The sequence below is a fragment of the Photobacterium sp. GB-56 genome, from assembly GCF_003026105.1.
Classification (GTDB): Bacteria; Pseudomonadota; Gammaproteobacteria; order Enterobacterales; family Vibrionaceae; genus Photobacterium.
In genome coordinates, this window is the sequence record NZ_PYNW01000002.1 from 346,028 (window position 1) to 443,807 (window position 97,780).

Sequence of the window (97,780 nt, forward strand, 5' to 3'; positions counted from 1 at the left end):
AGCTAGGCTACATAAAGATGCATTAACCAATGAAGCACCTAGATCGGTATGCTCTAAAGAAGCAATTAAGCTAAAAGCCTCGCCTTTTGCGCTTAATACTTCAGCACCACTGATGATCATAAAGATAACGCTTGAGACTGTCAGTGTTAGAATAGGCAATACCATATCAATCATAGTACCTTGGCCTTCAGACTCAGTCGTGATCTCTAAACCTTTAGGGTGGCCTTTAGATTCATCCCATAGCTTACCTTCTTCTGCCCATGCTTCGTGTTGACGCATTGGACCAATGTTAAGTTGGAAGAAAATAACAACGATAACCATTAATAGCGTAAACACGGCGTATAAGTTCATTGGGATCATTTGAACAAACAATGAAATAGCACTGATATCGGTAATATGGTTTGTTACTAAAATACCGCTAAGAATAGCAATAATGTAAGCACCCCAAGAAGAAATTGGCGTGATAACACAAACAGGTGCAGCCGTTGAATCAAGTAAATAAGCAAGCTTTGCACGTGAGATATTGAAGCGATCTGTTACTGGGCGACAAATAGGCCCCACAGATAAGCTATGGAAAAAGTCATCAATAAAGAAAGCAAAAACCATTAAACCCGTTAGCATATTTGCGCTACGGCGATCTTTACAGCGACGAACACCCCATTCAGCAAATGCTTTAGTGGCACCTGTTGCTGTCATTAAGCTGATCAAACCACCGAGCAAAAGCATAAAGATGATCATATTAACGTTACCGCTATTTACAGCACCGTCTGCCCAAACAAGGCCTACAACTTTATTTACGATATATTGAAGCGCCGCTAAAGGGCTGTAATCATTAAGAAGGATTGCGCCTGCAACAATACCAAGGCCAAGTGATAACAATACACGTCGTGTAGTGATTGCTAAAACAACCGCCAGTAAGGGTGGTACAACAGATAGCAGGGAGTCAGAATATTGAACTAGATTCATGGATCTCTTAAACACCTATATTAGGTGGAGATCTACCGAAAGGATAGAGAAACAGATTTCAGGAGAAAAAATACTTCTTCGTATCCCTTAGGGTAGCGCTCCATAGACAAAATAACTATGGCAGTTCTGCACTTATTTAATGCAGACCCAGCGATTGTTGACGACACAACAAACACTTCGGCGCCGACTCCTTTCCCCAGACTTCAAAGGTGTCACCCTCCATCCGGATACTTTTAGGCAGCGCGCCTCTACTCAAAGGATTGAAATTTGATGATACCTATTAATTTTGCTTAGGCAATAAAAAGCAGACAGAAAATGCATATTAATTGTAAATATTGTTACTGTTGATGGCATGTTAACCAATTAGTAGCGATATATTCCATTTAGATAATCGCTCATTCTGTTATGCTATTGGGCTGATTTTGTTCTGGTGTTGTCATGGAGTGTATATTCCCAGCATAGCCACCTTTAATTAAATCTTTTCTTACCTCTGCTACTTCTTGTGGTGTAACAGGTACAGTTCTATCACCTAACTTATCGCGGACAAAGCTAATTAATTTCGCAAGGTTGGCATCACTGAGCACCGAGTTAAAGCTACTCATAGGCATAAAGTTACTGTCTTGTTCCATGAAGTTTGGCGATAAACCACGAATGGTAACGGCAATCGTATCGTAAGGATCACTGTGCATAATTATCCCGTTGTTAAGCAGCGTAGGGGCGATCCCTTTCCTACCTTTACCGTCTTTACCATGGCATGCACCACAGGTTTGCACATACACACCATATAGTTTGGCTTCGTTTTCAGGATCGTTGCTACTTAACGGTTTTAGCTCAACGGTTTGAATATCAACATTGGCTGGCACCAAGTCACCAAAGCCTGGTGGGTTAAGCTGAGGAACCGAGCTATCTAACTCGTTATATTTATCGCCAGTGATCAAGTATTCCGCAATGGCTGCGACGTCTTGTTCTGTCAAGAAACGGGTACTGTTTTGTACCACTTCCGCCATACCACCAAATGCGGTTCCTTTATCTGAATGACCCGTTTTTAAAAAGTCGGTTAGTGTTTTTACATCCCAACGATCTTGATATAGCTCTGTTGCGGTAATATTTGGGGCTTTCCAGCCATCAATCAAATTACCTTGGAATAGCTCTTTTTCTATCAAGGCTTGTGCAACGTTACGTGGAGTATGACATTCCGAACAATGGCCTAACCCCATGGTTAAATATTTACCCCGTTTCCATTGTTCGGTGGCATCTGCTGGGTATTGCAAAGGGTCGGTATTAAGAAAGGCAATATTCCAACCAAGTAGTCCTAACCGGATATTACTTGGGAACATCATCTTGTTTTCTTCATTACGAGTATTCACAAAATTAAGCGATTGCATGTAAGCCCAAAGTGCTTGGGTGTCTTCATCTGTCACATATTGATAAGACGAGTAGGGCATCGCTGGATATAGGTAGCCATGTTTGCCTTTACCTTTATGTAGCGCATCATAAAATTCATCGTAGGTGTAATCCCCAATACCATAGGTTGGATGTGCTGAAATATTGGTAGAATAAAGCGTGCCAAATGGCGTTAAAAATCCTAAACCGCCACCAAATGGTTCGCCACCTTCACCAGTGTGACAAGCAATACAATCTCCTGCATAAGCAAGGTATTGCCCTTTACTAACCATATCCGGATCAAGTGCTGCGAGTTTCTCGTTTTGTCTATTTCCTTGGTGGCGAATATAAGCCCCTAATGCTTGAATTTCGCTATCGCTGAGTTGCTCTTCAAAAGCAGGCATGAGATTGTTCAAGCCATATTTTACCGTTGAAATAATACCTTCAACACTGCCATCGTGAAGCCAGATATTATCGGTTAGGTTTGGCGCACCAATCGCAGTATTACCTTTTGCATCACTGCCATGACAAGCCGTACAGTTAGCATCAAATACAGTTTTACCGAGTTCAAGGTTAATAGCTGGCTCTGCGATAATGCGGTTTTTTTCAAGTGAAGCGACATAATATGAGACATGCTCAATTTCTTCTTCAGTCAGAATATCTTTCCAACCAGCCATGACCCCATTACGACCTTTAACAATCGAATGATGGATCGCCTCATCGCTACCACCATAAAGCCAAACGGTATCACTTAAATTAGGGAAATGAAGTTGACCTTGTGCTTGATTTAAATGGCAAGCCGCACAATGGGTTTGAAATAAAGCACGACCCGCGACCACAATTTCAGGCGAGGTACTTAAAGTTTGAAATGATGTATCGCCATTAGACATTTGGCTAATTTGTTTGGCTAACGAGGTGGGAGAGGTTGAAGCTGCTTCACTACTTGATTGCCACTTCATAAGCCCTTGCCAGTTTCCCATGCCTGGGTAGAGTACCAAGAAAATGGCAGCAATAATGAAAGCAAGAAGATAAGAAAGGAGTAGAAGGTTAGGTACGGCGGCATCGTTTTCATCAATACCATCAAAGCTATCGACGGTCCGATTAGCATTGGCGGCACTGTTTTTCTTCCAGTAGTAGGCAACAACGACGATCATTATTGCGAGAAAAATCAGGGTTAGGGTAATGACCCAACCACTCCAAAAAGTACTCATGGTCGTACTCCTTGATCTTGTCCCAGACTTTGTAGATAGGCGATTAATGCCTGTGCCTTAGTTTTACCTTTTACTTCTAAGCGCGCCTGTTTAATTTCCTTATCAGTGTAAGGAACACCAAGCGTACGTAACGCAATCAGCTTTGCATCAATGTCTTCACCATCGAGTACTTGCTCAAACAGCCAAGGATAAGAGGGCATAATCGACGTTGGTACAACATCGCGGGGATTTCTTAAGTGGATGATGTGCCATTGATCTGAATATTTTCGACCTAAATTGGTGAGATCAGGTCCGGTACGTTTTGAACCCCATAAATTGGGATGCTCATAAATATCGTCACTTTCTCGGCTATATCGTCCATAACGTTTAATTTCTGCATTTAATGGACGAACCATCATGGTATGACAAGTATGGCAACCTTCACTGATATATATATCGCGACCAGCAACTTCTAACGCGGTTAATGGCTTCGCGCTTGATTGTGCAATTAACTTATCTTGGTAAAAAAAAGCAGGAAGTACCCATACTAAGAATGAAAAGGCAGCAACCAAAGTTGTTGCAACAATAAGGATCACTACAGATGAGGTAAAATCTTTATTAATCATGAGTATCTACCTTTTCTGTTGCCGCATTTTGATGCTTAACTGATCTAGGCTTTGGCTGTTTTAGCGTTCTGTATAGGTTATAAATCATTAGAATTATACCTAACACAAACAACGCACCACCGATAAAGCGAACTAACATCCACGGTGCACTGAAGTTCATCGCTTCGACAAAACTATAGCTAAGCGAGCCATTAGGTTCTTCTTTTAGCCACATGTAGCCCTGTCCGATCCCAGCTATCCACAGTGCAACGGCATAAAGTACTATCCCAATATGCGCAAACCAGAAATGCCATTTAACTAAACGATTTGACCACAATTGCTCGTGACCATATAAACGAGGAATAAAGTAATAAAATACGGCAATGGCAGACATGCCAACCCAACCTAGGGCTCCTGAATGCACATGACCGATGATCCAATCGGTATTATGCGCAATCATATTAAACCAACGAATGGCTAATAATGGCCCTTCAAAAGTCGCTAGCGCGTAGTAAACAATGGCAGAGAAGAAAAACCACATAATGTAATCGTGCTTAAGTTTCTGCTTATTATTGAGCAAGGTCATGATGCTATTAAACGCGCCACCCCATGAGGGAAGCCATAAAATTAACGACATCACAATGCCGAGATTTTGTAACCAATCTGGCACAGAAGAATAAATAAGATGGTGCGTACCAGCCCAAGTATAAAAGCCGACTAAGCCCCAAAAATGAATAACAGATAAGCGATAAGAGTAAATAGGGCGCTCGGCAATTTTGGGAATGAAATAGTAGTTCATACCAATGATGCCAGCGGTTAATAAGAAACCAACCGCATTATGTCCCCACCACCATTGCACGATAGCATCTTCAGCCCCTGAGTAAATAGAGTAAGATTTCCACATCGTGACAGGCAATTCGAGATTGTTAGCAATAAAAATCATCGCAATAACAATAATAAACGCGCCGTAAAACCAGTTAGCAACAAAGATATGATGAACGGTACGTTTGGCGACTGTCATAAAAAACACAATGGCGTACATCACCCAGATAACAGCAATTAAGACATCAATTGGCCATTCAAGTTCGGCGTACTCTTTTGAGGTAGTAAAACCTAATGGCAGGGTAATAAGGGCAAGAAGAAGGATAAATTGCCAACCCCAAAAGACAGACCAAGCAGCAGTGTTATTATATAGCGGTGTTTTACAGGTGCGTTGAACAATATAAAAGGACGTTCCCATTAAAAGATTGACGACAAAGCCAAAAATGACGCCATTAGTATGCAATGGACGGAGACGACCAAATTGAAAGTATTCAGAATCGAGGTTAAGGGCAGGCCAATAAAGTTGCGCAGCTAAAATAACACCAATTAACATAGCTATGAACGCCCAACTAACACTCGCGATCATAAAGTACTTAACGATTTTATAATTATACTGAGTATCCATCGTCATAACCTTAGCAAGTAATGCCGTTTATTGTGATTGATGGCTGGTATCTGTTTTTACGCTACTAAAGTAATACGCGAGATCCTTCATATCTTGATCACTTAAATCTTTAGCATAACCCTGCATTAATATCGCTAAACCATCAACACGTTGATTCTGTTTGTATGCTTTAAGTGCAGCGACCAAATATTGCTGCTTTTGGCCTTGTAAGTTGGGATAGGTATCCGTTGCTGAAATACCATCGACACCATGGCATGTCATACAAACAAGGGCTTTTTGTTTCCCGATCTCAAATTGTTGTTTCGGTGTCATTTCATCGGCTGATGAAACGAGGGGAGTTACAACTAAAACCACAAACAAAAACCGCTTAATGGATAGGATTAAAGACATGCTCATCTCCCTTTTTATCTTATTTATAGAAGTCGTAATATAGACGCACATTTATAAAGATAGATTATTTTACATTTTCGCAACATCTGTTTTGAGAAAACATCAGAAATTAAAGGAATAAATCAAAATATTTTTCAGTTTATTCTAAAAGCAGTCATGTAATGTGGCTGTTTTTAATTATTTTTTGGTATTTCTTCAAATTGTTAATGATAACTATTTTCGTTACTGTTACTCAAACATTGAAAGGAGTAATCGTACGAATGCTTAATTGTCGACCATCAGTATGGATGTCCACGTATCAATTTATGTTCTGGTTCTCGTATGGGGTGTATTTACCCTTTAGAGGATTATGGTTAGAAAAATTAGGGATTTCAGATGCCGATATCGGGATGCTGATCGGTTTTGGACTTGCCGCTCGCTGTGTGATCAACTTTACATTAACACCTTTATTTCACAAGGTTGGGCATCTCATACCGTTCCTTCGTTGGTCAATGTTTTTAAGCTTGCTCGGCTTTATTGCGTTTATCTGGATAGGTACGATTACGCCAACATTTTGGGTACTTGCATTACTACTCGTGTTATTTAATTTAGCAATTGGTCCTGCGGTAGCGATTTCGGATGCGATATCAAATCACTATGCTCGAGATGATCGACTCGATTATGGCTACACTCGCTTATGGGGAGCGGTTGCATTAACGGTTGCGTCAGCTTGTATGGGATGTGTTGTTCATAACTTTGGTGTCAGTTCTGTACCAATCATGGGAGCTATTGGCTTGGGTGCAACATTACTAGGTACGCTAATGAAGCCAGCAGTACCTATGGTATGCCACCATGATGAGCAAAAAAGAAAGAATATTTTCAAAGTCTTATGTTGTAAAGAGACACTATTATTTTTATTGGTCGCTTCTTTGTTAGAGGGAAGCCATGGTGGTTATTATTTCTTCAGTACCGTCTACTGGAAAGAACAGGGGCTAAACTCTGATACGATTGGTTATTTATGGAGCCTATCGACAATTTCTGTGATCGTTTTTTACTTAATTAGTCGTAAAGCGTTCGCTAATTGGAAAGTATCAACATTATTTAGACTTGCTGCAATTGCTGTTGTGGTGCGTTGGGGATTAACCGCAGCGACAAATGATATATATGTGCTTATATTCTGTCAGATTCTACATGGTATTACGTTCTCTGGTACGATTTTATCTTCGGTTCGTTATGTGGAAGAAAATCGAAAACATAATTATGTTTCTTTACAGTCATTATACCATGCCATTCCTGCAGGTTTTGTATTAGCGCTTGTATCTGTATTTTGCGGATGGTTAATGCATCATTCTGAAATAAATATGTTCTGGTTTATGGCTGCGATGGGTATACCTTGTATTTTCTTAAAAGTAAAAGACACTGTGCCAAATAGAAAAGAAGAGCAACAAACAGTGAGAAATAAAATATTTGCTTCAGCTTAACCTTTAAAAATAAAAAAAGCCGATAAGTGTATTATCGGCTTTTTAATCGGTGAAAGATGAAATTTAATTCGCTACTTCAAACGCCAAGGCTTTTTTCTCTATTAGTCTAAACGCAATAGAAAGCAGGGCATTAACGGTAAGATACATAGCACCAGCAATGGCAAACACAGTTAACGTATCGTAGGTTTGAGCATTAATACGTTGAGCGTAACCCATGATATCCATAATAGTAATAGTGCTGGCAAGCGATGTACCTTTAAACACTAAAATTACTTCATTAGAGTAAGCCGGTACAGAACGACGGATGGCAAAAGGTAACAAGGTATGTAATGTCGTTTTGGTCTCCATGCCTAACGCACGACATGCTTGCCATTGACCTTTAGGAATTGCATCAAACGCCCCTTTAAACAGTTGAGTACTGTAAGCGGCAGTATTTAATGCTAGTGCCAACATCGCACAGAACCACGGTTGGCTGAGCCATTGCCATACAAAGCTTTCACGAATACCTTCAAATTGCCCCGGTCCGTAGTAAATCAAAAAGATTTGAACTAACAAAGGTGTACCCGTAAATAGGGTAATGATGCCACGGCTTAACCAATGTAAAACAGGGGTTCTTAAAATCAATGTCATCGTCATTAAGAGAGCGAGAGTACAGCCAACTACTAACGATGCAACGGTCAATTGTAAGCTGGTGGCAAGGCCATCCATTAATTGCCAGAAGTGTTGTTCATTCATGCCATCGCTCCTTCAACAACCGTTTTTTTGTCGTTGCTTGAACCTTCTTGAGCGCTATATTTCGCATCAATCCGTTTAATAATTTGTTGTGTAATTAGAGTGATCACTAAATACACTGCCGCAGCTGTTGCATACCAAGTAAAACTTTCATGCGTTGCTGCAGAGCTTAACTGTGCTTGTTTTAGAAGATCCGTCACACCGATGAGCGATACTAAGGCGGTATCTTTTAATAATACCAACCATTGGTTAGTTAACCCTGGTAATGCATGACGGATCGCTTGGGGAATAATAATAGCGACAAATGTTCTTGCTTTGCTGATCCCAAGCGCACTGGCTGCTTCTCTTTGTCCTTTAGGCACAGCTTTAATGGCACCACGGATAGTTTGCGCTGCATAAGAGGCAAAAATCAGTGAAAGCGCAATAACACCTGAAAGAAAAGGGCTGATCTCGATATAATCACCCGTGATGTAAAATAAAATCTGGCCTGAACCAAAAAAGATGAATAAAACAATCAGTAGTTCAGGTAAGCCTCGTAATACTGTCACTAAGGCTGTCGTTGGCCATGCCACGAAGCGAAATCGAGACATCTCACCGCCAGCAAACAACATAGCCAGCACCAATCCAACCGCTAAACTGGTAAAAGCGAGCTGGATTGTCATCCAGCTAGCTTCTAACAGGGAAAGAGAATATCCCGATAACATCATAATTTACTTACCAAAGTACTTATCAAAAATAACTTGATACTGGCCATCTTGCTTAATTTTAGCGAGTGCCGTATTCAACTGTGTAACCAATTCTTGGTTGCCTTTGTTTACTGCGATACCAAAACCGTTACCGAAGTATTTAGGGTTTGTCACAGGCTTACCTACATACGCAAGGTTATCGTCTTTTTTCAACCATTCAGCGATAACAGCAGTATCACCAAATACCGAATCAATACGGCCATTTTTCATATCAATAAAGGCATCTTGGTAACTGGTGTAAGGAACCGCAGTTACACCTGACATTTGATCGGTTAAATAGCTCTGGTGAGTCGAACCATTTTGTACCCCAACACGCTTACCATTAAGGGCGGCAACATCAGCGACTTTACCTTTGATTGAAATAAAGCCAGCAGCGTTATCGTAATAAGGTTGAGTAAAGCTGACTTGCTGTTGACGCGCTTCAGTAATGTCCATTGCTGAAATAGCTGCATCGTATCGTTTGAATTTAAGAGCTGGAATTAAGCTATCGAAAGATTGGTTATGAAAAGTACAGGTAGCATCCATCTCTTTACATAGGGCTTTAGCAATATCAACGTCAAAGCCTTGGATTTGATTATTCTCATCCATGTACTCAAAAGGGGCATAGGTTGCTTCCATCGCAAACTTAATGTCTTGCGCCATAGCTTGAGAAGAAACCAGACCGATAATGCTAGCTAATAAAATTTTGTTCATCGCGATACTCCATGCGTCTATTACGAACGAATATAGAGGGGATATAATTCGTTAATGTTTTAAGTAGTCAGCAAATTGTGAGGTTTTAGGGTGACTAAACGCCTCGTTACTGCCGTGTTCAATAATTTTGCCGTTTTCCATGTAAAGCACATGACTGGCGATTTTTTTTGCAAAATCCACTTCGTGGGTAACCACAACTTGGGTAATGCCTGTGCCGCTTAATGTTTTGATGATTTGTACAATTTGGCTTGTGATCTCAGGATCAAGCGCCGCAGTAGGCTCATCAAATAACAACACTTCAGGCTTCATCATCAACGCACGTGCAATTGCAACACGCTGTTGTTGGCCGCCAGACAGTTGCAAAGGCCATGCATCGGCTTTATCTGCTAACTGTAATTTTGATAAATGCTCTAACGCTTCTTTTTTCGCTTGAGCTTTATCGATACCGAGCACTTTTACTGGTGCTTCTATTAAATTTTCCAACACAGTTTTGTGGGGCCACAAATTGTATTGTTGGAATACCATGCCAACTTTACGACGCAGTTTTAAACCATCTTTTTCAACGATTGTTTTTTTAAAATCAAAATAATTTTCTGCAATACTCAGCTCGCCAGCAGAAGCATCTTCCAATAGGTTTAATACCCGTAGTAAAGAGCTTTTACCTGCACCGCTTGGGCCAAGTAAAACCAGCGTTTCACCTTTATTACATTCGAAGGTTACATCGTGTAAAACCTGATGCTTACCATAGAATTTATTAATGTTCCTTACTTGAATGCCCATGCGCTTATTCTGCATTTGTTCTCACTTGTGGTTTATATTACTTAAGTTGGAATTCTATGCAATAAAAAATTGAAAATAATTTAATTTGTTAATTTATTGTTTAATTCTTAGTCTTTTGTTGGTTTTATATTCTAATTAAAACCAAGGGTTAACGTTTAAATGTAGCTGGCGAAAATTGATGTAATAGCATGTTAACAATTGACTAAATGGTGTGTTTTTTAAGAAGAACCCCACTTGGATAATTATTCAGATTGTGGTTGTGTAATTATGGGTGGCGAAAATGAGAATATAGTAAGAGAAAGAACGGGATTTACTGAGATGTATTAAAGAGAGTAAAACGATGTGTTGAAAGCGACATCGTGGCGGTGTTGATCAATTGTTTTACAATAAGCTTAGTTAGAATAAACACCATTGATATTTACGTACGAGTAGCATCTAGATAACCCATTATTGTTATGTTATAACGTTTCATTAATGTTTGATTTACTGCGTGAGTAGTGACTGAACTATTCCCTGTACGACTTTGCTGTAAGGGGGGAATTAAAAGTTGCGAGTGATTGCGCGAATAGTGAAGAGAAAAAGAGATGCTAAGAAGAAACCCTACAGGGCATATGCCAACAATATCTGAAACTGCGTTTATTGATCCTACTGCGATTATTTGTGGCAAAGTGATTGTAGAAGATAACGTATTCATTGGGCCTTATGCCGTAATACGTGCTGATGAAGTAAATGAGCAGGGCGAAATGGATGCAATTGTGATCAAACGCGATACCAATATTCAAGATGGTGTGGTTATTCACTCAAAAGCGGGGGCTGCAGTCACTATTGGTGAGCGTTCTTCTATTGCTCACCGTTCAATTATTCATGGGCCGTGTGAGGTAAGTGATGATGTGTTTATTGGTTTCAACTCTGTGGTATTTAATGCCGTTATTGGTGAAGGGTGTGTGATCCGTCATAACTGCGTTGTCGATGGATTAGATCTGCCTGAAAATTTTCATGTCCCGCCAATGACGAATATTGGTACAGGTTTTGACTTAAATAGTATTTCGAAAATCCCACCTGAATATTCCGCTTTTTCTGAATCGGTTGTATCTGCTAACCACGAACTGGTTCAGGGATACAGGAGGATTGCTAATGAGCTTTAAGATATCATCGCCAATTTTAGCGGTACCAACCAACATTATTACTGGGTTTCTTGGCGTCGGGAAAACTTCAGCCATTCTTCACTTAATGAAAAGTAAACCTGATAACGAGCGTTGGGCTGTGCTGGTGAATGAATTTGGTGAAATTGGTGTCGATGGTAGTTTACTGCAAGGTCAAGGCGGTAACGAGCAACAAATATTTATCCGCGAAGTACCTGGTGGCTGTATGTGCTGTACCGCTGGATTACCAATGCAAATTGCGCTTAATCAACTACTTTCAGAAGCAAAACCGGATCGTTTGATCATCGAACCCACAGGGCTTGGTCATCCTAAAGAAGTGATGCAAGTGCTTTCTACTGAATACTATCGCGATGTCTTATCGTTACAGAAAAATATCACATTAGTGGATGCAAGGAAGTTATCCGATCCTCGCTATACCTCACATGATACCTTTAGGCAACAGATTGCAATTGCCGATACGGTGGTAGGAAACAAGACCGATCTTTATCAAACAGAAGATAAAGAAAAGTTGAAAGCTTTTGTCGCGCAAGTTGCGAGCCTAAAAACTAAAGTGATTTTTGCTAAACATGGTGTGATCCCATCTAATGAGTTTGATGGTGAGACCCGTATAGAAGTATTACCGACGTCTTATCTTCATCGTGATAGGCAGACAAGTGTATCTGAAGAAGCACTATCAGAAGAGCTGATACCTGAAAGTGGCATGATAAAAGCTACTAACCAAGGTGAAGGTTTCAAAAGTATTGGCTGGCGTTTTGCATCTGAAAAAGTCTTTGATCGTCAATCATTACATCAGCTCTTTCAAACATTGAATGTTGAGCGAATGAAGGCCGTGTTTATTACTTCTGATGGGATCTTTGGTTATAACAAAACGGCAGATGGAATCACACAGGTTGAGCTTGATGAGTGTGCTGAAAGCCGTGTCGAAATTATCGCAGATACATTAGATGATGAATTGGAAGGCAAGCTTTTAGATTGTTTGATTGTTAATAACATGAGTGAAATAACATGAACAACACTGAAATTAGAATGCTAACTGAAGAACAAATATTGCAAGAGCCTGAAGATAATTACATGAATGATTATCAATTGGCGTTTTTTAAACAAAGATTGATTGCTCTCTATGAGTCGACATCTCATCACATTCAATCTGCGAGAGAGGAAATGGGGCACACGGCAGATGCGAGTGATTTAAGTGATGTCAGTGATCGCGCAACGTTAGAAGAGCAATCAGGCATTGCTTTAAGAATTGTTGAACGAGAACAAAAACTTTTGCCCAAAATCAAATTGGCGTTAGAGCGAATTCGTTTAGGTAGCTACGGTTATTGCTTAGAGTCCGGTGAGCCAATAGGTATTCCTCGGTTACTGATAAGACCGACTGCAGAGTACAGTGCTGACGTAAAATCGCTGATGGAAATGAAAGAAATTCAATACAAAGATTGATCCTATTTTCAATTATCATTAGGTAGGCCTATATGAATACGGCGATCATTCCGCAAAGTTCAAGAATGACATCACTGCATTATTGTTTTGCAAACAACCTTTAACCTTATCGTATGTTGAAGGGTATATTACTGCTCTTAGCTCTTCTAAAGATTACATGACGAAAAATTCGTTCAATTGTATGGCGAATCACAAAGGCAAAAAGCATTGCAATGGTTTGAGCTAGCAAAAAAGCGCTAAAGTGAATCAAAGATGTTTCGAGAATGTAGGCTCTACCTAAGACGCTAGGTGTTGATAAGACATAAAAAAAGACCACATAACGTATATGTGGTCTTTTTTCATTATGCTTTAGCTATTAGCATAACGAAATAGCGATTTTATTTTCACACCATTTGTAGACAGGATCTGTTGTCTGCGTTTGGCAATTTTGGCAATGTTTCCCGCAAGCTAAAGAAGGCGATGAATCACATTTCTCAACTTTCCCACGTAAAATTAATTCATCTAATAATGCACTTAACCATCTTGGCTCACACTTCAAATGCTTTGTAAGCTGGCTAAAGGAAATGATTTTTGCATCACGTACCGTATTTCTTACTGTAATTAGCGATATCATTAATGGCATCCTCCGCAGTTATGTGTCGCAGGTGTGTCTGGTATCGACATTTGCCAATCGACTTTATTGCATAAGCGCTTAATCCCTATAATAAATACAGTGACGATACTCAAAGCAAAAAATAACCAGAGCAGACTTTCTAATGGATGTGCTTTGAAAGTCGCGGTTTGATAGAAGGCGATTGAAAGCGCGTAGGCGACAACCACTCCCCATGCTGTCGATAACCAAGCCCAATTTCGACCAATTTCTTTGGCGATAACACCAATAGTAGAGACGCAAGGCACGTAAAGTAAAACAAAGATTAAGTATGCATAGGCACCCGCCATTGAACCAAATTCTTGGTGCATTTGCCCCATTGCGGTTGTTCCCATTGAGCCATCAGCCTCACTGGCTTTTATCGGATTTTTAAGTGTTGATAAAGAAAAACTATTGGCAACACCATCAATAGTATCTTGCCATGCCACTTTTAACTCAGGCAGTAGGTGGAAAGATTGCCCATCATCTGCAGCTTGATTGTTACTTAACTCTGCGGTGTATAGGGTATTTAAAGTGCCGACAACCACTTCTTTTGCTAAAAATCCTGTTAATAATCCCACACTGGCTGGCCAATTTTTCTCATTAACACCAAGGGGAGACAATACAGGTGTTACCCAACGACCAATTTCTGATAGGGCTGAATTCTGTTGGTTATTACTTTCAATAACTTGTCCTTCAAAATTGACACTATTCAACGCCATTACTAGCACACAAATCGGAATGATGATCTTACACGCTTTGACTAAAAATCCACGTAAGCGACTCCAGCTATGGATAAGCGTCGTTTTAGCGCTTGGGAGGTGGTAGGTTGGTAATTCCATTATGTAAGGTGATGCTTCACCCGTTAATAAGGTTTTCTTCAGCACAAAACCAGTAATAACGGCGACAAAAATACCAAGCAAGTAGAGAGAAAAGACGACAAAGCTTCCCATACCATGGAAGAAAGCTGCTGAGAAAACGCCGAAAATTGCTAACCTTGCGCCACAAGACATAAAGGGTGTCATCATAGACGTTAAGATACGATCTCTTGGTGTATCGAGGGTACGTGACGCCATAATGGAAGGTATGTTGCAACCAAACCCTACAATAAGCGGAACAAAGGATTTTCCTGGTAATCCAATCGTAGACATAAAGCGATCAATAACAAACGCTGCTCGCGCCATATAACCACTATCTTCTAATATTGATAGATAAAGGAACATCAAACCAATTTGAGGAATAAAGGGCATAACGGTATTTATACCGCCACCCAGCCCTTGTGATAAAATTGCAGTTAGCCAACTAGGAAAACCGAGTGATGAACATAACCATGCGGTGCCATTAATGAATATTGCTGCAGAGCCTTCATCAAAAATAGGTTGAAGCCCTCCACCAATATTTATTGATAGCCAAAACATTAAATACATCACGATGAGGAAAATCGGGATCCCCAGATAACGGTTAAGTACAATCTTATCGATCCATTGAGTCAGATTATGCTGTCCTGCATGGTAACTTGAGATGCAATGATGAATGATCTCGGCGACAGTTTGGTAGCGCGCATCAGCAATTAATAAGTCAATATTTTCATTATGTGTGTTTGAAAAATCGGCTTGTAATTGAGAGACAAAAGAGGCGATATCTGTACCGTTTATATATTTTTGGGCTGATGAATCTGATTCAAGTAAGCGTATAGCAAGCCATTTCTTTCTATTATTAACAATTATTTGATCATCGAATACGTCAGAAAGCTGAGAAATGGTTTGGTCTAATTCAATAGGAAATTGAGTAAATAGACGAGGCAGTGATTTTGTTTGTAAATGTTTTTCAATCGAGCCTTTTAAATCATCGAGTCCTTTAGATTTATTTGCAACTAATGAAACAACAGGGCAACCAAGTTCAGATTCTAACTTTTCCGCATCGATATTTATATTTTTTTGTTTAGCAATATCTAACATGTTAAGTACAACAATGCATGGAATTTTCATTTCAAGCAGTTGTAATGTTAAATATAAATTTCGCTCAATATTGGCCGCGTCGACAATATTAACGACAAGATCAGCCTCATCAGAAAGAATATATTCACAAGCGATGCGCTCATCGAGTGAACCTTGTTCATCGGATGAAGACATAGAATAAATACCAGGCAAATCTACAATATTTATATTCTTATTATGGTAAGAGTAGTTTCCTTCTTTTTTATCTACAGTAACTCCAGCCCAGTTGCCTGTGCGTTGTCTTGCGCCAGTTAAGGCATTAAACAGAGTCGTTTTACCACAGTTAGGGTTACCTAATAAGGCAATAGTATTTGCCATTATTTATTTCTCCAACCAATTACTAATAGATAAAATAATTAACAAGCGAAAATGATATCGCTTATCAATTGCACTTATAAAAAGAATACTTATTTCAGTCAATAATTTTTTTTACTAAGGAAAATAAAAAGATGAATAAAATGTAATTTTTCATTCTAGTCAATGGCTTGGATGATATGTTTTTTATGAATAATTAATGTTCAAAATTGGAGAAAGTTATATTAAGCCTATATGTTAGCACTATTTTACTTTTGAATTTAAATAATAGAGTTTTTACTTAAATATTGAATTATATAGATGAATATTGAAATAATTAAACTTACCTTGCTAATTCTCTAATTTTAGCTGTAGTAAAAGTATTTCTTAGTAAGGATATAAAAATAGTTGATATTTATTATCACAATTAATAATGCGACATAGATATTATTTACTACGTTAAAGTAGGTTGCTGGTGAAGAAAAAATTTTTCTACACAGTAAAAGGAAAGTATCGAGGTAAAATTAGAACGTTAGGAAATAAACCTTTTTAGTATGAAGGTTAGTCAAGTTGGTAAGTTTAAAGAGCTGAAAGGAAGAGATTCACGTTTAACTGTATATTAAATTAATGGTAAGTGCTGTAAGAATAGGGCGCATTAATAACCCTATAAAACGTGTTTAACGCTGTTTGTATTGTGTCGGACAGTAACCACGACTGACATATGGTGAGCGCAATTTTAAGTGTTTGGTTTTTCTTCCTGATACGCGCTGTCGCCATAGTTTAAAGCTACTTGGCTTAAGGTGTTGGCGCATTAGCTTGATCACACCTTGTTCATCCAGACCATATTGTATTGCAATCGCTTCAAACGGGGTTCTATCTTCCCAAGCCATCTCGATGATACGTGATAGTGACTCTTGTCTGCTTGTCATCAATTACTCTCCATTTACACATTAAAGCTAATACGTAATTGATTAATATAAAGTTTAATTTTTTGGTATTAATTAAGGTGATTTGAAAGCGAGATGTGAGGTATGAAAATAGGGGCTAATGATTAGCTCCCTATTAAGTGGATTTATTCATTAACTAAATTGTGTATAGAGTAAATAACAAGCGGTGAGAATTAATAAACAGCCCATAAAAAGATTGAATACTTTTAGTCTCAGTTCGTTATTAAGGAAGAGAGTGACCTTGCTGCCTAAGAGAGACCAAGAAAATAATGATAGATAACAAACGATAAAGTAAATAAATACAAAACTTAAAAAGATGTGATTGTTATTGGCTTCTGAAAACATTGACACACCAGCAACACATGCAATCCAAGCTTTAGGGTTTAACCATTGTAATAAGCACCCTTGGATGAAAGTGGGTTGTTTTTGCTTTTTTATATCTAACTCAGGCTTTGATGACGCAATAAGATAGCCCATATAAATAATAAATAGTGAACCTGCGACTTCTAGATAACTTAAAAAGTTTGGATATAAATCAATAACTTTACTGAACCCTAAGCCAATAAATAACAATAATGAAACTAAACCAATAGTTGCACCTGAAACGAAAGGTGTTGTTTTACGGACACCGTAAGAAGCCCCTGAAGATACAATGATCATATTAACAGGGCCGGGTGAAATAGACATTGCGAGTGCGAATGAAAACATTGCCATAAATAGTGACATTATTTTCCTTTATTAGTCATAAATCGTGATTGTTGAGACAAGCCATACGAGGTGACTTTTAATGTTGGTAGATATGTTACAGGTCGTTTTTGTCTGAAAAACGAGTAAAGCGTATTAATGATACTCTATTAATACGCTAACTATCTTGTAATAGAAGTGTAAACATATCTAAAGAGGATGGCAGGGCAGTAGAATAGACAAAAAACAAAAAGGGGGGGGGCTGATAATTCAGCTCCCCCTTTTTGTTAAACCAGTATGTAGATTGGTTAAAGCATATTATGCAGTTTGTCGTTCGCCACTTTGTTCGTCTTTACGGTTTTGAACCACTAGGACAAAACTAGCGATTGTAGTAAAGCTGGTAATGAACATGCCTGTTAAATAAGCTACCAAGGAATGCTTCAGAACACGCTGAAAAATTACCATGTTACCCAGAACTTTTATAGCGTAGGATTTGGCTCCATTCTTTACGTAGTGAGCGTTACGCTTTTTTGCTCTTTATATAATGCTGTATTTGATTAAGAAATCGCATTATAGAGCAACTACTCAGGTGCATATTTATTTATCATCACACAACAAGTAATCAAGAATGATAAGATCAAAGTGATTTGCCACAAACCATCTTCATAAAATGACATCTCGTTGTCTGACCAAACTCGCAAGCCGATATTGAACAATTCACCTTTTATGCTGAGCACTAACACCGTAGCGAGAAAATATTTCGCAAAGTCTTTCGTTAATATTTTGATGTAAGAGAGGTACGTATCTAGCATTGGAAATACCTTAGTTGCTCAATAGATTGACGCTTGAATGAATGTCACATCACTTTACTAATGTTAAATCTAATACCAAGCAATTATTGGCTAGTTAAAATCTGCCTTTGTAGACGCTTTTATTCTGATATTTCATTTCAAGCTCTGTATTTTGCGAGTGGCTTCATGTCTAGCTGAGGTGGACGAGCACGTTGAATAGACTGGAAACAAAAAAGGGGGAGCTGAATTATCAGCTCCCCCTTGTGTTAAACCAGTATGTAGATGGGTTAAAGCATATTACGCAGTTTGTAGTTCAACATCTTGCTCATCTTTACGAGCTTGAACGACTAGGACAAAACCAACGATTGCAATAAAGCCAGTAATGAACATGCCAGTTGTTACTGTTAACAGACCGTGTGCAGCGAATGCAGAAACTAAACCACTTGCTGCAAAACATACCATAGTCTGCATAAAGTTAAGCAGGCCAGCAGCGGTTGCGCTACAGTTTTTAAAGTCAGACAGTGCAGAGCTAATAACAATCGGGTAAATCGCACCATTCGCAACAGCTAGGAAGCAGAATGGGATTAAGATAGGCCAGATTGTTGTTACTGTTGTTGTCGTAGAGATAACGAACATTACTGCTACGCTTGCAAAGAATAGCGCTAAAATCCACGGTAGAAGTTGCTTACCTGAGTAACGGTTTAATAAAGTACGACAACCGTAACCACCGACAATAAATGCCACCGTTTGTGGTGCGTAGCTTAGGCCAATATCTGCACCTGAGTAACCCATTGCAGACATAACAAATGGCGAACCTGTTAAGTAAGCAAAGAATGCCGCAGAACATGCTGCGAAAATAACCATGTTACCCCAGAACTTTTTAGAGCGTAGGATTTGGCTATAGTCTTTACGTAGTTGAACCGTTACGCTTTCTTGCTCTTTATCTAATGCAGCACTTTCTTTTTCTTTAAGCGTTAGCATTGCTAAAACAGCACCAAAACCGACTAATGCAATAAAGATGCTGCGCCAGCCTACGTGATGTTCAAGCAGTGCGCCTAATAATGGTGCTAATGCTGGAGATAACGCGACAAGCGGCATAATGGTTGCGAATACACGCTCAGAAGTTTTACCCTCGTAACGGTCAACAACCACTGCCTGCCAAATAACCGTTGCGCTACATGCACCCAATGCTTGAGCGAAACGTGCTAATAAGAACACTTCAATGTTTGACGCAAAAGCAGAGGCTAAAGAGCCAAGGCTAAATAGCGCAATACCGCCAAGTAGTACTTTAATACGTCCAATACGATCAGACAGTGGGCCGTAAACCAGTTGGCCTAATGCCATACCAAGTAAGAAGATACTTAGCGAAAGGCCGATTAGAGATTGGGTTGTAGCAAAGTCGGCACGAATCGTTTCAAACGCAGGTAAATACATATCTGTGGCTAAAAAGCCCAGCATGCTTAAGCAAGCGAACCAAAATAGGGTGATTTTTGATGGTTTAGCGTGTTGTTTATTCATTTTTATTATAACTATATCTATATGACATATGTGTAGTGTAATACTGGTTTAAATCGCTGTGAAACGCTAATATTTCAACATTGCTTTCAAAAAATTTGATTTGATATGTTTTCATACAACGATCTCCAAGTTATTGACGTAGTTGCCCGTCGTGGCAGCTTCTCTGCTGCGGCTGAAGAATTACATAAGGTCCCTAGTGCGATTAGTTATACTGTTCGATTAATAGAAGAGCGATTAGCTGTCGAATTATTTGTTCGATTGCACCGGCAGGTTAAATTGACACCCGCTGGTGAGTATTTCGTCGAAGAAGCGCGCAAACTTATTAAACAGATGGATACCATTAAATATCAAACCCAACGGGTAGCGAATGGTTGGTCAGAAAATGTTTCTGTTGCGCTTGATACTGTGGTTCGCCAAAGTCGAGTAAATACCCTTGTTCGAGATTTCTATTTACATTTTCCAGATGTAGAGTTGCACCTAACAATGGAAGTGTTTAATGGGGTATGGGATGCCTTAGCTGATGGGCGGGCTGATATTGCCATTGGCGCAACTGCTGCAGTGCCAATTGGTGGCAGCTTTGATTATCGTGATATGGGCGTTTTAACGTGGAAGTTTGTGGTATCGCCAGATCATCCTTTAGCAATGGCATCGCATCCGTTAGAGCCTTCTGAATTAGCGCAATATCCTGCGATTTGTTTAGAAGATACCTCTCGAACGTTACCTAAACGAACAACTTGGCTAATGGATAACCAACGTCGAATCATGGTGCCAAGTTGGCACAGTGCATTTCAATGTTTACAGGCTGGATTAGGCATTTCTGTTGTTCCTAGCCATATGGCGATCAGTAAAATTGAATCAGGAGAGCTGGTGGAAAAAGAGCTCGCGGTGAAGCCTTCAATGAGTCCCTGTTGTTTAGCATGGAATACAGAAACGTTGAGCCCAGCTGTCAGTTGGTTACTCGATTATTTAGGCGACAGTGAGCAGCTTCATCATGAATGGATGCGTTAATAAGGTGACATTGATTCCATTGATGATGCCTATTAAGTATATAGTGTGTTTTGTAAGAATTGTTTAATAAATGCAATGTAGCTTGCTCGCATTCAATAAAAACAGCGAGTTAACAATGTCTATTTTAAAACCCACTTTAATTGCATCATCTTTACTTCTTTCTTTAAGTGTTCATGCAGCAGATGCGCCGAAATATGTTTTCTTTATGATTGGTGACGGTATGGGCACAGCCCAACGTCAGATCAGTGAATATTATTTGCAGCAACAAAATGGGGATCAGACACAACGTTTAGCCATTAATGCAATGCCTGTAGCAGGCATTATTACCACCCATTCAGCCAATACTTTAGTAACCGATTCTGCAGCAGCAGGTACAGCATTAGCGACCGGAGTAAAAACAGATAATGGCGTTATTGCAATGGATCCAAAAGGGCATAAGTTACGCTCAACATTGGATGCTGCGAAAGATAAGGGGATGGCAACAGGTATTGTTACCACTACACGTTTAACCCATGCAACACCAGCCACCTTTGTAGCCAAAAACATTAGCCGTGATAACGAAAACGAAATTGCCAATGATTACCTAGCATCGAATGTCGATTTCTTTGCTGGTGGTGGCTCTCGTCACTTTATTAATGGTGAAGGCAGTAAACGTAAAGACGGTAAGAACCTTGTTGAAGGGTTCAAACAAAAAGGCTACCACACTTTTATTGGTGCTGATTCTTCGGCGGATTTCTTAGCCTTCCATCCAACGAACTCGCAAAAGGTTTTCGCCTCTTTTGCCTCATCGCACCTTCCTTATGAAATTGATCGTAAGAAAGATCTTAGTACGCCATCTCTAGCGCAAATGACGTCAAAAGCCATCGAAACATTGAAGTACGATCCTGACGGTTTCTTCATGTTGGTAGAAGGTGGTCGAATTGATCACGCGGCACATGCTAATGATGTATCAACGGTGATTCAAGATACCATCGCATTTGATCAAGCAGTAAAAGCGGCTGTTGATTTTTATGAGCACCATAAAGATGAAACACTAATTATTGTAGCGGGCGATCATGAAACTGGTGGTATGGGCTTAGGCTTAGGTGAGAACTATTTTGTACAGTTAGATAAGCTAAAAGATGTTGATGAGTCTATCGAAGATAAGCTTCAAGGTGTATATAACGGAGATCGTAAAGCCTTCATGAAGCATATAGATGAACATTTTGGTTTGAAGTTGCTGACGAAGGAAGAGCAGCAAACGCTAAATCATGCGATGGATATCGATGACGAACTTCGTGCTAAAAATATCACCGATTTTGATGGTTACAGCACGCATAATGATGCGACTTATGGTGGGTATGATCCAGTAGCCATTGCTGTAGCGCACATCACTTCACAACGAGCAGGTGTTTACTGGACAAGCTATGCGCATACCGCGACACAATTACCGCTTTCTGCAGTTGGTGTCGGTGCTGAGAAATTTGGCAATTTTGAAGATAACACCCAAGTGGCGAAAACATTAGCGACATTAATGAACGTAAAAATTGGTAGTTAGGGATTAATTTTTAGGTAAAGGCTGTCTTGGACAGCCTTTTTTCGTGGTTTTTAAAGCAGTTGGAAACAAACATGCGCGGTGTGATTTTAGCCTTTATCGTTCTTCTAGTGACGTGTTGTGAAATGTTTAGTCAAGGTGTGACAGGATCTGACTATAAAGTCGGTGAAGTAACTGCGGTTAATAACAGCAAGGTCACCATTATTGGTAGTAATCGTCTGGGAGAGCAGGCGTTAGATTTAACGCTGAGTAATAATAAAAAAGTCGTTGCCTACAATTTGATGAATGGTGCGATGGAATATGATGAATATTATCAGGTTGGCGATCGCGTTTTAGTGGCGATAGCGAAGAATGATCACACACGTACAAGGGTGATATCTCGTTATCGTCTTCCTGCATTAATCGGCTTAGCAATCGCCTTTAGTTTAGGCTTGTTACTGTATGCACGAAAAGTCGGTGCCAAAGCGTTAATGTCGTTCATTGGATCTATTGTGATCATTGTAGAGCTTCTGATCCCTGGGCTTATGGCGGGTTATTCTCCTTTGTTAGTCACCGCCGTGTGTTTATTAATGCTGTGTAGTTTGATCATTTTGTCCGTTGCCGGTTGGACAGCAAAAGGAAAGGCGGCATTGGCAGGCACGATTATTGGATTAATTGTCACCATGATTCTGTGTGTGTTGGTCGGCAAGTTACTTCATTTAGATGGAATGACACAACCTTTAGCTCAGCCCTTATTGTTTGAAACAGGCATGTATTTAAACATGCTAGATATTCTGTATGCAGCGATTTTAATTGGGGCGAGTGGGGCGGCAATGGATGTTGCGATGGAAATGGCAGCAACGATGGAAGAGCTAAAAATCAATGCGCCAGACATGAATCAAATGGATTTGTTGAGATCAGGTTTTCGAGTTGGCAATGCGGTGATCGGGACGATGACAACCACTTTATTGTTAGCCTATTCAGGCAGTTTTTTAACAATGATGATGTTGTTTGCGAGTCGTGGTAACGATGTGATGCAAATTATCAACATGAAAGTCGTGGCAGCCGAAATTGCACGAACATTAATTGGTAGTTTATCGTTGATTATTGTTGCACCTATTACGGCATGGATAGCATGTTGGATGATCAGTAAAGAGTTTGAGCCTAACGCGCAAATCGAATTAGAAGAAGCTTAATAAAAACAGCCAGCATGTCTGAGCTTGCTGATGAAAGAGCAGAGCACAGTGATGGGCTGGCTGTTTTAATAACAGTTAGAGCAACATAACAAAGTTTAGTGTCCGTAACGCTTTTGCCATTCATGCTCAATGGCCATTAGCCATGTAGGGTTGGGCTCAGCAATCGATGGATAAAGCTCAAAAGACTGGCTCTTATAAGGTTCAGCTAATTGGCTAAAGGCTTGGGCTTTTAGCACTGTTGGATCGCCCCAAATCTTGGTGTCTGATTTACGCGCTTGTGCTTCTGGGCTCATTAAAAAGTTTATCGCAACCAGTGCCCCTTCTTTTGCTGATGCATTCCATGGTATCGCTAAAAAGTGAATATTGGTTAATGCTCCTTGTTTAAAAGCATAGGTTTTCGCATTTTCAGTTAAATTACCGTTCTCAATTGCAGCTGAGGCAGCGTTAGGATTAAAAGTGATAGCTAATAATAATTGCTGATCGTCAAGCAGCTGTACGGTTTCTGCAGTGCCCGCTGGGAACTGTTTACCACCACGCCATGCCACTTTATGAAGCTGATCTAAATAATGCCAAAGCGGTGCTGTCACGTTATTAAATAGCGCTTTTTCTGCGGGTAATGATAACGGCTGATAGAGTGCTTTTTTATCGTCAGTGAGCTCTAGCAATGCTGCTTTTAAAAAACTGCTACCATGAAACTCTGGTGGGCGAGGGTAGCTGATCTTACCTGGGTACTTTTGCGCTAATGCTAATAGCTCTTTAAAGCTTCGAGGTGGTTGTTTAAGCACACTGGTATCGTAAATGAATACCAATTGTCCAACCCCCCAAGGTGCTTCATAGCCTTCTGTCGGTACACTAAAATCTTGATCAATCGGTAGCTTAGTATCAACATACTTCCAATTGGGCAGCTGTTGAGTAAAAGGACCATACAAAAGGTGATGTTGCTTCATTGAACGAAAGTTTTCACCATTGATCCAAACTAAATCAACCCCACCGTTGGTGTTTTTCCCCGCTGTTTTTTCTGCCAGTAGGCGCTGGGTCGTTTCAGCGATATCGGTGACTTTGACTTGCTTCAGAGTTACACCGTAACTTTTTTGTAATTGTTTATCGGCCCATTTTAAATAGTCGTTGATTTCTTGACTGCCACCCCACGCATTGAAGTAGACCGTTTGACCTTTGGCTTTTTGTTCAATTTGTTGCCAGCTTTGACTTTCATTTGCAGGTGCTTTCGTTTCTTCAGCGTAAGCGAAGCTAGAAATTGTTAACGATAACGCGATGCCTTTCGACAAGGCTTTTAGTACATTTTTTTTCATCATCAGAGTTTCGTCCTTTTTAATTCCTTGTATCGAATGACCTATTTACGCATCCATTGATGATAACGTTTAACCATTGCCAATAACTTTTGTGGGGCATTGGCCTGTTTCCATACACCAGCCGTATATTTAGTGGCTTCACTCATGGTGGGGTAAGGGTGAATCGTCGATAAAATCTTATTCAGTCCCAGTTTGTAGCGCATTGCTAAGGTAAATTCTGCCAGTAGTTCACCGCTATGATGGCCGACAATTGTGACCCCTAAAATCTTATCGCTATTGGACGGGGTTAGAACTTTAACGAAACCTTCGGCAGCATTGTCGGCAATCGCTCGATCTAAATCGGATATAGGGTAAGTATATGTTCGATAATCGATATTTTGTGAAATAGCCTCTTTTTCATTGAGACCAACTCGAGCTAACTCCGGCGCAGTATAGGTAACGGCAGGTAATACCGAGTAATCAGCTTTAAACTTTTTGAATGTACCAAACAAACTATTTACTGAGGCATACCATGCTTGATGCGCTGCAGCATGAGTTAATTGGAAAGGACCTGCCACATCACCCACAGCGTATATATTAGGATATTGCGTTTGTAGGTAGTGGTTAACTTTGATAGTCCCTTGTGGATTTGTTGCTAATTTTAGGCGCTCTAAACCAAAACCTTTGGTATTAGCAACGCGACCTAACGCCACAATAACCTGATCAAATTCAACGTCGATCGTTTGTTCTGCCGAAAGATCATCAAGCTTAACGTGGCGATATTGCGCAGATCCTTTCTCTACAAAACTAACGGCTTTGTGTTTTAGAAGTACTCTAATACCTTCATGTGTTAGTGTGTGATAGATGAAATCGGCCGCATCTTTATCTTCACGGTTAAGTAACTGATCTGCCATTTCAACTAAGGTGACAGATGCGCCAAGACGATTAAACGCTTGAGCCAATTCACAACCAATAGGACCACCACCCAAAATCAATAACTTTTTAGGTAAAGTATCTAGTTGCCATAAGTTATCGGACGTTAATGGATTAACTGTGTTTAAGCCTGAAATATTGGGCAATAGTGGGGAAGCCCCTGTTGCGATAATAATGTTACGTGTGGTGATCACTTTGTCGTTAACTTCTACTTCCCAAGGCGACAAAATCGTCGCGTCACCTTGGACACAATTCACACCAAGCTTGCTGTAACGTTCAACCGAATCATGCGGTTCGATATCTTTGATAACGTTGTGAACACGAGTCATAACGGCTTTAAAGTCGATTTTTTCAATTTTAGCTTCAATACCAAATTGTTTTGCTTGTTGCAGCTCATAAGCGCTATGAGCGACACGGATTAAGGCTTTAGATGGCACACAACCTGTGTTTAAGCAATCGCCGCCCATTTTATGACGCTCAATTAATGTGACTTCCGCTTTTACGGCTGCCGCGATATAGGAGCTGACTAAACCGCCAGCACCAGCACCAATTACCACTAGGTTTTGATCAAACACTGTAGGTTTTTGCCAACCGCTATAAACCTTTTGGCTTTTGATGTAATTAATAATTGTTTTTGCGAGCAGTGGGAAGATCCCGAGTAATACAAGAGATATCAATACAGGAAATGAGATGATTTCGCTCAAACTATTAATGTTACTCAGTTGAGTACCGGCATTCACATAAATAGCAGTTCCAGCCAGCATGCCAAGCTGACTGACAAAGAAGAAGGTACGAGTTTTAATCGGGGTTAAACCCATTAGTAAGTTGATCAGAAAAAACGGCACTACAGGGATTAAACGCAGCGTTAATAGATAAAATGCGCCTTCGTTTTCAATCCCTTGATTAATGGTCGCGAGGCGTTGTCCAAACCGCTGTTGTACCCAGTCTTGCAAAATATAGCGGCTTGATAGAAAAGCCAATGTTGCACCTATTGTGCTGGCAAAAGAAATAATAATAAGGCTAGGCCAAAAACCAAATAATGCCGCTCCAAGCAACGTTAAAATTGCAGCGCCGGGTAAGGAAAGGGCTGTCACGGCAATATAGAGTACAAAGAAAAACAAGTAAGCAGTGAAAAGTTGACTTTCAATCTTTGCTTGTAGGGCTAATTGCTCTTGCTTGATGAACTCAAGGGTAAGGTATTGGCCTAGATCAAAATGTAGCCATAACGCAATAAGGCTGACAATGACCAGCAGCAATAGCGTTTTTTTCTTATTCATTTGCCTGATCCTTTTTCGTTATGTTTTTATCTGATGCTTGCACGTTATCTTGAGCAATATCGTTAGGCGTAATAGGAAGAGAACAAAAGCCTTGTGCTGGCACATCGAGCGCAGTGTTAAATTTCGCCGACAAGTTCTGAAAGCTAACTAAAGCAGTGAGTTCAATAATATCATCACTGCTATACCATTCTTGTAGCGCGACAAGCATTTCATCTGTCACTCGTTTGCCTGTTATTGTCATCGCTTCAGTGTAGGCCAACACAGCGCGTTCTTGATCTGTAAACAGCGTAGAGTGTTGCCAGTTGGCGAGTGCTTTAATTTTATCTTCTGAATCACAACGTTCGGCGAGCTTCATACCATTGGCATCAACACAAAAGGCACAATCGTTTAATTGTGAAACACGCACACAGACCAAAGATCGCATGACATCTTGAATCGGTGACTTTTTACGGTCGAGAAAACCAAAAAAACCTGCGACTAACCAAAATAAGACAGGTTTACGTCCCCATAGCTTTGCAGGGTTTAATACTTGACCATAGTGGCGAGCTTGAAGCCATAGCAAAGGCTTTACCCATAAAGAGTCAATTTTTTTGATCGAAATGCGCATGTGATTCCTTAAAAAATACCCTAAAAGTAGGGTTTTATACGATCTTACTCAGTAGCAGTTGTAAACATGTAGACCTTAAGATCAGACATTGTATTTCATTTAATGATAAATATTTCTTTTTCTTCAATTGGTTGGTGAAAAAATCAGCAGGAGATAAGACAGTTTAAAGCGCCGCGTTATTTATTAGTGAGAAGATGGGTTATTGGTCGTATTAGCAAATAATTAGGCATGGAATATAAATAAAGATAATTATCATTTATATAAATCAAGGAGTGCAAAACGGAGGGAATTAATTTAATGGCAAAAGTTTGTTATTATGCAATTAAACCAAATAAATATTGAATTTTATAAAGGAAGATAAGGATAATACGGAAATTATTTTTGAAAGGTATACTTAGAAATAAAAGAATGGGGGCTCTTTTATTCCTAAGTATTTTATATTTAAGACAACTTATATTTTTAAGATAAGGCAGATAATAGTTCATTTCGACGTTGCTCAGGAATAACTGACCAATGTTGACCGCTAATTGCACCTTCCAATGCCCAAAGCAATTCAATACTCAATGGACTTGTTTGTGATTCTTGAAGTGCTTTATATGCGCCAAGAGAGCCCACTGCTAGAAGTTGTTCAATAGTGTTTATGCCTGCTTTTTTAAGCATTCTTTCATTTGATAATCGTAGATTAGGTAAATCTTTAATTCGGTCAGGTACGCAACTCTCCTTTTCTTGCTTGTCTTTTTCTGCTGCATCCAGTGAATACCTACCTTGAGCTACAATCTTTGTGGGTTCATCCCACCATTGGTCGGGTATTGCATAGTGCTTGGTTACAACAGGGAAGCCACGTTTTTTATAAACATAGGGTTCCAAGCCAGCTTGTTTGAATTCCTTTTCAGTTTCAGCATTTGCACGTAAGTGAAGTTTATCGTTCACAACTAATGCAAACATTGTATCACCAGAAAAAATGCCAAAACCGCCAAACATCGACCGTGATTTTATTGAACCAAAATGGTCAAATAATTTTAATGAATCTTTTAATATTGGTTTATCCATGCTTCTACTCGGTGAAAAAATATGAGTGTCACCTAAACATTAAGAGCGAGGAAATAGATTAATTAATCTACACATTGATACTGTCAATATATTGTTAAGTTTGTGTCATAATATTGTCGGTTCAATAATAATCCTTCGGTAACCCCGCTACCTTGAATTATTAACATAATTTTTAGGCCGGTGGTTTTGCGTCTTAATCTTTCAATTAATTTGCCAGTTCGTGACTATATAAAGTTATATTAAATAATACTTTTAATATTAAATCTAAGCTCTCAAAAATGTGATATTGGTTCAGGTATTTGTTCTTAGCTTATTTTAATAAGCTTTATAATTATAAATACTCATGATTGTTTTTTATAAGTAAAAAAAAAGCCAACAAGGTTAACTTATCGGCTTTTCCTTAACATAGAAAGATAAATTTTATTAGTTGAGATCTTTAACCGATTTTCTCTCAACAAGTTTAGGCGTCATTTCAAAGGTTTGACGCTCATGATTCTTGTCTTTCACACGCTCTAGCAAGATTTCGATGGCCTTTTTACCTAAACGACGTTTAGGCTGGTGGATAGTTGTTAGCGGTGGCGCAAAGTAGGGCGCAAGGTCAATGTTATCGTAGCCAATGATTGAGATATCATCAGGAACACGCAGACCTGCCTGTTCAAAGGTACTGATCAGAGCCATGGCCATAATGTCGTTAAAGCAGAAGATAGCAGTAGGGCGATCTTCCATTGCGATAAACTTATGAGCAGCTTCAACGGCTGACTCACACTCAAAGTCACCGTCAAGTAGCCAATTAGCATTAACAGTGAGATCTGCTTCTTTCATCGCTTTACGGAAGCCCTTTAGGCGCTCTTGACAAGTAGACTTATCAACTTGCCCAGATAAACAGCCAATTTTCTTATGACCATTTTCAATAAGGTGCTTAGTCGCAATATAACCGCCGTTTTCAGCGTTATCTAGAATATTATCAGTATGTGGGCTTTCTGGGCCCCAGTCCATGATAACCATAGGAAGATCATTTTTACGCTCAAGTAAATCGAGCAGCATTTGATCCAGATCGCTGCACATAACCAATAGGCCATCAACACGCTTTTCAGAAAGCATACGTAAGTAATCACGTTGTTTTTCTAAGTTACCTTCGGTGTTACATAAGATCAGTGTGTAGCCTGCACCATAACAATATTCTTCAACACCATGCACAACTTCGGCAAAAAATGGGTTAGTCGATTTAGTGACTAACATGCCGATAGTACGTGTTGTATTACATTTTAAGCTTCGCGCTACTGCACTTGGGGCGTAGTTAAGTTCATCTACTGCAGCCAAAACTTTTTGTTGCGTTGCTTCTGCAACAAAGCGTGTTTTATTAATCACGTGCGACACTGTAGTAGTTGATACACCTGCCATACGTGCAACGTCTTTAATGGTTGCCATATTTATTCTTCTTATCATGGTCAGATTAGGATCTGACAAAGGTTTTTGATACCAAATTGATTAATTACGTAGTCTATGGCTTACGAGTTCACTCGCAGAGATGAAGATCCTTTAGTTATTAGCTACTTAATTATTCAATTTGATACCGAATTATAGGGTGTTGCAATTATCATGGATCATAAACAACTAAAGCCGCAGTAAAATGCGGCATTAGAAGATAGAAACTATTTTTACACTAATTACACATGTAATCGCTTGCGATCACATTTTACTGTGTGTTTTGCGTTGTGCAATCTTTCTATTCAACTTGATTGAATTAATTGATCATTAACCGTAAAAACTCGATGTTTGTCATGCTAATAGCTTCAATTTATTGTGTATATCTAGTCATTAATAGATAAAACGTTAAAAAACAGAATGATTGGCTGATAAAAGATAAGGAAAATCACCACTTGGATGAGTATGAACACTGACAGGCCAACCATATAAGGTATCTATTACTTCAGGAGTAAGAACTTGTGTTGGCGTGCCGTCGGCTTTTATTTCTCCTTCATTAAGGAAAATCATCCGATCAGTGTATTGGGCTGCAAGGTTTAAATCGTGCAATACCACAATTACAGCGGCGCCTTGTATAGCCATATTTTGGGCAATTTGTAAGGTGTGGTGCTGGTGGGCGAGATCGAGTGCTGAGGTGGGTTCATCTAACATCAAGATACATTTATCACCGGCTTTACTGAGTTGTGTTAAAACCCGGGCAAGGTGTACACGCTGTTTTTCACCCCCCGATAAGGTGGGGTAGAGACGTTTAGCTAAATTGTTAATATCAACGTATTGCATGCTTGATGCTGTTGCATCTTTCAGTTCAGGCGAAGTGAGCTGCAATGGAATTGCGCCTAGCTCGACAACTTCTTTCGCGGTAAAGGCAAACGATAATGCGCTATGTTGTGGAAGGACACCTAAGTGACATGCCAATTCTTCCCGAGCCCAATTATTAAGCGGTTGTTCAAAGAAAGAAACCGTGCCTGATTTTGGCGTAATCTCACCACATAATACTTTTAACAGGGTACTTTTACCTGCACCGTTTGGCCCAAGTAATGCGGTGACTTCTCCTGCGTGAATATCAATATCAAGATGATTTAGCAGGACTTTATCACCGAATTGTAATGATAAGTCGCGAGCCTGAATAACACAGACTTTGTCGCTACTTGCTGTAAAATCGACCTTTGCTGAATGATTTAACGTCATGACATCTGACTCTTTTGATTAACTAATAAATAGATAAAGAAAGGCGCGCCTAACATGGCGGTGATGATCCCAACCGGCAGTTCTTGAGGCGAGAATGCGCTTCGAGCAATCATATCGGCAACCAAGAGGATTAAGCCGCCAAGTAAAGCCGAAATTGGCAATAAGGTTTTATGATTTGGACCTGTTAGCATTCTCCCCACATGAGGAATAACCAAGCCAATAAAGCCAATCGGGCCACAAACGGCAACAGTCATACCCACTCCCGCAGCACATGTAATAATTAAATTACGTTTTAGTTTTTGGGTGTTAACCCCCATATGTCGAGCTTCAGCTTCGCCTAATAACAACGCGTTTAAATTACTGGTATGACGATAAAAATAGGTAAAGAGTAACCCGAATGTGCAATAGGCGAGAATAATGCCTGTCCATGTTGCACCAGCCAGTGAACCCATTGACCACAATGATAAATCACGTAAGGCTTGATCGTCGGCAACATAATTGAGTAACCCAAGCCCTGCGCCTGAAATTGCGGTTATCGCGACACCAGCGAGTAGCATGATCATCACCGATGTGCCGTTTTTATCTGTGCCTAAGCGATAAACTAAAACGGTGCTGATTGCGCCGCCAATAAAGGCAAAAATAGGCACAATAGCGAAGTTTAAAAGCTGAGGGAATGATGCGGTGAGAGGGGCAAATAAGACAATGGCCAATGCAGCACCTAAGCCTGCACCGCCCGTGATTCCGATGATCCCAGGATCTGCAAGCGGGTTGCGAAACAGTCCCTGTAGTACAGCGCCACATACAGCTAAAATTGCACCGATAGCAAAACAGAGAAGCGTACGTGGTAAACGAATTTGATGGATCACTAGGCTGACATGTTTAGCAAGTTCATGATCACCGGGTAATAGTGCTAACAAACTTTGTTTATAACTGATCGCCATAGGACCTATAACAATAGAAGAAAGCCCTGTAAAAATAAGTAAGGCGATACTTATTATATAAATATGATGGGCTGAGAAGCGTTTTGCATACATGTAACAACAACCTTACGCACGAATAAATAGGGATGATAGAGGCGTAATTTAAGGATAAATAGCCTGATTAAGCTTTAAAGCTTCATTAACACTCTCGAGTCCTAAACCACCAATGAGCGCAGTACTTTTTATTGTGAGTAATGCATTATTTGTTGCAGCCGGTGTTGCGGCAATTAATGGCATTTGGGCAATAAGATCTTGCATGTTTTTGATCTTGCTAGCTGTACGTGTGCTCAACAAAATAATATCTGGTTGCATGGTAACAATTGCTTCACCAGATATAGGCTTGTAGTTACTGATTGATGTTGCAGCAGGGTTTTTAGCACCAGCAAGTGTAATGATGCTATCTGCAGTAGTATTACTTCCTGCAATGTTAATTGGGCGACCATCATGGATCATTAAGAACAAGACTTTTTTAGGAGTCTTAATATTGGCAGTTGCAGTATTAATTTTATCTAGCTGAACATTAAGCTTTTGTTTTAGCTTTTCAGCACGATCTTGATGATCAGTGAGTTTAGCAATCTGATCAATACGTGTAAGCAAATCTTTGACGGTTTCCCCTGAGTTAACAATATCAACTTCAACACCTGATTGCTCAAGTAGGTTAAGTGTACTTTGTGGCCCCATTTCATTAGAACCAACAAGGTGAGTCGGGGATAAAGACATTAAGTTCTCAGCTGAAAGCTGGCGGTGATAACCCACTTTAGGGGTTGATTTATCCACTAATCCTTTACTTGTTAGATCAACGGCGACGACTTGATCATTAGCATCTAAGGCGTTAATGATTTGAGTAACTGAAGCACCAGCACTGATGATTTTATTTTTCTCAGTTGCTGAGTCCGTACTTGCTTGCGCGTAGCTACTAAGTCCTAACACCAGCGTCAATAAAGAGGTTTTTAATAGAGAGTGTTTATGCATTGTTTGATTCTTCCATAAGTAGCTGAGTCGCTTTGATATTATTTTCTTGCAAGAAGGCGAGTAATTTGAGCATTTGTTCAACAGAGGCTGCTTTATCTGCACCAATCACAACAGGTTTCGTTGGGTTAGTTTTCACTTCTTGTAACAAGGCTGTTTTGAAGTCATCCCATTGATTGATTTTTTTACCTTGCAGTGCCCAATAAGGTGCTTCTGATACTAAATTAATAGCAATAGGATCGGCTTGGGTTGTCTGTAATGTTTTGGTTGCTGTTTGTGGTAAATCGACATCGAGGGCTTTAATTTTCACTGTGGCTGTTAACAGTAAAAACACCATGACAATAAAAATAATATCCAGTAATGGAGTCAGGTCTGGATTCATTTCCTCAGTTTGGAAAACGCTACTGTTGGCTTTGATCATGATGCAGTCCCATTAACGGCAGGGTTTTGTTCGCAGGTATCACAGGCTGATGTTTTCCCGTTTTCAGCGTCAACATTCATTCCTTCAAGCCAAAGATTACAACGGTTTAAACTGTGTTCTAGTTTAGCCGTAACATTATCAGCCCATAGCCCAAGTAGTTGTGCACCAGTAATGGCAGGAAGTGCGATGATCAAACCAGCAGCTGTTGTTCGCATAGCAAGACCAAGACCGTCAGCAAGATCGCTGGGAGTCACAGAGCCTGTTGAATGGGAAATACCGGTAAACATATCAATTAAGCCAAGCACTGTACCGAGTAAACCAAGTAACGGACTAATAACACCAATCAGACTTAATAAGCGTAAACCTGAACGTAATTCAGTGCGTTTTTGTATTAACCAAATAGCGGCAGCATCTTCACGTAATGGTTTAGTGAAATGGCGATGCGCAATTAACATCGCAATTCCTTTATAAAGCAAAGGGCGTTGCTGTTTTAGCTCCTCGGTTAAATTATCTAGTGCGTGTTCGTCGTGACGGTTTTGCTGAGCAAGTAATGCTGTAACTTTTGTTTTGCCTACACCGGTACATAACAAAACTTGAATAAGACGCTCAGTTAAAATCATAACAGTGAGCACAGAACAAATAATAAGAGGCCACGCCATTAGGCCAAGTTGCTGGTTGAGGTTATCAATAAAAGGCATGATTTAATCCAATTTGAAACGAACGGGAATTTGAACACGGTGTGCAATAGCAATGCCGTCAACAATATGGGGTGAGAAGCGCCACTTTTTAATCGCTTTAAGTGCCGCATCATCAAGTACATTGGCACCAGATGATTTAACCAGTTTTTGTTTAACTTGATGACCATCTTTTGCAATCAGTACTTCAACTAAGACTGTGCCTTCAATACCACGACGTTTTGCTAATTGTGGATACTTCACAGCGGAAGGTTTCGTGGCAAACGTGGGTTTTGAGACCAATTGAGGTGAATGTGCTCCAACGGTTGTTTTTTTAGCTTTAGTTGTCTTATTTAATGCCAGTTGTGATGACACAGGCTGGCTAGAATCTGTTGGTTTAAGTTCAAATTTCTCAGTTTTTCGTTGGGCATTTGTTACGTTTTTAGTCGCTGTTTTTTTCTCAACTTTTTTCTCAACTTTTTTCTGAATATTTTTCGTTACTACTGGCTTTTTTTCTATTTTCGTTGGGGCTTTCTTCGTGGGTTGAACCGGAGCTTTAACTGTTTTCTTTTTCTTTTCAGGTTGTGATTTTTTGACCAACTTTTTCATTGTTGTTTTTGGTGCAGGTGTGTTTTTAACAACCGGTTGAGGAGTCACGATTGCTGAAGGCTGAGCCGTAGCAGGTGCAACGATGGTTTCTGGTTTTATATTAGGTAGTGATACTAAGTTGACAGCCACGCTCGTCGACTTTTCAAGAGGGACTGTAATGATCTTCTTCTCTGGCATTGCTGACACAATAAGACTGTGGAAGAGAATAGAGGCACAGCCAGCAATGAGATAACGTTTTATATTCACAATGTACGCCTTATTGAACAGATGAAGGAATGTGAACTAAATGTTTAATTGCGGTTTTTTGCATGGTGTATTTCTTAATATAATTCCGTTTATTCAATAGATTAGAGTTGTTTTTTAGATGTAACACTAATGTTTATAACCAGTATAAACATCATTATCCATGAAATACGAATAATATCAATTATCATTTGCAATATTATTTGATCGTTAATATCATGAGCACAGTTAGCCGATGATGTAAGACTTAGACTTGCTCACTTGAGAACGTTTAGTAACAAAGGCTAAAGTAAAAATGCATAGAATTTATGGACGCAATAAATAGTTTTTTTTCTATGGAAGCTGGTTGTATAGAAAAATATCTAAAGAGAAGGAAAACCAAGGTGTTTGAGCAATACACTCGTGAAGAATTGAAATTGAAAGTCGCTGATTTATTAACTGACAACCCAAAACTTCATGCTGTTTCAATCGCAGAGCAATTAGCCGTAACAGAAGGTGAGGTTGTCATGTCTTACCCTGATGAAATGGTGTGTTTATTGCCCGGCCATTTAGCGAAAACAATTGTAGAGTTGTTACCTGAATGGGGACCTGTTACTACGATTGTGCATTCAATGGGCTCTATCTTTGAAGTAAAAGCGGCGTTCCCAAAAGGCAAAGAAGCGCGTGGATATTATAATCTAATGGGTAAAGAGGGCGAGTTACATGGTCACTTACGTTTAGATCTTGTTTCGGACGTTGCGCTCGTCAGTAAACCTTTTATGGGGAAGGAAAGTTACTTCATCGGTTTTTTTGCCGTAACAGGCGAGTGTGTATTTAAAGTCTATTTAGGTAGAGATAAACATCGTAACTTGTTCCCAGAGCAAATTGAGAAATTTAAGTTGTTAAAACAAATTAAATAAATCTAGTCGAAGAACTAGGCCAAAGAAAAGCTAGTCAAATTGAGGAAGAAATATCATGAGTGAAGTAAAACAGGAACGTTTGCAAAATCGCCTTGGTCCTGAGATTAAAGAATTCCGCGAAGCATGCCAAACGCTACAATTAGCAACGGTAGATGCGAACGGTAAACCCAATGTGAGCTATGCACCGTTCGCTTTGCTTGATGATGGTTATTACGTATTAATTAGCCAAATTGCTAAACATGCCAGAAATCTACTTGAAAACCCGCAAGTCTCTTTAATGATGATTGAAGACGAATCTGCATCTAAAGTGCTTTACGCCCGCAAGCGTCTAACGTTTGAAGCTGATGTGAGTGTGATTGAACGAAAATCAGATCGTTGGCATCAAGGAATTGCTGCACTGCAAACGCGTTTTGGTGAAATTGTAGAAGGCTTAAGTGGGTTAGAAGATTTTTCATTGTTCCGCTTAGCACCGACTCAAGGTTTATTTGTTAAAGGGTTTGGCCAGGCATTCCAAGTCAGTGGCGATGATTTAGTAGATTTTGTTCATCTACAAGAAGGTCACCGTCGTGTTAAAGACGGGAGTGAGATCGAGTCAGCCGAAGAAAAGCTATAGTATTTCAAACTATTCTCTTATAAATGCCTGTGCTGAAATGTACAGGCATTTGTTTGTTTAGGGTGTTATAGCAGACTTTAGCGAAGTGTAAACAGCCTGTTTTGATCCTGATCATTCTAATTTGCAGCGAAACTTGAAGTCGCTGAAATACCTGTGATAATTAGAGCTAAATCATTACCTTTATTGCAGATATGGATTAACGTTATGACACAGGATAATAAAAAAGGCGTTTGGTTTGCGTATATAGCAAGCTTTCTTACTCCGTTTACACTGCTTACCTCTGGTATTGTGGCAATCATTTATGCAGGGTACCAATTAAACAAAGGTACTGACGAGCTTACATATAGCCACTATTACTCCATTATCCGTAGCTTCTTTTTATTCTTTACATTTTTTGTGGTATTGGGTGTAACAGCGGCAACAACAACGGGTATGGTTGCCGGTGCTGATTATTGGGTGCAAGGTTCAATGCTTCACGATGTAATGAATAGTGTGTTAAATGTTCTACCATTTGTTGGCGCTGCCATTGCTATCGTTGCTGTACTTTATTGGCTATTTAAAATTATTAAAGGCATGAGGATGCTAAGCGAAAATAAGCCAATGTGTTTATAAGCTTAGCCATTTGGTGAAACATTAAGTTAAGAAGAAAGAGTAGCTAACATGGCTGCTCTTTTTTTTGAAGTGATTGACGCCGAGTAGTGCTGATAGCAAATTTTGTTTATAAAAAAGGATAGCGATAGTGCTATCCTTTTTTCTAAAAGTTAATAAAAGGAATTAACTTTTTTTGAATTGTTTCACTAAGCTATCTAGTTCAGTAAGCAGTTTCTCTGCTTTAGGATCTTGCTTTTTCATAGCTGTAAGTACATCTTTTTGTACTTGTTTGTCTTGCTTGCTAATTGCAGGATCAGACAGGATAGATTGCTGCTGTTTCGCTAATTCCATACGAATGTTAGTAAACTCTTTGATAAGCTCAGTACGCTTCGCATTAGATAAATCGTCTTTACGTGCTTCAAGTTGAATTTCTTGAGCGCGTTTGATTAGCTTCTCTGGGTTGTAACCTTTTTCTTTTACTTTGTTATTAAAAGCTGTTTCGTAAGCTTTTAGCTCTTTCACCAATTCAGGGTGAGATTGAAGAGTCTGATGACGGATACCCGCAAGCTCTTGTTGAATCACACCAATACGGTTAGCGATATTTTGCTGTTGAGCTGTAATCTGAGGAGCAGCAGCTGGAACAACGGTAGCCTCTTTAGCCATAGCAGGAGCTGCGGTAAATACGCATGCAAGTGCTAGAGGAACAGCTGCTTTTAGTAGCTTTGATTTTAAGCTTGATGCTTTAGTATGCATATGACTTTCTCTTTAATTATGTTGATATCGCTAATATACGATGCGTTTCAATTTGTATTGTCAGATGATAGTCAGTAAGCCTGAATATAGTCTGACAATTGTTCGCATTGCCTGCGTATTAACTTTTATTACTAATATCGTAAATCATAGTTCTACGCAAATAAATCGTCATACAATTGCAATATTCTTTTATAGCGTAGATAATTGAGGCTAAATTTTTGGTTGTTGCATATTAAATGACCACTTTATACCTTTTAGTCTGTTAAGGTTTACCTCTTTATCTCGTTGAGTCGGTAAACTGATGTCGGTTGGAGCTCCTATGTGTCAAGATTGCGGTTGTTCACTCGCAGGTGGTGATCATCACCATCATCACCAATTACAAGCAAACCCTCAGCTTAATGATAAAAAAACCTTATCGGTAATTCACAAAATACTAGATAAAAATGATGTAGAAGCGGCACACAATCGTGCGCATTTTAATGCTAAAAATGTGACTGCATTTAATTTAATGAGTAGCCCTGGTAGCGGTAAAACGACCTTATTAGAACATCTACATCAGTATACGCCGCTGAAATATGCCGTTGTTGAAGGTGACTTAGAAACATCACGCGATGCTGATCGATTAAAAGCGCAAGGGATTAATGCCTACCAAATTCAAACGGGTTCGGCCTGCCATCTTGATGCGTTCATGGTGCATTCCGCGCTTCATCATATTGAATTAGATGATCTTGATATTTGTTTCGTTGAAAACGTCGGTAATCTTGTTTGCCCTGCGAGTTACGATGTGGGCACGCATAAAAATATCGTATTGGTCTCAGTACCAGAAGGCGATGATAAAATTGAAAAATACCCAGTGATGTTCCGCCGCGCTGATGTCGTTCTTATTACTAAGTGTGATTTATTGCCGTATTTTGATTTCAGTATTGAAGAAGCAAAAGCGCAACTACAAAAACTTAATCCTAATGTTGAAGTTATTTCATTATCAACCAAAGATCCTGAAAGCTTCCAACCACTTGTATCATGGATTAACAACAATCTGATTGAAGGATAATTATCATGTGTTTATCTATTCCTTCACAGGTGGTTGAGTTACATCCTGAAGAAAATAGTGTCACGGTTGATACCATGGGAGTTAAGCGAACAGTAAGCTGTCATTTATTAACTGAGCCCTTGGCGTTAGGGGATTATGTATTAATCCATATTGGTTTTGTGATGAGCAAAATTGATGATAAAGATGCCCAAGAAAGTTTAGAAATGTACCGTTTACTGTTGGCTGAAGCAGGGCCATTAGCATTATGAGTTTTGACTTAAAACAGTTATATCAAGGCTTTCGTGATGCTGATACTGTACTGAGTTTAGCCGAGCAGATAAAAGCCATAGCGCCACAATTACCTGAGCCTTTAAAAGTGATGGAAGTGTGTGGCGGCCATACACATACCATCATGAAGTATGGTTTAAAGCAGTTACTACCTGAGAATATTGATTTTATTCATGGCCCTGGTTGTCCTGTTTGCGTTATGCCCAAAGAACGTATTGATCATGCCGCTGCACTGGCATGCCAACCCAATGTTATTTTAGTTACCCTTGGCGATATGATCCGCGTTCCGGGTTCAAAAGGTAGTTTGGCGCAATATCGTGCTAAGGGTTGTGATATTCGACCTATTTACGATCCGCTTGATTGCTTAACCATTGCGACAGAAAACCCGGATAAAGAGGTGGTTTTCTTTGCCATTGGTTTTGAAACCTCAACGCCTATGACCGCCGTTTTAGTTGAGCTTGCAGAGCAACGCCAAATCAATAATCTCTACTTTCACATTAACCATGTTTTAGTGCCGCCTGCTGTTGATGCGGTAATGGCTGATCCAGCGGTAAAAGTGAATGCGTTTATTGGCCCGTCACATGTGAGTGTGATTGAAGGGGCGAAGATTTATCGTCCGTTGGTTGAGAAATACAATACTCCCGTAGTCGTTGCAGGTTTTGAACCTGTTGATGTGATGGAATCTATTCTACGTATCACTAAACAAAAAATCGCGGGTGAACCTGAACTCGACGTGCAATATACGCGTGCAGTAACAGAAGAGGGTAATACGGTTGCTCAACAAGCCGTAAAACGTTGTTTTGATGTGCGCGATAGTTTTCGCTGGCGTGGTTTAGGACCTATTGCTAATTCTGCGTTGAAATTAAATGCTGCTTATCAACACCGTGATGCTGAAATACGTTTTGCGGATTGCTTACCCATGACACCGATTGATGATCATAAAGCATGTCAATGTGGTGATATTCTTCGCGGCTTAGCGAAACCTCAAGATTGCAAAGTCTTTGGACGTGGTTGTACACCGCAAACACCATTAGGTAGCTGTATGGTGAGCTCTGAAGGTGCATGTAATGCTTATTTCCGTTACCGAGGCGTTTAATAATGACTGATATTGATTTAACAACCTTATCTACAACCAAGTCGATTCAATTAAGTCATGGTGGCGGTGGTCAGGAAATGAATAAGCTGATCAAAGGCTTATTCTTTAAAGCGTTTGATAACGATATCCTTCGTAATGAAGAAGATGCTGCGGTTTTAACACTGGAAGGTAACACGGCTTTTACTACCGATTCCTTTACGGTTTCGCCATTGTTTTTTGCTGGTGGCAATATCGGTAAATTAGCCATTGCAGGTACGGTGAACGACCTTGCGATGATGGGCGCAAAACCTCAGTATTTGAGTTGCAGTGTGATCATCGAAGAAGGCTTTGATGTTGCTAATCTAAAGACCATTGTTGATAGCATGGCAAATGAGCTCAGTATTTCTGGCGCTAAAATCGTGTGCGGCGATACTAAAGTTGTGCCTAAAGGGTGTGCGGATGGTTTGTTTATCAATACCACAGGTGTTGGCACTATTACTAAATCTGGCATTTCGGTACGTAACCTAAAACAAGGTGATGCAATCATTGTTTCTCGTGATATTGGTCGTCATGGCGCCGCTATTTTAATGGCACGTGAAGGGCTAACGCTAGAATCTGAACTTATTAGTGATTGCAATACCTTATGGCCTGCGGTTGAGGCGTTAATTGCCGCAGATCTTGATATTCATGCAATGCGTGATGCTACACGTGGTGGTTTATCTGCAGTACTTAACGAATGGGCGCAAGCGTCTGACATTGGTATCAATGTGGTTGAAGATGATGTGCCTGTAAGTGAAGAAGTACGTGGGCTTTGTGAGTTATACGGTTTTGAACCGTTTGATCTTGCAAACGAAGGAACATTTATTATCGCACTACCACAAGAACAAGCAGAAAAAGCATTAGAAGTATTAAGCGCATTTGCTGCATGTGGTGATGCTGCCATTATTGGTGAAGTCAGTGATGATTATGCAGGTCGCGTAATCTTAACTAGCGGATGGGGTAGCCGTCGTTACCTTGATTTACCACAAGGTGAGTTACTTCCGAGGATTTGTTAATGCATGAATATTCCATTGTTGGCGCTTTAATTGAACAATGCGAACAACATGCCGAAGATAATGACGCGACCAAAGTGACTCGTGTTGCAATAAAAGTCGGTATTTTAAGCGGTGTTGAACCAGCGTTATTAGAAACAGCCTTTCAAACCTTTAAGTTAGAAGGGGTTTGTCATGACGCAATATTTGAAATGCAGATCCAACCCTTAGTATTATCGTGTTTTGAGTGTGGGCAAGAAACCACGCATAACGAGCGCAGTATTATTTGCAGCCATTGCCAGAGTAATCGCACACAGGTTATTGATGGCGAAGATTTGTTACTGATGCAACTTGAGTTGGAATAAAGCAACAATCCTATGAATAAGATAAAGGCAGCGCTGTCGAATACAGTGGCTGCCTTTTTTATTGTTGATACTGTGAAACTACTGAGTAGGCTGAATGCTTATTTGTGCACGACAACCACCGTGTGGGTTATTCAGAAGCTCGAATTCATAACCGTATTTATGGCATATATCACGGGATATGAGTAATCCTAAGCCATATCCTTCCACACCTCTTGGCTTTTTCTCTAATCCGATTCCAGTATCAATAATCGATATACGTAATGGGGTAACACTAATCACGACTGAACCTTTCTCAGTGCAAGAAAATGCGTTTTTGAGTAAATTTCCTACTAGGATTTTTAAACTGGTTTTAGGAATTTTAATGTCAATAGAGTGGCTTAATTCAATACGGTATTCGACGGGCTTATTCTTTAACAAATGTAAGTGACTTTGTACTATTTCTTCTAATTCGTCTTTGGTTAACTCACGGCTTTGTAGCTCATCTAGATTTTCCTCACGAGTAAGAGAAAGTAACGTTGTAACGAAGTCATTCATTTCATCACAGGCTCTAGATAAACGATCCCGTTGCTTGTCAATAAACTCGGGTGCTGAAGAATGTGCTAATAAATAGGTTGCTCCCTTTATCACCATGAGTGGTGTACGAAGTTCATGACTTGCATATCGATTAAATGCTCTCTCCCGTTCGATGGATTGCTTAATACGATCTTGGTATTGGTTTAAACTATCAACAAGCATGGTTAACTCTTGTGTTTTAACACCTTTGGGGATGACTATTGGGCTTAAATCATTGGCTGAACGACGTTGCAACTGATGGGTGAGAACCGATAAAGGATGGTTTAGGCGGCGTGAAATTAGCAGCATAATCGTCAAGGTGATAATTAAAAGTATGACTGAAATTACGGCTTGCTCGATATTCTCTTTAAAGATCTGATCTTCACTAAGCTCATAGATTTCATCAAAGTAAAAAGTGTAGAGATCAGCATGATGACCGTTACTATTGGTCATTAAACTTTTCATTACAAAATAGTCTGTTGAGTATCCATTAGGTTGGTATACTTCGATCGCCTCGTTATAGGGGAGATCTTTATCAATATCAAAGTGTTTAGGAACATTGGCTAAACCCACATAACTTTGGCTGGTGCGAGTTATGTACTGTAATTCTGAAGGTGAGTTTTGTAGCTTATTTATAATATCTTCAGTTTTGTGTTCTAGGGCATTTTGTGCATTTAATAATTCGAGCTCATCCACTGTTGACTCAACTAAAGCGAAGTGGATGGTGATCATGGCTATAGCGACAACAGCAAAATAGAAAAACGTTATTTCGCGTGCAGAGCGTAGTTTTTTCATTGTTGCTTATCTTCTTTAATCTGTTTGATGAGCTGGTAGCCCACTTTAGGGATAGTTTTGATATAGCTATGATTAAAGCCTTTGTCTATTTGAGTTCTTAATTGATAGATGTGGCTACGTAGTACATTGTTTTCAGGTTCATCATCGCCCCATAAGGTATTAATTAATTCTTGTTTTGTGAGGGTATCTGGTGCTCGTAACAGCATTAATTTCAAAATAGTAAATAGAGTAGGGTTAAGTGGTATCTGTCTGTTTTCACGGGTGGCAATGTGAGTTTTGAGATCAAGGAACAAATCACCAAATTGCAGTATTTGTGCCGCTGTGTTTCCTTTACGGCGACGGGTTAAAGCGGTAATCCTTGCTTCAAGGATCTCTAAATCAAAAGGCTTAATTAAGTAATCATCAGCACCCGTTGCAAAACCTTCTAATGTATCTTCACGAGTATCTCGGGCTGTAAGCATGAGTATAGGAGTATCGATGCCATCTTTACGTAATTGTTGACATACCATGTAGCCGTCCATACGTGGCAGCATGACATCAAGTATGATCAAATCATAATGATGTTGCTTTGCCAGTTTGTATCCTTGGATGCCATTGTTAGCGTAATCAAGCGTATAACTTTTAATTTCAAAAAAGTCGAAGATGATATTGGCTATATCTTGGTGATCTTCAATGAGTAATAATTTCATTATATTTAAGTTCGATGGTTGATCAGCACGCTAAGTAACGAGAAAAGAGAATAGGTTGTTAGGTTAGTTATTCTCTTTTCTTTTATTCGTTAGATTGATGATAGTTAATTGTTATATTTCGCAACTTCAGTTGCAAATTTATCACGGCATTGACTGAAAATATCTAATTCTGCTTGATACTCTTCGGTACTGACATCCATCACGCCCAGCATGGAATGAAAGATATTATCGTGAGAGTAGGTGCCCGTTTTGCTAGCTGCTTGTTTTAAACAGGTATAGTCAATATTTTTCGTTTGTTGAAAACTTGGCGACATCCATACTATTAACGGTACTTTGGTTTGGTATTCGGGGGCAAACCGATAAGGAATACCGTGCAAATAAGTGCCGTTTTCACCGAGAGACTCGCCATGATCTGAGATATAAACCAGCGCAGTATTATATTGCTCATTCAGTTGTTGTAGTTTCTCGATCATTTGGCTGATCACATAGTCAGTATATAAAATCGTATTATCGTAGCTGTTGATGATTTGCTCTTGGCTGCAGTTTTCAATATCAGCTCGTGGGCAATCAGGCTGGAATATCGCTTTATTTGATGGGTAACGTTGATAGTACGTGGGGCCATGACTACCAATTAAATGAAGCGTGATCATGCGATTACCACTTAGATCTTCGATATCTTGTTCGATATTTTCAAGTAGCGCCATGTCGTAACAAGTTGAGCCATTACACATCTCATCTTTACGGGAACGATCTATCTCGATCTTAGTAATATTCTTCGCGACAGATTTATCACCTCCATCGTTTTCTTTCCATAGCTGAGAAACGTTAGCGCGTTGCAGAATATCAAGGAGGTTATCTTGGTTATCCGCTTGCGAGCGTTCGAAGTTGTCTCGGTTCAAATTGGCAAATATGCAAGGCACCGAGACTGCTGTTGCTGTACCACATGCTGTTACGTCTTGAAACGAGATCATATTAAGCTCACGAGTATAACGGTTGGTGTTACGGTGATAGCCATTTAGTTCGTAATTCTGCGCACGAGCTGTTTCACCAACTACCATGATCATCAGTGTGGGTTTTGTTTTTGCCTGCGCTAAGGCTGCGTTACTTTGTTTAGCATCCAAACCTATGTGCTTATAAGGTTGTGGAGTGGTGAAATAGGTGTGTTTTACGTATTTAATAGTGCTGTAGACAAACTGAGTGGGAATAATCACTTTTTTCAGATAGCTATTATTACGTCCAACCGAGGCATAGTCTTGGTAATACACTGCTGCAATTAACCCAACCACCACTAATGAAATTAGCATTGATACAAGCTTGGCTGTAATAAAAGTCATAGGGCTTGTTATTGGCTTGATTGGCAGTTTATAGATGAGCAGCGCGGGTATGACACCCATTAGAAGTGTCCACATTGCAGAGTATAAGCTGAGATAAGAGCTGGCTTCACTGCTGTCTGTTTCTATGATGTTGGCAATCATGCCGTAGTCAAACATGATGCCATAGTTGAACCCAGCATAACTCACCATACTTGATAAAATCAGTAAGATAATAAAGAACGGCTTACTTATCTTAGGCCAACTAAATAATGAAAAAAGAAAGTTTAAGCAGACGAGAAAGAAAAGTGGGATTGTGAGTACAAAACCAAGTTTAACGGTTTCAAGTTGACTAAATATTCCAATCAGTGCCTTATATACAGGTAAGTTAACTATGGCTGTAAAATACAGTGCGAGTAGGAAAGTAAAGGTAGCATAAGATACGCCACCAACACGTTTTTGCTTAATCATATTCATTGTTTATTTCGAAGGATTACAAACCAAATTGATGCAAATAAGCGGAATAACCCTTCTTTCTCCACGTCGTTATTCGCCGTAAGTTATAAACGCTAAAAGGTGAAAAAAATGTTGAAACGTTTTATCTCTAGTGCAATTTATTTAGAATGTTGATTGTTTCAGTTTTGAACATACTTTATTGAGAATAGTTACAAATTTAGAGAGTGCTTACCTTCTTAGAAAATAAATTGAGTGAGAAATTGAGGAAGGATTTTACCACTCGTTATGGTGCCATTTTATAAATAATAGGTAAGTCAATGTTTACCTAGTACGAACATGTTATAACTCGTGTTTTCAAGGTAGGTAGTTAGCAGCTCAGATTATGGTAAAAGGAATTTTAAATGGATATTAAAATTGGTGACTTAACACACCCACAAGTCATTCAGCTGTTGATGGAGCATTTAGAAGATATGTATGCAACATCGCCTGCTGATAGTGTTCATGCGTTAGATTTCGATGCACTTCAGGCTGAGGATGTGACGTTTTATACCTGTTGGAAGCAAGATATGTTGCTTGGTTGTGTTGCTATTAAACGTCTCGATGCTGAAAATGCCGAGCTGAAATCAATGCGGACAAAGATTGATGCGCGAAACCAAGGAGTGGGAGCGAGGCTCTTAGAACATGTTTTAGTTGAAGCCAATAACAGGGGTTTTAAGACCATTAGCTTAGAGACAGGCACACATAATTTTTTTGAGTCAGCCTGTCGTTTATATGAAAAGTTTGGTTTTGAATATTGTGAACCGTTTGCTGATTATTTACCGGATCCCCACAGCTTGTTTATGTGTTACACGTTTGCAGCGGAATAAGATTTTTTATAAAAGACAACCGTGTAGTTTGAAAGGGAATAAAAAAAGCCTCATTTGAGAATGAGGCTTAATAATCAATGAATTCAGATTATTTTTAGGCAAGGGGCCTAATTACCGGCTAGGTATGAAGTTAATCTAGAACATTCTGAAGATAATTTGAATAACACGATATTCAGATTGAGATCTTAGTGGCTATATGCCTAACATATTATGTTATATCTATTGCATATATTCATTTTTCTTTACAGGGTGTCAAAAAATTGGCTATCAAACATTAATGATAATCATTTGCAATGTTATGTTCTCATATAGCAAGAATAAGCAGGAATTAATAACTCATGTATTAATGAGAACGTTGTTATGTGAATTGACCATTAAAGCTCTATTTATCGAAAGCTAAATAGAGCTTTAATTGAATTAACGTCGACGCATTTTTAGGTATAACGCGCCAGCACTTAGGTTGCTACCATCGAGTTCTAATTGACGGTTAACAGTAATTGCAAAGTTTTTACCCACACGGAGTGATAGGCGTTCAGTCAACACTTCATTGGCAAAATCACTGCCAGCTAAAACAACAGCATTTAACCCCGTGGTTTCATCTATACGCTCTAGCCAGTTAGCAATATAGTCAGCCAGTGAATCCATGATACCAAAAGCAAGTTTATCAAGCTCTGAATCATCAACAACTAAGCAAAAACTCATTAGGCTGCCCAGTGTTTTTGCCCATTCAATCGTGCGTTTGCCATTCACCATATCTAATGAATAATCAACACGATGACCTTTTTGACCACTATTTTGTAATGCTTTAGCGATCAGTGCATCGTTTAAGTATTGAATACTATTAGTACTCGATGTTGATAAGCCAAGAATGGTGGCAGCAACAGCAAATAAACCTGATAGCTGATTATGACTATCAGCAAGGTTAATTTGGCTTAGGGCTTGATAGCTATAAGGTAGCGATTCTTTAAATTTGGCAAGAATCGCTGCTTGTTCTCCTGCTGCCATTAGGCGAATAATTTCATGACCTGTTTGTGGCAAGCTAGGTAAAACTAAAAAGCTATCTGTACGGGTAAATTTATCTTGGCAAACAATCTCACCTGCGGCGTATCGACCAAAATAAATAACCGCGGTATTTCGTCCATTTCCTGATTCAATATTACCGCCATGCAGCGCACAAATAGGCAGTGCATGAGAGGGGACATCGTTTGGATGATTCGGCTTATAATCGAAATGAATACGACGTTTATGCCAATAGGCATTTAAGCCATTGATACAGGCTTGATCGTGTAAGGGTTCAAGTGCTTTGATTGACACAGGAAGATCAAGTTCAGGATCGCTATCGACTTGGCTCCAACCTTTTTCAATCCATGTAATTAAGGGTTGCCAATGGTTGGTATCAATAAATACGAAATCAACGCCTTGTTGACGTAAAATTTCAGTAAGTACAGTGAGCACGCGATTATAGCTAAAACACAAATCATACAAGGGGGCTTGTAACTGTCGATGCTGTGTTCTGGGTTGTACAGTCACGCGCGGTTTCTCAAGGCTTGATAACGCGAGTACGTGCTCTGATGGAGTAAAGAAATGCGAAGGTACATTATTAGGATTACAGATCAGAATTTGTGGGCGTTCCTGCGATGAGGTTAAAACCGGTGTTGTACTGAGTTGGAATACCTGATGTTTACCTTGCTCTGTGGTTAAGGTAAATAACACATTGCCAGTGGTAAGAATATCATTAGCCCAAACTTTTACTTGGTTGATGCTAATTGCTTGATGTAAACGCTGCTCACCATGACAACATGCACAAGGTAATGCTAGCTCACCAAATCGTGGCGATTGGTTATCGCCTAACAATGGTTCGCAATGTTGGCAAAAAGGTAAGTGGTGTTGAGTATTAACCAGAGGAACAACACTGCCTTCACGATGGATGATTTCTTCCACTTTAGATTCAACTAACCAAATGGAAAGCAGGAAATCATTGGCAATTTTTTCAGCTAATGCTTCAAGTTGTGCTTGTTCACCGACCGCTTCAATTAGATAACGATTTTTAACAAAACCAACGGTAATTTCATAAGGCTCATTGGCTAAATAGTCATTACATAATTGCGCATAAAACGGCACTTGGCGTGAGCATTTAAAAGAAAATTGAATTAATTTCATGCCTCTACTCCTCGTTTATAAGCGGTTGGGATCAAGCTATTAATCTCAATATTGTTCACACGTTCGCAGCTAATGCCCAGATCCGTTAAATGATTCAGAATGGCTGATTCCATGGTAGGAATAGCAGCATAAATTTTAGGTGTTAGTCCTAAATGCATCGGCTCGAGTACAGTAGGGGTAACACCTAATACGAATGTTTTAGGGCGATCGCCGACCAATTCCATCATGATCAATGTTTGCAGCATTTCTACTTCATGGGCACTGCCTTGCCAGTCGATCTCAGGTGGTGCTTTATCAAAATCGAAAAAGTAGACTTCGCCTGCATCTACACCAGCAGCATTAACAGTATCAATCACAATAAGGTGATCGTATTGGGTTAAGGTTGGGATCAAACTATGCGCAAGGGTACCGCCATCCACGAGATCAATCTGATGTTCTGGGTGTGAAAAGCGGTAGTTTTCGGTGAGGTAATTGACGAAATGTACGCCGACTCCTTCGTCGGCGTACAAGACATTGCCAATACCAAGTAGCAATATCTTCATTAGTGCTAGTGGCCTTTATGGTCAGTGTTTGTTTGGTGAGTTTGATGCTGAACAGGGTCGTTACCCTTGTTCTTATCTTTAATGTGCACTGGGTGGTAATCAAAACCCGACATAATGGCGTCAGCGGAGCCATTGCGGAATCGAATACCTGTCCAAATCACCATGTAAACGTGAATTAAGACAAACACGATGAACGCCCAAGTTACAATGTGGTGCCATTCACGAACGTTAGCTAATCCGCCCATCGCATAGGTTACCCACTCAGCTGGCTGCCAGAATAGGCCTCCCATACCGAGGTGATACACGTTGGCATACAAGGTTAAACCTGTTACACACATGAAAATAGCGGCGATAGAAATACCCGCATAAACCACTAACTGTAACGGGCCGTAAGCACCATGATGGGGTGGTTGTCCAACCCAAAAATAGGCTTTGATTTGTTTTACCCAGCTATTCGGACTTACAGCATCTTTTACTGAACGTCTTTCAACATTACTGCGGCTAAAGAAGAACAAATAAGCACGAATTAACGTGACAGCGATAAGGACAAACCCCAGTACTTCATGGACAAAACGTACCCAGCCTTGCTCTAATACGTTGGTGTTATCTGGCGCAACCAAAAATGGCCAAGCAATATAAAAGCCTGTGATCACCAAACCAAATATGGCAAAAGCACGGAGCCAGTGACATAGACGTATAATAAAAGAGAAAACATAGGATCGTTTGTACAACACTGTATCTGTTGACATAAATTCCTTCCTTACACTGCTTGTGCTGGAATACGGAATTCACTCAAAGATTGGCCTTTGTAATCCATCACGTGTACTGAACACGCCATGCATGGGTCAAATGAGTGGATCACACGAAGAACTTCAAGAGGCTTAGTTGGATCTTCTAACTTTAAGCCGACTAAAGAAGCTTCATAAGGTGCAATTTTGCCGTTGCCATCAATTGGGCTTGCGTTCCATGTGGTAGGAACAACCGCTTGATAGTTTTCAACTAAACCGTCTTTAATACGTAACCAGTGACTTAATAAACCACGAGGCGCTTCAATCACACCTACACCTTTGTATTCTTTTTTAGGATCAATGGTTGGTTCAATGTACGTAGTTTGATCTGAATTTAGGTTGGCGACCATAGATTCAAAGGTAGTTAAACCATTACGTGCAATGATCAAGGTATGAAGCATACGTGCTGCTGTACGACCTAATGTAGTGAATAGGGCACCTGCTGGAAGTCCTGTTGTTTTTAAGAACTCGTTAACAACTGGTACAACGTATTGATTACCTTTTGCGTAGTTCACAGCAATAGTCGCTAGTGGGCCTACTTCAACAGGTTCGCCGTTATAGCGTGGCGATTTAACCCAAGAATATTTACCGGCTTCGTTAATTGTTGGACGTTTACCTTCTAAGGTGTCACGTTCAATAAACGGAGTGTGCTCAGGAATCGTTGTACCATCAAATGGGTGCTGTGGTTTATCAGCGTTGTACCATGAGTGGGTCACGTCTTCAGCAATCAGGCTAAGATCAACATTTTCTGCTTTGGTTAGATCTTTATTACGAATAACACCGCCAGTAAATAGCTGATCTTCTTCGTTTAGTTGAATAGATTCACTACACATGAAAGTGCTAACGTTACAGCCGCCTAATACACTTGGCTCTTTGCCAAATGCCGCTGCCGCCATCAAAATGTCCGCTTGGTAGGCACGTTCAATAAATTCAGCGACATGAACAAACTTTTGTTTAAACTCTTGTAGGCGAGCAGGATCTAACATGTCACGAACACAAGTTACACCACCAACAACAATAGATTGTGGGTGCGGGTTTTTGCCACCCCAAATTGCCATCATTTCAGCGCCAATACGTTGAACTTCAAGTGCTTTAAGGTAGTGAGATAAACCAATTAGGTTTTGCTCTGGTGTAAATGCATATGTTTTGTTGCCCCAGTATGCGTTAGCAAATGGGCCTAACTTACCTGTGTTTACTAAGCCTTGTACTTTTTCTTGTACTGCGCGTAGTTCACCTTCACCCGCGGCCATTGGTATTTTTGACCACTTCATTGCTTCTTGTGCCGCTTTTGCAGGATCGGCACTTAATGCAGAAACCACATCCACCCAGTCAAGGCCGTGTAGCAGGTAGAAATGAACAATGTGGTCGTGCATTTCAAGTGACGTTAAAATCAAGCTACGAATGTATTTCGCGTTAATAGGCACTTGGGCATTAATGGCATTTTCAACCGCTAATGTGCCACATAGGTAGTGTGATGATGTACATACACCACAAATACGCTGCATTAATAGGCCTACATCATAAGGTGTACGGCCTTTCATGATGATCTCTAAACCACGGAACAGGGTAGAAGAGGCATAAGCTTTTTCAATAACATTGTTAGCATCAAGTTCAACTTCGATGCGTAAGTGGCCTTCGATACGAGTAATGGGATCGATTACGACACGCTTGCTCATGAATTATTCCTCGACTTTCTTTGCAAAAATACTACTCACTGCGTGAGCACCAATACCTATAGCAGTAACGCCTAATGTCACAGCGCCAATGGTATCGGCAGTGGCATCTAAACCATGTAAAGGTTGACGGCTTAATGGTTTTTCGAAATACGCCATTTCATCCCAAAAATCTGGTTCAGAACATCCAATACAGCCATGACCGGCAAGAACAGGCCAACTTGTGTGCGCGTTGAAACGCTCAGTAGGGCAGTTGTTGTACGTGTATGGACCTTTACAACCCATTTTAAATAAGCAGTACCCTTGCTTTGCGTTGTCATCACCAAATTCAGTGACAAATTCACCGGCATCAAAGTGACCACGACGCTCACAGTTATCATGCACACGTGCGCCATATGCCCACTTAGGACGGTTAAACATATCAAGAGCAGGAAGACGACCAAACATAATGTAGTACATCAATGTACCCGTGATGTTGGCTGGGTTTGGTGGGCAACCTGCAACATTAATCACTGGACGATCAATCACGGCACCTACGCTTTTCGCACCCGTTGGGTTAGGACGAGCTGCCTGTACACCACCGAAAGAAGAACAAGTACCCACACAAATAACGGCTGCTGCATCGTTAGCCACACGCTTTATCAGTGACATACCGGTTTCAGCTTTGCTGCCAAGCGTAAGATAAATACCGTTATTAGCAGTAGGAACCGCGCCTTCTGCTGCTAATAGGTATTTGCCTTTGTACGCTTTCATTGCGTTTTCGAGGTTTTCTTCAGCTTGTTGACCAGCCGCTGCCATTAATACTTCTTGGTATTCAAGAGAAACATGTTCAAATAAAAGGGTACTAATATCTGGCGTGGTTGTACGTGTTAGTGATTCAGAACAGCCAGTACATTCTGCAAGACTTAACCAGATAAGAGGCACGCGATCGGAAAGCTCTGCAGCTTCTGCAACCATGGTGCTAAACGGTAAAGGTAAAGCCAGTAGGGATGTAATAGTGGCACTCCAAATCATGAAGTCACGACGGGTAATGCCATTTTGTTCTAATTTATCTTTGAATGATTCCTCACGAAGAGGTTTCATTGCTCGTAACTCTGCAAGACGCTTCTTGCCTAGTTCGAAAAGGGCTGCATGCGAGTCCATCTATCAACCTTGTTTATTATGAATACTTATACGCTAAGGGAATAGCGTACAGATCTTATGCTTGTAATGATGAGAGATGATTGATCTATATCAGATTTTTGATTTTTGTATGACAATATAAAAAATCAAAAATGGCGGGATGCATAAATAACTCATTGATATTCTTAATGAGAATTCTTTTCATTAATTCGCGGTGTCAATGGTGAGCTTAAGATTTTGAAATTTAAAGATTAAAAATATCAACGTAATAAGTGGTATTGATTTCAAATGCGAATAATATGCTTGAATATGCAACTTAATTTTCGGATAAAAAATAAATAATATTTAACCGAGAGAGGAAAAAATAGAAAATTAGAAGTATTTAGTTTTTTTTGTGTATTTGAAATGCAGATAGAAAAAACCTCAGTCGATACTGAGGTTTAATTATTAACATGTTGCTTGATTATTCACCGGCAAGGAAAGCCGCATCAAGTTTACAGAATGCCAATAATAAATTAGCCGCTGCAGCATAGAAGCCAAATTGATCTCGGTTTTGACACTCTTTCACAAACAGTGGTAACCAGTTAAGCAGCATAGTGTTAATAAAAGAAAGCTGTGCTTGCATTAGCTCTTCACGCTTTTCTTCAGTTTCTTGCTGGTTTGCCATGATGATAAGGTTACCCATGAAATCCAATTCAACAGCAAGGTGATCGGCTGGCTCATTGAATTCTTTACGCTGTGCAATCGCGTAATCATTCATTAGTACATTCATATCTTGTGCTGGCTTATCGTTAAGTAAACCAGAAGTACCTACATACATAGATGCGTAAGGTAGCGCGCCTGTTTTTGGTGTACTTAAGAATAAACCACAGAAATCTGCCGCTAGCTCAAGTTGTTCATCAGGACGTGTGTTTGATTGATTAATTACTTCGCGAAAAGCTTCAACGGGGGCTTTTAATTCCTCGGTCATGCCTAAGCCTGAAAGGAATGTGTACATTTCACCACCGTGGTATTCATGTAGATCTGCATCAGTGAGTTCGCGAGCGAAAAGTGATGACATCCACCAGTAGATCTCTGCACGTTGTTCGTTGAAAGCAATAAATTCTTGCATTGTCACTCCAGACAGATAAAACACATTCAAATATAACTTAAGACATTATATTGGAATCTATTTTAAAAAGGTGAAATAAAGGCGATGAATTTTCGTTCATCGCCTTATTTTAATCAACTAGCTAAGTAAAATTACTTATCCATAGCAGGGAACAGTGGGTCGATACCTTCTTCATAGATAGGACCGTTAAAGCCTGTTACTGCAGGAACAACACCTGTGTACTTCTCGATCTGAACTAGGGCAGCAGCTGCAGATGTTGCTTGCGCTAGGCTAGAAGTACCGATGTCTTCTGTTAATACGTTTGGATCACCGTAAGTACAGATAGTACCTACTTTACCGCCTTCTAATGGGCTGTACCATGCGCCTTCTTGTAGACGACAAACACCTGGTAGGTAATCATCTGTTACAACAGCACCTGCTAATACCTGACCACGGTCGTTGTATACACGTACGATATCGCCAGATTTGATACCACGAGCAGCAGCATCTTCAGTGTTCATGAAGATAGGCTCACGCTCAGCAACAGCGTAAGTCGCACGGAAATCCGTTGACGAACATAGCTGTGAGTGTAGACGATCTTTCGGGTGCGTACTCTGCATGTTGATCGGGAAGCGATCAGAGCGAGGACCACCGTGGCTACGTTCAGTCTTTTCAAACCACATTGGGTGACCTTGACAGTCTTTGTAACCCATATCTGCGATAGTCTTACAGTAGATTTCGATCATACCTGAAGACGTACCTAGTGGCTCAAGGTCAGGTTCTTTACGGAATGATTCGTGGCGAACCCACTCTTTACCCGCAGGGAACTCGATGAAACCTTCACCTTCCCAGAACTTCTTGAAGTTAGGCATACGAACGCCTAGACCACGGCCTTGCAGACGCGCACCGTTGTAGATCTCTTCAATGATTTCCATTTGCGTCTTACCGCCAGTGAATGCTTCTTCGCGGTTAAAGCGAGAACATAGCTCACGGAAAATCTCAAAGTCATCTTTCGATTCGTACATTGGCTCAACAATCTTACGAAGGGCAATAATACCTGCGTTAGAGTGGTTACCGTACTGTTCGATATCGTTACGCTCGTAAGTTGTTGTTGCAGGTAATACGATATCTGCAAAACGACAAGTTGCTGTCCACTGGTGCTCAATCGATACAACAGTTTCTAACTTAGTCCAAGCCTTGATCATCTTATTACGATCTTGGTGGTGACCAAATGGGTTGTTACCACTGAAGATCGCCATCTTCATAATAGGGTACTTAATCTTCTGACCATTGTAGTTAATGGTCTTGCCTGGGTTGTCGATACAATCAACAAAGCGAGCAACTGGAATGAAAGTAGAGTAACCGTTAAATGAACCGTTATGAATTGGAGCAACACCTGTAACACCACTAAAGCCTGACATTAGTGGACCATTCGAGGTGATTGAACCTGCATCATTGTAGTGCCAGCCGAAACCGAAACCACCACCAGGTAAACCGATTTGACCTAGCATTGCTGCAAGTACAACGAGCATCCACGCGTACTGTTCGCCGTGCTGCATACGTTGTAGACACCAGCCACCGATGATTTGCGTACGGCCACTTGCCATTGTGCGCGCAAGAGCACGGATATCATCAGCTTTGATACCACAGATCTTTTCAGCCCACTCAGGGTTCTTAACAACACCGTCAGTCTTACCAAGAACGTAAGGCATGAACTTATCAAGGCCAGTTGTGTAATCAGCAATGAAGTCTTTGTTGTATAAGTTTTCAGTGTATAGCGTATGTGCAATAGCAAGCATTAATGGAACATCAGTCTGTGGGTTAACACGGATCTGCTCACCACCAACCACTTTTTGAGTGCTAGAAACCACAGGATCGACGTAGATCACTTTGATTTCTTTATTCTTCACTTTCTCTGCAAGTTGATCATAGTACTGGTATGGGCTGTGGTCTGGTACTAACCAACCCACTTGCAGGTTTTTAATTGGGTCAGATGCCCAAATAACGATAGTGTCAGTGTGCTCAAGTACTAGTGGCCATGATGTTTGTTGCTCGTAAACTTCCATTGCGCCAGCAACGTAAGGAAGAATTACCTGAGCAGCACCTGTTGAGTAGTCACCCATCTTACCTAGGCTGGTACCGTGAAGGCCAACACCACGCTTCATCATGGTACCTGCGTTATGCAGTTTACCCACTGATTGCCAGCCTGTGTGACCAGAGTACAGTGCACTTGGACCGAAGTTGTTCTGAACACGCTCCATCTCATGGTAGAAGAAGTCTAACGCTTGAGACCATGGCACACGTACAAAGCGGTTATTACCACGCTGTGTTGTATCTGACTTGTAGCCTTGCTTTAGCCAATCAATACGTACCATTGGGTATTTAACACGTGCAGGGTTATAAACCACTTCACGTACCGCCTGGATCATATCTGTTGGGTTCTTGTCTTTTTCAAATGGCGTTGTTTCAGTCCAAACACCGTCAACAACTTTAGCGCGGAATGCACCCCAGTGAGAGCCAGATAACACTTCGCCAGAAAACGCTGCTTTTGCTTCTTCTGCAGCCATTGCTTTACGAGGAGCAAGAAGGCTAGGACCTACAACCGATGCAGCACTTGCCATTGCAAGGCCAGATAGGAAGCGGCGGCGTGAGATGCCAGTTTTATGAGTTTGAGTCGCCATATGTTGGAGAATCCTTAAACTTTAATTTTTATCGATGGGGCGGGGATAGTGATATCACCCGCCTATCATTTATTTGTTATTAGGCTGCAGGATTAGTGCGCACCTGCACCGCCTGTATCGCTACCGTGGTTCTGAAGATATTTCAGTAGCGTACGTTCTTCTGTCTTAGACAGACGGTAGTAAGAGCTCATGGCTTTCAGACTTGCGATCCAGCCATTTGCAGTAAAATGGCCTGGTGCTGGCGCCGCGTGACAAGCGTTACAAGTAGAGCCGTACATTTCTTCTGCATAGTTCCAGATAGGCTGGATGCTATCGATCATGTCAGCTTTAGTAATCCATGCTTGTACTGTTACGTTCTGCCATACGATGTCAGTTGCTGGATCAGTTTCTTCCTTAATAATTTTCTCGTTAGCTTTAATGTCACCACGGATAGTCGCTTTAAATACGCGCTTACCCATGTATTCTGTCATAACGCGACCTTTACCCGCTTTCTCTAGCCAGCCGTTTACTTCAACTTTTAGCATGTCGCCTTTACGTTCAAGTACCGTTACTTCAGACGCTGGTAGTAATTTACCTTCTGATTTAGCGTTAGCATCGTCAGTGGCGAACATATCTTTCTCACCAAGAGAGTAAAGCTTGTCAGCGGTTGCACCTTGTGCAGCTGCTTCTGCTTGTAGGCCTTGGAAGTCTTTCTGGAAGCCGCCAGCCATGTTTGGTAGTTCGTGTGCAATACCTTTGTGACACTCGATACAGTTCATGTCTTTTGCAGCAGCGTCTGTCATTGCAGCAGCAGCTTCAGGTGATTGTTTAGCGTGATCCATTGCAGAGTAATTGTGACAGCTCTTACAGGTACTCGAATTTTGCTTTTTCATTCGATCCCATACCATTTGAGCTAATTCTAAACGGTGCTCTTCAAACTTTTCAGGCGTATCAATCTTTTTAGTAATAAATTGGTTATATACGTCTTTTGATGCCATCAGCTTAGTTTGAACCATACCAACTAAATCTTTAGGTTGGTGACAGTCAACACAATCAGCACGAACACCAGAAGCGTTTTTAAAGTGAACAGATTCTTTATACTCATCGAAGTTTTGCTGCATGGTATGACAACCGATACAGAATTCATTGGTTGATGCGTGCTCAAAACCTTTATGTGCAGCAAAGATACCAACAAGGGTGATAACAATACCAACAAATACAAGAGCAAGAATCGAATACTTGCTACTTGGTTTTGTCAACATCTGCCAAAGTTTTTTCATGTTGAATGATTCCATTTAAGAATGAATGCCCACCGTAAGCTACGGTGACGTTATAAATTTTATGGGGTAATCTTATGTCCACGATGTGAATAAGGTTAACGGTACGAATGAATAGCAAACTCATGTTTATGACAAATTGTGAATAACTACGGTTTGTGCTAACGTTTCGTAAGAACACCTAAAAAACTAAAAGAGACAAACATGACTCATCACGTACTTGTTGTGGAAGATGAAATTGTTACCCGTACTAAGCTGGTCGGGTATTTTGAGAATGAAGGATACAAGGTTAGCCAAGCGGATAGTGGCGCACAGATGCGAGAGATCATGGCGACTGAAAAAATCGACCTCGTCATGCTTGATATTAACCTTCCTGGCGAAGATGGTTTGATGCTTACACGTGAGCTTCGTAGTCGCTCTGAAGTGGGTATTATTTTGGTCACAGGACGTACTGATAGTATCGATCGAATTGTGGGTTTAGAGATGGGTGCAGATGACTATGTCACTAAGCCTTTTGAGCTTCGCGAACTCCTTGTTCGAGTAAAAAACTTGTTGTGGCGCATAACCTTAGTGGAAAAAGCACGTGACGAAACGTTGGTCGAAATGCAAGAAGATAACATCATTCGTTTTGGCGAATGGCAGTTCGATATTAACAAACGAGCGCTGACTCATAATGGTCTTCCAGTGAAGCTAACTAAAGCGGAATATGAGTTATTAGTCGCCTTCTCTTCACACCCAAATGTAGTGTTGAGTCGTGAACGTATTTTAAATATGTTAAGCCATAGAGTCGAAGCGCCAAACGATAGAACTATTGATGTTTTAATTCGTCGTATGCGCTCTAAAATGGAGCTAGATCCAAAGAACCCACAGATTTTTGTTACCGTTCACGGTGAAGGATATATGTTTGCAGGGGATTAATTTCCTTCAATACTAGATATAACTGATATCAAAAATTGCATATTGCAGTGAAACATTTTGAAATAAAAAGGCCATATCATTCGGTGATATGGCCTTTTTTCTAGAAAAAAATGAGCTAATTTCTTGATATAAATCAATCAATGAAGAGGTGTCTTTTTGCTTGTTTTTTAACCAAAAACTGTAATTGTTAACCATTCTCAAATGCATACATTTATTTAAACCTTTCATTAACATTGGTAATGAAAATAAAGAACAACATTGAGATCATATCGTTAACAACACAAAAAAATAATGACAGAATGTGAATAAGGCAATTTATTGAACAGTGCTCAAAATAGAGCAATGAATACTTATCTTAGAAATAAGAAACAGTATGCGAGAGATGAAAGTAGATATTTGGCCAATTATTGAAGCTATTCATACTACAATAATGTGCTGTTCATAGTTGATTTGCAGATTATTCATAAGATAGACATAGAATTTTTTGATTGTTAATGGTTATAAAATGCAAAAAGCCCAGTAAAACTGGGCGTTAACACTAAATAATAAAAAAAATAATATAGATAAACAGCTTATTTATATCGATTTGCGGTCTTTTTTCTCATTATTTCTGCGGTTAAGTTTTCTATTTTTGGCAGACTAATGGTACTATCTTTTGCTAATTGACGTTGTTCGCTTAGCACGTTTTGTAAGATGGTCTCTGTCGTGAGTGGGTTTGCTAATACGACACGGAACACAGTTGTTATCTTATGCTGCCATTTTTCCGGTGTAATGCGTGTACGAGATACAAATGATTTACCGGATTCACGCTGACGTTTTTGGATGAACTTGGTTAAGTCATTAAGTAACTCCAGTAATGTTTCGCGCTCTTCATCTGTAGCGATTAACAATGCTTCTTGCGTCGCTTCCGGAACATAACGGTAAGTCAGCAAGCAAAGCTCAGGCTCAGTAACTAACTCAAAATCTATTTGTTGTTTAATTAAATCTGCAAAATAACGTGCTTTTTCAATACTATTATTAATCAATAATTCATAGCCAGGGCGGCTAATAATATTCATGCTAGCGTATAGCAACATAGCCATACCACTTCGTGAACCCTCTAAGGTGTGACTACCTAAATCTTTCGATCCTTTACGCAAAATATATTCAGCATGATGTTCAATTGCCGTCATGAGCTCTGGGTTTTTAAAGATCACCATGCCCGCACCCATAGGAATATACAACTGCTTATGAGCGTCGATTGTAATAGAGTCGGCGCGTTCAATCCCTTTCAATAAATGACGGTACTTATTAGACATTAATGTTGCGCCACCCCAAGCTGCATCAACATGGAAATGACAATCGTGCTCAGTGGCAATATCTGCTAATTGATCTAAAGGATCAACATTGCCTGTTTCTGTTGTGCCTGCAATACCAATAATGGCGAAGGGTTTAATGTTACGCTGTTTCAGATCAGCTAACGTCGACTGTAGGTGGTCGATGTTGATACGGTTATCATCATCAGTTTTAATTGAAATGAGGCTATCTCGACCAATGCCTAATACATCTGCTGATTTCTTTAACGAGTAATGGCCACGTTCAGACACTAAGATCGCTAAATCATCATAACCGTAGTGCTTCATCGCACGAAATAATCCTTCTTGGGCAATACCTTTAAAATCCCCGTCAGGTTTTAGGACTGTATTTCTTGCTACCCATAAAGCAGTGATATTGGCAATTGTGCCACCAGAGCAAAAAGCACCTAAGGAATGGTCAGCACTATGCATCCATTGCTGATAGAAGCTTTCATTTTCATTGAAGATGAGCTTATGAAGCATCCCTAAAACTTGTCGCTCAAGTGGAGTGAAAGCTTTAGAGGTTTCGATTTTTACGAGATTTTGATTCAGCGCGATCATGATTTTAGAGAGCGGCATCATGAAGTAAGGCAGGGCAGAAGTCATGTGACCGATAAAGCTTGGCGCTGAGGTGTGGACTGATTGCGAAACCAGCTTATTTAATAGAAATTGGGTATGCTCGGAGACAAAGCTCGGTATTTCAGGGATTGCTGGATCGGAGAAGTCTTTCTCTATTTCGAGTAGTGGTTTTTCTGTTGCAGCAATGTGAGTACGCAGAAATTCATTTAAGTTTTCTGATAGCTCTTTTTCTATCATACCCAGTGTTGAATCTGGGGCTTCCGGTACTGTAAAAATTCGATGCAGAGATTCTTGTGATGCATCGGCAGTGCGATTATTAACAGCCATAATACTCAGTAACGTTTCTTTAACTTTGGTAAAGTGCTGTTAATCTAATAGAAAAGTAGTGTTATGTCTCGTAAAATTTATGGCTCTGTATCATAACAGAGCCATAATTTTCATCGCTTACAATGAAGAAGGGATGGCATTTATTGTTGTTAGAAGGTGTAGTTCATACCTAAGCTAACAAGCATAGTATCTGCATCATAGAAGTTGATATTTGATTGTGTGGTGTTGTAGCCCACTAATGAAACAACGCCCCAATTCTTCCAACCAAATGGTTGTTTGTATTCATAAGCTAGGAAGGCACCTAAACGGTCTTCTTCTTGTTTCTTATCAAAAATAGGGTTTTCTGCATCAAACAAAGCTTTCTTATAACTTAAAGTAAAAGCTAGGCTTGAACGCTGGAAGAGTTGAATAAAAGTGGCTGAACCCCCAAAAATATCGGCAGACATTGCTTTACCGTCAGCATCAATACCACTGTAGTTTAATGCGGTACGAAGCATTTGTGTTCGACTCAGTGGAAGTAGGTGGCTTCCTTCTACAAAAAAGAGTTTTGCGTTTCTATCTAGTAGATTTTGATCGATAGCTAAGCCTTCTCCACTTTTTTCTTGATCTACTTCATAACGACCATATGCAGTATCTAATGAGTACATAGAGCCAGCAATGTTGTCCCACTGCGCACGTACCGCTTTTACATTACTTCCTGTTTTTACACGTGGCTCCCCTGTTAAATAGGGGTTTTGCCATGTTTTTAATTCTAATAATCCAGGAATGTAACTTAACGAAACAGTGCCGTTTCCTTGAAGTTGTTGGCGAAAGCCAAGTTCAGTATGGAAACGCCCTAAAGCGACATCAGAACGATCAGTACCAAAAAATAATTGCTGTTTAGCATTGCTGAAAGTATATGAAAGTGTACCAAGTGGGGCGATACGTGTGTGACCTTGATCATCACCTGATGAATTCAAATTTGAGGTGGTGGCATTATCAGAATCAAACTGTGAATTTGTTTTAGTGTATGCAGCCAAGAGCGAGATATCACCACTGATACCTGGTGTCCAATCCACCGGTTTTGCAACGGTATTAAAACTGGCAACTACGGTAACTAAACCAATATAAATCGGTTTCATTTTAAGCATCCTTTTCTTCAATTATTCATTACTGTGATAATGGTTAACGTAAGGAATAAAAATAAAGTTTAAATATAGATTAATTTTATAATAGCGATGGATGTTATTAAATCGAAATACAGTAATTTGTTGTTTATTTGATAATAGATTTATTTATTCAATGGAAATTGGGATGAAATGCCACCGCACTACGTTGATAATTGCTCTTATTTTATAGGAAAGTGTGAAAATAAGAGCAATATTTTAAAGGGCTATTTGCATGTTACTGCAACTAATTTCTGCTTTTTCATTATAGCTATCTAATGACTGTTTGATATCGATAGGCGGCGTTAATCACTTTGCAAATTCCGCTGTTAGCACTAAAACCATAATAAGCAGTGCTGTCGCAAGTTTCATTTGATGTCCCTGCTAACATTTGTTGAAAGCAAAATGTAATGATTTCAATGGCGTTCCAACCCAAGAAAATAATGCGCTCACTTCTACTATGTCATCAAACGATAGTCCGTGATGACAGTGGAAAATTTAATGCAATATACAGTATTGATATTAATGTGATAATTATCTTAAATTCTGTACAATTTAATTGATAACAAAGCTGTAACACAACTATACTGTGGTTAACAAAATGTTACATTTGAAAGATTTTAAGGGGCGAAGTATGGATAGTAATTTGAAACTTGCTGTAGTTACAGCAACAATGACGCTAACGACAATCTTTAGTTACGCAGCAGTAGCCTTATTAGCGTAATACAATGGCAAGTTAAAAAGATAAGATAGAGCTTTAATTTCTTTAACTTGTTTTTTATAAGCGATTCCAACTCTTAAATTAAATACGTATATTACGTCAGAGTGTTTTCTAACCTTTGGGGGAGAAATGAATTATCTGCCGTTTAGTTTGAGTGCTTTTGATGAAGAATCGATATCACATTTTTCATCACGGCTTTTTGATGCACATAATAAGAAAATAGCATTAGTTGTTCAGGGTGGGGGACAGCGAGGTATTTTTTCGGCTGGTGTTTTAGACAGTTTCTTAGCACACGAGTTTGATCCTTTTGCTTTGTATATAGGCACATCTGCAGGTGCTCTCAATTTATCTTCATTTATTAGCCGTCAGCCACGTTTCGGCTATCAGTTTATTCAAAACTATACGACAACAGATAAATTTTTTAGCTTATATAAGTACTTAAGCAAACAACAGCCAATGAACCTTGATTGGGCGCTGCAAGTCGTTTCTCCCACTGGCGAATTAGCCCTCGACTTTCATACCGCGAAAAGAACCCTACAACATCGACAGGCATTCGCCTGCGCAACACGTAAAGATACCCTTAAAGATATCTATATGCCGATGTACCAAGATGATTGGTATGAAGTTTTGCGTGCGAGTTGTGCTATTCCTGTTTTATACAATTTACCTGTTAATATGAATGAGCTGGAATGGGTTGATGGTGGTGTGAGCGCTGCGATACCGGCTAAAGAAGCATGGCGTCGAGGGGCTGATCTGGTTATTGTGATTCGAACTGAGCCTCTTGATCATGACAATCATGCCGATAAGGGGATCTTTGATGACTGGCGTGAAAGTGTTGAAACTTACTTACCCTATTATATTAATAAGCTTAGCCTTAATGAATCGGTAGATAGAATTAAAACGGTTCATCATGAATTAAGTCACCGTTTTGAACAGTGGCGAGAACAATACCGTAACGACACTATCGATATTAAAGATAAAGATGATATACAGAAAGAACTTTCATATTTGGATAGTAAAAGTAAAGAGGCATTGAAGCAGCCTATTTTTGGTAATAAAAGTTGGCTATCACATATGAATATTGAACGTTTATTAAAATTAGCGAGGCAGAGTAATAATTCCGACGTAATTGAAATGTTACTTCAATATTACAAAACTCACCAAGATATGAATGATTTTTTAGTGAATCCACCCGATGGGTTACAAGTTATCCAAATAGCGCCTGAAAAGTCATTGAAGAGCCGAGCCCTATTGAGTAGTAAAGATGATTTAGAAATGGATTATCGAGAAGGAAAGATAATTGGACGTAAGTTTTTAGATTTTTTTTCAAATATTTTAAATGAAAAAAGCAGTTTAATGCAGTACATGCGAAATGAGTAAACCGAGTAAGAATTGCTTACTCGGCTATTGTCTCTTTGTTATCTATTAATCATAAAATGAAGTAATAACACTGCCATTATTAATAGTAAGCGATGTTCCTTTACTATTAATAAATGAGGCGATAACACTCTGCATTTCATTTGTTGCAGCAATACTTTGTTCTGTTGCGGGCTGTGATAGCTCGGATGGATTCAGAGGTGTAAGCACTGAACTGTGATATCCACCCTCAAATCTCACCGCTGTTTTCAGAGGTGACCCTGTTACAGACTTGAGTGTTTGAGTCAATTGTAGTGGTTTTAGAAGTGGCGTAGTTCCTGTAAATGGTGAATAAATTGGATCCGTGCCTTGTGTCGATTTATTTGGAATCACCATATCATTTTTCATTTCTTCTAATAAAACAGCGGTTGTTTTTGGAATAAATGAAGCGTGATTTATTGGATCTGCTGGGTCCATGACGGTTTGCGCGGCATAGGCAAACTTATTAAAATTGTCATTTAAAGTATCGAGTGTTATTTGGGCCAGTGAGTTCCCTGAATCTTTACTTGTATTTAGCTGTGCAATATAGCTCTTAAAACACAATGCAAGATTTGTGTTACCACATTGTTTAGAGAATGATGGGTTAGTCGCGTCAACTATTCCACCTTTAATGAGATCACTAAAACTTGGCGAGTTTAGTAGTAAGTATGGTATCTCAGCACCTGGGTTTGCGAGTGCAACGGTATCAATATTAAATAACGTTTTATTATACTGGTCATTAAATATAGTTCTGTTCGCGATGTCTGCGACATCAACACCGGTAATAGCGCCAAGAGAGTGACCAGCAAAACTTACACCATTATTAAGAGATAATGCTGACAGTTGTTCCCCTAATTCACTAGGATCAGAGTCTGTTATTACTTTGCCTATGATTGCACGCAAGTTAACAACATCAATAACACTTTGACGTAAATTATCTCTAGCTACAGCAAGATCTATAAAGTTTAGAAACATCTTTGGATCTTCTGAAGCGTTCTTACCACCGACACCTCGAGTACCATGAAGAGGTAAATCAATAGCAAAAATAGCTCGACATTGATTACCAATAATTTTGTCAGGTAAGCTTGGATTCGAATAAACAAATTGCTCTTTATTTGATGTTACACCGTGTTGGAAAATCGTCACGCTGTAACCTGACTGCTTACATTTTTCTTGGTTTTCTTTGTCCAACTTCGGCATGATTAAATTATATTGTACTGCCGCAACTGATTGTAGTTGGGGAACAGGACTATAACGAGTGATCAATCTTTCTGGATCGAGTTGCTTACCATTAGCTAGCGTTAACTTTTGACCTTTCAGTGCTGTTAGTACTTTAATTTGTGTCGCTTTATCTGTTGCTACTTTTGCAAGATCTATGTCAGAGATATGTAGATCTGAAAGTTGAGAAGCAATCGCGCGTTTATCAGCTTCACTACCGTTAGTCAGAATATATTTAATTTTCGCAAGGCTTGGCATATCACTTTTCCAAGGGCTGACTAAATATTTCTCTGGTGCGTTAGGGGCTGAGGATATTTTATGGCTGTCTGTAGATAAATAATAAGGAAGAAAAACGGTTCCAGTATAAATCTCATTACCAGCAGGTGTTGTTGCTCCATCTGCTCCACCAAGTTGCGGTCGTGTTATTTTATAGAGATTATCTTGGTTTGCTATGTCGTCACTAGCAATCACAGGCTCATCTGTTTCAATTTGTTTTGAAATTGTCTGTAGAGTCGCCATTTTTGCAGCATACAATACATCGCCAACAGATAATGTGGTAAACCATGAAGAGAAAATGATATCCCGTTTTTTAACGATATTATGGAATGCTTCCTCTGTTGCATGGGTGATCTTTTGAGCTGGAATTAATGCTTTGGCTGGTGGCGTGCTATCAGCTTTTAGTAAAGCATAAGAGTTACTCATACCTACCGCTTTACCATTTACATCTTTAAGATCATTTGTTAATGCAAACATATAGTTACTTGATGGATCCAGAGGCTTAAGCAGCATTACAATTAAGCTATTGCCAGAAACCGTCACCATAAAGTCCCCGTTTTGCTGGGATAATTGTGTAGGCTGTGTGGTATCGTCAGGGTTGGTAGGATCGCCTGATTTAATTAAGTAAAAGCTATTCGCTGCTGTTGCAGGATCAAGTGCCTTACCTTTAAAATTAATCGTAATAGGCTGAGTTGTACTCCAACCATCGGTTTGTCCCATTGCGATTTCAGGTGCAGTTGCGCCTTCACGTGTCGCTAATGTGCCATCTTGTGCATCCATACCTAGATAGCTAGGGATCACAATGGTTTTATTAGCTGACAGTAAATCAAAATCAATCTTTGTTTCTGCTTTTAAGCTGTCTGCAATATCAGGATCAATGGTTGGTTTAACGGTCGTTTGACTACCGCCACCACAACCAACCATGCTTAATGCAGACGCGACGATTAATGCGATTGAATTAAATTTCATTTTATTTATTCCAAATAATTAATTAGTTACAACGCATTAAAAGCGATAGTTAAGCTGTGCAGCGACAAGATACGCTTTACCACGAGAGGTAAACGTACTGTTATCTTCAACGAAGGTGGCTTTCTTACTGTGAATGTATGAAAGACCCATATCGACAGAAAGATCTGGGTTGAAGTGGTAAGTCGCACCTGCTGAATACCAGTAACGATCAGTATCTGGAATACTTAGTGTTGCTTGGCCTGCATTTTGGTCAAGGGCAAAACCGTAACGAAGTGTCCATTCATCATTCATTGTGTAAGTCGTACCGACAGCCCAACGATAGGTATCTTTGTAATTTTCTTTTTTCAGTAAACAGGTACCAACTTGACCATTAAAGCCTGGCTTACATTGTGAGCTAGTGGCACGAATTTCTTTAAACTTGTTGTATTGTGTCCACTGTAAGCTATAGCTGATCGCCCATTGTGAATTTAGTTGATGGAAACCAGAAAACTCTGCGATAGCGGGGAGCGGTAACGAAAGGTTAGCAGAAACAGTGTTATGTGGTTTACCGGTTATTGAGCCTAAATAATCGGTAAAATCACCATCAAAGTTAAGATTAACTTGTGAGCGGTAACTTAGGCCAAAACGGTTATTCTGATCTAATTCATAAAGTGCGCCAATATTCCAACCCCAGCCCCAACTTGTGCCTTTTAAGTTGATTGCATTGTCACTTGGTTGACTATTAGGAACCGCCAATGAAAGTGCACCTAAACGGCGATCAAACTCGGCATTAGCATAAACAAGGCTAACACCGCCGCCAATGCTGAAGTGTGGATTTAAACGGTAGGCAATATTTGGATTAAAGTTGAATGTTTCAAGGGACGTTTTGCCTGCCAATAACCCTGCGTTGAAATCGTTAGGGTACTTTGTTGTTACACCGTAATTACTGAAAAGTGCAAGACCAACCGCGACTTTGTCATTGATTGGTTGAATATAATAGCCCGCAGGAACAAAGCTAACGGGGGCGATATTTTTTGCGCCTTGATCAAAGCTATGATCGTAAATATCAACAGAAGGTATGACAACACTTGCTACGGTAGAAACTTCTGCGTGTTTAAATAAGGTCATCGCGGCAGGGTTGCGAGCTAACACGGCGGCAGAATCAGCAAAGGCAGCATCGCCTGCGTAGGCACGACCTAAACCCGCAGCTGAATGTTCTGATACTTGGTAGCCAGCAGCATAGCTTTGACTCGAAATGGCTAGACCAATAACACATGTAATATAACGTTTTTTAATGGACATTAACTGTCTCTCTTTTTATTAGCTTCTTGCTCTTCCATTGGGGTGCTAAATGGCGGCATTATTTTTAGAGAGAGAAGTATATGTATACCTAAAAAGAATACTAAGTAAATTTGACAATTGTCACATAAATAGCGTTTGTTTGGCTGTGTTTTATTCTTCACGTTGTTTTTTTATACAAATAAAATGAGCTTAAAATTAAAGTATTTGCTCTAATATCAGTCGTGTAAATTATAAATTGTTTAAAAAAAGGACAAAAATAAAGAAGGTCACTGTATTGGCTTCAGAAAAAAATGACAGCTAATAACGATAGTTTATATCGATAACTATAGAATGTGTTGGAATAAAAAACGCGATAAGAGAGAGCTCCTATCGCGTCATATTTGGTGGCTAGTACTAAAACCTAATAATTAAGCAAGTACTGTTTGTAGCCAAGGCCAGCCTTGTTTCTTACGGCTTAGCGTATTTTCCATCATTAGAACGCCATCTTTTGCATGCGCGTCTAAAATGTTGTTCCAATCACCAGTGTAAAGTAGGCGAGTCGTACTTGTTGTAATATCTGTTAGCATTAGTGCTGCCATCGCTAAACCTTCTTCGTCACAACGACGTTGTAGATCTGCTTGAAGCTCTTCAATCATGCTGTCAACTTGCTCTAGTGTTGCAAGTTCAATTTGACCAACAACAACGTCACGGTCGTTGAAAGGGTAGCCTTTAAGATCTTTATCAACTAATTGCGCAGCAGTAAGACCTTCAATGTCAGTCTTTGCAATTAGTAGTGCTTTAATGAATGCTTCAAGATCTTGAACATCAGCAATTTGAGCAAGCTCGTGTACTGCGTCTTTATCTTTTTGTGTACATGTTGGCGATGCGAAGCCAACAGTGTCAGATAGGATTGCAGACATCATAAGAACAGCAAGTTCACGTGTGATTTCGTGGCCTTCAATCTTAAATAGGTTAAATAGAACAGTACAAGTACAACCTACAGGCCAGATCCATGCTTCCATTGGATTGATTGTCATTACATCACCTAGACGGTGGTGGTCAACAATACCTACAACTTCAGCGTCTGCTAGGTCGTCAGGTGCTTGAGCAAGATCAGAGTAGTCAACTAACCATACTTTCTCGCCAGCAACACTTGTACGTAGCTCAGGAGCTGCAACGCCAGCAAGTTCAAGGATGTGTTGAGTTTCACGGTTCATTTCGCCTTGACGAATTGCTGTCGCTTCAAGACCACGTGCTTTAAGAAACGCTGTACAAACTAGTGCTGAGCAAATGCTATCACTATCAGGGTTTTTGTGACCTACTACTTGGATCATGATGTTTCCTTAACTAAGTCATGCAATAATATTTAACTGAATGACGTAATACGATTTAACTTAATTACAGCCGATTATACCTATAAGCCTGCTTTTTTATAGGTATAAGTGTTATCAAGTTTATTGAGTACCGAGGATTTTAGAGATTTTTTTCTTATATTCAACAAAATTAACAACTAGCTGAAAAAATAAAGGCATGGTTAATTAAAACCATGCCTTTTATCGTTATTTGAAGATAAAGATTTTAAATTTCTGCTTACGCGGTTTGCGCTTGCTCAATTGCTACTGCAACAGCCACTGTTGCACCAACCATTGGATTATTACCCATACCAATTAAGCCCATCATTTCTACGTGAGCAGGTACAGATGAAGAACCAGCAAATTGAGCGTCAGAGTGCATACGACCCATGGTGTCAGTCAGGCCGTAAGATGCAGGACCTGCCGCTACGTTATCTGGGTGAAGAGTACGACCAGTACCGCCGCCTGATGCAACTGAGAAGTAATCTTGGCCTGCTTCTAGACGTTCTTTTTTGTATGTACCAGCCACTGGGTGTTGGAAGCGAGTAGGGTTAGTCGAGTTACCTGTAATAGAGATATCAACATTCTCGCGGTGCATAATCGCTACACCTTCACGCACATCATCAGCACCGTAACAGTTAATTTCGCCACGTTGTGTTTGAGAGAAGCGACGTTCATTAACGATTTCAAGTTCACCAGTCGTGTAGTTGAACTGAGTTTGTACATAGTTAAAGCCGTTAATACGCGCAATAAGGTAAGCTGCATCTTTACCCAAACCGTTAAGAATAACGCGTAGTGGGTTAGTACGTACCTTGTTTGCGTTTAGTGCGATTTTGATTGCACCTTCAGCTGCAGCATAGGATTCGTGACCTGCTAGGAATGCAAAACACTGAGTTTCATTGCTTAGAAGACGCGCACCTAGACGACCATGACCTAAACCCACTTTACGTTGGTCAGCAACAGAGCCTGGGATACAGAATGCTTGTAGACCTTGGCCTAAAAACTCAGCCGCTTCAGCCGCTGTTTTTGCGCCTTCTTTTAGTGCGATTGCAGCGCCTAGAACATATGCCCATGATGCGTTTTCAAACGCAATTGGTTGGGTTTCTTTTACGATATCGTAAGCGTTAACACCTTTATCTTCGATGTATTGACGCGCTTCTTCAAGTGAAGAAAAACCATATTGTTCTAGAACGGGTGTGATTTGGTTAATACGACGATCAAAGCTTTCAAATAATGCAGCCATGATAAAATCCTCAATAAATTTAGCAAATTAGGTGTAATTGAATATATGGATAACAGCTTGGCTGATTATTCGTGACGAGGATCGATTGTGCGAACCGCTTCGTCAAAACGACCATATTGACCTGTTGCTTGTTCCATTGCTTGATCTGCTGGAACACCTTTACCGATAGATTCCATCATCTTACCGATGTTAACGAAGCGGTAGCCGATGATTTCGTCGTTGTCATCAAGTGCGATTTTAGTAACGTAACCTTCAGCCATCTCCATGTAACGAGGGCCTTTTTCACGAGTACCGTAATGCGTACCTACTTGGCTACGTAAACCTTTACCAAGGTCTTCTAGACCAGCACCAATTGGTAGACCGTCTAAAGAGAAAGCCGTTTGTGTGCGACCGTAAACGTATTGAAGGAAAATTTCACGCATTGCAACGTTGATAGCATCACATACTAGGTCAGTATTTAGTGCTTCAAGGATAGTTTTACCAGTGATGATTTCTGAAGCCATTGCTGCAGAGTGAGTCATACCTGAGCAACCGATAGTTTCGATTAATGCTTCTTCAATGATACCGTTTTTCACGTTTAAAGTTAGTTTTGCAGCACCTTGTTGTGGTGCACAAGTACCACAACCGTGGCTAACACCAGAAATTGCAATAACATCTTTAGGTTGTACCCAGCGACCTTCAACAGGAATGGGTGCAGACTCGTGATGTGGACCACGAGAGATAGGACACATATTTTGTACTTCAGTTGAGTATTGCATTGCTCTGCCTCACTAGACACCGCGTTACTAATTATAAAACTCAGAGTAGGAAAGAGTTGTATAACGCTCAGCCGTGTTGAATTGATAATTCTTTATCGAGCAGAAAATAGAAGAGGACAAAAATGAAATAACAACGCGACGAATGCAAAAATTAATATAATTAATTAAAATTATAAATATCCATTTAAACAAATACACGGTCCTCGACGATTTAAAGTCGAATGTTGTTAGACGTCATTATCCTTTATTGAAAGGCGGTTAAAGGAGGAACATCATCTCCCGCCATAAAACCTATTATTTATGGCATACGATATAGAGATATAAATATCTCTTTCTCTGATAAGATAAATATACGCTTTTATTCTAATGCCGTGTAATTTAAAAAAAAGAATAAAGATTTCAAATATGAAAAAACTGAATGAGAATAAATATCATTATATTCTCATTAGTCTCTAATGATTATCTTTTTTTAAATTGTTATTAATATATTTCTCTAAATCAGAAAAGGGCATTGGTTTTGCGTAATAAAAACCTTGAATTAAAAATACGCCTTGGTCTCTTAAATAATTGACTTGTTCTTGTGTTTCCACACCTTCAGCAATCATGGTTAATTTTGCTTCTTTTCCAAAGCTGATAATAGCGTTTAATATATTGGCTTTAACGTCACAAGTACCGATTGTATCAATAAACATTTTGTCAATTTTTAAGGTGCTGATGGGTAACTCTTGAAAGTAGCTAAAGCCACCGAACCCCGTTCCTGCATCATCGAGCTTAATGGAAATACCATGGTCAATTAATCGCTGCATCACTTCTTTGGCTGAGGTTACGTTTGTGAACTGAGTTCTCTCGGTTACTTCTATCGCAACACGGTGATTAGACACTTGTGCTGAAGATAATGTGTTGAGTAATTTTGTTGCAAACGTTTGATTTTGAAGTTGACGCGGTATGACATTAATACTGATATAAAAGTTGTCATGGATGTTATTTAGTTTTGAAAGATCCTCGGCTACTTGTGATATTAAAAGATCTGTTATCTCGTAAATTTGTTTATTCTGTTCGGCAATATCAATAAAGTTAGCAGGAGAAATAATTTCACCATTTGCTTTACACCATCTAATTAAGCTCTCACAACCGATAATTGAGCCTGTCATTGAGTTAATAATAGGCTGGTAAAAAGGGATAAACTCTTTGCGTTTAATACCCCGTTCAATAGCCATTTTAACTGTTCGTTGTTGAGGGCGAAGGCCTAAAAATATACATGTAATAACAAGTAGAATGCATAAAAAAACATTAACCATTAAAAGTTCTGAATGAACAATATCCGTTAATCCTTTTTTAGTTACAAAAACTTCAAGATAAATGTTTTTTGTCAGCTTTTTTTTAAATTCATGATAAAAGATATTTTTTTTAATCTTCGACTGGATTTGAATTTTTTTATCCTTATAAATAATATTAATAACAACATTATTATCATTTGTGTTATTAAAATAAAGTTGACGATTTAATGGGTCGGTAATTGTGATTAAATGGGTATCATTAGGAAAATTACGAATTATTTTCAAGCGACTGCCTAAATATGAAGTAACCACATAGTCTTCAAGCGTGATTGCATTTTCTTTATTGTAGTTATAACTTATAGGTGAATTTATCCCGTAATTTGAACAACTACTGTGAGGAGTGAACAGTCCAAGATAATGAATGTTACTCGACAAATCATTTGCTAATCGCATTTCTTTAATATCATGTTTTGAACATGTAAAAGTTAGCTTTGGTATTAACTTTTCTATACCTGTAGATAGAGCAACCCCCTCATTATCAGAAAGGTAAAATGTAGGCACTAACGCGTCTATGCCTGAGTCAAATACCATGGTATCCGGCTCATTGGCTTTATTTTTTAAATTGACACGATTATACAGTCCATATTGGAATAAACTAACTTTTATAAAATACTGCATTAAAAAGATAGAGCCTAAACCTATAATAAGAATTATAAAAGGTTGCTTCCAACGAAGTAATAAATTGTTATTCATGATATTTAAATTAGCATCGATTCTAACTAGGTATATTCCATTATTCTTTAGCTGTTTGTTTCAAATATAAATACAATTATTGAATAAATGACTAGAAAATTAGCACTTGTGGTTATATATTTTAACGGTTATATAACCTTATGTTAAATATTGTATTATTAATTGACCTAATAATGGAGTTGCAGTAAATGCAAAAAATATATAAAAGTGATGGTTTACTATTTAAATCACATTGGTTTACTGTTCCGCTGAATTATAGAGATTCACATCAAGAAAAAATTACTGTTTATGCTCGAGAAGTGGTGAAGCAAGATCATGAAAATGATGATTTACCGTGGTTAGTTTATTTACAAGGAGGACCTGGATTTCCATCGCCACGCCCGACGGGCAATTCAGGTTGGCTTAAGCAGGCATTAACAAAATACCGCGTATTACTGCTTGATCAACGAGGTACAGGGAAAAGTACTCCGGTTTCTCATCAAACTTTGTCTGATAAAACACCAGAGCAGCAAACAAACTATTTAAGTTATTTTCGCGCTAATAATATTGTTAAAGATGCTGAATTTATTCGTGAAGCATTAAATATTAAACAATGGGCTATTTTGGGGCAAAGCTTTGGTGGGTTCTGTGCATTGCATTATTTATCTTATTACCCTGAGTCATTAACACGTGCTTATTTAACGGGTGGTATTCCACCGATAACAGGGCATGCTGATAACGTTTACCGTGCAACTTATAAACGTGTACTCGGTAAAAATAATAGTTTCTTTTCTCGCTTTCCTAATGCACAACAGCAATGTGTCGATATTGCTAATTTCTTATTGGACAATGATGTTCGGTTACCTAATGGTCAACGATTTACTGTTGAACAATTCCAACTGTGGGGGATTAATTTAGGTCGAGGTGGTGGTGATTTAGCGATGTACTACATGCTTGATGAAGCTTTTGTTGAAGTTGGTGGTCAACCTGAGTTGAGCTACAGCTTTTTAAACCAAATGTTATTAGAGCAAAGCTATCAGACAAATCCTATCTACGCTATTTTGCATGAATCTATATATTGCCAACATGAAGCGTCGAGCTGGTCAGCGCAACGTGTACGGAGTGAATACCCGCAATTTAATTACGCAAAGGGAGGGGATTTCTTCTTCACAGGGGAGATGGTCTATCCGTGGATGTTCGATCAACTGCATTGCTTACAACCACTAAAGATTGCGGCAGAATTACTTGCAGTGAAAGATGATTGGTCTTGCTTATATGATGCTCAGCAATTAGCGAACAATACCGTTCCCGTTGCTGCTGCTGTCTATGTTGATGATATGTATGTTGATTATGATTTAAGTTGCCAAACACTAGCAGGGTTAAATCAGGCTAAAGTGTGGGTAACAAATGAATATGAACATAATGGGTTAGGTGTTGCTGGAGAAGTTATTTTATCTAAATTAATGACGTTAGCCGATAACCTATAAAATAGTTGAGCAAATTGCTTAGGTATTATTTGTGTTATAATATAACATATTGATTATGGTACACGTGAGTTCCTGCTGCACAGTACGATAAATTTAACCTGTTGGTGATCTTTTTAAACGATTAATCACGTATTATCTTTGTTTAAAGCGCAGTACTGTTGTCATGTGGTAATTTTCGCTATTATTCACAAGTTGAAATTAAGTCGATAGTCATCATAAGCAATAGCATTCCTTATGATCGAGTATTAGAAAATGCTTAGGAAGAATATGGTAAATGTTAGGGCGAGAGTGCCTTTTAAAGTTGGTTTAAAAAGCAATATTCCTGCAGATTTGCTTTCGTTCAACGGGCTTGAGTCTGGTAAAGAACACGTTGCCGTTATTTTTAAAGATGCAGATAAAACGACAGCACCTTTGGTGCGTATGCATTCTGAATGTTTAACTGGTGATGTTTTCCACTCATCTCGATGTGACTGTGGTGAACAGTTAGATGAAACTATTGAAAAGATGGGGGAGTTAGGCGGTATTATTCTTTATCTTCGTCAAGAAGGGCGTGGTATAGGTTTGTACAATAAAATTGATGCTTATAAGCTTCAAAGTGAAGGTATGAACACATATGAAGCAAACAATCATCTAGGTTTTGGTGACGATTTACGTGATTTCAGTGAAGCGGCATATATGTTGAAAGCACTGGGTTTAACTGAGATTCGACTTGTTACTAATAACCCTAAAAAGATTCGTGAATTAAGCGAAAATGGTATCAATATTGTTGAAGTTGTTGGTACTAAAGCGCATGTAAAAGATGGTAATGAAAGTTATCTTAAAACCAAAGCAAGTCATGGTCATCATCGCTTATATTTCGAAAGTTAAGTTGTATTATCTGTAAAAAGAAGCCCTGTATTGCTAGCAGGGCTTTTTTGTTTCTGTACAATTTTTCTGAACAAGATTCCCCCACTTACACATTAGAAAATGTAATCCAAATTCAAAATTTATTCGTGCTAAATCAAGCAATATCTTCTTGTCATAATCCAGCATCAAGATTAACATCTCGTCTTAAATTTAGTCATAGGTTCTAATATAAGAATATTTATTGAATGTTGAATTCAATATTTATTGTTAGGTTAGAGTTTTATCCTGTTTGAAGGGCTCGTTTTTATTTTATCGGGTTCTTTGCAAAATATTATTCTGTCTGAGGGTAATGGTTGTGGTTAAGCAATCGTCTTCGAATATGGGCAAGTTCCTATTCTTGCTTATTATATTTATTGCTGTAGGGCAAATGACCCAAACAATGTACGTGCCAGCAATTCCAGAAATGGCGACGTTCTTTGGTGTTAGAGCTGCTTCTTTACAGGCAGTGATGGCCGCGTATTTAATTCCTTATGGTTTATCGCAGTTTGTTTATGGGCCGTTATCTGATCGTATTGGCCGACGTCCCGTAATGATCAGCGGTATGGTCATTTTCTTGATCGGTACTGTTATTGCGTTAGTAGCCCCAAGTTTTGAAGTACTACTCCTTGCTAGTTTTATCCAAGGTATGGGTACTGGTACCAGTGGTGCAATGAGCCGAACAGTTACACGCGATTGTTATGACGGTGATGACTTACATAAAGTAAATAGTTTAGTCAGTATGGGGGTGATATTTTCTCCATTGATCGCACCTGTATTAGGTGGCTATTTATCAGAGCATCTAGGCTGGGAATCTATTTATATTTACCTTTTAGGTTTTGGTTCACTTGTAACACTTGCCCTAATGCGTTCTTTTGGTGAAACATTACCCGTTGAAAATCGCCGAGCGGAGCGAGTATGGGTAAGTTACCGTTATGTGTTATCTAATCGTCGTTTCCAAGGTTATGTGGTGTGTTTAATTGCCACATTTGCAGGTGTCGCTACGTTTGAAGCATCAGCAGGGGTATTACTGGGTAGTGTGTTAAAACTGGATCCAAGTACCGTAAGTTGGTTATTCATTCTGCCTTTGCCGGGTTATTTATTGGGTTCTTGGGGCTCAAATAAATTGATGAAGCGATTGGGTACCAACCGCGTTTTATTCTTGGGTATGTTTGCCTTACTTGCAGGTGCTATTACGATAATTATCCCAGGCATGGAGGGGCTGGTAACGGTGACGAGTTTAATTGGTGGTGCGTTTATTTATTTTATGGGCGCTGGGGTTTTATTTCCTGCTGCTACCACATTAGCAATTCAGCCGTTTCCGCAACATGCAGGTACAGCTGGAGCCGTACTTGGTGGTCTTCAGAATTTAGGCGCAGGTTTAGCGACACTAGCTGCATCAGCAATGAGTGCGCAAAGTCAATTTAATTTAGGTGCAGTGCTTGCAGTAATGGCAATTCTTGTCGTGTTGAGTTTGGTGTGGATCCGACGCAGTGAGAAACATGACATCACAATACTGGCAAGTTAATTAAGCTCGATTATTGTGTTGTGAAAGTAAAAAAGGCGACATCACATCCATTAAAAAGATGTTGATATCGCCTTTTTTCTATTAGGAATACGATGATTAATCGCGTTTCCATAAAATATGGCAGCCTTTGTTTTCAGGATCACGGCTAATTAGCATACGCGCAAATACGTCATCGAGTTCATCGTTTTCTTCATTAACAAGACCAATGATAACCTCAGCAAAAAGCTCTTTATCCACATCAAAACCAGCGTGCTCTGCCCAGTCATCACGTGTTTCAACGATTTCAGCTGCACCACGATCTTCAAATTGTGCAGTGAAGAGTAATACGTCTGCTGGCTCTAAGTTATCTTGTGCCATTTCTAAGAAAATATCGTATGCCGCATCGATAACGTCATCGTAAGAAATCAGGTTTTGAGTTTCCATAGATTAAGATCTGTCTCTTTGTGTGTAAGAGTGGTGATTATACTAAAACCTCGCTAAGAAGCGATGCCTATAATGGTTTGAATGAAAATTTAAGCAGAAAAACAACGATTTTGAGTATTTACTTTCGATAGGTTGAATTTGGTAGTATATAGAGAGAATAAAGCATATAAATCTACATTTTTATTACGATTTGTTATTGCTGTTTTTTACGGATTGAAGCTGTCTATGAGTTGTATTTGTAATGAAAACACTACCTGTTCTTGATGAATTAACCCCATTTCAAGCACCTTATATGCCAGTGTTATTAGCTTTGGTAAAACAATTACAGGCTGAGTTTTCAGAGCAAATACACAGCATATACCTAAATGGCAGTGTTGCCGCTCGTTGCGCGATAACAGAACGTTCAGATCTTAATATAACACTGGTTGTTAATAGATCATTATCGGCATCAGAAAACCGCGTATTAGATTCACTATGCCAACAAATAGCCTATCGTTATAACGTTATCACTCAGGTTGATCTGACGGTGGTTACGCGAGATGAAGTGATGACACTGGCATCGATTTTTAAATGGGGTTTTTGGTTTAAGCACTGTAGCGTATGCCTCTATGGCGATAGTTTGGCAACACAATTTGGTTTGTTTGAACCGAGTTGGGAGATAGCAAAAGCGTTTAATAGTGATATAAAAACGGTACTTGCGGATTGTCGTAGTAAAATTATGGCAACGAAAAGTGTGACAGAATATAACGCATTGTGCCGAAAGGTGGGTAAGAAGATGCTACGAAGCTGTTTTATGCTGGTGGCACATCGCACATCGAGTTTAGCTTATAGTGAGCAGCAATGTGCTGACTTCTTTCTTCATTTTTATCCTGACAAAACAGTCGATATTGAACGTATTCAAATTCTTATCAATGGTCCGCAAGTACCCAAACGTGCCGCTTTGTTTTTAGTTGAACATGTCGGGAATTGGATTGTGGCGGAGTTTGAAAAAATAGAAAAAAAGATCGGGTGATCATATCAACAGCAGAGGTTTTATTTGCAGTCGTTAACAACGGGTTTTGTTTTAACTCGCCAAAGTCGTGACATTAATGGACAAACAGAAATCATTCTCTGGGTTAAAACAGAAAATGGTCCATATCGTTTGTCTATTATAGGCGATAAGCCTGTTTTCTTTGTTCGTACAGAGCAAAAAGCGCAAGCCCAACAGGTATTAACGAGTGCGAATATCACAACAGAGTGGAAAGATCTGCCACTTAAAACGTTTCAGCATCATGTTGTTTCTGCCTGTTATTGCCACACTATTCGCGATGGCTTCTCTGCGGTAAAAGCACTTTCTGCGGAGCTAATTGATGTTTTTGAATCGGATATTCGTTTAGCAGATCGCTATTTAATGGAACGTTTTGTTCGTGGCGGCTTGGTTTTTACCGGTGATCAACGTCAGCGTTCTGGCTACATTGAAGTCACAAAAACTAAAGTAAAACCTATTGATTATGTACCAACGCTGAGTGTCGTGTCGTTAGATATTGAGTGTTCTGAAAAAGGCGTATTGTATTCTATTGGTTTACACAGCGATGCTGATAGCCGAGTGATCATGGTAGGGCAAGCACCTGACGGTTATAGCGAGTCTAGTGACTTGTTGATCGAGTGGGTTGAAAATGAAAAGGCGTTATTGCAATCGTTAGAGTCGTGGTTTATGGCTTTTGATCCTGATGTGATCATCGGATGGAACGTGATCGACTTTGATTTTCGTTTATTATTGCATCGTGCTGAGTGGAATAAAGTTAATTTACGTATTGGTCGTGGACGACAAACGCCGCATTATCGACCATCTTCGCAAAATCCTAATCAAGGGTTTATTACTGTTCCCGGACGAGTCGTCATGGATGGTATTGATACGCTTAAAACCGCGACTTATAACTTCCGTTCATGGTCGCTAGAGTCGGTTTCACAAGAATTATTGGGTGAAGGTAAAGCGATTCATAACGTACACGATCGGATGGCGGAAATTAATCATATGTTTCGCCATGATAAGCTCTCTCTTGCTAAATATAACTTACAAGATTGTGAGTTGGTGACTCGCATTTTTGAGCATACTCATTTACTCGATTTTGCTATTGAACGGTGCCGTTTAACGGGCGTGGAATTGGATCGTGTAGGGGGCTCAGTTGCCGCCTTTACCAATCTTTATATGCCGCAATTACACAGAGCAGGCTATATCGCACCAAACCTTGTCAGTGATAATTGGATCGCAAGCCCGGGTGGTTATGTTATGGACTCTAAACCCGGATTATATGATTCTGTATTAGTCCTCGATTTTAAATCACTATATCCTTCGATTATCCGATCTTTTCGGATTGATCCTATGGGGCTAGTCGAAGGGTTAAACCAAGAAGAAGGTAAAGCGGAACACCAAGCTATTAATGGGTTTCGTGGCGGACGCTTTCATCGGACCAAGCATTTCTTGCCGAAGATGATTGAAGATTTATGGGCTGCACGTGATCAAGCCAAACGTGATGGCGAAAAAGCGTTTTCCCAAGCAATTAAAATCATCATGAACTCATTTTATGGTGTATTAGGATCGTCAGGCTGTCGTTTCTTTGATCACCGTTTAGCTTCATCGATTACCATGCGTGGCCATGAAATCATGAAATTGACTCGAGAGTTAATTGAAGCTAAAGGCTATGAAGTGATTTATGGTGATACCGACTCAACTTTTGTATCACTTAAAAAAGCCCATTCACAAGATGATGCAAATGCGATTGGTCATGACTTAGTCTCTTATATCAATCAGTGGTGGACAGAACATCTACGTGATAAATATGGCTTAACATCGGCTCTTGAAATTGAATATGAAACCCATTACCACAAGTTTTTAATGCCCACTATTCGGGGACAAGAAACAGGCAGTAAAAAACGGTATGCCGGATTAGTGTGGCGAGGGGATAAAGAAGAGATTGTATTTAAAGGGTTAGAGACGGTTCGAACTGACTGGACACCACTCGCTCAACATTTTCAGCAGTCACTGTATCAAATGGTTTTCCATGATCAGGATGTTGATGATTATGTTCGTGATTATACGCAGCGAACGTTAGCAGGGGAGTTTGATGATTTGCTTATTTACCGTAAGCGATTAAGACGAAATTTAGCGGATTATCAGAAAAATATACCACCGCAGGTGCGTGCAGCCCGTTTAGCTGATGAAATGAACCTAAAATTAGGTCGTCCTCGTCAATATCAAAATAAAGGGACGATTGAATATGTATTTACAGTATCAGGTGCTGAGCCAAGCGAGTATCGTCAAAGCCCTATCGACTATAACCATTATATTGATAAGCAATTAAAGCCAGTTGCTGATGGTATCTTGCCGTTTATAGGTAAATACTTTGATGAGATTACTGCGCCGCAGTTAGGGTTGTTTTAACGATTATCATAATGGTTATTTATTCTTTTTTCATATTCACTGTTACTAGTAGTTTATGGTTTATTCTTTATAATGTGAAAAACTTTTAGATTATCCCATTATGAAAAAAACATTTAATGCTTTTCGATATGTAGGCTGGTTAGCTATCATTTGCTCTACTCTTGGCTCATTGTTGCTGTTTATTGTTGGCTCAATGAAAACGTATACCGCGTTTACTGTGGTGTTTTTTAATGCAGTACCGCATAACAGCCTAGTGCATTTAGATACTGCAGATATAGCGACGTATTATTTAATCAAGTCACTCGATATTTTTTTAATCGCTTTTGTATTGTTTATTTTTGCACACGGTGTATTCACACTATTTATATCAAATAAAAAATCGCCAGACGCAGATAAAACAAATGTTTTAGGTTGGATCAAAACACCTAATATTGGGCATTTAAAAAATGTATTAGCAGAAGTCATTGTGATCATTCTTTTTGTTAAGTTCTTAGAGGCGGTATTGGTCAATTTCAATAATCTTGATTGGAAGATACTTATTTTACCCGTTTCTATTTTATTACTTAGCCTAGGATTGAAGTTTTTAAACTTAGCTGAAGAATCAGATGATCGCGTTGAAGAAAATGACTAATATTCGGAAATGATATAAAAAAACGCGCTATATAAGCGCGTTTTTTTGTTGCTAATAAATAAAAACTATTTAAAGAATTCAACTTTAGATACGTCTTTAGTATTGGCAAGAATAGGATCGAAATTGATCACACCACGGTTTTGAGTACAGATCTTGTACACATCACCACATTCAAAAATAGCTAAAATTTCTTCAGGTGCACGGAATATTTCTGGCGGAAGTTTACCTACTTCACCAATACATACCGTTCCTTCATGTGACCAAACTAACTTACTTACGCGTTTACTGTCGCTCGGAATAGGTGCTGAGACATGTGCAGCAATCGAGGAATAAACAGATTCCGCTTGTTCAAGGTCTTTAGCCGATGGTACAAAAAAATCCATGGTTCCCTCCTTTGATATATCTATTCGGGGACATGACTAGATATATAATGTAAAAATTAGTTATCAGCCATGACAACTCGAATAACCTTATCAGAGTTGAGGTGATGAAAGCAACTAACACAACTGACTATTTTTTCATAAAATCAATACAGAATTAACGAATTAGCAAAATTTTGTTAGTGTTTTTCACTTAATAACAGCACGAGTTATAAAAATCTATTATTCTCATTAAAGGTATGATGATGAAATTTAATAGGCATGGAACAGAAAGACTTTTTTGATATTCCAAGTCCCTGTAAGCGCATATGTGAAGTGAATAATAAGGGGTATTGCAAAGGATGCTTCCGTAGTAGGGAAGAGCGTTTGTATTGGCTTAAAATGACCGATGATGAAAAACATCTAGTACTTGATATATGTCGTCGCCGCAAACAGCAAGTACTAAGGCGTCACCGAGCTAAATTGCAGCAAGAGTTAGATAAGAATATTGAGCAAGAGGATGATCCGCAACAGTCGTTGTTTTAGTAAATATATCGATACAGTTATTTAGATATAAAAAAAGCACTCCGAAGAGTGCTTAATAAAACGTTTATGAACTCGCAATTAGATGCGTTTGAAGTCCATGTGTTCAACTTTAGGCTTGAACGGGTGACGTTGAATGTCTTGAGGTTTAACTTTAACTTCTTGACCGTCGATTACTAGTACGAAACCTTCGTAGAACTCAGGCTTGTCCATTTGGTTGATAACATCGCTGTGCTTAAGAGCGATAGCAACTGGTGCTGCTTCACCACCGTAAATGATACCTGGGAATTGCTCTTGAAGACGTAGGCGGCGGCTCGCACCTTTACCTAGGTCAGTACGTACTACTGCATTAAATTTCATAATCAATACTCTTTGATATAAATGATTCACTAAGTAATGCGACCTTACTTAGCGTCGTAAAACGAGCGCGCATACTAACAATCATATTGCTGTTAAGCAAGCGTATTAAAGTGAAAAATAATACTTATTAAATAACAAATAAATAGATGAGCGAATTGCTATCTTTTTGTGTGAAAAATACACGTTAATTATACCGTGACCACTTTTTCTTATTTTAGGTAATCAATAATACAAAGCCTATATCGCAATGAGTATTCCTTATGGTAATGATAATTAAATAAATATCATTTCTTAATCTAAATGATAGTAATTATCGTTTTTGTTTGTAATAATGTTTGCGAATTTTGTTACAAATAAAAAATTGTGAAGTAGGGATATATGAACAAGCAGTTAACTCTGATCGCCAGCTCTTTAGTCGCGGTCCTTTCTCCATCCGTTTATGCCAGCAACGATGTTTCTCAATTTGATGAGATTGTTGTTTCGGCTTCGAGAGTTGATGAAACTAACCAAGATAAAACAAGGACGGTTGCAAAAGTTAGCAGCGAAGAACTTGATGAAATGCAGGTTAATTCAGTCGCTGAAGCGGTAAAATTCATACCAAACGTGTCTGTTGCTGGTGGTAATGTTGCGAGTAATCAATCTATTAATATTCGTGGCTTAGAAGGGAATAAAGTCCTACAGGTTATTGATGGTAACCGCCAAAATGCCCAATTTGATCACCGACCATCCTTTTTCTTAGATCCAACTTTGATCAGTGACATTGAGGTAGTAAAAGGCCCTGTGAGTTCTTTATATGGCTCAGGTGCAATTGGTGGTGTGGTTATTCAAAATACAATCACAGCAGATGATTTAGTCGAAGATACAGGCTTTGGTGGCAAAGTTAAGACGGGCTATCAGAGTAACGGAAATGTTGTTACCACCGTTGGTGCGATTGCTAACAAACAAGATAATGTTGATTGGTTACTAGCCGGTAGTTACCAAGACAGTGGTGTGATGGAGCAAGGCAATGGCTATAAGCTCTATGGTACTGAAGCGATTAATAAGACGGGGTTAGCGAAATTTAATTGGCACTTTACCGATAGCCAAAGCATTGGTTTAGATTACCGCATTTCTGATTATGACGGGCACCCACCAGTTGTCGGCTCGACTGAGCCATTAAGTACAGAAGATAAACTGATTGATCGTACGTCCACGGATCAAAACATTACATTAAAGTACGCTTATAACCCTGAAAGTAACTTCATTGATAGTGCATTTAGAGTTTATCGTAACGACACAGATATTAAAGAGTTGGGTAATGGCAGTACTGAAAAAGATATCAGCTCTATCACCACAACAGGTTTTTCTGTTACCAATAAATCTGATTTAGATCGTTTTCAAGTCTTTATTGGTGCTGATGGCTATGAAGATAAGTTAGATACTAAACGTCCAGTAACAACCTCAGGTCGTCCAACACCTCCTGATGGTGCTAAAGCAACAACCTTAGGTGGCTTTGCTCATGTTAATTACGCCTTATTAGAGTCACTTGAACTAGATGCTGGCTTACGTTACGACACGTTTGAATCAAAAGCAGAAGGGTTCGAAAATAATAAGCAAGATGCTTGGTCTCCATCTGTAGGTGCTAACTGGCAGGCGACAGATTGGATGGCATGGTCATTAAGATATGACGAAGCATTCAGAGCGGCAAGTACGTCTGAATTATTTATGGACGGTACTCACTTTGCAATGGGGCCTATTACCAATGTATTTGTACCTAACCCGAATTTGAAGCCAGAGCAGGCACATAATATCGAGTTAAAAGGTACATTTAATTTTGATAACCTTATTGGTGATGATGAATTACTGATCACAGCTAGCGTTTTCCAAAATAAAGTTAAAGACTTTATCAATCTCGATGTAACAGTACCAAGCCGTAGCGAAATGATAGCGTGTATGATGGCAAACCGTGGCTCTGGTGTTGGTTGTGGTGGTACAAGTACTTCAGATAACATCGACAATGCTAAGTTAAAAGGTTTTGAAGTTGTTGCCCAATACCGTTATGACAGATTAAATACATTGCTATCGTATGGCCAAACACGTGGTAAAGATGAAAAAACAGGTGAGTGGTTAAGTCATATCCCTGCCGATAAATGGGTGGCGCAAGTTGACTACGGTATTTGGGAAATTGACACCAAGGTAGGTACTCGAGCTATTTTTGCCAGCACTCAAGATCGCCGTCCAAAAGGTGATAGCGAAGGTCCTTATAAGTCTTATGAACTTGTTGATTTCTATGCTTCATGGGAGCCAACCTCAAACATGGAAGGCTTAACGGTTGATTTCACTGTTGCCAATGCGTTTGATGAAAACTACCGTACACCGTGGACGCAAGTTTATGAGCCAGGTCGTTCATACAAAATTTCTGCTGAATATAAGTTTTAATCGTTTAATACTTATATAAATAAAAACGCACAGTTTTACGTAAAGTAAGCTGTGCGTTTTTTTATTCTATATAGAAGCAGGCGACTATTTTAAGAACGCACTTTCCTCCAATACAATCAAAGGCTCGATATCGCTGTCTTTTTTAATGACCAATGAATCATCTGAACGCACACATACACCGCCATAGTTCCCATCGACAGTAAAAGTACAAACCTGAATATAGTTATTGGCGACTTTAGGTAAACACCATAGATGCTGGTAGATGTTTTCATCAAGCTAAAATTTTCATCAAAAGCTTGCAATTCAGAAATGTGAATTGAAACGATGCATCAATAATTTGGGCGTTCTATGGAATATTTTTCGTTAGTCGTTCTTCAATTGTCCTATTAGTGATGTTTATCGTCTGAATGTTGTTATTGATATTGTTTGACAGTCTGTATGATCAATTCGTCACATCAATATGAGGATAAAAAATGTTAGATGCTCAAAGTATTCGTAATATTGCGATTGTCGCTCATATTGCACACCAAAAGCCATGTGTTTAAAAAAGACTACTTAATATCACATTGGTTTACGAATAAACAAAGACATCGGTCATAAATTTAGCCGGTAGAAATAGTGTCTAAATCATCAGGTATAGATGATATCTATTAATTAAATAAGTAAGGTGCGAAATTGGAATTTTTATTATTATTTATAATTTTAATATCTTCATTATTAGTTGTCTTTTATCCAAAAAGAAAAAACTTGAGTGATGTTTCTTTGTTTTTTTCTGTCATTTTAAGTGTTTTATTATCTCTTGTCGTTTGTTGGAATATGGTATTGCCGATGGGGAACTACTAATTGAAACGTTTAAATAGTTCTCAGATATCTCTGTTTTTATCGGCTTTATCTTTTGGATTAACCCTGATCCCTATTGGTATTGCAACTGTGATACTTGGTTATATTCTGGGTGATAATCCTTGTATATTATGTTGGCAGGAAAGAATTGCAATTATACTTCTTTCTCTTTGTGCTTTATATATGTCTCGATATGGTTTGAGATTAAAATATATTAGTACCTATTATATTATATGTATTTACGGGTTATGGTTAAGTATATTGCATAGCTCTGTACATCTTGGACAAGATATTGGGCAGGGGTTTGGCGGTTTAATACTCGGTGCTCATGCTTATACATGGGGTGTGTTCTTATTTATAGCTAACTTACTAATTATGTCTTTATTAATCGGGTTTTCTAATGAAGACTCATTAAAAAATACAACGCGGGTTCGCTGGGGGACGTTCCATAAAGTCTCAGGGTATAGTTTTATTATTGTTATGTTTTTAAATGTAATTCAGGCATTCACTCAAGTTGGTCCACCGCCATATATTGGTCAAGCAAGCCCGAAAAACTTTAGTTATGACTTAAGTAAAACGGTTTGGACAACAAAACATTGGCCTACGTGGAGTCATTTTTCATTTAGAGCTAATAATTACATTGAACAACCTGAATTTACTACATTGACGGCTAATGAAAACACTAAACTTGAACATGCGAACGAATTGCTGAAGATAGATAATACTGATCTTCCAGCTAATGTTACCGGTCGAGTAACAGCGATAAGTTATGATGAGAAAAGAAGTGTAATTGCTATTGCGACAAATAAAAACTGGATTTATTTACTTGATAAGACGGCATCAAATATATTAAGCCAATATAAAGTGGACCCAAAATTTGATAAAGATGTAAATAATATCTCTGGCGTTTTTTTTGATAAAAATGGAGAGATTATTGTAACTTCTGTTTATAAAAGTTATGTAAAACTATCCGTTGATGATTCATATCGCATGAAAGAAGTGGGTAGAGGGAACTTAAAGACAGTTCGAGCTAGTAAAAGTTATATAGGTAGCAGTGCATTATCTTTATTAGATAATGAATATCTAACCTTGTCTTTGCCTAATAAAGTCAATGATTTTATTGTGTTATCAAGATTTAGCCGTAAAGATATGATGTTAAACGCTGAGCAGATCATATCAATGAAAACGAAAGAGGTTCCTATAATAACCGGTATGGAAGTTACAGATAACGCAATTATTTTATTAAACAACTCAGGTAAGCAACTGATAGTTTTAGATAAAGAATCAAACAAACCTATGAATGTTTATGACATTGATGATGTTAATAACCCGCAAGGGGTGACAATCATTTCTAATAAAGTCTTAATTACAGATGAATACTCTGGTAACAAGATAATGAAAACATATTTACTACCTATATAACCAGTCAAAAAGCAGGGTGAATAAAAGGTTAAGTTATTACTTAGCCTTTTTTTCCATCTTTATGCACAACCAATTATAATAAAATCTAGTGATTTTATCGCTTTAATCCCATTTTTACTAAGCAATATTTCTTACTTTCCCTATGCTAAACAATCATTTAAAAGGTCAAAAACGTCATCAGCTTCATAATATATAGATTGTATCGATTATGATAAAGGTATTATATTGGTGTATTTTTGCATTGAAGTAAGAATGCTTATTTATGCCCTGTTAGGGCCAATCACTAAGTTAGTACAAGGATGATTATAAATGTTGGAGCAATACTTATTTCTACTGCCAATCGCTACGCTGTTACTCTTTGGTGCAATGACACCAGGTCCTTCATTTATCTTAGTTGCGCAAACAGCTATGTCAAAATCTAGAGCTGAAGCCATGTGTATTTCAATAGGTCTAGGTTTGGTAGCAAGTACATTTGCATTTATTGCTTCAATGGGGCTCATTGCACTTTTTGATGCTGTGCCAGAGTTTTACGTAGCTTTCAAAGTTCTTGGTGGTCTATATCTATGTTATCTGGGGATAAAAATGTGGCGCGCGAGCAAAAGCAACGTTGTTTCCGATGGCGCAGAGCTAACGAACAAACCTGCTCATTTTAAGGCGGTAGTTCTTGGATTAACGACACAGTTAAGTAATCCAAAGACTGCAATTGTATTTAGCAGTGTGTTTGCAGCCATGCTACCCATGAAAGTTCCTGTTTATACAACATCTATATTGGTGGTGGGCGTGTTTGTCTTAAATTTTTCTTGGTACTTCCTAGTTTCTATTTTGCTATCAAGCCCAAAGGCTCAAGTAAGTTATTTACGCTTTAAGTCCTACATCAACAAAGGTTCAGGTGTATTAATGGGGTCAATGGGCAGTAAGTTTGTTGCTGAGAGTTTCAAGCCCTAACAAAGCGTGCAAGAGGGGGGAACGCTACGCTGCAAAGTCTGGCACACTAAGTTTTCATGTTAGCAATGTGATATATGACAGAGGGAAGAAATCATGAATGAATGGGATTCTGTGGCAGATCGAGTCAACTTTAATTTAAAAATATCAACTGATGATTTTGTCGCATCTGTACCTCTTGAATCAAAAATTTTGGACTTTGGGTGTGGTTATGGACGAATCACAAAACAGATATCAGAGCTTGGTTATCGTGAAGTCGTTGGCGTCGATTCATCGAAAGAAATGGTAAGCCGAGGTTTGAGCGAATGTCCAGAGCTTGATTTAAGATATTTATTAACTGAGGTTTTGCCTTTCCCTGATGGCGAATTTGATGCGATAGTTTTGTGTGCCGTACTAACTTGCATTCCAGAACAAAGCTGTCGTAACAATATACTTAGCGAACTACACCGAGTGCTCAAACCTCAGGGTATTATTTATCTAGCTGAGTTTTGTTCAGACCAAAGCTTACATTTTGTTTCAGGTACAGGCGTATCGATGTGGCATAGTTCCAAAGCAGAGTTTGAAGCGTTACTAACAAGTTTTAATATTGAGAGTTTTACGTTGGTCGATAACGCGACTATGTCAGGTCATAAAAGTAAGGCAATCCATATCATCGCGCGAAAAGTCATATAACAGTTAAGTAAATACTGGAAATACTTAATGCGGCTATATGATCTAATAGGGAAGTCAGTATGAATTACGAAGAATTTAATCATTTTTGCGGCTCTTTTGTTGGAACAAGTCACGTCGTTCAATGGGGAAATTCCGATGTATGGAAAGTCGGTGGTAAAGTCTTTGCCATAGGTGGTTGGAGCGATGGTTCCCAAGCTGCATTCACGTTTAAAACGTCTAACTTAAATTTCGAGTTTTTGAGTAATTGTGATGGTTATAAACCTGCGCCATATTTTGCCAATCGTGGAATGAAGTGGATACAGCAAATTGAGACCTCGGGTAAATTAGACGACGATTTAAAGTATTATTTATCTGAGTCTTACCGCATCGTAGCCAGTAGTTTAAGTAAGCGTAAACAACAAGAGTTGGGCATCGAGAGCCTAGCTGAACCACGCTAATAATAAGCGTTCAAGGCGAAATTTGAGAAAAGATCATGGATGAAAGAAGTAAATTATACCTAGAACAATATCTTAGTTCTCTACCCTGTGAGAATGCATCAAAGTACACCTCATTTAGTTCCGATTATTTTTGTGCCGATGAATACAATGCAAACCTATGCGCTGATCTTATATTACGTGGTGAAAAACGAGCCTCATGCAGTTTAGAGATTTGGTATAGCGAGCAAGGTGAACTTATGCCTGAAGTGGGACATCTGCAGGTTGTAACTAATTGGTCTGGTGAACCCTTTTGTATTATAGAAATAACTTCCGTATCAAAGTGCAAATACAATGAAATTACGGCTGAGTTTGCTGCGTTAGAAGGTGAAGGTGACAAAACACTAGGCTGGTGGAAAAAAGCTCATTGGAATTTCTTCTCAAAAGAGTGCGAAGAACTCAATATCAGTCCATCAGAAGATATGGTGCTTGTCTTAGAGCATTTTAAAACTGTGTACCCAGTGAAAAAATAACAAATTGTTTAGAGTTACTCACCATACGGGCATTTTACTGTGTGCTGGTTTTAGTGTTTAAGTTAGTTTGCTGAGACTTCGGTATTGCTTGCTTCACATCTTAACAAGGTTTTATATCCAAATGTTTCTGATGCTGATAAAACTATATTATCCACAGCACTAGTCTTGGCAAATCGTTCAATTTTAACCAAACTTAACTAAAACTAGCGATTGGTGAAACCATGGAACGACGACACTTTTTAGCGCTTTGGAGTCTGATTTTTACGACGCGTTTAAAAGCCAAAACGCCGATACAGTTAACACCTGAACAAGCAGAAGGACCATTTTATCCGGTCGATCGTATTCCTCTTCGATCAAATTTATTACTTCAGACTGAAGGATTAATTGGAGAGCCCATTATATTGCAAGGGAAAGTAGTGGATACAACGGGAAAACCTGTTTCAGGCATCAAACTAGAAATCTGGCAGTGTGATGGGCAAGGTATCTATTTTCACCCAAACCAGCCAAATAACGATATGTTTGATGATCACTTTGCAGGGTTTGGCGCGGTTGAAACTCAATCGGATGGACGCTACTTATTCCAGACATTATATCCTGTACCTTACGCTTCTCGTCCGCCACATATCCATGTTAAGTTGTGGCGTGGTAATCAAGAGCTACTTACCACCCAATTGTACTTAAAAGGTAATACTGGTAATGAATGGTGGGGTGGAAAAGCCCGTGATCATCTACAGTTTGAAACTATGCGAATCGACGGGCGTTTAACTGGTGAATTTACCTTTGTCATTGGCTAACGAATCCGTTTAAGGCATTAGCTTAACCAATTGTTCCATGTGCTCTTTTTCCAATATTGGATGAGGTTCGGCTTCCGTGACTAGAACGATATCCACAGAAGGCTGCTATGGCATATTGTCTAAGTTATTAAGATCGTCTGTAATGCTAATTGCACATATTGCATAGCACTGATCCCCATGAATGCCTTAAAGATACGGTGAAAGTGGTACTTTGAACTGGCAGCTACAGTACTTAGTTGCTCAAGTGAGAATTCGCCGTCTAGGTTGCTATCTATAAAATTGCACACTTTCTTGATCTGTTGTTCATGACGTTTCATCAAGTTCATTGTTTTTGATACTCCAACTCAGAAATCGTAGAAATGATACCTAGGAAGATTTAATTACGCCTGATTGAAATTGCTGGATGACGGGTAGAATATAGTTTGTGGAGGACGAATAGGTTTACTTAGTTGCCACATTAACAATTAATAACGCACATCTTAACTACATGGTACTCAGTGCTTACTTCTATTCATTCCTTGTCCTGAATTTTCAAATTTGGCACATTCAAATTTGGCACTTCGTAACACAAAAATGCCCCTTTATGCGTTAGACCTTTTACTCATTCATATCTTATTAACGTGATTTTGGATTAGTTTTATTTGCTGTTTATATGAACGTCTATGATGAAAAATAGTGACTTTATTGATTGAAATCCGTATTTAAAAAGACTGATTAAATATATTTATTACTTTTCATATCATCTCACAAAGTGTTGGGTGTAAAAAAATGCTATCGACGTCATAATATATATAGATAATATCGAGTATATTAAGTGTATTTGATGAGTATATTATTGATTGAAATGTTGAGTATGTTAGATGTAGATATTTAAGAGTTGATCTTATCTTCTTAATTTATTTTATCTGGTTAGTTGAAATGACAAAAATATAAGTATTAGTCAGGCTAATACTTATTAAGCACAATGGGGGTACTATGCGAATATTAATGTTTTTTGTGATCTGCATTACTATGGCTGGATGTTCACAAAATAGTATTAGAACAGCTAGTCAAGATAATACTGTTGAATTTAACGATACTATAAAAGATCTTAAAGAATTCGCAATGCAGGGAGATGCAGAAGCCCAAACTCTCTTTGGAATATTGTTCTTTGAGGGTAAAGACGTACCTCAAGATTATAAACAAGCGGTGTATTGGTACCAAAAAGCTGCTGAACAAGGGAATGCGGAAGCTCAAGCCCGTCTTGGAGTTATGTACCAATATGGTAAAGGTGTGTCTCAAGATGATAAACAAGCTGAGCATTGGTATAAAAAAGCAGCTGAACAAGGGTTTGCGAAAGCTCAAGCCGTTCTTGGAACGAAGTACCAATACGGTGAAGTTGTTTCTCAAGATGACGAACAAGCGGTGTATTGGTACCAAAAAGCAGCTGAACAAGGGAATGCGGAAGCTCAAGCTCGTCTTGGAGCTATGTACCAATATGGTAAAGGTGTGTCTCAAGATGATAAACAAGCTGTGCATTGGTATAAAAAAGCCGCTGAGCAAGGGCATGCCGGAGCTCAAAACAATCTTGGAGTTATGTACCAATTTGGTGACGGTGTGCCTCAAAATGATAATCAAGCGGAGTATTGGTATAAAAAAGCCGCTGAGCGAGGAGATGCGACCGCTCAAACTAATCTTGGAACAATGTACTTTAAAGGTAAGGGCGTTCCACAGGATAATAAACAAGCGGTGTATTGGTATAAAGAAGCCGCTAAGCAAGGAATTTCAGAAGCTCAAACTAATCTTGGATTGATGTACTTTCAGGGTAAAGGCGTACCTCAAGATTATAAACAAGCGGCGTATTGGCTTCAAAAAGCAGCTGAACAAGGGTTTGTGAAAGCCCAAGCCGTTCTTGGAACGATGTACCAATACGGTGAAGTTGTTTCACAAGATGACAAACGAGCGGTGCATTGGTACCAAAAAGCTGCTGAACAAGGGAATGCGGAAGCTCAAGCTCGTCTTGGAGTTATGTACCAATATGGTAAAGGTGTGTCTCAAGATGATAAACAAGCTGTGCATTGGTATAAAAAAGCCGCTGAGCAAGGGCATGCCGGAGCTCAAAACAATCTTGGAGGTATGTACCAATTTGGTGACGGTGTGCCTCAAAATGATAATCAAGCGGAGTATTGGTATAAAAAAGCCGCTGAGCGAGGAGATGCGAGAGCTCAAACTAATCTTGGAGTGATGTATCAAGAGGGTATAGGTGTGCCACAAGATGATAAACAAGCAGTGCATTGGTATAAAAAAGCCGCTGAGCAAGGGCAAGCCGGAGCTCAAACCAATCTTGGAGTGATGTACGAAGGTGGTAGGGGTGTGCCACAAGATGATAAACAAGCGGTGCATTGGTACAAAAAAGCCGCTGGGCAAGAATATGCCAGCGCTCAAAACAATCTTGGAATGATGTACAGAATCGGTAGAGGTGTGCCACAAGATGATAAACAAGCGGTGCATTGGTATAAAAAAGCCGCTGATCAAGGGCATGCTGGAGCTCAATCCAATCTTGGATGGATGTACCAATTTGGTAAAGGTGTGCCTCAAAATGATAATCAAGCGGAGTATTGGTATAAAAAAGCCGCTGAGCGAGGAGATGCGAGCGCTCAAAGAAACCTAAGTGTAATGTAAAAAAATTGTGATTAAAGAATACTTTATAACTAGGCTTTAGTTTGCCTTTAACGACACTGAGTGCGTAAACATAGCTTTATTATTAAATGACCGTCCACAGTGGCGGTCTTTTGTATCTTAAATGCACTTCATGGAGGGCAGTTCTAGCTCAGAAATGCCCCATTTCTACTTAGTTTTTTTACTCGTTTATATTACGTTAACGTGATTTTTGATTGGTTATTTATTGTGTATACCAACAGTTATAATGGCCCGTGGTGATTTTATCGTATGAGCTCTGTTTTTAATAAGAAACATTTCTTGTTAAAACAGAGGTGAAGCTATAACTAATTGATAATTAGTTAATTTAATATTTCAGTTTGTATTTAATAAGACTGATTAAATACATTTCTTACTTTTTACAGCCTCTTTTAAATCTATAAATGTAAAAAATGCTAGTAAGTTCATAATATGTAACGATTATATCGAGTATGATAAAGATATTTTATGAGTATATTTTTGCGCGAAAGTAAGAATGCTTATTAATATACTGTTATGTGCTAGTCATATGCTGAACTAAATGTATTAAAATCAGCAAATATTCATAGTTTGATGCCAACAGAAAGAAAATAAGAACCCAAACCCAAACTTTAAGTTTAAACAGTCTTCGATGTGATGAACTTTGGAATTTTTCAAAACTACTTTTGTAGTTTGCGAGAGTCGATTCTTGTTGCGCTATTGTGAGCTCTAAAGTTGAAATTTTGTGGTGTAATCGTTTATGTTCTTCACTTGATACTTGACTGGCTTTTTTTAACCTTACTATCTGTTGTTCACTTGGCTTAATTTTTGACTCTAGATCTTGAATTAATAATTTATGTTGATCATTTACCTTTACTAAATCTTTCGTTTTAGATTTGAGAGTCTGATGTATAGCTTCGTGCTTCTGCGTACTGATTGGATCAATGATCAGATCTGTACACACGCTTTCTTGTAACCAGCCCTCAAGTCTCTCTTTGTGCTTGTTACGCTCAATTATAGAGTCAACACGGTTATTATCGCGCTCTGGAGGATATTTCCTAGAATCAGTAATCGAGAACTCAAATATTGGTATATTGCAAAGCTCAAATTCTAACTTTTTGTCATCTTCACACTTATGTGTGTTGGTAACTTCGATTACTAATTTACCACCCCATCTTTCGTACTCATCGGGATATTGATCTTTGTCGAATACACATAAAATATCAGGATAAAAGACTTTACCATTAGGTAGCTCCAACCTTGGTTCTCGATATACATGCGTAAACTTAAATTTGAAAGTCTGACCCCTGGTAATAATGGTCATTTCTTTCATTGATGAAAGAATATCTACAGCAACTTCATGAGAGTAGGTTTCATCATAAGAACGATCCCCTATGGTGCAATCGCTTTTGGCAAATGCAAAGTGTGGGCTTTTCCCATTTCGAGGTATCAATTCGACTCTGTTGTTTGGGATCGGGTTCCGTGTCATATATTTTCTGTGTTTGTACACTGAATTCCTATATCGCATAGGGTTATCACGAATATCTAGAGCTTCGCGTATATTTACACTTAGATGGTTATTGTTATCGACTAGATAAGTATTTGTTCTTGTGTCGAGAACATAAGCTGTCGTCTTCATTAACTTCCCTGTCTATTTACACAGCATTATCTTGCCGTACATTTTGTGTTTATTCAACAACCAATATAAGGTTTTGTGCATGAAAATCGCACATAGTAGATAAGGATATGTGTCGCGTAGCCGACACCTATCCGAAGTGTTGGACAAGCCCAAGCCACCTTATATAAGTAAATATTGGAAATATCTTGATGGTTAATGTTGAAAAGTCGAACATATCCTTACTTTTCCTAATACCTACTAGCCCAAATAGAGCAGAACACCTAACACGATTTTGCTCCATTGTGCGTTAGAAAAATTAATCATTCATATACTATAAACGTGATTTTAGATTAGTTTTATTGGCTGTTTATATGAACGTCTATGATAAAAAATAGTGACTTTATTGATTGAAATCCGTATTTAAAAAGAATAATTAAATATATTTATTACTTTTCACATCATCTCACAAAGCGTTAGATGTAAAAAAAAGCCACCTACGTCATAATATATATAGATAATATCGAGTATATTAAGTGTATTTGATGAGTATATTATTGCTTGAAATGTTGAATATGTTAGATGTGGATATTTAAGAGTTGATATTATCTCCTTAGTTTATTTTATCTGGTTATTTGAAATTACAAAAATATAAGTATTAGTCAGGCTAATACTTATTAAGCACATTAGGGGTGCTATGCGAATATTAATGTTTTTTGTGATCTGCATTGCCATGGTTGGATGTTCTCAAAATAGTATTAGAACAGCTAGTCAAGATAATACTGTTGAATTTAACGATACTATAAAAGATCTTAAAGAATCCGCAATGCAGGGAGATGCAGAAGCCCAAACTCTCCTTGGAATATTGTACTTTGAGGGTAAGGAAGTACCACAAGATGATATACAAGCGATGCATTGGTTTAAAAAATCCGCAGAACAAGGGGTTTCAGAAGCTCAAACTCTTCTTGGTGTGATGTACTTTAAGGGTAAGGGTGTACCACAAGATGATAAACAAGCGGTGCATTGGCTTCAAAAGTCTGCAGACCAAGGGGATGCGGAAGCCCAAGGCGCGCTTGGAGCGATGTACCAATACGGTAAAGGTGTGCCACAAAATGATAAACAAGCGGTGCATTGGTACCAAAAGGGGGCTGAGCAAGGATTTTCGTTAGCTCAGCATGAGCTTGGGTTGATGTACTTTAAAGGCAAGGGCGTCCCCCAAGATGATAAACAAGCGGTGTATTGGTTCCAAAAAGCCGCAGAGCAAGGTGTTGCGAAAGCCCAAGCCGCGCTTGGAATGATGTACCAATACGGTAAAGGTGTGCCACAAAATGATAAACAAGCGGTGCATTGGTACCAAAAGGGGGCAGAGCAAGGATTTTCGGAAGCTCAACATGAGCTTGGGTTGATGTACTTTAAAGGCAAGGGCGTACCCCAAGATGACAAACAAGCGGTGTATTGGTTTAGAAAAGCAGCTGAACAAGGGGTTTCAGAAGCTCAAAATAACCTTGGAGCAATGTACTTTAAGGGTAAGGGTGTACCCAAAGATGACAAACAAGCGGTGTATTTATACCAAAAAGCTGCAGAGCAAGGATCTGCGAAAGCCCAACTCGTTCTTGGAGTTATGTACTTAGAAGGCAAAGGTGTGCCACAAGATGATCAACAAGCTGTGCATTGGTTTAGAAAAGCTGCAGAGCAAAGGGTTTCAGAAGCTCAAAGTAACCTTGGAGCGATGTACTTTATGGGTAAGGGCGTACCAAAAGATGATCAAAAAGCTGTGTATTGGTTCCAAAAAGCCGCAGAGCAAGGGGTTGCGAAAGCCCAAGCCGCGCTTGGAGCAATGTACCTTGAAGGCAGGGGCGTGACTAAAGACTATAAAAAAGCGTATATGTGGCTTTATTTAGCCAGTAATAATGGATATAAAATCACTAAAAATGCTTTTGAATTTCTAAATAAAGTAATGACATCTAGCGATATTAGTGAAGCTCAAGAAAAGTCCAAAATATGTCTAGATTCTGGTTATAATAATTGTTATTAAAATGCTTTATTACTAAGTTTGCCCTTAACTACTTTTATTAAATATTAAAAGTTTCGTGATTCATCTTAACGGTACTTTGTTAGTGCAAGTTAGTAATGTTAAATGACCGCCCACAGTGGCGGTCTTTTTGAACCCTAAAGGTACTTTGTGAACAAGTTACTAATATTTTTCCTAATATCAACAAGCCTGAATAGAGCTAGCTATCTAACAAAGTTTTGTCCAACAACGAGCTAGCTCTCTTGGCTAGCTCATATCTGCCCCAAAACGTATATGGAATCCACGTATTTACAAAGTGAAAAATCAGTAAAAGTTAAGATGCGTACGTATATTCGGCTTCTTATTGGAGGAGCTACCTCCTAGCCTTTGATGTTTGCGCACCTAC

The 97,780-nt window shown here is 39.2% G+C and carries 85 protein-coding genes, 1 pseudogene and 3 riboswitches (1 of these 89 only partly in view); of the genes and pseudogenes, 35 read left to right on the top strand and 51 right to left on the bottom strand.

What is annotated here, in order from left to right:
* The 5 genes from C9J42_RS04295 to C9J42_RS04315 form a co-directional block, all read right to left on the bottom strand.
* Positions 1-966, bottom strand: partial view of a Na+/H+ antiporter NhaC family protein gene (locus C9J42_RS04295; protein ID WP_107246915.1) — the 5' portion only. It extends 615 nt beyond the left edge of the window; only the first 966 of its 1,581 coding nucleotides appear in the window; its start codon is at positions 964-966; its stop codon lies beyond the left edge, outside the window.
* An 85-nt stretch (positions 967-1,051) separates the two neighbouring features.
* Positions 1,052-1,225, bottom strand: a riboswitch (Lysine riboswitch).
* Positions 1,226-1,361: 136 nt separating this feature from the next.
* The gene (ccoP, locus tag C9J42_RS04300; protein WP_107301684.1) at positions 1,362-3,560 is read right to left on the bottom strand and encodes a cytochrome-c oxidase, cbb3-type subunit III; all 2,199 of its coding nucleotides are present in this window, start codon (positions 3,558-3,560) and stop codon (positions 1,362-1,364) included.
* Positions 3,557-4,165 carry a cytochrome-c oxidase, cbb3-type subunit II gene (ccoO, locus tag C9J42_RS04305; protein ID WP_107206380.1) on the bottom strand — a complete coding sequence of 203 codons (609 nt, stop codon included), beginning with the start codon at positions 4,163-4,165 and terminating at the stop codon, positions 3,557-3,559. The genes ccoP and ccoO overlap by 4 nt, the downstream gene beginning before the upstream one ends.
* On the bottom strand, positions 4,158-5,591 hold the full coding sequence (gene ccoN, locus C9J42_RS04310) for a cytochrome-c oxidase, cbb3-type subunit I (protein ID WP_107301685.1): 1,434 nt from the start codon (positions 5,589-5,591) through the stop codon (positions 4,158-4,160). The genes ccoO and ccoN overlap by 8 nt, the downstream gene beginning before the upstream one ends.
* 27 nt (positions 5,592-5,618) lie before the next feature.
* On the bottom strand, positions 5,619-5,981 hold the full coding sequence (locus tag C9J42_RS04315) for a cytochrome c (protein WP_107206382.1): 363 nt from the start codon (positions 5,979-5,981) through the stop codon (positions 5,619-5,621).
* A 260-nt stretch (positions 5,982-6,241) separates the two neighbouring features.
* On the opposite strand from C9J42_RS04315, the gene C9J42_RS04320 reads away from it, so the two are divergent.
* Positions 6,242-7,441 carry a 3-phenylpropionate MFS transporter gene (locus tag C9J42_RS04320; protein ID WP_107301686.1) on the top strand — a complete coding sequence of 400 codons (1,200 nt, stop codon included), beginning with the start codon at positions 6,242-6,244 and terminating at the stop codon, positions 7,439-7,441.
* 63 nt (positions 7,442-7,504) lie between these two features.
* On the opposite strand, the gene artM is transcribed toward C9J42_RS04320, so the two are convergent.
* From artM to artP, 4 genes are read right to left on the bottom strand one after another with little or no spacing between them, the layout of a single operon-like run.
* Positions 7,505-8,176 carry an arginine ABC transporter permease ArtM gene (gene artM / locus C9J42_RS04325; RefSeq protein WP_107259522.1) on the bottom strand — a complete coding sequence of 224 codons (672 nt, stop codon included), beginning with the start codon at positions 8,174-8,176 and terminating at the stop codon, positions 7,505-7,507.
* Complete coding sequence (gene artQ / locus C9J42_RS04330) at positions 8,173-8,880, bottom strand: arginine ABC transporter permease ArtQ (protein WP_107246923.1); 708 nt, start codon at positions 8,878-8,880, stop codon at positions 8,173-8,175. The genes artM and artQ overlap by 4 nt, the downstream gene beginning before the upstream one ends.
* A gap of 3 nt (positions 8,881-8,883) precedes the next feature.
* Positions 8,884-9,612, bottom strand: a complete 729-nt coding sequence (locus C9J42_RS04335) for an arginine ABC transporter substrate-binding protein (RefSeq protein ID WP_107206386.1) — start codon at positions 9,610-9,612, stop codon at positions 8,884-8,886.
* 51 nt (positions 9,613-9,663) lie between these two features.
* Complete coding sequence (gene artP / locus C9J42_RS04340; RefSeq protein ID WP_107206477.1) at positions 9,664-10,392, bottom strand: arginine ABC transporter ATP-binding protein ArtP; 729 nt, start codon at positions 10,390-10,392, stop codon at positions 9,664-9,666.
* 584 nt (positions 10,393-10,976) lie between these two features.
* Here artP and C9J42_RS04345 point away from each other — a divergent pair.
* Genes C9J42_RS04345 through C9J42_RS04355 form a run of 3 tightly spaced genes read left to right on the top strand, consistent with a single transcriptional unit; the run spans position 10,977 to position 12,995 of the window.
* Positions 10,977-11,537 (top strand): carbonate dehydratase, encoded by a 561-nt coding sequence (locus C9J42_RS04345; protein ID WP_107246925.1) that lies wholly within the window; start codon positions 10,977-10,979, stop codon positions 11,535-11,537.
* Positions 11,527-12,564 carry a GTP-binding protein gene (locus tag C9J42_RS04350; protein WP_107246926.1) on the top strand — a complete coding sequence of 346 codons (1,038 nt, stop codon included), beginning with the start codon at positions 11,527-11,529 and terminating at the stop codon, positions 12,562-12,564. Before C9J42_RS04345 ends, C9J42_RS04350 begins: the two co-directional genes overlap by 11 nt.
* Entirely contained in the window at positions 12,561-12,995 is a 435-nt protein-coding gene (locus C9J42_RS04355) for a TraR/DksA C4-type zinc finger protein (RefSeq protein WP_107246928.1), read from the top strand. Before C9J42_RS04350 ends, C9J42_RS04355 begins: the two co-directional genes overlap by 4 nt.
* 355 nt (positions 12,996-13,350) lie before the next feature.
* Here the strand turns inward: C9J42_RS04355 and C9J42_RS04365 are convergent, their stop codons facing one another.
* From C9J42_RS04365 to punC, 6 genes are all read right to left on the bottom strand, one after another.
* Complete coding sequence (locus C9J42_RS04365; RefSeq protein ID WP_107246930.1) at positions 13,351-13,608, bottom strand: FeoC-like transcriptional regulator; 258 nt, start codon at positions 13,606-13,608, stop codon at positions 13,351-13,353.
* Positions 13,608-15,938: a Fe(2+) transporter permease subunit FeoB gene (gene feoB, locus C9J42_RS04370; protein ID WP_107246931.1), complete on the bottom strand. Its 2,331-nt coding sequence runs from the start codon at positions 15,936-15,938 to the stop codon at positions 13,608-13,610. The genes C9J42_RS04365 and feoB overlap by 1 nt, the downstream gene beginning before the upstream one ends.
* Positions 15,939-16,591: 653 nt before the next feature.
* Positions 16,592-16,843 (bottom strand): TIGR03643 family protein, encoded by a 252-nt coding sequence (locus C9J42_RS04375; RefSeq protein ID WP_107246933.1) that lies wholly within the window; start codon positions 16,841-16,843, stop codon positions 16,592-16,594.
* Between the two features lie 150 nt (positions 16,844-16,993).
* On the bottom strand, positions 16,994-17,587 hold the full coding sequence (locus C9J42_RS04380; protein ID WP_107246934.1) for a LysE family translocator: 594 nt from the start codon (positions 17,585-17,587) through the stop codon (positions 16,994-16,996).
* Between the two features lie 539 nt (positions 17,588-18,126).
* Positions 18,127-18,357, bottom strand: a complete 231-nt coding sequence (locus C9J42_RS04385) for a hypothetical protein (RefSeq protein WP_107246936.1) — start codon at positions 18,355-18,357, stop codon at positions 18,127-18,129.
* Positions 18,358-18,633: 276 nt separating this feature from the next.
* Positions 18,634-19,854: a purine nucleoside transporter PunC gene (punC, locus tag C9J42_RS04390; protein ID WP_107287632.1), complete on the bottom strand. Its 1,221-nt coding sequence runs from the start codon at positions 19,852-19,854 to the stop codon at positions 18,634-18,636.
* A gap of 105 nt (positions 19,855-19,959) precedes the next feature.
* On the opposite strand from punC, the gene punR reads away from it, so the two are divergent.
* From punR to C9J42_RS04405, 3 genes are all read left to right on the top strand, one after another.
* Positions 19,960-20,862, top strand: coding sequence for a DNA-binding transcriptional activator PunR (gene punR, locus C9J42_RS04395; RefSeq protein ID WP_105060039.1), 903 nt, complete (start codon positions 19,960-19,962; stop codon positions 20,860-20,862).
* Between the two features lie 115 nt (positions 20,863-20,977).
* Positions 20,978-22,399: an alkaline phosphatase gene (locus tag C9J42_RS04400; RefSeq protein WP_107301712.1), complete on the top strand. Its 1,422-nt coding sequence runs from the start codon at positions 20,978-20,980 to the stop codon at positions 22,397-22,399.
* A gap of 71 nt (positions 22,400-22,470) precedes the next feature.
* Positions 22,471-23,571, top strand: coding sequence for a YibE/F family protein (locus tag C9J42_RS04405; RefSeq protein ID WP_107301687.1), 1,101 nt, complete (start codon positions 22,471-22,473; stop codon positions 23,569-23,571).
* A 95-nt stretch (positions 23,572-23,666) separates the two neighbouring features.
* Here the strand turns inward: C9J42_RS04405 and C9J42_RS04410 are convergent, their stop codons facing one another.
* The 11 genes from C9J42_RS04410 to C9J42_RS04460 form a co-directional block, all read right to left on the bottom strand.
* The gene (locus tag C9J42_RS04410) at positions 23,667-24,884 is read right to left on the bottom strand and encodes an ABC transporter substrate-binding protein (RefSeq protein WP_107301688.1); all 1,218 of its coding nucleotides are present in this window, start codon (positions 24,882-24,884) and stop codon (positions 23,667-23,669) included.
* Between the two features lie 38 nt (positions 24,885-24,922).
* Entirely contained in the window at positions 24,923-27,070 is a 2,148-nt protein-coding gene (locus C9J42_RS04415) for an FAD-dependent oxidoreductase (RefSeq protein ID WP_107301689.1), read from the bottom strand.
* Positions 27,063-27,677, bottom strand: coding sequence for a carboxymuconolactone decarboxylase family protein (locus C9J42_RS04420; RefSeq protein ID WP_107206399.1), 615 nt, complete (start codon positions 27,675-27,677; stop codon positions 27,063-27,065). The genes C9J42_RS04415 and C9J42_RS04420 overlap by 8 nt, the downstream gene beginning before the upstream one ends.
* A 459-nt stretch (positions 27,678-28,136) precedes the next feature.
* Complete coding sequence (locus C9J42_RS04425; RefSeq protein WP_105060044.1) at positions 28,137-28,727, bottom strand: TfoX/Sxy family DNA transformation protein; 591 nt, start codon at positions 28,725-28,727, stop codon at positions 28,137-28,139.
* A gap of 134 nt (positions 28,728-28,861) precedes the next feature.
* A riboswitch (cyclic di-GMP riboswitch) is annotated at positions 28,862-28,952 on the bottom strand.
* A 198-nt stretch (positions 28,953-29,150) separates the two neighbouring features.
* Positions 29,151-30,155: an HTH-type transcriptional repressor PurR gene (gene purR, locus C9J42_RS04430; RefSeq protein ID WP_107261511.1), complete on the bottom strand. Its 1,005-nt coding sequence runs from the start codon at positions 30,153-30,155 to the stop codon at positions 29,151-29,153.
* 405 nt (positions 30,156-30,560) lie between these two features.
* Positions 30,561-31,400 carry a heme ABC transporter ATP-binding protein gene (locus C9J42_RS04435; protein ID WP_107301690.1) on the bottom strand — a complete coding sequence of 280 codons (840 nt, stop codon included), beginning with the start codon at positions 31,398-31,400 and terminating at the stop codon, positions 30,561-30,563.
* A complete protein-coding gene (locus C9J42_RS04440) occupies positions 31,397-32,434 on the bottom strand; it encodes an iron ABC transporter permease (protein WP_107246960.1) in 1,038 nt (345 codons plus the stop codon). The genes C9J42_RS04435 and C9J42_RS04440 overlap by 4 nt, the downstream gene beginning before the upstream one ends.
* Before the next feature lie 48 nt (positions 32,435-32,482).
* Positions 32,483-33,352 carry a hemin ABC transporter substrate-binding protein gene (locus C9J42_RS04445; RefSeq protein ID WP_107301691.1) on the bottom strand — a complete coding sequence of 290 codons (870 nt, stop codon included), beginning with the start codon at positions 33,350-33,352 and terminating at the stop codon, positions 32,483-32,485.
* Positions 33,345-33,770 carry a biopolymer transporter ExbD gene (locus C9J42_RS04450; protein ID WP_107206404.1) on the bottom strand — a complete coding sequence of 142 codons (426 nt, stop codon included), beginning with the start codon at positions 33,768-33,770 and terminating at the stop codon, positions 33,345-33,347. Before C9J42_RS04450 ends, C9J42_RS04445 begins: the two co-directional genes overlap by 8 nt.
* On the bottom strand, positions 33,767-34,468 hold the full coding sequence (locus C9J42_RS04455) for a MotA/TolQ/ExbB proton channel family protein (RefSeq protein ID WP_005368267.1): 702 nt from the start codon (positions 34,466-34,468) through the stop codon (positions 33,767-33,769). The genes C9J42_RS04450 and C9J42_RS04455 overlap by 4 nt, the downstream gene beginning before the upstream one ends.
* 3 nt (positions 34,469-34,471) lie before the next feature.
* Positions 34,472-35,299 carry an energy transducer TonB gene (locus C9J42_RS04460; RefSeq protein ID WP_107301692.1) on the bottom strand — a complete coding sequence of 276 codons (828 nt, stop codon included), beginning with the start codon at positions 35,297-35,299 and terminating at the stop codon, positions 34,472-34,474.
* 380 nt (positions 35,300-35,679) lie between these two features.
* Here C9J42_RS04460 and hutX point away from each other — a divergent pair, with 380 nt between their 5' ends.
* From hutX to C9J42_RS04475, 3 genes are all read left to right on the top strand, one after another.
* A complete protein-coding gene (gene hutX, locus C9J42_RS04465) occupies positions 35,680-36,195 on the top strand; it encodes a heme utilization cystosolic carrier protein HutX (RefSeq protein ID WP_107301693.1) in 516 nt (171 codons plus the stop codon).
* Positions 36,196-36,250: 55 nt separating this feature from the next.
* On the top strand, positions 36,251-36,808 hold the full coding sequence (hutZ, locus tag C9J42_RS04470) for a heme utilization protein HutZ (RefSeq protein WP_045130810.1): 558 nt from the start codon (positions 36,251-36,253) through the stop codon (positions 36,806-36,808).
* A gap of 204 nt (positions 36,809-37,012) precedes the next feature.
* Complete coding sequence (locus C9J42_RS04475) at positions 37,013-37,420, top strand: hypothetical protein (protein WP_107206407.1); 408 nt, start codon at positions 37,013-37,015, stop codon at positions 37,418-37,420.
* Positions 37,421-37,582: 162 nt separating this feature from the next.
* On the opposite strand, the gene C9J42_RS04480 is transcribed toward C9J42_RS04475, so the two are convergent.
* On the bottom strand, positions 37,583-38,152 hold the full coding sequence (locus C9J42_RS04480) for a hypothetical protein (RefSeq protein WP_107206408.1): 570 nt from the start codon (positions 38,150-38,152) through the stop codon (positions 37,583-37,585).
* 319 nt (positions 38,153-38,471) lie between these two features.
* On the opposite strand from C9J42_RS04480, the gene hypB reads away from it, so the two are divergent.
* The 5 genes from hypB to C9J42_RS04505 are packed head-to-tail and all read left to right on the top strand — an operon-like array spanning position 38,472 to position 41,941.
* Positions 38,472-39,203: a hydrogenase nickel incorporation protein HypB gene (gene hypB / locus C9J42_RS04485; protein WP_005368248.1), complete on the top strand. Its 732-nt coding sequence runs from the start codon at positions 38,472-38,474 to the stop codon at positions 39,201-39,203.
* A gap of 5 nt (positions 39,204-39,208) precedes the next feature.
* Positions 39,209-39,451, top strand: a complete 243-nt coding sequence (locus tag C9J42_RS04490) for a HypC/HybG/HupF family hydrogenase formation chaperone (protein WP_005368247.1) — start codon at positions 39,209-39,211, stop codon at positions 39,449-39,451.
* On the top strand, positions 39,448-40,566 hold the full coding sequence (hypD, locus tag C9J42_RS04495; protein ID WP_105060057.1) for a hydrogenase formation protein HypD: 1,119 nt from the start codon (positions 39,448-39,450) through the stop codon (positions 40,564-40,566). Before C9J42_RS04490 ends, hypD begins: the two co-directional genes overlap by 4 nt.
* Before the next feature lie 2 nt (positions 40,567-40,568).
* Positions 40,569-41,600 carry a hydrogenase expression/formation protein HypE gene (gene hypE / locus C9J42_RS04500; RefSeq protein WP_107206410.1) on the top strand — a complete coding sequence of 344 codons (1,032 nt, stop codon included), beginning with the start codon at positions 40,569-40,571 and terminating at the stop codon, positions 41,598-41,600.
* Positions 41,600-41,941 (top strand): hydrogenase maturation nickel metallochaperone HypA, encoded by a 342-nt coding sequence (locus C9J42_RS04505; RefSeq protein ID WP_107206411.1) that lies wholly within the window; start codon positions 41,600-41,602, stop codon positions 41,939-41,941. The genes hypE and C9J42_RS04505 overlap by 1 nt, the downstream gene beginning before the upstream one ends.
* 78 nt (positions 41,942-42,019) lie before the next feature.
* On the opposite strand, the gene C9J42_RS04510 is transcribed toward C9J42_RS04505, so the two are convergent.
* From C9J42_RS04510 to C9J42_RS04520, 3 genes are all read right to left on the bottom strand, one after another.
* Positions 42,020-43,288, bottom strand: coding sequence for a HAMP domain-containing sensor histidine kinase (locus C9J42_RS04510; RefSeq protein WP_107290942.1), 1,269 nt, complete (start codon positions 43,286-43,288; stop codon positions 42,020-42,022).
* Positions 43,285-43,977 carry a response regulator transcription factor gene (locus C9J42_RS04515; protein WP_107206413.1) on the bottom strand — a complete coding sequence of 231 codons (693 nt, stop codon included), beginning with the start codon at positions 43,975-43,977 and terminating at the stop codon, positions 43,285-43,287. Before C9J42_RS04515 ends, C9J42_RS04510 begins: the two co-directional genes overlap by 4 nt.
* A 104-nt stretch (positions 43,978-44,081) precedes the next feature.
* Positions 44,082-45,764 (bottom strand): phosphoethanolamine transferase, encoded by a 1,683-nt coding sequence (locus tag C9J42_RS04520; RefSeq protein ID WP_107301694.1) that lies wholly within the window; start codon positions 45,762-45,764, stop codon positions 44,082-44,084.
* Positions 45,765-46,144: 380 nt separating this feature from the next.
* On the opposite strand from C9J42_RS04520, the gene C9J42_RS04525 reads away from it, so the two are divergent.
* On the top strand, positions 46,145-46,609 hold the full coding sequence (locus C9J42_RS04525; protein ID WP_107261495.1) for a GNAT family N-acetyltransferase: 465 nt from the start codon (positions 46,145-46,147) through the stop codon (positions 46,607-46,609).
* 417 nt (positions 46,610-47,026) lie between these two features.
* Here the strand turns inward: C9J42_RS04525 and C9J42_RS04530 are convergent, their stop codons facing one another.
* The 8 genes from C9J42_RS04530 to torC form a co-directional block, all read right to left on the bottom strand.
* Positions 47,027-48,769 carry a hypothetical protein gene (locus C9J42_RS04530; RefSeq protein WP_107246967.1) on the bottom strand — a complete coding sequence of 581 codons (1,743 nt, stop codon included), beginning with the start codon at positions 48,767-48,769 and terminating at the stop codon, positions 47,027-47,029.
* Positions 48,766-49,311, bottom strand: a complete 546-nt coding sequence (locus tag C9J42_RS04535) for a HyaD/HybD family hydrogenase maturation endopeptidase (protein ID WP_107206417.1) — start codon at positions 49,309-49,311, stop codon at positions 48,766-48,768. Before C9J42_RS04535 ends, C9J42_RS04530 begins: the two co-directional genes overlap by 4 nt.
* Before the next feature lie 5 nt (positions 49,312-49,316).
* A complete protein-coding gene (gene cybH / locus C9J42_RS04540; protein ID WP_107206418.1) occupies positions 49,317-50,060 on the bottom strand; it encodes a Ni/Fe-hydrogenase, b-type cytochrome subunit in 744 nt (247 codons plus the stop codon).
* A gap of 11 nt (positions 50,061-50,071) precedes the next feature.
* Positions 50,072-51,775, bottom strand: a complete 1,704-nt coding sequence (locus C9J42_RS04545) for a nickel-dependent hydrogenase large subunit (RefSeq protein ID WP_107301695.1) — start codon at positions 51,773-51,775, stop codon at positions 50,072-50,074.
* A gap of 3 nt (positions 51,776-51,778) precedes the next feature.
* Entirely contained in the window at positions 51,779-52,915 is a 1,137-nt protein-coding gene (locus tag C9J42_RS04550; RefSeq protein WP_107206420.1) for a hydrogenase small subunit, read from the bottom strand.
* A 442-nt stretch (positions 52,916-53,357) separates the two neighbouring features.
* A complete protein-coding gene (gene torD / locus C9J42_RS04555) occupies positions 53,358-54,005 on the bottom strand; it encodes a molecular chaperone TorD (protein WP_107206421.1) in 648 nt (215 codons plus the stop codon).
* A gap of 131 nt (positions 54,006-54,136) precedes the next feature.
* Positions 54,137-56,665 (bottom strand): trimethylamine-N-oxide reductase TorA, encoded by a 2,529-nt coding sequence (gene torA, locus C9J42_RS04560; protein WP_107206422.1) that lies wholly within the window; start codon positions 56,663-56,665, stop codon positions 54,137-54,139.
* Positions 56,666-56,757: 92 nt separating this feature from the next.
* Positions 56,758-57,924, bottom strand: a complete 1,167-nt coding sequence (gene torC, locus C9J42_RS04565) for a pentaheme c-type cytochrome TorC (RefSeq protein WP_107206423.1) — start codon at positions 57,922-57,924, stop codon at positions 56,758-56,760.
* Between the two features lie 201 nt (positions 57,925-58,125).
* Here torC and torR point away from each other — a divergent pair, with 201 nt between their 5' ends.
* Positions 58,126-58,839, top strand: a complete 714-nt coding sequence (gene torR / locus C9J42_RS04570) for a two-component system response regulator TorR (protein WP_107206424.1) — start codon at positions 58,126-58,128, stop codon at positions 58,837-58,839.
* Between the two features lie 572 nt (positions 58,840-59,411).
* On the opposite strand, the gene panP is transcribed toward torR, so the two are convergent.
* Together panP and C9J42_RS04585 are read right to left on the bottom strand one after the other, a co-directional pair.
* Positions 59,412-61,079: a pyridoxal-dependent aspartate 1-decarboxylase PanP gene (panP, locus tag C9J42_RS04580; RefSeq protein WP_107301696.1), complete on the bottom strand. Its 1,668-nt coding sequence runs from the start codon at positions 61,077-61,079 to the stop codon at positions 59,412-59,414.
* 149 nt (positions 61,080-61,228) lie between these two features.
* Complete coding sequence (locus C9J42_RS04585) at positions 61,229-62,200, bottom strand: DUF2860 domain-containing protein (RefSeq protein ID WP_107206427.1); 972 nt, start codon at positions 62,198-62,200, stop codon at positions 61,229-61,231.
* 658 nt (positions 62,201-62,858) lie between these two features.
* Here C9J42_RS04585 and C9J42_RS04590 point away from each other — a divergent pair.
* Positions 62,859-62,948 (top strand): YnhF family membrane protein, encoded by a 90-nt coding sequence (locus C9J42_RS04590; RefSeq protein ID WP_107206428.1) that lies wholly within the window; start codon positions 62,859-62,861, stop codon positions 62,946-62,948.
* Between the two features lie 126 nt (positions 62,949-63,074).
* Positions 63,075-64,325: a patatin family protein gene (locus C9J42_RS04595; protein ID WP_107301697.1), complete on the top strand. Its 1,251-nt coding sequence runs from the start codon at positions 63,075-63,077 to the stop codon at positions 64,323-64,325.
* 45 nt (positions 64,326-64,370) lie between these two features.
* Here C9J42_RS04595 and C9J42_RS04600 read toward each other — a convergent pair whose 3' ends face one another.
* The 6 genes from C9J42_RS04600 to C9J42_RS04625 form a co-directional block, all read right to left on the bottom strand.
* A complete protein-coding gene (locus C9J42_RS04600) occupies positions 64,371-66,803 on the bottom strand; it encodes a VolA/Pla-1 family phospholipase (protein ID WP_107292660.1) in 2,433 nt (810 codons plus the stop codon).
* 36 nt (positions 66,804-66,839) lie between these two features.
* Positions 66,840-68,084, bottom strand: a complete 1,245-nt coding sequence (locus tag C9J42_RS04605) for an outer membrane protein transport protein (protein WP_107301698.1) — start codon at positions 68,082-68,084, stop codon at positions 66,840-66,842.
* 407 nt (positions 68,085-68,491) lie between these two features.
* The gene (locus C9J42_RS04610) at positions 68,492-69,397 is read right to left on the bottom strand and encodes a manganese-dependent inorganic pyrophosphatase (protein WP_107206432.1); all 906 of its coding nucleotides are present in this window, start codon (positions 69,395-69,397) and stop codon (positions 68,492-68,494) included.
* Positions 69,398-69,653: 256 nt separating this feature from the next.
* Positions 69,654-70,658, bottom strand: a complete 1,005-nt coding sequence (locus C9J42_RS04615; RefSeq protein ID WP_107206433.1) for a GGGtGRT protein — start codon at positions 70,656-70,658, stop codon at positions 69,654-69,656.
* Positions 70,659-70,723: 65 nt separating this feature from the next.
* Positions 70,724-71,416 (bottom strand): iron-sulfur cluster assembly scaffold protein, encoded by a 693-nt coding sequence (locus tag C9J42_RS04620; protein ID WP_005368217.1) that lies wholly within the window; start codon positions 71,414-71,416, stop codon positions 70,724-70,726.
* Between the two features lie 221 nt (positions 71,417-71,637).
* A riboswitch (Fluoride riboswitch) is annotated at positions 71,638-71,705 on the bottom strand.
* Between the two features lie 163 nt (positions 71,706-71,868).
* Entirely contained in the window at positions 71,869-73,446 is a 1,578-nt protein-coding gene (locus tag C9J42_RS04625; RefSeq protein ID WP_107301699.1) for an EAL domain-containing protein, read from the bottom strand.
* 188 nt (positions 73,447-73,634) lie between these two features.
* Between C9J42_RS04625 and C9J42_RS04630 the strand changes: the two genes are divergently transcribed.
* The 3 genes from C9J42_RS04630 (at position 73,635) to emrD (ending at position 77,322) form a co-directional block, all read left to right on the top strand.
* Positions 73,635-74,912, top strand: coding sequence for an alpha/beta fold hydrolase (locus C9J42_RS04630; protein WP_107301700.1), 1,278 nt, complete (start codon positions 73,635-73,637; stop codon positions 74,910-74,912).
* Between the two features lie 267 nt (positions 74,913-75,179).
* Positions 75,180-75,779, top strand: coding sequence for a GTP cyclohydrolase II (gene ribA, locus C9J42_RS04635; protein ID WP_199188082.1), 600 nt, complete (start codon positions 75,180-75,182; stop codon positions 75,777-75,779).
* 328 nt (positions 75,780-76,107) lie between these two features.
* Positions 76,108-77,322, top strand: coding sequence for a multidrug efflux MFS transporter EmrD (gene emrD, locus C9J42_RS04640; protein WP_107206436.1), 1,215 nt, complete (start codon positions 76,108-76,110; stop codon positions 77,320-77,322).
* 96 nt (positions 77,323-77,418) lie between these two features.
* On the opposite strand, the gene C9J42_RS04645 is transcribed toward emrD, so the two are convergent.
* Positions 77,419-77,745 (bottom strand): HI1450 family dsDNA-mimic protein, encoded by a 327-nt coding sequence (locus C9J42_RS04645; RefSeq protein WP_005368211.1) that lies wholly within the window; start codon positions 77,743-77,745, stop codon positions 77,419-77,421.
* Positions 77,746-77,986: 241 nt separating this feature from the next.
* On the opposite strand from C9J42_RS04645, the gene C9J42_RS04650 reads away from it, so the two are divergent.
* The 3 genes from C9J42_RS04650 (at position 77,987) to C9J42_RS04660 (ending at position 81,797) form a co-directional block, all read left to right on the top strand.
* A complete protein-coding gene (locus tag C9J42_RS04650; protein WP_107301701.1) occupies positions 77,987-78,757 on the top strand; it encodes a hypothetical protein in 771 nt (256 codons plus the stop codon).
* Positions 78,758-78,781: 24 nt separating this feature from the next.
* The gene (locus C9J42_RS04655) at positions 78,782-81,166 is read left to right on the top strand and encodes a DNA polymerase II (RefSeq protein ID WP_107301702.1); all 2,385 of its coding nucleotides are present in this window, start codon (positions 78,782-78,784) and stop codon (positions 81,164-81,166) included.
* A 100-nt stretch (positions 81,167-81,266) separates the two neighbouring features.
* Positions 81,267-81,797 (top strand): YqhA family protein, encoded by a 531-nt coding sequence (locus C9J42_RS04660; protein WP_107206439.1) that lies wholly within the window; start codon positions 81,267-81,269, stop codon positions 81,795-81,797.
* Between the two features lie 65 nt (positions 81,798-81,862).
* On the opposite strand, the gene C9J42_RS04665 is transcribed toward C9J42_RS04660, so the two are convergent.
* Positions 81,863-82,180, bottom strand: a complete 318-nt coding sequence (locus C9J42_RS04665) for a hypothetical protein (RefSeq protein ID WP_107206440.1) — start codon at positions 82,178-82,180, stop codon at positions 81,863-81,865.
* A 258-nt stretch (positions 82,181-82,438) separates the two neighbouring features.
* Here C9J42_RS04665 and C9J42_RS04670 point away from each other — a divergent pair, with 258 nt between their 5' ends.
* Positions 82,439-82,702, top strand: a complete 264-nt coding sequence (locus C9J42_RS04670) for a DUF1289 domain-containing protein (RefSeq protein WP_080902005.1) — start codon at positions 82,439-82,441, stop codon at positions 82,700-82,702.
* Between the two features lie 78 nt (positions 82,703-82,780).
* Here the strand turns inward: C9J42_RS04670 and rplY are convergent, their stop codons facing one another.
* Positions 82,781-83,059 carry a 50S ribosomal protein L25 gene (rplY, locus tag C9J42_RS04675; RefSeq protein ID WP_045150345.1) on the bottom strand — a complete coding sequence of 93 codons (279 nt, stop codon included), beginning with the start codon at positions 83,057-83,059 and terminating at the stop codon, positions 82,781-82,783.
* Positions 83,060-83,437: 378 nt separating this feature from the next.
* Between rplY and C9J42_RS04680 the strand changes: the two genes are divergently transcribed.
* The 7 genes from C9J42_RS04680 to C9J42_RS04715 all read left to right on the top strand — a co-directional run bounded on the left by C9J42_RS04680 (position 83,438) and on the right by C9J42_RS04715 (position 91,093).
* On the top strand, positions 83,438-85,477 hold the full coding sequence (locus C9J42_RS04680) for a TonB-dependent hemoglobin/transferrin/lactoferrin family receptor (RefSeq protein ID WP_107292963.1): 2,040 nt from the start codon (positions 83,438-83,440) through the stop codon (positions 85,475-85,477).
* 843 nt (positions 85,478-86,320) lie between these two features.
* On the top strand, positions 86,321-87,739 hold the full coding sequence (locus C9J42_RS04690; protein ID WP_199189314.1) for a disulfide bond formation protein B: 1,419 nt from the start codon (positions 86,321-86,323) through the stop codon (positions 87,737-87,739).
* 309 nt (positions 87,740-88,048) lie between these two features.
* Positions 88,049-88,684: a LysE family translocator gene (locus C9J42_RS04695; protein ID WP_107301703.1), complete on the top strand. Its 636-nt coding sequence runs from the start codon at positions 88,049-88,051 to the stop codon at positions 88,682-88,684.
* A 93-nt stretch (positions 88,685-88,777) separates the two neighbouring features.
* Positions 88,778-89,353: a class I SAM-dependent methyltransferase gene (locus tag C9J42_RS04700; RefSeq protein ID WP_107301704.1), complete on the top strand. Its 576-nt coding sequence runs from the start codon at positions 88,778-88,780 to the stop codon at positions 89,351-89,353.
* Positions 89,354-89,412: 59 nt separating this feature from the next.
* Complete coding sequence (locus tag C9J42_RS04705) at positions 89,413-89,790, top strand: MmcQ/YjbR family DNA-binding protein (protein WP_107301705.1); 378 nt, start codon at positions 89,413-89,415, stop codon at positions 89,788-89,790.
* 35 nt (positions 89,791-89,825) lie between these two features.
* Positions 89,826-90,299, top strand: a complete 474-nt coding sequence (locus tag C9J42_RS04710) for an ASCH domain-containing protein (protein WP_107301706.1) — start codon at positions 89,826-89,828, stop codon at positions 90,297-90,299.
* A 221-nt stretch (positions 90,300-90,520) separates the two neighbouring features.
* Complete coding sequence (locus C9J42_RS04715) at positions 90,521-91,093, top strand: protocatechuate 3,4-dioxygenase (protein WP_107301707.1); 573 nt, start codon at positions 90,521-90,523, stop codon at positions 91,091-91,093.
* A gap of 143 nt (positions 91,094-91,236) precedes the next feature.
* Here the strand turns inward: C9J42_RS04715 and C9J42_RS04720 are convergent.
* Positions 91,237-91,419, bottom strand: a pseudogene (locus C9J42_RS04720) (AraC family transcriptional regulator); the annotation flags it as partial.
* Positions 91,420-92,068: 649 nt separating this feature from the next.
* Between C9J42_RS04720 and C9J42_RS04725 the strand changes: the two are divergent.
* Positions 92,069-93,754 (top strand): SEL1-like repeat protein, encoded by a 1,686-nt coding sequence (locus C9J42_RS04725; protein ID WP_107301708.1) that lies wholly within the window; start codon positions 92,069-92,071, stop codon positions 93,752-93,754.
* Between the two features lie 529 nt (positions 93,755-94,283).
* Here the strand turns inward: C9J42_RS04725 and C9J42_RS04730 are convergent.
* The gene (locus C9J42_RS04730; protein WP_107301709.1) at positions 94,284-95,387 is read right to left on the bottom strand and encodes a hypothetical protein; all 1,104 of its coding nucleotides are present in this window, start codon (positions 95,385-95,387) and stop codon (positions 94,284-94,286) included.
* A 673-nt stretch (positions 95,388-96,060) separates the two neighbouring features.
* Here C9J42_RS04730 and C9J42_RS04735 point away from each other — a divergent pair.
* Entirely contained in the window at positions 96,061-97,398 is a 1,338-nt protein-coding gene (locus C9J42_RS04735; RefSeq protein WP_199189315.1) for an SEL1-like repeat protein, read from the top strand.
* The last annotated feature ends 382 nt before the right edge of the window (positions 97,399-97,780 follow it).

Bases quoted from the DNA above. Each gene is read 5' to 3' on its own strand.
- C9J42_RS04715 (WP_107301707.1), top strand. From the start codon at position 90,521: ATGGAACGACGACACTTTTTAGCGCTTTGGAGTCTGATTTTTACGACG.
- C9J42_RS04320 (WP_107301686.1), top strand. From the start codon at position 6,242: ATGCTTAATTGTCGACCATCAGTATGGATGTCCACGTATCAATTTATG.
- C9J42_RS04450 (WP_107206404.1), bottom strand. From the start codon at position 33,770: ATGATCAAAGCCAACAGTAGCGTTTTCCAAACTGAGGAAATGAATCCA.
- C9J42_RS04365 (WP_107246930.1), bottom strand. From the start codon at position 13,608: ATGATATCGCTAATTACAGTAAGAAATACGGTACGTGATGCAAAAATC.
- C9J42_RS04605 (WP_107301698.1), bottom strand. From the start codon at position 68,084: ATGTCCATTAAAAAACGTTATATTACATGTGTTATTGGTCTAGCCATT.
- C9J42_RS04545 (WP_107301695.1), bottom strand. From the start codon at position 51,775: ATGAGCAAGCGTGTCGTAATCGATCCCATTACTCGTATCGAAGGCCAC.
- C9J42_RS04705 (WP_107301705.1), top strand. From the start codon at position 89,413: ATGAATTACGAAGAATTTAATCATTTTTGCGGCTCTTTTGTTGGAACA.
- artQ (WP_107246923.1), bottom strand. From the start codon at position 8,880: ATGATGTTATCGGGATATTCTCTTTCCCTGTTAGAAGCTAGCTGGATG.
- hutZ (WP_045130810.1), top strand. From the start codon at position 36,251: ATGAGTGAAGTAAAACAGGAACGTTTGCAAAATCGCCTTGGTCCTGAG.
- C9J42_RS04695 (WP_107301703.1), top strand. From the start codon at position 88,049: ATGTTGGAGCAATACTTATTTCTACTGCCAATCGCTACGCTGTTACTC.
- torC (WP_107206423.1), bottom strand. From the start codon at position 57,924: ATGAAAAAACTTTGGCAGATGTTGACAAAACCAAGTAGCAAGTATTCG.
- C9J42_RS04455 (WP_005368267.1), bottom strand. From the start codon at position 34,468: ATGCCTTTTATTGATAACCTCAACCAGCAACTTGGCCTAATGGCGTGG.
- C9J42_RS04345 (WP_107246925.1), top strand. From the start codon at position 10,977: ATGCTAAGAAGAAACCCTACAGGGCATATGCCAACAATATCTGAAACT.
- punR (WP_105060039.1), top strand. From the start codon at position 19,960: ATGTTTTCATACAACGATCTCCAAGTTATTGACGTAGTTGCCCGTCGT.
- ccoO (WP_107206380.1), bottom strand. From the start codon at position 4,165: ATGATTAATAAAGATTTTACCTCATCTGTAGTGATCCTTATTGTTGCA.
- C9J42_RS04510 (WP_107290942.1), bottom strand. From the start codon at position 43,288: ATGAAAAAACTACGCTCTGCACGCGAAATAACGTTTTTCTATTTTGCT.
- C9J42_RS04380 (WP_107246934.1), bottom strand. From the start codon at position 17,587: ATGTCACTATTTATGGCAATGTTTTCATTCGCACTCGCAATGTCTATT.
- C9J42_RS04680 (WP_107292963.1), top strand. From the start codon at position 83,438: ATGAACAAGCAGTTAACTCTGATCGCCAGCTCTTTAGTCGCGGTCCTT.
- hypD (WP_105060057.1), top strand. From the start codon at position 39,448: ATGAGTTTTGACTTAAAACAGTTATATCAAGGCTTTCGTGATGCTGAT.
- C9J42_RS04315 (WP_107206382.1), bottom strand. From the start codon at position 5,981: ATGTCTTTAATCCTATCCATTAAGCGGTTTTTGTTTGTGGTTTTAGTT.
- punC (WP_107287632.1), bottom strand. From the start codon at position 19,854: ATGAATAAACAACACGCTAAACCATCAAAAATCACCCTATTTTGGTTC.
- C9J42_RS04410 (WP_107301688.1), bottom strand. From the start codon at position 24,884: ATGATGAAAAAAAATGTACTAAAAGCCTTGTCGAAAGGCATCGCGTTA.
- C9J42_RS04700 (WP_107301704.1), top strand. From the start codon at position 88,778: ATGAATGAATGGGATTCTGTGGCAGATCGAGTCAACTTTAATTTAAAA.
- C9J42_RS04400 (WP_107301712.1), top strand. From the start codon at position 20,978: ATGTCTATTTTAAAACCCACTTTAATTGCATCATCTTTACTTCTTTCT.
- C9J42_RS04445 (WP_107301691.1), bottom strand. From the start codon at position 33,352: ATGCATAAACACTCTCTATTAAAAACCTCTTTATTGACGCTGGTGTTA.
- ccoP (WP_107301684.1), bottom strand. From the start codon at position 3,560: ATGAGTACTTTTTGGAGTGGTTGGGTCATTACCCTAACCCTGATTTTT.
- ccoN (WP_107301685.1), bottom strand. From the start codon at position 5,591: ATGGATACTCAGTATAATTATAAAATCGTTAAGTACTTTATGATCGCG.
- C9J42_RS04405 (WP_107301687.1), top strand. From the start codon at position 22,471: ATGCGCGGTGTGATTTTAGCCTTTATCGTTCTTCTAGTGACGTGTTGT.
- C9J42_RS04585 (WP_107206427.1), bottom strand. From the start codon at position 62,200: ATGAAACCGATTTATATTGGTTTAGTTACCGTAGTTGCCAGTTTTAAT.
- hypB (WP_005368248.1), top strand. From the start codon at position 38,472: ATGTGTCAAGATTGCGGTTGTTCACTCGCAGGTGGTGATCATCACCAT.
- torD (WP_107206421.1), bottom strand. From the start codon at position 54,005: ATGCAAGAATTTATTGCTTTCAACGAACAACGTGCAGAGATCTACTGG.
- C9J42_RS04645 (WP_005368211.1), bottom strand. From the start codon at position 77,745: ATGGAAACTCAAAACCTGATTTCTTACGATGACGTTATCGATGCGGCA.
- C9J42_RS04595 (WP_107301697.1), top strand. From the start codon at position 63,075: ATGAATTATCTGCCGTTTAGTTTGAGTGCTTTTGATGAAGAATCGATA.
- C9J42_RS04475 (WP_107206407.1), top strand. From the start codon at position 37,013: ATGACACAGGATAATAAAAAAGGCGTTTGGTTTGCGTATATAGCAAGC.
- C9J42_RS04610 (WP_107206432.1), bottom strand. From the start codon at position 69,397: ATGATCCAAGTAGTAGGTCACAAAAACCCTGATAGTGATAGCATTTGC.
- C9J42_RS04415 (WP_107301689.1), bottom strand. From the start codon at position 27,070: ATGAATAAGAAAAAAACGCTATTGCTGCTGGTCATTGTCAGCCTTATT.
- C9J42_RS04420 (WP_107206399.1), bottom strand. From the start codon at position 27,677: ATGCGCATTTCGATCAAAAAAATTGACTCTTTATGGGTAAAGCCTTTG.
- C9J42_RS04615 (WP_107206433.1), bottom strand. From the start codon at position 70,658: ATGGCTGCATTATTTGAAAGCTTTGATCGTCGTATTAACCAAATCACA.
- C9J42_RS04650 (WP_107301701.1), top strand. From the start codon at position 77,987: ATGAAAACACTACCTGTTCTTGATGAATTAACCCCATTTCAAGCACCT.
- torA (WP_107206422.1), bottom strand. From the start codon at position 56,665: ATGGCGACTCAAACTCATAAAACTGGCATCTCACGCCGCCGCTTCCTA.
- C9J42_RS04710 (WP_107301706.1), top strand. From the start codon at position 89,826: ATGGATGAAAGAAGTAAATTATACCTAGAACAATATCTTAGTTCTCTA.
- C9J42_RS04375 (WP_107246933.1), bottom strand. From the start codon at position 16,843: ATGACAAGCAGACAAGAGTCACTATCACGTATCATCGAGATGGCTTGG.
- C9J42_RS04730 (WP_107301709.1), bottom strand. From the start codon at position 95,387: ATGAAGACGACAGCTTATGTTCTCGACACAAGAACAAATACTTATCTA.
- ribA (WP_199188082.1), top strand. From the start codon at position 75,180: ATGGTAAATGTTAGGGCGAGAGTGCCTTTTAAAGTTGGTTTAAAAAGC.
- feoB (WP_107246931.1), bottom strand. From the start codon at position 15,938: ATGGCAAATACTATTGCCTTATTAGGTAACCCTAACTGTGGTAAAACG.
- panP (WP_107301696.1), bottom strand. From the start codon at position 61,079: ATGGCTGTTAATAATCGCACTGCCGATGCATCACAAGAATCTCTGCAT.
- C9J42_RS04425 (WP_105060044.1), bottom strand. From the start codon at position 28,727: ATGGATAAACCAATATTAAAAGATTCATTAAAATTATTTGACCATTTT.
- C9J42_RS04630 (WP_107301700.1), top strand. From the start codon at position 73,635: ATGCAAAAAATATATAAAAGTGATGGTTTACTATTTAAATCACATTGG.
- C9J42_RS04660 (WP_107206439.1), top strand. From the start codon at position 81,267: ATGAAAAAAACATTTAATGCTTTTCGATATGTAGGCTGGTTAGCTATC.
- C9J42_RS04535 (WP_107206417.1), bottom strand. From the start codon at position 49,311: ATGAAGATATTGCTACTTGGTATTGGCAATGTCTTGTACGCCGACGAA.
- C9J42_RS04590 (WP_107206428.1), top strand. From the start codon at position 62,859: ATGGATAGTAATTTGAAACTTGCTGTAGTTACAGCAACAATGACGCTA.
- C9J42_RS04480 (WP_107206408.1), bottom strand. From the start codon at position 38,152: ATGCATACTAAAGCATCAAGCTTAAAATCAAAGCTACTAAAAGCAGCT.
- C9J42_RS04625 (WP_107301699.1), bottom strand. From the start codon at position 73,446: ATGAATAACAATTTATTACTTCGTTGGAAGCAACCTTTTATAATTCTT.
- C9J42_RS04725 (WP_107301708.1), top strand. From the start codon at position 92,069: ATGCGAATATTAATGTTTTTTGTGATCTGCATTACTATGGCTGGATGT.
- C9J42_RS04520 (WP_107301694.1), bottom strand. From the start codon at position 45,764: ATGAATATGATTAAGCAAAAACGTGTTGGTGGCGTATCTTATGCTACC.
- torR (WP_107206424.1), top strand. From the start codon at position 58,126: ATGACTCATCACGTACTTGTTGTGGAAGATGAAATTGTTACCCGTACT.
- C9J42_RS04530 (WP_107246967.1), bottom strand. From the start codon at position 48,769: ATGAAATTAATTCAATTTTCTTTTAAATGCTCACGCCAAGTGCCGTTT.
- C9J42_RS04435 (WP_107301690.1), bottom strand. From the start codon at position 31,400: ATGACGTTAAATCATTCAGCAAAGGTCGATTTTACAGCAAGTAGCGAC.
- C9J42_RS04735 (WP_199189315.1), top strand. From the start codon at position 96,061: ATGCGAATATTAATGTTTTTTGTGATCTGCATTGCCATGGTTGGATGT.
- C9J42_RS04385 (WP_107246936.1), bottom strand. From the start codon at position 18,357: ATGCTAGATACGTACCTCTCTTACATCAAAATATTAACGAAAGACTTT.
- C9J42_RS04525 (WP_107261495.1), top strand. From the start codon at position 46,145: ATGGATATTAAAATTGGTGACTTAACACACCCACAAGTCATTCAGCTG.
- artP (WP_107206477.1), bottom strand. From the start codon at position 10,392: ATGGGCATTCAAGTAAGGAACATTAATAAATTCTATGGTAAGCATCAG.
- emrD (WP_107206436.1), top strand. From the start codon at position 76,108: ATGGTTGTGGTTAAGCAATCGTCTTCGAATATGGGCAAGTTCCTATTC.
- hypE (WP_107206410.1), top strand. From the start codon at position 40,569: ATGACTGATATTGATTTAACAACCTTATCTACAACCAAGTCGATTCAA.
- C9J42_RS04670 (WP_080902005.1), top strand. From the start codon at position 82,439: ATGGAACAGAAAGACTTTTTTGATATTCCAAGTCCCTGTAAGCGCATA.
- rplY (WP_045150345.1), bottom strand. From the start codon at position 83,059: ATGAAATTTAATGCAGTAGTACGTACTGACCTAGGTAAAGGTGCGAGC.
- purR (WP_107261511.1), bottom strand. From the start codon at position 30,155: ATGGCAACCATTAAAGACGTTGCACGTATGGCAGGTGTATCAACTACT.
- C9J42_RS04350 (WP_107246926.1), top strand. From the start codon at position 11,527: ATGAGCTTTAAGATATCATCGCCAATTTTAGCGGTACCAACCAACATT.
- cybH (WP_107206418.1), bottom strand. From the start codon at position 50,060: ATGTCAACAGATACAGTGTTGTACAAACGATCCTATGTTTTCTCTTTT.
- C9J42_RS04440 (WP_107246960.1), bottom strand. From the start codon at position 32,434: ATGTATGCAAAACGCTTCTCAGCCCATCATATTTATATAATAAGTATC.
- C9J42_RS04490 (WP_005368247.1), top strand. From the start codon at position 39,209: ATGTGTTTATCTATTCCTTCACAGGTGGTTGAGTTACATCCTGAAGAA.
- C9J42_RS04665 (WP_107206440.1), bottom strand. From the start codon at position 82,180: ATGGATTTTTTTGTACCATCGGCTAAAGACCTTGAACAAGCGGAATCT.
- C9J42_RS04335 (WP_107206386.1), bottom strand. From the start codon at position 9,612: ATGAACAAAATTTTATTAGCTAGCATTATCGGTCTGGTTTCTTCTCAA.
- C9J42_RS04550 (WP_107206420.1), bottom strand. From the start codon at position 52,915: ATGGACTCGCATGCAGCCCTTTTCGAACTAGGCAAGAAGCGTCTTGCA.
- C9J42_RS04600 (WP_107292660.1), bottom strand. From the start codon at position 66,803: ATGAAATTTAATTCAATCGCATTAATCGTCGCGTCTGCATTAAGCATG.
- C9J42_RS04620 (WP_005368217.1), bottom strand. From the start codon at position 71,416: ATGCAATACTCAACTGAAGTACAAAATATGTGTCCTATCTCTCGTGGT.
- C9J42_RS04515 (WP_107206413.1), bottom strand. From the start codon at position 43,977: ATGAAATTATTACTCATTGAAGATCACCAAGATATAGCCAATATCATC.
- C9J42_RS04355 (WP_107246928.1), top strand. From the start codon at position 12,561: ATGAACAACACTGAAATTAGAATGCTAACTGAAGAACAAATATTGCAA.
- C9J42_RS04505 (WP_107206411.1), top strand. From the start codon at position 41,600: ATGCATGAATATTCCATTGTTGGCGCTTTAATTGAACAATGCGAACAA.
- artM (WP_107259522.1), bottom strand. From the start codon at position 8,176: ATGAATGAACAACACTTCTGGCAATTAATGGATGGCCTTGCCACCAGC.